96 protein-coding genes and 8 pseudogenes (2 of these 104 cut by a window edge) are annotated in these 115,343 nt (G+C 33.0%); 72 read left to right on the plus strand and 32 right to left on the minus strand.

Features of this window, described 5'->3' with window-relative positions:
- Positions 1 to 632, minus strand: partial view of a hypothetical protein gene (locus MKY00_RS28760; protein ID WP_000474017.1) — the 5' portion only. Its footprint begins 208 nt before the window's first position; only the first 632 of its 840 coding nucleotides appear in the window; its start codon is at positions 630 to 632; its stop codon lies off the left edge, out of view.
- A gap of 277 nt (positions 633 to 909) precedes the next feature.
- Here MKY00_RS28760 and MKY00_RS28765 point away from each other — a divergent pair, with 277 nt between their 5' ends.
- The 8 genes and pseudogenes from MKY00_RS28765 (at position 910) to MKY00_RS28800 (ending at position 7,978) form a co-directional block, all read left to right on the plus strand.
- Positions 910 to 1,134: a helix-turn-helix transcriptional regulator gene (locus tag MKY00_RS28765; RefSeq protein ID WP_000904074.1), complete on the plus strand. Its 225-nt coding sequence runs from the start codon at positions 910 to 912 to the stop codon at positions 1,132 to 1,134.
- Positions 1,127 to 2,686: a hypothetical protein gene (locus tag MKY00_RS28770; RefSeq protein WP_229178383.1), complete on the plus strand. Its 1,560-nt coding sequence runs from the start codon at positions 1,127 to 1,129 to the stop codon at positions 2,684 to 2,686. The genes MKY00_RS28765 and MKY00_RS28770 overlap by 8 nt, the downstream gene beginning before the upstream one ends.
- Positions 2,687 to 3,745: 1,059 nt before the next feature.
- A pseudogene (locus tag MKY00_RS28775) lies at positions 3,746 to 4,603 on the plus strand (reverse transcriptase domain-containing protein); the annotation flags it as partial.
- Positions 4,604 to 4,666: 63 nt separating this feature from the next.
- Positions 4,667 to 5,353: an IS6 family transposase gene (locus tag MKY00_RS28780; RefSeq protein ID WP_016117852.1), complete on the plus strand. Its 687-nt coding sequence runs from the start codon at positions 4,667 to 4,669 to the stop codon at positions 5,351 to 5,353.
- 52 nt (positions 5,354 to 5,405) lie between these two features.
- Positions 5,406 to 5,810, plus strand: a pseudogene (locus tag MKY00_RS28785) (DsbA family protein); the annotation flags it as partial.
- The gene (locus MKY00_RS28790; RefSeq protein ID WP_016117854.1) at positions 5,807 to 6,244 is read left to right on the plus strand and encodes a disulfide oxidoreductase; all 438 of its coding nucleotides are present in this window, start codon (positions 5,807 to 5,809) and stop codon (positions 6,242 to 6,244) included. The pseudogene MKY00_RS28785 and the gene MKY00_RS28790, both read left to right, overlap by 4 nt.
- Positions 6,245 to 6,306: 62 nt before the next feature.
- A complete protein-coding gene (locus tag MKY00_RS28795) occupies positions 6,307 to 6,825 on the plus strand; it encodes a PCYCGC motif-containing (lipo)protein (protein WP_016117855.1) in 519 nt (172 codons plus the stop codon).
- 163 nt (positions 6,826 to 6,988) lie between these two features.
- On the plus strand, positions 6,989 to 7,978 hold the full coding sequence (locus MKY00_RS28800; protein ID WP_016117856.1) for an arsenic resistance protein: 990 nt from the start codon (positions 6,989 to 6,991) through the stop codon (positions 7,976 to 7,978).
- A gap of 257 nt (positions 7,979 to 8,235) precedes the next feature.
- Here the strand turns inward: MKY00_RS28800 and MKY00_RS28805 are convergent, their stop codons facing one another.
- Positions 8,236 to 8,694: a putative iron-sulfur cluster-binding metallochaperone gene (locus MKY00_RS28805; protein ID WP_016117857.1), complete on the minus strand. Its 459-nt coding sequence runs from the start codon at positions 8,692 to 8,694 to the stop codon at positions 8,236 to 8,238.
- A 56-nt stretch (positions 8,695 to 8,750) separates the two neighbouring features.
- Positions 8,751 to 9,146 carry a mercury resistance transcriptional regulator MerR1 gene (merR1, locus tag MKY00_RS28810; protein ID WP_016117858.1) on the minus strand — a complete coding sequence of 132 codons (396 nt, stop codon included), beginning with the start codon at positions 9,144 to 9,146 and terminating at the stop codon, positions 8,751 to 8,753.
- A gap of 772 nt (positions 9,147 to 9,918) precedes the next feature.
- Between merR1 and MKY00_RS28815 the strand changes: the two genes are divergently transcribed.
- The 19 genes and pseudogenes from MKY00_RS28815 to MKY00_RS28905 all read left to right on the plus strand — a co-directional run bounded on the left by MKY00_RS28815 (position 9,919) and on the right by MKY00_RS28905 (position 31,597).
- On the plus strand, positions 9,919 to 10,266 hold the full coding sequence (locus MKY00_RS28815) for an ArsR/SmtB family transcription factor (RefSeq protein ID WP_016117859.1): 348 nt from the start codon (positions 9,919 to 9,921) through the stop codon (positions 10,264 to 10,266).
- A gap of 28 nt (positions 10,267 to 10,294) precedes the next feature.
- Complete coding sequence (arsB, locus tag MKY00_RS28820; RefSeq protein WP_016117860.1) at positions 10,295 to 11,344, plus strand: ACR3 family arsenite efflux transporter; 1,050 nt, start codon at positions 10,295 to 10,297, stop codon at positions 11,342 to 11,344.
- Positions 11,345 to 11,376: 32 nt separating this feature from the next.
- A complete protein-coding gene (arsC, locus tag MKY00_RS28825; protein WP_000428327.1) occupies positions 11,377 to 11,781 on the plus strand; it encodes an arsenate reductase (thioredoxin) in 405 nt (134 codons plus the stop codon).
- A 64-nt stretch (positions 11,782 to 11,845) separates the two neighbouring features.
- Positions 11,846 to 12,205 (plus strand): arsenite efflux transporter metallochaperone ArsD, encoded by a 360-nt coding sequence (arsD, locus tag MKY00_RS28830; protein ID WP_016117861.1) that lies wholly within the window; start codon positions 11,846 to 11,848, stop codon positions 12,203 to 12,205.
- An 18-nt stretch (positions 12,206 to 12,223) separates the two neighbouring features.
- Positions 12,224 to 13,984: an arsenical pump-driving ATPase gene (arsA, locus tag MKY00_RS28835; RefSeq protein WP_016117862.1), complete on the plus strand. Its 1,761-nt coding sequence runs from the start codon at positions 12,224 to 12,226 to the stop codon at positions 13,982 to 13,984.
- Between the two features lie 39 nt (positions 13,985 to 14,023).
- Complete coding sequence (locus MKY00_RS28840) at positions 14,024 to 14,305, plus strand: HesB/IscA family protein (protein ID WP_001027744.1); 282 nt, start codon at positions 14,024 to 14,026, stop codon at positions 14,303 to 14,305.
- A gap of 26 nt (positions 14,306 to 14,331) precedes the next feature.
- Positions 14,332 to 14,772 (plus strand): protein-tyrosine phosphatase family protein, encoded by a 441-nt coding sequence (locus tag MKY00_RS28845; RefSeq protein WP_016117863.1) that lies wholly within the window; start codon positions 14,332 to 14,334, stop codon positions 14,770 to 14,772.
- 98 nt (positions 14,773 to 14,870) lie between these two features.
- A complete protein-coding gene (locus MKY00_RS28850; RefSeq protein ID WP_001129271.1) occupies positions 14,871 to 15,710 on the plus strand; it encodes a heteromeric transposase endonuclease subunit TnsA in 840 nt (279 codons plus the stop codon).
- Positions 15,691 to 17,829: a Mu transposase C-terminal domain-containing protein gene (locus MKY00_RS28855; RefSeq protein ID WP_000631829.1), complete on the plus strand. Its 2,139-nt coding sequence runs from the start codon at positions 15,691 to 15,693 to the stop codon at positions 17,827 to 17,829. The genes MKY00_RS28850 and MKY00_RS28855 overlap by 20 nt, the downstream gene beginning before the upstream one ends.
- A pseudogene (locus tag MKY00_RS28860) lies at positions 17,826 to 19,465 on the plus strand (ATP-binding protein). Before MKY00_RS28855 ends, MKY00_RS28860 begins: the two are co-directional and overlap by 4 nt.
- A gap of 53 nt (positions 19,466 to 19,518) precedes the next feature.
- The gene (locus tag MKY00_RS28865) at positions 19,519 to 21,453 is read left to right on the plus strand and encodes a TnsD family Tn7-like transposition protein (RefSeq protein WP_016117865.1); all 1,935 of its coding nucleotides are present in this window, start codon (positions 19,519 to 19,521) and stop codon (positions 21,451 to 21,453) included.
- 637 nt (positions 21,454 to 22,090) lie between these two features.
- The gene (locus MKY00_RS28870) at positions 22,091 to 22,321 is read left to right on the plus strand and encodes a hypothetical protein (protein ID WP_000533694.1); all 231 of its coding nucleotides are present in this window, start codon (positions 22,091 to 22,093) and stop codon (positions 22,319 to 22,321) included.
- A 22-nt stretch (positions 22,322 to 22,343) separates the two neighbouring features.
- Positions 22,344 to 23,315, plus strand: a complete 972-nt coding sequence (locus MKY00_RS28875) for a sigma-70 family RNA polymerase sigma factor (RefSeq protein ID WP_001076757.1) — start codon at positions 22,344 to 22,346, stop codon at positions 23,313 to 23,315.
- A 180-nt stretch (positions 23,316 to 23,495) separates the two neighbouring features.
- Positions 23,496 to 25,232 (plus strand): hypothetical protein, encoded by a 1,737-nt coding sequence (locus MKY00_RS28880; RefSeq protein WP_341035537.1) that lies wholly within the window; start codon positions 23,496 to 23,498, stop codon positions 25,230 to 25,232.
- 25 nt (positions 25,233 to 25,257) lie between these two features.
- Positions 25,258 to 26,253, plus strand: coding sequence for a DNA polymerase III subunit delta (gene holA, locus MKY00_RS28885; RefSeq protein WP_001143701.1), 996 nt, complete (start codon positions 25,258 to 25,260; stop codon positions 26,251 to 26,253).
- Between the two features lie 82 nt (positions 26,254 to 26,335).
- Positions 26,336 to 26,506 carry a hypothetical protein gene (locus MKY00_RS28890; RefSeq protein WP_002037666.1) on the plus strand — a complete coding sequence of 57 codons (171 nt, stop codon included), beginning with the start codon at positions 26,336 to 26,338 and terminating at the stop codon, positions 26,504 to 26,506.
- A 232-nt stretch (positions 26,507 to 26,738) separates the two neighbouring features.
- Entirely contained in the window at positions 26,739 to 28,289 is a 1,551-nt protein-coding gene (locus MKY00_RS28895) for a hypothetical protein (RefSeq protein ID WP_341035517.1), read from the plus strand.
- A 20-nt stretch (positions 28,290 to 28,309) separates the two neighbouring features.
- A pseudogene (locus tag MKY00_RS28900) lies at positions 28,310 to 30,867 on the plus strand (adhesin).
- A gap of 280 nt (positions 30,868 to 31,147) precedes the next feature.
- Complete coding sequence (locus MKY00_RS28905; protein ID WP_001028510.1) at positions 31,148 to 31,597, plus strand: hypothetical protein; 450 nt, start codon at positions 31,148 to 31,150, stop codon at positions 31,595 to 31,597.
- Positions 31,598 to 31,832: 235 nt separating this feature from the next.
- Here the strand turns inward: MKY00_RS28905 and lepB are convergent, their stop codons facing one another.
- The gene (lepB, locus tag MKY00_RS28910; protein WP_002037573.1) at positions 31,833 to 32,369 is read right to left on the minus strand and encodes a signal peptidase I; all 537 of its coding nucleotides are present in this window, start codon (positions 32,367 to 32,369) and stop codon (positions 31,833 to 31,835) included.
- Positions 32,370 to 32,656: 287 nt separating this feature from the next.
- Here lepB and MKY00_RS28915 point away from each other — a divergent pair, with 287 nt between their 5' ends.
- The 11 genes from MKY00_RS28915 to MKY00_RS28965 all read left to right on the plus strand — a co-directional run bounded on the left by MKY00_RS28915 (position 32,657) and on the right by MKY00_RS28965 (position 40,415).
- Positions 32,657 to 33,178, plus strand: a complete 522-nt coding sequence (locus MKY00_RS28915) for a hypothetical protein (protein WP_000695112.1) — start codon at positions 32,657 to 32,659, stop codon at positions 33,176 to 33,178.
- Positions 33,179 to 33,200: 22 nt separating this feature from the next.
- Positions 33,201 to 33,386 carry a hypothetical protein gene (locus MKY00_RS28920; RefSeq protein ID WP_000926534.1) on the plus strand — a complete coding sequence of 62 codons (186 nt, stop codon included), beginning with the start codon at positions 33,201 to 33,203 and terminating at the stop codon, positions 33,384 to 33,386.
- A 57-nt stretch (positions 33,387 to 33,443) separates the two neighbouring features.
- Positions 33,444 to 33,770, plus strand: a complete 327-nt coding sequence (locus MKY00_RS28925; RefSeq protein WP_229143446.1) for a hypothetical protein — start codon at positions 33,444 to 33,446, stop codon at positions 33,768 to 33,770.
- Positions 33,771 to 33,792: 22 nt separating this feature from the next.
- Positions 33,793 to 34,317, plus strand: coding sequence for a hypothetical protein (locus MKY00_RS28930; protein WP_000266985.1), 525 nt, complete (start codon positions 33,793 to 33,795; stop codon positions 34,315 to 34,317).
- Positions 34,318 to 34,329: 12 nt separating this feature from the next.
- On the plus strand, positions 34,330 to 34,929 hold the full coding sequence (locus MKY00_RS28935; RefSeq protein ID WP_000565596.1) for a hypothetical protein: 600 nt from the start codon (positions 34,330 to 34,332) through the stop codon (positions 34,927 to 34,929).
- The gene (locus MKY00_RS28940) at positions 34,907 to 35,644 is read left to right on the plus strand and encodes a hypothetical protein (RefSeq protein WP_000158350.1); all 738 of its coding nucleotides are present in this window, start codon (positions 34,907 to 34,909) and stop codon (positions 35,642 to 35,644) included. The genes MKY00_RS28935 and MKY00_RS28940 overlap by 23 nt, the downstream gene beginning before the upstream one ends.
- Positions 35,645 to 35,660: 16 nt before the next feature.
- A complete protein-coding gene (locus MKY00_RS28945) occupies positions 35,661 to 36,656 on the plus strand; it encodes a hypothetical protein (RefSeq protein ID WP_000037304.1) in 996 nt (331 codons plus the stop codon).
- Positions 36,653 to 37,054: a ThiF family adenylyltransferase gene (locus tag MKY00_RS28950; RefSeq protein ID WP_000615510.1), complete on the plus strand. Its 402-nt coding sequence runs from the start codon at positions 36,653 to 36,655 to the stop codon at positions 37,052 to 37,054. Before MKY00_RS28945 ends, MKY00_RS28950 begins: the two co-directional genes overlap by 4 nt.
- Before the next feature lie 699 nt (positions 37,055 to 37,753).
- Positions 37,754 to 39,634 carry a group II intron reverse transcriptase/maturase gene (ltrA, locus tag MKY00_RS28955; RefSeq protein ID WP_000071175.1) on the plus strand — a complete coding sequence of 627 codons (1,881 nt, stop codon included), beginning with the start codon at positions 37,754 to 37,756 and terminating at the stop codon, positions 39,632 to 39,634.
- 87 nt (positions 39,635 to 39,721) lie between these two features.
- Positions 39,722 to 40,225: a hypothetical protein gene (locus tag MKY00_RS28960; protein ID WP_000406882.1), complete on the plus strand. Its 504-nt coding sequence runs from the start codon at positions 39,722 to 39,724 to the stop codon at positions 40,223 to 40,225.
- Between the two features lie 61 nt (positions 40,226 to 40,286).
- Complete coding sequence (locus MKY00_RS28965) at positions 40,287 to 40,415, plus strand: hypothetical protein (protein ID WP_001032609.1); 129 nt, start codon at positions 40,287 to 40,289, stop codon at positions 40,413 to 40,415.
- A gap of 192 nt (positions 40,416 to 40,607) precedes the next feature.
- On the opposite strand, the gene MKY00_RS28970 is transcribed toward MKY00_RS28965, so the two are convergent.
- Positions 40,608 to 41,585: a hypothetical protein gene (locus tag MKY00_RS28970; protein WP_000945235.1), complete on the minus strand. Its 978-nt coding sequence runs from the start codon at positions 41,583 to 41,585 to the stop codon at positions 40,608 to 40,610.
- A gap of 471 nt (positions 41,586 to 42,056) precedes the next feature.
- On the opposite strand from MKY00_RS28970, the gene MKY00_RS28975 reads away from it, so the two are divergent.
- The 6 genes from MKY00_RS28975 (at position 42,057) to MKY00_RS29000 (ending at position 45,234) form a co-directional block, all read left to right on the plus strand.
- The gene (locus tag MKY00_RS28975) at positions 42,057 to 42,359 is read left to right on the plus strand and encodes a hypothetical protein (RefSeq protein ID WP_001016163.1); all 303 of its coding nucleotides are present in this window, start codon (positions 42,057 to 42,059) and stop codon (positions 42,357 to 42,359) included.
- Between the two features lie 30 nt (positions 42,360 to 42,389).
- A complete protein-coding gene (locus tag MKY00_RS28980; RefSeq protein WP_001103073.1) occupies positions 42,390 to 42,878 on the plus strand; it encodes a hypothetical protein in 489 nt (162 codons plus the stop codon).
- Between the two features lie 307 nt (positions 42,879 to 43,185).
- On the plus strand, positions 43,186 to 43,527 hold the full coding sequence (locus tag MKY00_RS28985; protein WP_000961794.1) for a DUF4257 domain-containing protein: 342 nt from the start codon (positions 43,186 to 43,188) through the stop codon (positions 43,525 to 43,527).
- Positions 43,528 to 43,620: 93 nt separating this feature from the next.
- Positions 43,621 to 43,815, plus strand: coding sequence for a hypothetical protein (locus MKY00_RS28990; protein WP_000087401.1), 195 nt, complete (start codon positions 43,621 to 43,623; stop codon positions 43,813 to 43,815).
- A 95-nt stretch (positions 43,816 to 43,910) separates the two neighbouring features.
- The gene (locus MKY00_RS28995; protein ID WP_000102281.1) at positions 43,911 to 44,078 is read left to right on the plus strand and encodes a hypothetical protein; all 168 of its coding nucleotides are present in this window, start codon (positions 43,911 to 43,913) and stop codon (positions 44,076 to 44,078) included.
- A 190-nt stretch (positions 44,079 to 44,268) separates the two neighbouring features.
- Positions 44,269 to 45,234: a hypothetical protein gene (locus MKY00_RS29000; RefSeq protein ID WP_000910103.1), complete on the plus strand. Its 966-nt coding sequence runs from the start codon at positions 44,269 to 44,271 to the stop codon at positions 45,232 to 45,234.
- Between the two features lie 586 nt (positions 45,235 to 45,820).
- Here the strand turns inward: MKY00_RS29000 and MKY00_RS29005 are convergent.
- The gene (locus tag MKY00_RS29005) at positions 45,821 to 47,083 is read right to left on the minus strand and encodes a hypothetical protein (protein ID WP_001204140.1); all 1,263 of its coding nucleotides are present in this window, start codon (positions 47,081 to 47,083) and stop codon (positions 45,821 to 45,823) included.
- Between the two features lie 564 nt (positions 47,084 to 47,647).
- On the opposite strand from MKY00_RS29005, the gene MKY00_RS29010 reads away from it, so the two are divergent.
- The 3 genes from MKY00_RS29010 to MKY00_RS29020 all read left to right on the plus strand — a co-directional run bounded on the left by MKY00_RS29010 (position 47,648) and on the right by MKY00_RS29020 (position 49,307).
- Entirely contained in the window at positions 47,648 to 48,130 is a 483-nt protein-coding gene (locus MKY00_RS29010) for a hypothetical protein (RefSeq protein WP_000865353.1), read from the plus strand.
- Between the two features lie 78 nt (positions 48,131 to 48,208).
- The gene (locus MKY00_RS29015; protein ID WP_000822987.1) at positions 48,209 to 48,730 is read left to right on the plus strand and encodes a hypothetical protein; all 522 of its coding nucleotides are present in this window, start codon (positions 48,209 to 48,211) and stop codon (positions 48,728 to 48,730) included.
- A 91-nt stretch (positions 48,731 to 48,821) separates the two neighbouring features.
- On the plus strand, positions 48,822 to 49,307 hold the full coding sequence (locus tag MKY00_RS29020) for a hypothetical protein (RefSeq protein WP_002170407.1): 486 nt from the start codon (positions 48,822 to 48,824) through the stop codon (positions 49,305 to 49,307).
- Between the two features lie 262 nt (positions 49,308 to 49,569).
- Here MKY00_RS29020 and cesH read toward each other — a convergent pair whose 3' ends face one another.
- The 8 genes from cesH to MKY00_RS29060 form a co-directional block, all read right to left on the minus strand.
- Positions 49,570 to 50,352: a cereulide biosynthesis alpha/beta hydrolase CesH gene (cesH, locus tag MKY00_RS29025; protein ID WP_000291475.1), complete on the minus strand. Its 783-nt coding sequence runs from the start codon at positions 50,350 to 50,352 to the stop codon at positions 49,570 to 49,572.
- Between the two features lie 319 nt (positions 50,353 to 50,671).
- Positions 50,672 to 50,992 carry a DUF960 family protein gene (locus MKY00_RS29030; protein ID WP_000776829.1) on the minus strand — a complete coding sequence of 107 codons (321 nt, stop codon included), beginning with the start codon at positions 50,990 to 50,992 and terminating at the stop codon, positions 50,672 to 50,674.
- Positions 50,989 to 51,399 (minus strand): hypothetical protein, encoded by a 411-nt coding sequence (locus MKY00_RS29035; protein ID WP_000024608.1) that lies wholly within the window; start codon positions 51,397 to 51,399, stop codon positions 50,989 to 50,991. Before MKY00_RS29035 ends, MKY00_RS29030 begins: the two co-directional genes overlap by 4 nt.
- 526 nt (positions 51,400 to 51,925) lie before the next feature.
- Complete coding sequence (locus MKY00_RS29040; RefSeq protein ID WP_000146610.1) at positions 51,926 to 52,456, minus strand: hypothetical protein; 531 nt, start codon at positions 52,454 to 52,456, stop codon at positions 51,926 to 51,928.
- Between the two features lie 43 nt (positions 52,457 to 52,499).
- Positions 52,500 to 52,856 (minus strand): class Ib ribonucleoside-diphosphate reductase assembly flavoprotein NrdI, encoded by a 357-nt coding sequence (gene nrdI / locus MKY00_RS29045; protein ID WP_000959156.1) that lies wholly within the window; start codon positions 52,854 to 52,856, stop codon positions 52,500 to 52,502.
- Between the two features lie 100 nt (positions 52,857 to 52,956).
- The gene (locus tag MKY00_RS29050; RefSeq protein ID WP_000462739.1) at positions 52,957 to 53,430 is read right to left on the minus strand and encodes a hypothetical protein; all 474 of its coding nucleotides are present in this window, start codon (positions 53,428 to 53,430) and stop codon (positions 52,957 to 52,959) included.
- A 1-nt stretch (position 53,431) separates the two neighbouring features.
- The gene (locus tag MKY00_RS29055; RefSeq protein WP_002170406.1) at positions 53,432 to 53,947 is read right to left on the minus strand and encodes a hypothetical protein; all 516 of its coding nucleotides are present in this window, start codon (positions 53,945 to 53,947) and stop codon (positions 53,432 to 53,434) included.
- 76 nt (positions 53,948 to 54,023) lie between these two features.
- Positions 54,024 to 54,197, minus strand: coding sequence for a hypothetical protein (locus tag MKY00_RS29060; RefSeq protein ID WP_000009395.1), 174 nt, complete (start codon positions 54,195 to 54,197; stop codon positions 54,024 to 54,026).
- A 365-nt stretch (positions 54,198 to 54,562) separates the two neighbouring features.
- On the opposite strand from MKY00_RS29060, the gene MKY00_RS29065 reads away from it, so the two are divergent.
- The 5 genes from MKY00_RS29065 to MKY00_RS29085 all read left to right on the plus strand — a co-directional run bounded on the left by MKY00_RS29065 (position 54,563) and on the right by MKY00_RS29085 (position 58,764).
- Positions 54,563 to 55,162 carry a hypothetical protein gene (locus MKY00_RS29065; protein WP_000613334.1) on the plus strand — a complete coding sequence of 200 codons (600 nt, stop codon included), beginning with the start codon at positions 54,563 to 54,565 and terminating at the stop codon, positions 55,160 to 55,162.
- Between the two features lie 63 nt (positions 55,163 to 55,225).
- Positions 55,226 to 55,681 (plus strand): hypothetical protein, encoded by a 456-nt coding sequence (locus tag MKY00_RS29070; RefSeq protein WP_002198544.1) that lies wholly within the window; start codon positions 55,226 to 55,228, stop codon positions 55,679 to 55,681.
- Between the two features lie 192 nt (positions 55,682 to 55,873).
- Positions 55,874 to 56,089 carry an aspartyl-phosphate phosphatase Spo0E family protein gene (locus tag MKY00_RS29075; protein ID WP_001096430.1) on the plus strand — a complete coding sequence of 72 codons (216 nt, stop codon included), beginning with the start codon at positions 55,874 to 55,876 and terminating at the stop codon, positions 56,087 to 56,089.
- Between the two features lie 19 nt (positions 56,090 to 56,108).
- The gene (locus MKY00_RS29080; protein ID WP_002198545.1) at positions 56,109 to 57,542 is read left to right on the plus strand and encodes a hypothetical protein; all 1,434 of its coding nucleotides are present in this window, start codon (positions 56,109 to 56,111) and stop codon (positions 57,540 to 57,542) included.
- Positions 57,543 to 58,005: 463 nt separating this feature from the next.
- Entirely contained in the window at positions 58,006 to 58,764 is a 759-nt protein-coding gene (locus MKY00_RS29085) for a DUF975 family protein (RefSeq protein ID WP_000197711.1), read from the plus strand.
- Between the two features lie 556 nt (positions 58,765 to 59,320).
- Here MKY00_RS29085 and MKY00_RS29090 read toward each other — a convergent pair.
- A complete protein-coding gene (locus MKY00_RS29090; protein WP_001219768.1) occupies positions 59,321 to 60,043 on the minus strand; it encodes a type 1 glutamine amidotransferase in 723 nt (240 codons plus the stop codon).
- A gap of 119 nt (positions 60,044 to 60,162) precedes the next feature.
- Between MKY00_RS29090 and pdxR the strand changes: the two genes are divergently transcribed.
- Positions 60,163 to 61,542, plus strand: coding sequence for a MocR-like pyridoxine biosynthesis transcription factor PdxR (pdxR, locus tag MKY00_RS29095; RefSeq protein WP_000800848.1), 1,380 nt, complete (start codon positions 60,163 to 60,165; stop codon positions 61,540 to 61,542).
- A gap of 1,011 nt (positions 61,543 to 62,553) precedes the next feature.
- Here pdxR and MKY00_RS29100 read toward each other — a convergent pair.
- Both MKY00_RS29100 and MKY00_RS29105 read right to left on the minus strand, forming a co-directional pair.
- Entirely contained in the window at positions 62,554 to 63,375 is an 822-nt protein-coding gene (locus MKY00_RS29100) for a hypothetical protein (protein ID WP_000876233.1), read from the minus strand.
- Positions 63,376 to 63,660: 285 nt separating this feature from the next.
- Positions 63,661 to 63,840 (minus strand): hypothetical protein, encoded by a 180-nt coding sequence (locus tag MKY00_RS29105; RefSeq protein WP_033674542.1) that lies wholly within the window; start codon positions 63,838 to 63,840, stop codon positions 63,661 to 63,663.
- A gap of 296 nt (positions 63,841 to 64,136) precedes the next feature.
- On the opposite strand from MKY00_RS29105, the gene MKY00_RS29110 reads away from it, so the two are divergent.
- From MKY00_RS29110 to MKY00_RS29125, 4 genes are all read left to right on the plus strand, one after another.
- Entirely contained in the window at positions 64,137 to 66,953 is a 2,817-nt protein-coding gene (locus MKY00_RS29110; protein ID WP_341035527.1) for an AAA domain-containing protein, read from the plus strand.
- A 432-nt stretch (positions 66,954 to 67,385) separates the two neighbouring features.
- The gene (locus MKY00_RS29115; RefSeq protein WP_063245548.1) at positions 67,386 to 68,336 is read left to right on the plus strand and encodes a nucleoside hydrolase; all 951 of its coding nucleotides are present in this window, start codon (positions 67,386 to 67,388) and stop codon (positions 68,334 to 68,336) included.
- 719 nt (positions 68,337 to 69,055) lie between these two features.
- Complete coding sequence (gene ltrA / locus MKY00_RS29120) at positions 69,056 to 70,702, plus strand: group II intron reverse transcriptase/maturase (RefSeq protein WP_001097733.1); 1,647 nt, start codon at positions 69,056 to 69,058, stop codon at positions 70,700 to 70,702.
- 200 nt (positions 70,703 to 70,902) lie between these two features.
- On the plus strand, positions 70,903 to 71,145 hold the full coding sequence (locus MKY00_RS29125; protein WP_000289849.1) for a hypothetical protein: 243 nt from the start codon (positions 70,903 to 70,905) through the stop codon (positions 71,143 to 71,145).
- A gap of 165 nt (positions 71,146 to 71,310) precedes the next feature.
- Here MKY00_RS29125 and MKY00_RS29130 read toward each other — a convergent pair whose 3' ends face one another.
- The 3 genes and pseudogenes from MKY00_RS29130 to MKY00_RS29140 form a co-directional block, all read right to left on the minus strand.
- Positions 71,311 to 71,538, minus strand: coding sequence for a hypothetical protein (locus MKY00_RS29130; protein WP_000730337.1), 228 nt, complete (start codon positions 71,536 to 71,538; stop codon positions 71,311 to 71,313).
- A 221-nt stretch (positions 71,539 to 71,759) separates the two neighbouring features.
- Positions 71,760 to 72,071, minus strand: a pseudogene (locus MKY00_RS29135) (hypothetical protein); the annotation flags it as partial.
- Positions 72,072 to 72,264: 193 nt separating this feature from the next.
- The gene (locus MKY00_RS29140) at positions 72,265 to 73,266 is read right to left on the minus strand and encodes a helix-turn-helix domain-containing protein (protein WP_000189820.1); all 1,002 of its coding nucleotides are present in this window, start codon (positions 73,264 to 73,266) and stop codon (positions 72,265 to 72,267) included.
- A gap of 403 nt (positions 73,267 to 73,669) precedes the next feature.
- Here MKY00_RS29140 and MKY00_RS29145 point away from each other — a divergent pair, with 403 nt between their 5' ends.
- The 3 genes from MKY00_RS29145 (at position 73,670) to MKY00_RS29155 (ending at position 75,400) form a co-directional block, all read left to right on the plus strand.
- On the plus strand, positions 73,670 to 74,842 hold the full coding sequence (locus tag MKY00_RS29145) for a tyrosine-type recombinase/integrase (protein ID WP_000527887.1): 1,173 nt from the start codon (positions 73,670 to 73,672) through the stop codon (positions 74,840 to 74,842).
- Between the two features lie 80 nt (positions 74,843 to 74,922).
- Entirely contained in the window at positions 74,923 to 75,117 is a 195-nt protein-coding gene (locus tag MKY00_RS29150; RefSeq protein WP_071739565.1) for a hypothetical protein, read from the plus strand.
- A gap of 64 nt (positions 75,118 to 75,181) precedes the next feature.
- Positions 75,182 to 75,400: an alpha/beta-type small acid-soluble spore protein gene (locus MKY00_RS29155; RefSeq protein WP_001025787.1), complete on the plus strand. Its 219-nt coding sequence runs from the start codon at positions 75,182 to 75,184 to the stop codon at positions 75,398 to 75,400.
- A gap of 238 nt (positions 75,401 to 75,638) precedes the next feature.
- Here MKY00_RS29155 and MKY00_RS29160 read toward each other — a convergent pair whose 3' ends face one another.
- Positions 75,639 to 75,944, minus strand: a complete 306-nt coding sequence (locus MKY00_RS29160) for a hypothetical protein (protein ID WP_000817947.1) — start codon at positions 75,942 to 75,944, stop codon at positions 75,639 to 75,641.
- A 156-nt stretch (positions 75,945 to 76,100) separates the two neighbouring features.
- On the opposite strand from MKY00_RS29160, the gene MKY00_RS29165 reads away from it, so the two are divergent.
- The 3 genes and pseudogenes from MKY00_RS29165 to MKY00_RS29175 all read left to right on the plus strand — a co-directional run bounded on the left by MKY00_RS29165 (position 76,101) and on the right by MKY00_RS29175 (position 78,789).
- Positions 76,101 to 76,721, plus strand: a complete 621-nt coding sequence (locus MKY00_RS29165) for an HAD family hydrolase (RefSeq protein WP_000241162.1) — start codon at positions 76,101 to 76,103, stop codon at positions 76,719 to 76,721.
- 69 nt (positions 76,722 to 76,790) lie between these two features.
- Positions 76,791 to 77,861 (plus strand): annotated as a pseudogene (locus MKY00_RS29170) (Tn3 family transposase); the annotation flags it as partial.
- A 166-nt stretch (positions 77,862 to 78,027) separates the two neighbouring features.
- The gene (locus MKY00_RS29175; RefSeq protein WP_341035540.1) at positions 78,028 to 78,789 is read left to right on the plus strand and encodes a hypothetical protein; all 762 of its coding nucleotides are present in this window, start codon (positions 78,028 to 78,030) and stop codon (positions 78,787 to 78,789) included.
- 182 nt (positions 78,790 to 78,971) lie between these two features.
- Here MKY00_RS29175 and MKY00_RS29180 read toward each other — a convergent pair.
- Positions 78,972 to 79,094 (minus strand): annotated as a pseudogene (locus MKY00_RS29180) (DUF5065 family protein); the annotation flags it as partial.
- A 141-nt stretch (positions 79,095 to 79,235) separates the two neighbouring features.
- Between MKY00_RS29180 and MKY00_RS29185 the strand changes: the two are divergent.
- Both MKY00_RS29185 and MKY00_RS29190 read left to right on the plus strand, forming a co-directional pair.
- Positions 79,236 to 80,666 carry an IS4-like element ISBce2 family transposase gene (locus tag MKY00_RS29185; RefSeq protein ID WP_001055915.1) on the plus strand — a complete coding sequence of 477 codons (1,431 nt, stop codon included), beginning with the start codon at positions 79,236 to 79,238 and terminating at the stop codon, positions 80,664 to 80,666.
- Between the two features lie 989 nt (positions 80,667 to 81,655).
- Entirely contained in the window at positions 81,656 to 82,816 is a 1,161-nt protein-coding gene (locus MKY00_RS29190; protein ID WP_000649885.1) for a Ger(x)C family spore germination protein, read from the plus strand.
- A gap of 327 nt (positions 82,817 to 83,143) precedes the next feature.
- Here the strand turns inward: MKY00_RS29190 and MKY00_RS29195 are convergent, their stop codons facing one another.
- From MKY00_RS29195 to MKY00_RS29230, 8 genes are all read right to left on the minus strand, one after another.
- Positions 83,144 to 98,179 (minus strand): DUF11 domain-containing protein, encoded by a 15,036-nt coding sequence (locus MKY00_RS29195; protein WP_061114621.1) that lies wholly within the window; start codon positions 98,177 to 98,179, stop codon positions 83,144 to 83,146.
- A gap of 477 nt (positions 98,180 to 98,656) precedes the next feature.
- Positions 98,657 to 99,187, minus strand: coding sequence for a cysteine hydrolase family protein (locus MKY00_RS29200; RefSeq protein ID WP_000589748.1), 531 nt, complete (start codon positions 99,185 to 99,187; stop codon positions 98,657 to 98,659).
- 1,631 nt (positions 99,188 to 100,818) lie between these two features.
- On the minus strand, positions 100,819 to 101,973 hold the full coding sequence (locus MKY00_RS29205) for a Ger(x)C family spore germination protein (RefSeq protein WP_000766211.1): 1,155 nt from the start codon (positions 101,971 to 101,973) through the stop codon (positions 100,819 to 100,821).
- Positions 101,970 to 103,505, minus strand: coding sequence for a spore germination protein (locus MKY00_RS29210; RefSeq protein WP_341035528.1), 1,536 nt, complete (start codon positions 103,503 to 103,505; stop codon positions 101,970 to 101,972). Before MKY00_RS29210 ends, MKY00_RS29205 begins: the two co-directional genes overlap by 4 nt.
- Before the next feature lie 3 nt (positions 103,506 to 103,508).
- A complete protein-coding gene (locus MKY00_RS29215; RefSeq protein ID WP_001190586.1) occupies positions 103,509 to 104,588 on the minus strand; it encodes a GerAB/ArcD/ProY family transporter in 1,080 nt (359 codons plus the stop codon).
- A gap of 325 nt (positions 104,589 to 104,913) precedes the next feature.
- The gene (locus tag MKY00_RS29220) at positions 104,914 to 105,759 is read right to left on the minus strand and encodes an AraC family transcriptional regulator (protein ID WP_000383881.1); all 846 of its coding nucleotides are present in this window, start codon (positions 105,757 to 105,759) and stop codon (positions 104,914 to 104,916) included.
- Between the two features lie 112 nt (positions 105,760 to 105,871).
- On the minus strand, positions 105,872 to 106,447 hold the full coding sequence (locus tag MKY00_RS29225; RefSeq protein ID WP_001226074.1) for a recombinase family protein: 576 nt from the start codon (positions 106,445 to 106,447) through the stop codon (positions 105,872 to 105,874).
- 216 nt (positions 106,448 to 106,663) lie between these two features.
- Positions 106,664 to 107,251 carry a GNAT family N-acetyltransferase gene (locus tag MKY00_RS29230; RefSeq protein ID WP_000681199.1) on the minus strand — a complete coding sequence of 196 codons (588 nt, stop codon included), beginning with the start codon at positions 107,249 to 107,251 and terminating at the stop codon, positions 106,664 to 106,666.
- 381 nt (positions 107,252 to 107,632) lie between these two features.
- On the opposite strand from MKY00_RS29230, the gene MKY00_RS29235 reads away from it, so the two are divergent.
- The 6 genes and pseudogenes from MKY00_RS29235 (at position 107,633) to MKY00_RS29260 (ending at position 112,684) form a co-directional block, all read left to right on the plus strand.
- Entirely contained in the window at positions 107,633 to 108,187 is a 555-nt protein-coding gene (locus MKY00_RS29235; RefSeq protein WP_000904909.1) for a recombinase family protein, read from the plus strand.
- 19 nt (positions 108,188 to 108,206) lie between these two features.
- Positions 108,207 to 109,658: a Mu transposase C-terminal domain-containing protein gene (locus tag MKY00_RS29240; protein WP_001178744.1), complete on the plus strand. Its 1,452-nt coding sequence runs from the start codon at positions 108,207 to 108,209 to the stop codon at positions 109,656 to 109,658.
- Positions 109,651 to 110,463: an AAA family ATPase gene (locus MKY00_RS29245; protein ID WP_001032575.1), complete on the plus strand. Its 813-nt coding sequence runs from the start codon at positions 109,651 to 109,653 to the stop codon at positions 110,461 to 110,463. The genes MKY00_RS29240 and MKY00_RS29245 overlap by 8 nt, the downstream gene beginning before the upstream one ends.
- A 92-nt stretch (positions 110,464 to 110,555) precedes the next feature.
- A pseudogene (locus MKY00_RS29250) lies at positions 110,556 to 111,023 on the plus strand (recombinase family protein); the annotation flags it as partial.
- Between the two features lie 112 nt (positions 111,024 to 111,135).
- Complete coding sequence (locus tag MKY00_RS29255; protein ID WP_000383881.1) at positions 111,136 to 111,981, plus strand: AraC family transcriptional regulator; 846 nt, start codon at positions 111,136 to 111,138, stop codon at positions 111,979 to 111,981.
- Positions 111,982 to 112,108: 127 nt separating this feature from the next.
- Positions 112,109 to 112,684, plus strand: coding sequence for a recombinase family protein (locus MKY00_RS29260; protein WP_033656251.1), 576 nt, complete (start codon positions 112,109 to 112,111; stop codon positions 112,682 to 112,684).
- Between the two features lie 254 nt (positions 112,685 to 112,938).
- Here the strand turns inward: MKY00_RS29260 and MKY00_RS29265 are convergent, their stop codons facing one another.
- Entirely contained in the window at positions 112,939 to 113,391 is a 453-nt protein-coding gene (locus MKY00_RS29265) for a hypothetical protein (RefSeq protein WP_000701227.1), read from the minus strand.
- 363 nt (positions 113,392 to 113,754) lie between these two features.
- Between MKY00_RS29265 and MKY00_RS29270 the strand changes: the two genes are divergently transcribed.
- Positions 113,755 to 114,453, plus strand: coding sequence for an N-acetylmuramoyl-L-alanine amidase family protein (locus MKY00_RS29270; protein ID WP_000475617.1), 699 nt, complete (start codon positions 113,755 to 113,757; stop codon positions 114,451 to 114,453).
- Positions 114,454 to 114,866: 413 nt separating this feature from the next.
- On the opposite strand, the gene MKY00_RS29275 is transcribed toward MKY00_RS29270, so the two are convergent.
- Positions 114,867 to 115,343, minus strand: the 3' portion of a protein-coding gene (locus MKY00_RS29275; RefSeq protein ID WP_000957214.1) for a histidine phosphatase family protein. Its footprint extends 51 nt past the window's final position; the window shows 477 of its 528 coding nt (coding positions 52-528); its start codon lies off the right edge, out of view; its stop codon occupies positions 114,867 to 114,869.

The following is a 115,343-nucleotide window of genomic DNA, read 5'->3' on the forward strand; positions in this document are numbered from 1 at the left end:
TGTTTTTCATTTAATTTTTTAAAATCGCGTTGCTTAGGGTATGGAGATATTAATATTTCTTTTCGATTATCAATATTGATTTTTAGCGCTTTTTCATAATTGTTTACGATGTTCCACAATTCATTGTAATTGCTATTAGATGATGGAGTTGTATTACTTGTTTGTTGGTGGTTCGGATTTAAGCATAGATATAAGCCAATCTCAATAGATTCGCATGCCTTTACGAATGCTCTAGCCATTGCTGATTTTTCATCATCGCCTAAATCACAAATTTGTCCCACAACTCCATTTTCTATATTTTTTTCTTTATTAGAAAATCTGTTCAATTTCTTTGCATCTGTCCCATAAACAATTCTTTTTTCGCCACCCCATTCCGAAAAGTCTAATGTTAACTTACATGTTGTTCTTGCCCACATAATAGGGGGGACGCTACTTGGTTCTGCATAAAGTTCTTGAATCGGATATTCAATTGAAAATCCGTAAACACCTAAAATCTCTATTAATCTCTTTCTAGCTTGATAATGAGGAATGTATGGTTTACCATCTTTGTATTTCAATTCATTCTTTTCAAAGGGAGCTAATAAAGCGTCGTGTACATCTTCTAAACTTTGGTATTTTCTCTTTTTGAACATCTTTTTTCCTCCTTTTAAACACAAAAATGCCCTTCGAAGGAATCTATTTTTTTACACGAAGTAAGTGTAATAAAATCGATTACCCGAAGGGCATGAGTGTTTTTTGAAATAAAATAAAAAATAATGGTACATTTTAAGTATATGTTTTGTAGTCAGTATTTTCAATTTATTTTTTCGGAAGAAACACTTAGTAATTTGGTAGAAAAAGAATATTCTTATTATGACAAGGAATTTAAATAGTTCGTTAACAATTTGAATAATGGAAGGAGGGGAAAGGTTGCTTATTGATAAATTGAAGCCAGAAAATGATTCTGAAATATTGGTGCTTTGTAGAAAAAGATTAGGAATTAAACAAAACGAATTAGCTAAAGAATTAGGAGTGACTCCTAGCCATTTATCCAATATAGAAAATGGTAAGTATGAGCTTTCATACAAAATGAGGAAACAGTTATGTCGTTTATTAGAGGAATTTAATTTGAGTAGAGAGCAAGGTGGTGCTTGAATTGAAAGTTCTAGTTTTAAAATCAATTGCTACCGAATTAAAAAAGGTTATTGAAGAATTTTTTCCTGGTGATGAGATCATTGAAGTTACGTATACCAACATAGACGATTATAATGAAGTTTTTGCAGTTTTCGTGGATTCAGAAGAAATAATAGGCGAAAATGGAAGCAGTTATATTGCAATGCTGCGGCAGAACTTAAGAGCGAATTACAAGATATGCTTAGCTGATGAATTAGATAGTTTAGAACTAGATCTTATAACACATCCTTTTAAAGTAGTTGATAATACACCCGACAGTTTGCATTCTTATTTACAAAAAATAATTATGGTTAACTCAAGAAGCGATATAGGTGAGGGAGACCAGGGGAATTCCGGTAGTAAAGAATCGCGTGATAAAAATAATGAAGATATAGAAATAGAATCTCATATTGTAGAGGAAGTCAAAATACGAAAATTAAATACTGATAAAAATGAACAGGATAATATTGTTCAAAATGAAACCAAAGCAATCGAGAAATATAATGATGGAAATGTAGCTGCTAGTAAAGAGAATTATTTAGAAAAACCTCTTGAAAAGCCAAATGATAACAATTCTAAGGATGATATATGTAGTAGAGAGGGTACTCCGGTAAGTGAAGAAATTAAAAAAGAAACTATTAAAAGGGAAAGTGTACTTGCAATAAGTGAAGAAACATATGAAAAAGCAATATTAAACCTTAGAAATTATATAAATATCCCTGTTCATAGAAGAAAACTAATAGGTGAAAAAGTAATTGGTGTATGGTCACCTATTAATCGTGTAGGCGTTACAAGCTTTTTGACTAACCTCGCCGTGTTTATGGCTAATTACTCAATTTCAATTTCTGTGTTAGAAGGTGTATCAAATACACCAAAATTATATTCTTATGTTCAAAAATTTTTGAAGATAGACGAACGTTGGATATCATTAAGTGATTATTTAATTAACCCTAATTTAACAACACAACACATTCCACTTCATTATAAAGGAGTAACCTTTTTCCCTTTTAATCGCAATAATTATAAATGCTTTACAGATAACATAATGAACCGCTATTACATTGAAGGGCTGCGTTTTTTTGATTTAGTCTTTTTAGATATTCCTTCTGGTCCTATGGTAAAGCATACACTTGAAAGTTTAAAACACATTGATGAATTATGGATCCTATGCAATAACGATGTATATAATTATAATCTTGCTTCGAAATTTATTACTCAAAAAATAAATCCTAAAGTTGAAACTAAACTTATCTTTATAGATCAGTTTGAGTTTAGTAAACCAAAAATAATTCAGAAAATGTTTGAATCTGATATTTTGTTTGAATTTCCTTCTATTTTTGAGGAAGTGGCTAAAATACAATACTCTAATAGACTTTTTATTGAGGATGATGCTACATTTGCAAAGTTAAAGCCTGGATTCGAACATATTATGAATTATTTAATACCAGAATCGAATTTTAAAGGCATTTATAACGATGAGTCTAATGTAAAAAGGATTTGGAATGTAATGAAAAAAATTATTATTAATCCCTAGATTAAATTAGGAAAATTTAGTATATTCGTAATATACTCTTTCAATTTTTTGTTTTATTTTCTAGTGATTACATAAAGCCCTTCGGGTTACGGATTAAATTACACTATTGTGTGGTATTTAACCTCCGTATTCCAAAGGGCTTTTTTTATTAATTTAATGGAAAAGGAGAGATATTATGTCGATAGAAAAATTAGCGGTAAGTAGAGTTTTAAGGCCTGCAAGAAGTATGAGTAAAGGTAGCAATGAAAGATGGTTTGAATATTATAGAACAACTTGCCCAATATGCGGTCATCAAGGATGGTGTAGTGCGATCCGTTAATCTATAAGTTCCATATCAACATGGTAATGTCATGTTGATGGAATGAAATGATTGGGGTTCTTTGATAAGAGCTCACAACTAATTATTCGAAAAGTGGAATGAAAGCCGTCATGTTGAGCTGAAACACTTTCCCTAATACTCCTACGTGCGTCAAACTGTGATAGCGGTGAGAGGTACGAAGCTAGGTGAAGTCGCCTGAATTTAATCTGGAGCCACTTAATGAGAAGGTATGATTAAAGATATGGCGGGGGGCTATAAGATTCCTATGGTTAGAATGTGTAAAGGTAACACTGACAAAGTGGCGAATGTACAGGTCTAGAAGCCTACGGAATACGAAAGTTTCCGCAATCCAAAGAGATTGGTAAATTACCGATGAGTAAGCTTTGCACCCATGAAAATCGGGATAGCAAACAATGATGCTATAAGATTTACAGGCCTAAAGTCACGACCTAAGGGAATATATGTACAGCTAGGATAATTGGAACGGAGAAAGCAACGAACGTCTATTTCAACGACTATCATCGGGACGGTTACTATAAGGATAAATTAATTTTCCGAAATGTATTTATCGTTGTGAGAGTAGGGCCACAGTACCAAAGAAACGTCTAATAAACGTGGAGGGATGGGCCCAAGTCTAACTAGTTTATAACCTAAAGTAATACCTTAAGATGAAGTTCAGCGGTCGAGTAGGAAAGTGGGAGACATCTTCATTACATGAGAAATTGAAAGGAGATGCCACACTGAACACGTCATTACGACATTGGGAATATTACGGTATGGATACTGTATTTGATAATTTATACAAGTCAAGCTCAGAAAATCAATCATTTCGCAAACTATACAGAATTATCATTTCCGAAGAGAATATTTTACTTGCATATCGTTCAATCAAATCAAATAAAGGGTCAAAAACGGAAGGTACTGATAAATTTACCATCGATAACTATAAAGGAATGACAAAAGGTGAGTTTATTCAATTTATAAGAGATGATTTAACGAATTATAAACCTAAAGCAGTTCGGAGAAAAATGATCCCTAAACCTAATGGAGAAAAAAGACCATTAGGTATACCTTGCATGAAGGATAGGCTAATACAGCAAATGTTTAAGCAGGTTTTAGAACCAATAGCTGAAGCGAAATTTCATAAACACAGTTATGGTTTTAGACCAATTAGAAGTGCTAACCATGCTATTGCTAGGTGTGCATCTCTCGTAAACAGATATCAGCTTAATTATGTCGTTGATATTGATATTAGAGGTTTTTTCGATAACGTAAATCACACCCTACTAATGAAACAACTGTGGAATATGGGAATTAAGGACAGGATAGTTCTTAAAATTATCATGAAGATGTTAAAAGCTCCAATAAAAGGTGAAAGGTTGCCTAGTAAAGGAACCCCACAAGGTGGAATACTTTCTCCGTTACTATCCAATATTGTCCTTAATGATTTAGATCAATGGGTATATAGCCAATGGGAAGGTTTTAAAACGAAGCGGGAATATTCTGGTGATAATAAGAAGAATAGAGCTTTAAAAACCACAAACTTAAAAGAAGGCTATATTGTGAGATATGTGGACGATTTTAAAATATTTGCGAGGGTTCTGTTGCAAAGTTTTTTAAATGAGGCTACACTCTAGAAAAAGAAACAGGGAGATTTTTAAATGAAATATTTTAAAGGAAAACAGTTCAAGAAAGATATTATTTTAGTAGCCGTTGGCTATTATTGTCGTTTTTCTTTAAGTTATCGTGATGTATCTGAAATCTTAAAAGAACGTGGTGTTTCCGTGCACCCAACAACAATCATGCGTTGGGTCCATGAATACGGCAATCTGATTTATCAAATTTGGAAGAAGAAAAACAAATCCGCGCACCATAGTTGGCATTTAGATGAAACTTACATCAAAGTTAAAGGAGAGTGGTGTTATCTTTATCGTGCAATTGATGGAGATGGGCATACTTTGGATATTCAACTTCGTAGAACACGCGATCATCAAGTGGCTTATCTGTTTATGAAGCGACTCGTCAAAGTTTTTGGAGAACCAACGGTTCTTACTACCGATAAGGCTCGAGCCTTGCTTTGTGCGTTCAAAAAACTGAAAAAGCACGGTTTTTATGTACGTACAAAACATTGTACTGTCAAGTATCTCAATAATCTCATTGAACAAGATCATCGACATGTAAAACGACGTTTTGTCAAATCTTCTGGATTCCAAAATATTCGTCATGCTTCACGTACTATAAAAGGGATTGAAACGATTCAGGCCTTATATAAACAGAGACGAAGTCTTGAATCGGACTCCGTCTTTTCAGTGTATGATGAATTACAACAATTACTGGTAGCTGCATAATATCTCCCCATCCATACATGTCTTTATTTATCTTCTTAAGAAACTTTGCAACAGAACCAAATTTTCATATGTGAATGTTTTGTTCCACGGAACAGAATCTAAATTGTCTGCTTTAGCTGCTGAATCTGTTTATAAACAAGACCCACAGGCATATTGGAGCTTCCATAAAGAGTTATTTAACGCACAGCCAGAAGATCACGATGATCCATGGATTACTCCTGAAAAATTATTAGAAATTGCAAAAACATATACACCAAGTATTAATACTACTCAGCTCGAAGAAGATTTGAAAAAACAAACAGAACAAGAAGAAGTAAACAGAGATGAAAAACTAACGCAAGACTATGGTGTAGAACAAACACCGAGCATTGTTGTAAATGGAACGATGTTATCTGATCCTTATGATTATGAACAAATCAAAAGTTTAATCGAAAAAGCATTAAAGGAAAAGAAATGATGAATACCGTACAAAAGAATTTTACATGGCGTAATTACACCTTATATATGGCATGGATTGTTTCAATGATCGCGACACTAGGCAGTCTATTTTTCAGTGAAATACTTGGATTCATACCGTGTGAATTATGTTGGTTCCAACGAATTATGATGTATCCACTCTGTATTATTTTAGGAATTGCTACGTTCTATAATGAAAAGAACATAAAAAAATATGTATTACCGATTTCTATTATTGGTGGAAGTATTTCGCTTTACCACTATGCAATACAAAAAATCCCTGGTTTTTCAGAGATTAATCCATGCGTCCAAGGTGTTCCTTGTAATGTTGATTATATTAATTGGCTAGGCTTTATCACAATCCCATTTTTAGCTTTAATTGCTTTTTGTATGATTACTTTGTTTATGTTGTTAACGAGATCAAAAACGAAGTAATAAAAAATATGTAAATCGAAGCAGTACCTATAAAGGAGTTTTTACAGAAAGGAGACAGTATGATGTCAAAGATCATACCTGTAGTTTTATTAGTAAGCCTATTAATCGGCTGTAGTTCCATTAATGATTCATCACCGGCTAAGAACAAAGAAACACAAACTCAGTTACAAGAGACAAAAAATAAAGGTGAACATTTTAAAGGCGATACTCTAGAAAAAACAGCTAATATAGAAACTCTTCCTTCTTTTTTATCATCAACCACAAATGGACAAGTCTCTCAAATTTATGGAATGGTAGGAAAAGACACCGAACTCTTAAAATGGATTCCTTGTTACTGTGGGTGTGACGAAAACTCCGACCATAAAAGTAATAAAGATTGCTTTATCCGTGAAATTAAAGAGAACGGTGAAGTTACATGGGAATCACATGCAATGAATCACGCTGCTTGTGTAGATATTGCTTTCCAATCCATTTTAATGAAGCAAAATGGAGCATCCACTTTAGAAATTCGTGAATACATCGACAAACAATATAAGAAAGAAGGTATAAACGCAACCCCAACACCGATGCCTAGCGCTTAATAGGTATAAAAATATATATTAATAAAAGCTCCTAACATATTCGTCATATAGAATATGTCAGGAGCTTAATATTTATCTGATAACCTACAAAATCCGCTTTTTGTCCATCTCTAACTGTATATATGTTATGGTAAATCCAAATGATTTGATAAAGGAGTTTCTAATGATTACAAGAGAAAAACTCGAAGAAAACCAAGTGTCACTATACTTCATTGTACTAGTAGTTGCCACTTTATTTGGTTTCATTTGGCCAAGTTATGGAGAGCGATTAGAGGTAATCATCTCATTAATTATCGCATTTTTAATGTATAGTATGTTTTCGCAAATTCCATTTATGTCATTAAAAGATTCATTTGGAAATTCTAGATTTATTGGTGCATTATTAACTACTAACTTTATTGTAGTTCCCATTGTAGTATGGATGCTATCTAGATTTTTACCAGATAATCCGCCCTTATTAATAGGTGTATATTTGGTATTATTAACACCATGTATTGATTATGTAATTATTTTTACTTCTTTAGGTAAGGGAAATGAAAAGCTCATTTTGATATCTACACCAATCCTCTTTATCACACAAATGTTGCTGTTACCATTATATTTATGGCTATTTATGGGGAGCGAAACGGCAAAGATTGTTGAACCAGGACCTTTTATAGAAGCTTTTCTCGGGTTGATTGTTTTGCCTCTTGGAATTGCTATTTTAATGCAAATTATATCTCGAAAATCTTCAATAGGAGAAAGAGTTTTAAATGTTTCAGCTTGGCTTCCAGTTCCATTTATGGCAATTACTCTTTTTGTAGTAGTCGCCTCACAAATTGGAAAGCTTCCTAATTTTATAGATCAAGTTATTAAAGTTGTTCCTATATATATCGCTTTTATGGTAATTATGCCAATTTTCGCTAAGTATATCGGTAAGTTATTTAAATTAGATATTCGTTCAGGAAGAACACTTATTTTCAGTAGTGCTACTCGGAATTCTTTAGTAGTACTTCCTCTGGGACTAGCTTTACCAGATATAAGTACTCTAGTTGCGGCTGTAATTGTTACTCAAACTATTGTCGAACTTATAAGTGAACTTGTTTATATTCGTATAGTACCAAATGTTCTATTACGTGATAAACCAATTAATTATAAAAAAACAAGCGTCTAACATACGCTTGTTTTTTTATAACTTTTATTCAATTAATGGTATATCTTATTGGCTCTTGGTTCCTATTATTTCATCTTATGTAACCTTGGAATAAAATTTGATTAAATTGACTTAATACACCTTGATAAAACACGCTTTTTCTATATTCAATTGAATCATCCTTTTATAAAAAGGTTGATAATTTTTGTTATCCTTGCTCAATTAAAGCGCCCAATTGCTGAAGATATTTTGGTGAATAAAAGCAATATGTAGGTCCCTTATGACATATTCCTAATATAAATTGTAACATTGCCTAAACAACAACTACCTTGTGGGTTGTTTACTTCACAACCACATCGATTTTCTTTTATGTTTTCGCGTATATGTTCTAATGGATTAGGAGAAAGTTCATTTTCTACATAGTGTCTAATTTTTTCTTTTGTCCAATCAAAACAATAACAAATTGGTGTAGTTGCTGAATCATCTTTTTGATGTACAGCTACCTTTATGTCAGATATAAGATGCTTTTTATTATTCTTATCGAAATAGACTACATCACAGGCTTTATTTGAACAAAAATAGTGACTTTCTTTTGCATCTAATGTTTCTAATGCATATGGCTTAAGCAATGATTTTGGTGTAATCAACTTTACATTTTTAGCTTTATTTTTACACGATGGACAATTAACATTACTTTCAATTTTTATTTCTTTAACGTTACTACAACATTCCGCCATCATTCTTCCACCTTTACAAGTTATTATTTCTATAAATATTCTTCTGTTTTTTTTTCTTAATCCATTAAAGTTTTGATAATAGGACATTCGTAAATATTTTTGTTTTCAGGACATCTTTCTTTAAGGTCTACCAACATTTGTTCAATTTTTTTAAGATCTTCAATTTTACACTGGATATCCTCTAATTTAAGAACAGTGAAATCATATATGTCACGGCACTTTGCTTCATTGTGATCGACAACCCCTAGCAATTTATCAATTTCATTTAAGGTAAATCCCAATTGCTGCATCCGTTTTATGAAATTTAATCGATCAACCGTTTGTAAGGAATACATTCGATATCCTTTTTCAGTACGATTAGGCTCTAGAATTAAGCCTAAACGCTCATAATACCGAATGGTCTCCTTGTTAACACCGCACCTTTCAGCCAGTTCCCCAATACGATATTGCATCTATCTCACCTCATTTATAGTATAAACCCAGTACCATAGTACAGGGTCAAGAGAAGTATTATTTACTATAGTATCGATCTACTTTTTGAAACTTAGCTGCTATTTTTCAATAATTTGGACCGATTGTTGAACAGAGAAATACTCTACAAAACGGATCTTTTTATCAAACTTCATTCTAAACCTACATCTTAAGCAATAAAGTAACACTAGTTTAAACGCACTTGTACTTACAGTAAGAACAATGAAAAGCTTATTATTAGAATTATTTCGATTAAAGCTTATCAATCGCATATATTGTAAGCTATGAAATTCATATAAGTATATAATTATAAACTTATATGATATGATTAAATAATAAATGTTCCAAAATTAATTTTTATAAATAGTGGGGGGGATAGGTTTGTTAGATCAATTGCTCATTGTAGGTATATATCTTTTGATTATTCTTATGTGTACATATGTTACGCTCGAATATCAGAAAAATAAAATTAGTAAGCAGCATTTTCTGATATGGTTAATATTTATCTTTTTAACAGGACCTATAGGATTTATCATTTATATCTTTTGGGATAAGAAAAAGAGTACAAATTTTAAATAAGGAAATCCAATGTAAAGGTTCTGTAAAGGTGAGAGTTTTCAGTTGAACATATAAGCGAATAGTTATATACTTATTTTGAAAGAGAGAATAAAGTAACTTAAAAGAATAATTCACTTTATTTTTACACAACATATAAGCATATGCTTATGTAATTATAACAAGGTAGGTGTAGATATGGAAAAAACAGTTGTAGAGGTATCAAGAGCATCCCAATTACTGAAACTATTGGGAGACAAAACAAGATTAACAATTGTATCAATTCTTAAACAACGTGAATGCTGTGTCTGTGAGCTTCTCGAAGTATTTGATATGAGCCAACCTTCTATCAGTCAGCATCTTCGAAAGTTAAAGGATTTAGGCTTAGTGCAAGAAGAGCGTAGAGGTCAGTGGATTTATTATTCTTTAAATCAAGCGAGTGATTTATACACGCTTTTAGAAGATATTTTAGCACATATACCAGACCAAACAGAGAAAATTAAACAAATTGAGAAGAGCAATCCTACACTCCGGTGTGGTTGTTAATAAATAGTTAGAAAGGGAAGTGAGAAGGATGAGCAACACGGGGAAAAAGCGTCTATCTTTCCTAGATCGATATCTAACCCTTTGGATTTTTCTTGCAATGGCAGTAGGAATTGGAGTTGGCTATATATCGCCTGGATTTGTTGAGGGAATGAATAGCTTACAAGTAGGAACAACCTCTATACCACTTGCGATTGGGTTAATTTTAATGATGTATCCTCCATTAGCAAAAGTTCGTTATGAAGAGATGGGGCGCGTTTTTAAAGATGTAAAAGTATTGGTATTATCACTTGTACAAAACTGGATTATTGGTCCTATTCTTATGTTTGCCTTGGCAATTATATTTTTACAGGATAAGCCAGAATACATGGTGGGCTTAATCATGATTGGTTTAGCTCGTTGTATTGCGATGGTTATCGTATGGAATGACTTAGCGAAAGGTGATACGGAGTATGCGGCAGGATTAGTTGCTTTTAACTCTGTATTCCAAATGTTATTTTTCTCAGTATACGCTTATGTGTTTGTAACAGTCATTCCAGAATGGTTAGGAATTGAAGGAGCTGTTGTAGATATTACAATGGCAGAGGTTGCAAAATCAGTCTTTATTTATTTAGGAATTCCGTTCATCGCAGGAATGTTAACACGTTTTATTTTTGTAAAAACAAAAGGGCGAGAGTGGTACGAAAAAGTATTCATTCCCAAAATCAGCCCAATTACATTAATCGCATTATTATTTACAATTATTGTGATGTTCTCATTACAAGGTGAAGCTATTATTAGCGTACCATTTGATGTTGTACGTATTGCAATTCCATTACTCATTTATTTTGTAATCATGTTCTTTGTCTCTTTCTTTATGGGCAAAAAAATTGGTGCAAGTTACGGGGTATCAACAACATTAGCGTTTACAGCTGGAAGTAATAACTTTGAATTAGCGATTGCAGTAGCTGTAGGGGTATTTGGAATTCAGTCAGGTGCAGCGTTTGCAGCAGTAATCGGACCTTTAGTTGAGGTGCCAGTTATGATAGCACTTGTAAATGTAGCACTTTGGTTCCAACGTAAATACTTTCAAACACAATAAAAATAAACATTCATAATAAAGGTGGAATTATCATGGAAAACAAGAAAACAATTTACTTTTTATGCACAGGTAACTCATGTCGTAGCCAAATGGCAGAAGCTTGGGGTAAAAAATATTTAGGTGACAAATGGAATGTACTTTCTGCTGGTATTGAGGCACACGGAGTGAATCCGAATGCAATTAAAGCAATGAAAGAAGTAGACATCGATATTACGGACCAAACATCTGATATCATTGACCGTGATATTTTAGACAAAGCAGATTTAGTTGTAACACTTTGTGGTCACGCAAATGATGTTTGTCCGACAACACCACCACATGTAAAACGAGTTCACTGGGGATTTGATGATCCAGCGGGTCAGGAATGGTCTGTATTCCAAAGAGTTCGTGATGAAATTGGCGCACGCATTAAAAAGTATGCTGAAACAGGAGAATAATTGAAAATAAAATAGGCCGAGAATTCTTTCTCGGCTTTTTTATAAAGAAGGGGAGAAATCAGAGATGAAAAAGATTGAAATTTTTGATCCTGCAATGTGTTGTTCTACTGGAGTTTGCGGTCCAAGTGTTGATCCAGAGTTAATTCGTATTTCAGTTGCTGTTAACAACTTGAAGAATAAAGGAATTGATGTGACTCGTTATAATTTGGCAAGTGAACCAGATGCATTTGCCAATAATGTTGTTATTAGTCAACTATTAACAGATAAAGGGCCAGACGTATTGCCTGTAACCTTGGTAGATGGAAAAGTAGCAAAAGAAAAAAATCACCTGACAAATGAAGAACTTACACAATTAACAGATATAACAGTAGAAGAGTTGAGTCAAAAGCCAGTCGTACGTTTAAAGTTAAACGTGAAAAAATAAAGAAAGAAGTGAAAGGCAATGACAAACTTATATAACCCAAACACAATAGCATTCACACCATTTTTGTTCTTTACTGGTAAAGGCGGAGTAGGAAAAACATCTACTGCATGTGCAACAGCTATTACGTTAGCTGATATGGGGAAACAAGTTTTATTAATAAGTACTGACCCAGCTTCTAATTTACAAGATGTGTTTGAAATAGAACTTACGAATAAACCGAAAGAAATTCTAAGTGTTCCAAATCTACAAGTAGCAAACTTAGATCCTGAAACAGCAGCACATGAATATAAAGAACGTGTTGTTGGTCCATACCGTGGAAAGCTCCCTGATGCTGTTATTGCAACGATGGAAGAGCAATTATCTGGTGCTTGCACAGTAGAAATGGCTGCATTTGATGAATTCTCTACGTTACTTACAAATAAAGAATTAACATCAAAATTCGATCACATTATATTTGATACAGCACCAACAGGTCATACGTTACGTCTTCTTCAACTTCCTACGGCTTGGAGTGGTTTCCTGGAAGAAAGTACTCATGGGGCTTCTTGTTTAGGACCATTAGCAGGACTTGGTGATAAAAAAGAGTTATATAGTCAAACGGTTCAGGCACTATCTAATCCGAATCAAACGATGTTATTGCTTGTCACACGACCAGATAGTTCTCCATTACAAGAAGCAGAACGAGCAGCTCATGAATTAAAAGAAATTGGTGTTAGTAATCAATTTCTACTTGTAAATGGGATTTTGAAAGACTATATGCAAAATGATAATTTCTCAAAAGCACTGTTTAAGAGACAATCCCGCGCGTTAGAAAATATGGCAGAAGAATTAAAAAATCTTCCTACTTATGAAATTCCATTAGTACCGTTTAATGTTACTGGGATAGAGAATATGAGAAAACTGGTTCAACCAATGGGAAATCTCTCGATTTCGGATGAAGAAACAAATACCGTCTCTATTCCTTCACTTCAGACATTGATTACTAATCTTTCAGAAGCAGGAAAACGAGTTATTTTTACAATGGGAAAAGGTGGTGTCGGAAAGACTACGGTAGCTTCAGCAATTGCAGTAGGTCTGGCGGAAAAAGGACACCATGTACACCTCACTACAACTGATCCCGCAGCACATATTGATTATGTCATGCATGGAGAACAAGGAAACATTACGATAAGTCGAATTGACCCAAAAGTAGAAGTTGAAAACTATCGTAAGGAAGTCATTGAGCAAGCAAAAGATACGGTTGACGAAGAAGGTTTAGCGTATTTAGAAGAAGATTTACGTTCTCCTTGTACAGAAGAAATCGCAGTTTTCCGAGCTTTAGCGGATATCGTTGAAAGAGCAAATGATGAAATTGTAGTGATTGATACAGCGCCAACGGGTCATACGTTATTGTTGTTGGATGCGGCGCAAACGTATCATAAGGAGATTGCACGCTCTTCTGGTGAAGTACCACAGTCTGTGAAGAACTTATTACCGCGTCTTCGTAATCCAGAGGAAACCAGTGTTGTCATCGTAACATTAGCGGAGGCTACGCCAGTACATGAAGCAAGCCGCCTACAAGAAGACTTAAAACGTGCAGATATTAATCCAAAATGGTGGGTTATCAATCAAAGTTTTTATGCAACACATACAAGTGATTCCGTGTTAAGAGGAAGAGCGCAGTCTGAAGTACAATGGATTCTAGCGGTTCAAAAGGAATCACAAAATAACTGTGTTATCATCCCTTGGCAATCGGATGATATTGTGGGATATGAGAAGCTTAAAGCTTTAGTGAAATAAAACATTTTTAATTAGTTACTATGAAGGGGAGAAATGAAAATGAATATTACAGATAAAGCAAAAGAGTTTATTGAAACTGCGATGAAAGAAAATGGTGTTACAACATTACGTTTTACATTTGATGGTGCTGGCTGCTGTGGTCCTAGCTACGGTATTAATTTAGGCGAAGCAGAAGAAAATGATGTCACAGAAACAGTAAATGGTATTCAAGTTGCTATGGATCCAAAGGTTGTTGAATTAGTAAATACATTGACACTAGACTATGTAGAAGATCAACAAGGTGCAGGCCTTGTTATCAGTGGCGGATCTAACTGCTGCTAAATAATAATTGAAGGAGACTAACAAACATGACTAACTATCACGAACTCATAAAAGGAAAAGTATATATTGGTGGAGTGGACGCAATACAAGAGGCCGTAAAAAAGCACGGGATTACAGAGGTGTTTGACTTACGTGCTGGAGGAGAAGAACCAGAAGGATTTCCGGCTGGAACTAAACGTCATGCTTATCCTATCGTAGAAGGTGTAGAAGGACAAGATGAATCAGTAAGAAATGCAATTGCAGCGGTCAAAGAAGCTGTTGAACAAGATAAAAAAGTATTTTTCCATTGTTCTGGTGGACGCAATCGTACAGGTACAGTTGCAACAGGGTTATTATTAGAATTAGGGCATGCTTCTAATGTGGAAGATGCAGAAGAACAAGCGAAAATGGTTCGTTCTATTATTTCTATAAAACCAGAATTAAAACAAGTATTGCATAATTTATATCAAAACAAAGAAGTGAAATAGATACCTTTTATAAGGTATCTTTTTTTATAAGTACATGTATCGTATGCATAATAATGTCCAATACTGGGAATGATAACGAATTTTAGAGGGGGATGATGATGGCAAAGCGTAATAATGAATGGACAGAGAGAAAAATAGAGAAGTATATAAAAGAAGGAAGAGGACAAGGAGAATTAAGTAATTATAAACCCTGGCTAACAATACAAAATGTATCTTCAAGAGGAAATAGTAATCGATTAAAGGGATGGAAAACAAATAGGGGGCATGAATTTTTATCTGATTTAGAAGAGAAATATTTTTTCACGCAAGAATGGAGAAAAGAAGTTATAGATATTCGTGAACAATTCCCTTTGAATAGAGAATTAACACATAAAATATCAGAAGAGAAAGGGATTAATCATCCCATCTGTACAAATACACAAACATTAGTTGTATTAACTACAGATTTTTTTCTTACGATTCGAAGTGGTGAAAAAATTAAATATATTGCTAGAACTGTAAAACCTAGCAATGAATTAGAAGATAGAAGAACGATTGAAAAATTTGAAGTTGAAAGAGAGTATTGGGCGAGAAAGGGAATTAGTTGGGGGATTGTGACAGAGAAAGATATTCCTATAGAGTTATCTGAAAATATTTCTTGGGTATATGAACATTATTACTTAGAAGACATTGAGAATGTAACATTGGTCAAAGTATTTTTAAAGTATTTAATGAATTTTCAACAAGCTGATAAGAATCTTATTAGCCTCTGTAATGAATTTGATGAAAAATACAATTTAGATGTAGGTTCATCAATCAATTATTTTAAACACCTAGTAGCAAGAAAGGTCATTTCCGTAGATATGAGAGTAAAGAAGTTAAATCCAAACAGTTTAGGTGTCCAAGAAATAACTTTCAATCAAGGAGAAGGTGATAACTGTGATTACGCTATCAGTTAATGAAACATTTAAAGCAATTGATGACGAAAAAATATACAGAGTATTATGGATTGATGAGGGCAATATCATAGCATATTTGATTGATATATTTGATGAGAAGGCTCTCCCTTTTGCCGATACAATCAAGAATATTTATATGAGTTTTGTAAGTGAAAAATATAAAAAAGTCGAGACTCATGAATTATTTCCAGTTATAAATCATGAAGAATTGAAAGAAACCGACATTACTATTAGAGATAAAGCATGGAGTATTATAAAAGATTTAGTAACTCTGGAACCTAGTATTTATAAAAGAAATGAGAGAGGAAGGCTAACTAATCAAGCAAAAGAAAAATTTGGTTGTTCTAAACAAACAGTATATAAATATTTAAGGAATTATTGGCAAAGAGGGAAAGTAAGAGATAGTTTAATTCCTGATTATAGAAATTGTGGTAACAAAGGTCAGGATAAAAATTGGGGAGAACAAAAAACTGGTCGACCAAGGACAAGAAAGAGTACAGGTATTAATGTTACCAAAGAGATAAAAGAAGTTTTTAAAAAGGCAGTTCAATATTATTATTTTACAAGCCCAGAGAATACACTGGTTTATACGTATAAGATGATGATTAGAGATGCCTTTCAGGCAGATATTTGTTATAAAGACGGTACTAAATATATTGTAATTGAGAATGAGGATAGTATCCCTACATATCGACAATTTTATTATTGGTTTAATAAGGAGTACGGAGTAGAAGAAGTTATTACTGCGAAGTATGGCCGGAAAGAGTTTGAAAGAAATCATAGAGCTATTTTAGGCTCTTCTTCTTTTGAGGTTCGAGGACCAGGATCTAGTTATCAAATTGATGCAACAGTTGCTAATGTATATATAACATCTCGGTACAATTCTGATTTGTTAGTAAAGAGACCAATTATTTATTTTGTAGTAGATGTTTATACACATATGATTACAGGTTTTTATGTAGGATTAGAGGGTCCTTCATGGGTTGGGATGATGATGGCGTTATTTAATGCAACTGTTAATAAAAAAGAGTTTTGTGAGAGCTATGGTATCCATATTACGAATGATTGTTGGCCAGCTGCTCATTTACCAAAGAAGATTATAGGGGATCGTGGAGAGCTAGAAGGATATAATGTAAATCACTTAAGGGATGCTTTAGGCATAAAGGTGAAAAATAACCCAGCATTTCGTCCAGATTGGAAAGGAATTGTAGAAAAATTATTTGATACATCACAAGAAAAGATACGTCCTTTTTTGCCAGGGTATGTGTCAAAGGATTGGGGGAAACGTGGCGCAAAAGATCCGCGTTTAGAGGCAAAGTTAGATATTGAGCAATACACAAAAATCATTATTCATTTTATTCTTCATTATAATAAAAACTTTTATATGAAAGATTATATACGTGATGAAGATATGATAGCAAATAACATAAAACCTACTCCAATTGAATTATGGAGTTGGGGAGTGAAAAACAATGGTGGGGTATTAAGGATAGAGGATCCAGATAAAATAAAATTCTATTTGATGCCAAGAGGGCATGCTACAGTAACCGCAAAGGGGATTAAATTTGAAAAGGTGCTGTACAGTTGTGAAACAGCAATACAAAAATCATGGTTTGCTACAGCAAGAACAGAAAAAAGCTGGAAGGTAGATATCTCTTATGATCCTCGAAATATGAATAATATCTATATTCATACAAAAGATGAGCAGATTTTTGAAACATGCTATTTATTAAAGCATCAAGAGAGGTATCAAAATAAAACTTTAGAGGAAATTAAACAATTGCATATGTTAGAAAGCAAAAGTTTTAAAAAAGAGGAACATACGTTGTTGCAAAGAGAGATAAACTTATTTGATAGCATTCAATCAATTGTTGATGAGGCAATTAAGGAAGTAAATCAAAAGCAAACAAAGAATCTATCAAAGGCCGAGAAGCTTAAAGATATTAATCAAAATACCAAATTGGAAAGAAAAGTACGAAGAGCAGAAGAAGTATTTAAGCTTGAAGATGATGATAAGAATGCTTCGATAGAAGATACACTTAAAGAACAGAAAGAAGAGAAATTGGAACGTAAGTCAGTGAAAGAATTATTTAATAAGAGAAGGAGGAAAGAATCGTGAATGATGATTCAAGAGAAGTTCAGTTAGATAATGGAACATATGCCTTATTAGCTGATTATCAGACTCAGGAATTAGATGAGTATCAAGGGAATCCTTTAATAGAAGCTTTACCTAGTATCTTGTCGTATGAGGAAGCTTTTGATCGATTGAGTTTTTTACCAAATTATCATGAAAAAGAGAGGAATCTATCAAATCATCATCGTTATCATGCCTTATTACGTTTAACTCGCTTTTTTCAACCAATTGGTCAAACACTCGATTTAGAAAGGAGATTCTCACGATTTTTACGCTATGGTTATGTAAATCGTAATCCTCTTCAAAAACAACATGTTCAAATCTTAAATGAATTACATCATAAACTAGTAAATAATGAAGAGTTAGGTTTGTCAGCAGACATAAGGGCGACTGCATCTAGTTTTACGTTGATGGGATTCTCCGGGATTGGAAAGTCAACAGCTATTGAGCGAATACTTTCGTTATATCCTCAACTAATTATCCATCGACATCCGCTTAATACAATTCAGGTTGTTTGGTTAAAGTTAAATTGCCCCCACGATGGATCTTTAAAATCCTTGTGTCAAAGTTTTTTTGAAAAAATAGATCAATTAATGGGAACAAATTATCTTGAAAGGTATGGAAAAACCTCTAATTCAATAAGTTCTATGGTAACTAGAATGGGACAAATCTCACGATTGCATTGTGTAGGAGCGCTAATAATTGATGAAATTCAGCATCTCTTAGCTACAAAGGGAGTTGCATCAGAGAAGATGATGAATTTTTTCGTTACCCTCATTAATGAAATAGGAATTCCGGTTATGCTGATTGGAACTATGAGAGCAAGAACACTTTTACAAAAGGATTTTAGGCAGGCTCGTAGAGGAAGTGGGCAAGGCGATATGGTTTGGCAACAAATAAACAATAAAGAGGATTGGGAAGTTTTAATTACAAGTATGTGGGACTATCAATGGACAAAGAAATATGTAGAACTTGACCGAGACTTAATAGATATAATCTACGAAGAAAGCCAAGGTATAGTAGATATAGCAGTAAAGCTGTTTGTATTAGCGCAGGGAAGAGCTATTGAAACGGGAATAGAGAAAATTTCAGTAGAACTAATTAAAAAAGTTAATAAGGAAGATTTAAAGCTTGTGCAACCTATGTTGAAAGCTCTTAAATCGGGTCTTGAAGTAGAGATAGCACAATATGAAGATATAATACCCCTAGATATACAAGATTATATGTTGAATAAGATGCCAGTAATTGATATGAAGGCAAAAATTCAAGCTAAGAAAGAAAAAATTGCAAAAGAGCGTCTGAAAAAAGAACCAACAAAGTTAGAAAAAATTATTCTTTCACTTATAAATTTAGATGTTAATGAAAGAGACGCGGAGCAGGCTGCAAAATATGTATTAGGCAAATTCCCTAGTTTCAATATTGCAGATTTAATGAAAGAAGCATTACGTTATATTGCAGAAAGAGAGAAAAAAAGAAAAAAATAAGAACTGAAGCAGTAGATGAAAATGTACTACAACTTATTATTAATAATGGTAGAAAGACAAAAATATCTGCGTATGAGGCCTTGAATACTAAGGGATACATCAAAAGTCCATTAGAAGATTATTGTTTTAATGGATAAGATTTCTGAAGAAACACGCAATTAAATGAGGGTTTTCATAAAGGAGAGAGAAGATGCTTAAGTATTTTCCTAAACCATATGAAGAGGAGCTATTTTACAGCATAGTAGCTAGGTATCATTTTCATGGTGCAGATATATTCAAAGAAAACACTATGAAGGATTTATTTAAAAGCACGGGAATGTTTTTACGGTTTGAATCAATCTCCCAACATATAAAACATTTGGTGGATAAGGTAAAGCTATTTTCGGATTCGTACACTATAGATTATTTTTTAGATAAACATACGATGTTGCCTTTTGTTAAAGCATTTAAAACGAAAAAATGGTATGAAAATGTATTATCAAAATTAAACGATGAGGAAGTAATAAAATTTAATTCTACATTGTATAGTTCCAAAAAAGGAGATGTGAAATCTAAAGAGCATCTTTACTATTGTACAGAGTGTTTAAAAGAGCAGCATCAACTTTACGGTGAAGGATATTGGAACAGATTAAATCAAATACCGGGGGTATTTGTATGTATTAAACATCAGGTCCCATTAATCAAGCACCCTGTTAATATTGTTAAAATAAAAAATCATAATTTCATTTATCCTAATCCAAAGAATAAGCATAGCCATGAGGTATATTTTGAAACTAAGCTTATGGGTGAACTAATAAGTATTGCTCAAGATATAGATTATTTACTACACAAAGATTTTTCGTCTTTTTCAAAAGAATATTATCTTGAGAAATATGAAACACTTTTGAAGGTTAATGGAATTGGGTATCCGATGCTGAAAAGGCATAGGCGATTAAGTGAATTAATTCAAGACCATTACTCACCAACACTATTGGAAATGTTGAATTCATCATTTCTAATAAATGATAGAACATCGTGGATTAAATATGTTTTAGGAGAAGGCGGAATATACAACTGTCACCCCATTAGGCATATTTTAGTTATGCGATGTTTATGCGGAACTGCAAAAAACTTTTTTGAAAAAGAATACGCGTATGAACCTTTTGGAAAAGGACCTTGGATTTGTATGAACCGTTTAGCTGATCATTATTTACAAAAATGTGTAGAGAAAGTAGAAGTTAGCGTTCACAGCCTAAATCGAGAAGTTCAAGGAGATTTTGTGTGTAGTTGTGGGTTTGTTTATCGGCTTAGGGAGTGGGAACAAAACCCCTTAGAGGTCCCGTATTTCAATAACAGGATTATGCAAAAAGGACATGTTTGGGAACGAGAATTTAATAAACTTTTATCTAATCAATTAACCCAGAAAGAAATAGCCCTGCGAACGAATTTTTCAACAAATACAATACGAAAAATATTGGATGATAGAGAAAAAATAACGATAAATATATCAAAGCAAGAAAAATTAGTGATAGGGCAGAGAAAGAAAACATTACAATATAAACAAGAATGGATAAAACTTCGTAATGAATATCCTAATTATACACGAGCAAGTTTGAATATCCTAAATAGAGCCGCGTATGCTTGGTTAAATAAATATGATAAAAGCTGGCTAGAAGAACATTCGCCTTCTTCGCTTTCAGGTAAGAATATGAGCAAGAAGAGCGTAGAAGAGTATCATAAGGAAGATTTGTCCTATGTAGAGGAAGCTAAAAAAGTTATTCATGAATGGGAAAAGTATGAAGAAATTAGAGGGAAACTAATTAGGAAAACGTATGCGGCAGTTAGTACAATATTAGCTTCATATAATAAGCTTGCAGTTAAACAAAACTATCCTTTATTAGTGGGGTATATTTCTACTCTTGAGGAATCCGTACAAGATTTTCAAAAGAGAAGGGTTAGACACCAATTAGATACAAGGTTTAAAGGGAAAGTCGTTACTTTATCTGAGATGATAGATAGTGCTGGGGTAAAAGTGGCTATCAAAAATGGTGTAGGAAATATAAAAGAATACGTAGAAAAATTAGTTAGAGATCACAATAATGAGAATTTTATACTACAGGAAGAAAAACATGGTATGAACAAGTAGTACAAAACTATCTTGTACTTTAAGTTAAATTTAAATATGAATTATTGTCTCGTTAGTCTAGAACTATCTTGTAATAATAAAAAAGAATGCCTATCTGTAATGGGCATTCTTTTTACTTTTAGTTTAGAACTTTGTTGTAATTAGACAACTGATAAAATGGGATTTTATAATAAATTTCATGTTTTGTTTAATTATATAAATAAAGTATTCAATAGTCAATAAATATAAATAATGGGTTTAATGGTAAATCATTTTTTGCTTTGTTTTAATGGATGTTTTGTAGTAAAAATACAAAGCATCCATCATTTTATACTTGTTCTTCATAATCATCAAGGTTTAGATTGTATATTTAAATTTTGATGATTATGAAGAGTAATATATATGTGAAATGATGTGTAATTATTTTGCTAAGTTTATATAGATATAATTAGTCAAACCACAAGAAAATGATGTATATTTTAATATCTTGGTAATTTTTTAAATTTTTTGAATAATTGATTTTACATTTTTTTATAATCCTATATCATATACATACAGGGGAAATTGGAAGAGTTTTGAAGAGGAAGTTTCGTATCTATGTCATATCGATGATAGTTTTTAATTACTAAATACTATTCATGTATACGAGGTGAAACAAATGGGGAGACGAGTAAGCGAGAAGAAAACAAAAGAACAATTTTTATATGAAAGAAGAAAGCAATTAGAAATAATGGAAGGCATTAGTAGCATCTGTAAAGGATGCGATATATATAAAGAGCTGAGAAAAACGAAAGCGCATAAGGAAGTTTCTAATACATGCGCAAAAGAATGTAAGTTAATTAGTAGTGTACAAAAGGAAACAAAGTTGTTTTTAGAAACAATCCGTTAAAAAAGAGAGAGGAGGAATGGGTATGAATCAATCATATAGCAGGATAAATCGTGATGAATCATTGAATAAAACTATAACACAAGGTACTGCTGCAGTAACTATTAAGCCAATGCCTAATACTGAAGAAAACAATAATAATATTAGGGGAATTGGAAATTACAAGGTACTGTCAAAAGAAGAAAGTTTACATTTGTTTAAGCGGTATAAGCATGGAGAAAAAGATCTTCGTGACTATTTGTTCCATGTAAATGAAGGTCTAGTATTATCAATTGCAAGAAATTATAAAAATAAGCATCCTGATATAGAATTTGATGATTTGGTTCAAGAGGGAAATGAGGGAATGTTACGGGCAATGGAAGATTTTAATCCGGATTTAGGATATTGTTTTTCCACATACGCTTTCTGGTGGATACAAAAAAGTATGTTAGGAATCATACGTAAAAAAAAGTCTGGGCCTTTTAAAATTCCTACTCATGTAAATCAATTTAATTTGAAATATGTAGAATTGGAAGATAAATATTTACAAAGGTACAATAGGACTCCATCGGTAGAAGAAGTAGTAAAAGAACTAAATGTAACTAGAGAAACGGTTATAAGGCACAAAGTATATTATAAACGAGCTACTACTATGACTTTGGATATAGATACTATAAATGAAGATGTAGGTATATCAACACCATTCTTTGATGATAAATCAGCAATACCTTCAACAAATGAGATGATAATAGAGGACTTAAATTACGAGATATGGTTAATATTTGATGAAGTATTAAATCCGAAGCAAAAGATGGTACTAAATTTATGTTTTGGTCTACTTGACGGTAAAGTGTATTTGCATAAAGAAATTGCAAAAGCACTTATGATTACAACTGAAAGAGTTTCACAAATAAAAGATGAAGCAATAAAAAAATTAAAGAAATGTCAACATAAGAGTGAAATTTTCAATTTACTTCACGAAAAAATGAAAGTGATGGATGAACTTAACATGGCGTGAAAATGAATATTCATATTTGTCAGAAGATACAGTATAATATACATATTGTATCTTTTTATTTTTAAATCTATTTCACAAAATTTTGCCCCTCGGGTAACGTGAATTACAAATTTGTTATTAAAGTTTGTAATAATACGCGACCTTGAGGGGCTTTTTGTGTCTAAAGGAGGAAACCATGTGATGCAGAAAAGAGAAAAAGTCTTTAGTTTAAGAAAAGAACTGGGGAAAAAACTAAAAAATAACGGTTTTTCTAAGGAGTTTATGGATATTCAATTAAAGTTTAGAAAGCCAATTAATCAGTATTCAACTGCTGAGTTGAAGGAAGAGACTTTAAAAGCATTAATAAAATATTACAGAAGAAAAATAGAACAAGTAACAAGTTATAAAGAACTAGAAGAAATAATAGAAGGAATCCCATTTTCAAGACAATCAATAGAAATATCAGAAATTGAAGAGGAAGGATACTCAAGTGCAATACACTTATTGACAGACATTAATCCGAAATTAAAAGAAAGACGTAATGATTATAGAGAGAGATTTACAGTTCAAAATTTTAAAGAATTATTACCGATAAATATAAAAGTGAAGAAGTTTTCAAATAATAAACAGCAATTCCTTGAAAAAACAGGAATTGCATTTGGAAAAATTCCTATTCGAAAGAGTGCTCGTTTGCGCTCATATAGAATTAAAACAGATTATAAGTCATATAGACTAATTGATTTAGGGACGTTATTAGCCGAGGCATTTCTAGAGAATTCGCTTGAGTTATTTATTATTTCTAACCCCGAGTTGTATGAATATCAGGGGATAAAATTTTGCTTTGAGAACAAGATGGAGAATGGAAATGTCGTCGATGTATATGTGGATATGAAAATTGATAATATGAATGCTGAAGGAAGAATGGTTTTTGAGAAGTTGAAAAAATTTAAATATATTAGTGCTAATGCAGAATTAAATATAATTCCTGTAGTTGATGAAACAAGAAGTTTCTATAAACTTTACTTAAATTCAGAGTATAATGTGATCCATAATTTTAACGATCTGCATTATAAAATCATGCTCAGAGAGTTTATAGATAGACAGGAGAATATAAAAAAGCATATTAGAATAAGGGGCGATAAAGCTACTGTTTATGCCCGTTTTTTTGAAACAAAAAAACATATAAACAAATCAACATTTAAGGTAATGAAGAACAATTGTTTTAAGGAGAACTTTGGGTATATTGAATTAGACAATGATGTTGACTTGATGAAATTCAAAAAAATAGAGAGGGAGTTCTTAGAATTCAAAAAAGTCGTTCCTTTACCTGAGTTGAATGATCATAGCTTTAGGGTAAAAAAATTAGGCAGAATAAAAGCAGATGGTGTATACGTTTCTTCACCGGTCAAAGCATTAATAGTAGATATTGCTGCTCCTAATTCTTTTGCACACGAATGTTTGCATCTAATCGATTATACAGTGATGAAAGATTCAACGCTATTAAGTGAAGGTATTCGGTTTAGACTGATAGTAGATAGATATATAGAACTTGTTTCAAAAAAAGTGGATTCATTAGAAAATGGGGACGCTTTTAAATCTCAGTGGTTTAGTAATAAGAAGTATAACAAAGATTATTACTTAGATTATTCGGAGATATTCGCACGTGCTGGGGAAATGTACTTGTTTTATATTGCAAAGATAGAAACATCATTCTTGTATGATAATTATAATTCAATTGTTTTTCCAAAAGATGATGAGTTGATGAATATGATAAGTGATTACTTTAAATGGTTGTTTGTAAAATTAAAGGCTCAGTTACCTAAAAAAGAACGATCTATTATGAAAATCTTAAATGATACGAAATCAAGTGTGGATACATTAAGTGCTGCTCCATTGGAATATGTCATTAACAGCGATGGACAGCTCACGTTGTTTTAATAAAATTATCTGGAGGTGGATAGGAATGCCAACATATGTGTTATATGGAAAAGAAACTTATTTATTAGAAGATAAGGTTAAAGGGATAATTCAGGAATTTACTAATAATACAAAAGAAGATTTAAATGTTGTTGAATTTGATATGGAAGAGGAAACAATTCAAACTGCGATAAATGAAGCAGAAGAGTATTCATTTTTCGGAGGTAAAAAAATCGTCATAACAAGAAACGCGAATTTTTTAACAAGTGATAATAATAAAGAAGTGAATCATGATGTTAATTATATACTCAGTTTTTTAGAGAAGAAAATGAAGGATTCAGTACTAATATTAATTGTTAATCAGGAAAAATTAGATCAAAGAAAAAAAGTAGTAAAAGAATTAAAAAAGAAAGCAATTATTTTTGAAGCAAAGACACTCAATCAGGCAGAAACAGCTACATGGATACTAAATTATGCAAATAACAAAAACATACAAATTTCTAATGAATCGGTTCAGGAATTGATAGTATCAGTAGGGTGTGATTTAAGATGTTTAAAAAATGAAGTTGATAAGTTGTATGCATATAGTAACGGTGGAAAAGAAATAACTATGGACGCAATAGCAGCGGTCACTGTTAAGAGTCTAGAGCAGTCAATCTTTAATTTGAGTGAGTATTCACTAAGTCAAGATACTAATAAAGCAATCGGATTATTTAATGAATTGATTTTGAAAAAGCATAATCCTATTCAAATATTAGCTACCCTTATATATAAATTTGATATGTTATTCAAAATTAAAGTTTTACAGAATTGTACAAAGGATAAAGAGCTAATTGGGATATTAGGTTGCCATCCATATGTATTACAAAAGTCTAAAGAACAAATTAAGGGATTTAATCTTTCAAAAGATGACTTAGGAAACATCTTATGTATACTTACAGAAGCTGATAATAATATGAAAATGGGAAAAGATTCATATCTTACTATGGAAATTTCAATAACTAAAATTAGTGATGTATTAAGAACATCTCTTATAATATAAATTAAAAACTATACTATATATTTTAGGAGGGGGATAATGAGTTATTGTGAATTATGTGGTTCCTTTGTTCGAGAAGGGGATTATGGACAATCAAAATATATATGTGAGAATATGTTTTGATTTTCCGCATTTTGAAGAACTAGAAATTAATTTGAATGAGAGTGCCATCAAAGAAATAAAAGAAAACATGTCAAATTTAATTAATTTACATGAAGAAATGAGAAAGGTTATTAAAAAAAGGATTAGAGAATAGTTTCTAACAACGTATAATAAAATATTCAACTGTATTACAGTTTCAAAAAAGAAGGATAAATGGGTGCGACCCGTTTATCCTTCTTTTTGGTTTATCATGCTAAAAAAAATAATATTATCTGTATTTTTCCTTAGTATTTTTGTGGAAATATCTCATGATTAATTATGAAGGATGAATAATTTAATTACTCTCATTAATGAGGTACTGATAGAAAGGAGGCCATTGTTGTTATATGCAAAATAATAGAAAAAGAAACGTAATTAAAGAAAGGATTAGACAAGAAAAAGAACGAAGAGAGCGATTACTAGCAGAGGAAGAAGAACAATATGAGGATGTCAATAAAGATCCAATAAGTGAGCAAATACAACAAGAGCATTTGGGACAACCGCGGAACCAACGTGAAGAAAGTGTAAATGTGAATTTACCTAAAAATGAATCTTCAAATAGTAACCCAGCTCTTGATTGGATCACTACAATTCAAAATCAGGCAGGCACTTCTAAGAATGATTTAAAAATAAAAGAAGCAGAAGAAGCGATTGAACGTGAAGAAGTAGAAGTGAGTAGAAAGGCAGAAGAAGAAGAAAGAAAACAGGCAGAAGCGGAAGCACGTAGAAAAGCAGAGGAAGAAGCAAAAGAACGAGCAGAAGCGGAGGCGCGTAGAAAAGCAGAGGAAGAAGCAAGAAAACAGGCAGAAGCGGAAGCGCGTAGAAAAGCAGAGGAAGAAGCAAGAGAACGTGAAGAAGTAGAAGCGCGTAGAAAAGCAGAGGAAGAAGCAAGAGAACGTGAAGAAGTAGAAGCGCGTAGAAAAGCAGGGGAAGAAGCAAGAAAACGAGCAGAAGCGGAAGCGCGTAGAAAAGCAGAGGAAGAAGCAAGAAAACGGGCAGAAGCGGAAGCGCGTAGAAAAGCAGAGGAAGAAGCAAGAAAACGAGTAGAAGCACAACGGAAGGAAGAAGAGAAAAAACTTGAGGAAGTAAGAAAAAGAAGACTAGAGGAAGAAAAGAAAATAAAGGATGCACAAAAGAGACAAAAAATAGTTGTAGCTAAAAGTGAACCCGAAAGTGATGAAATTAATTTAAATAATGAAAGAAATCAACCAAATGAAACTAAATTTGAACAAGAAGAGAAAGTCGCAATCGATAAAAAAGGAATCTTAAATAATATGAAAAAATATAAGTACGCTATTATAGGAGTCGCATCAATTGTTTTATTAGTAGTAGCAGGTTTTGCCTTTAGCAATATGAAAAATTCACAGGCAGCATCTGCAAATAATGTAAATAGTTTAGAAGTTAATGCGAATCTAATAAATGGATTAAGGTTATCTGCAGTTCAAAAATATCAAGATGCTGCTTTGGAATTTGATAAAGTCGATTATAAAAAATTAGGAAAAGAAGATAAAAAGGCGGTTTTATTTACGTATCTATTAAGTGGTAAAGCACAGAAGGCAATTGACTTAGAACAAGATTTTGCAGAATCAGTAGTTTCATATTATATAGCTGTAGATAATTTGAAAAAAGTAAAAGAATTAAAAACAAAAAATCCACTAATTAATTTTGAAATTGCTGCATTAGATAACAAACATGAAGAAGTTATCAAATTAAGAGATCAAGTGCCACTAGATGGCAGAAGAGAAGGAATTATTGTTAATAGTTATTTGAAATTAAATAAATCTGAGGAAGCTAAAAAGTTTGCTCAAAAAGTTGGAAATAAAGATTTACTCGAAAAAATTGATAATTCTACACCTAATAGTTCTGCTACTTCTGTAGCAACTATAAGTGCAGGTTAGGTAATAGGGAGGAATTGATTGTGCCTTTAGATTATTCGAAAATTTTAAAGAAAGTGTTACTTACGACTACTGTAACTACCTTAAGTGTTGGGGTAGTTACAGGCTGTTCACTGTTTTCTTCTGAAAAGAAGAGCACTAAAACAGCATCAGTATCTAAAAAGAAAAAGGATAGTGAAAAAGAAAAGAAAAAAGATGAGAAAAAAGAAGAAAGTAAGAATGAGCCGACTGAAAATCTAAATACTAATGATTTTGATGAAATCATTGATAATGCAAAACGTAGCTCTGACCAAAATTTAGCCGGTATCATTGAAAATAACAAAACCAAAAAGAAATTTGATGACTTAACAGATTCAATTGCAACCGCAGCTATAAACTCAGATCGTAACTTAGCATCAGTTATTGACGGTGATAAATCAAATAATCGTTTTTCAGATTTAAATACTTCAATTGCATCAGCAACAAACAATCCTTCTGTCTCGGATAATAAGGATAGTAAGAACTTTGTATTTGGTGGCGATCTAAATATTAATGATGGTGTGGCTATTGCAGATAACTCAATACCTCCAATTAATAATGATAAAAAGCCACCTACTTCTGGTGACACTAGTGGCGGGGAAGTGAAACCGCCAACAGGTGGTGAAGGTAATAATGGAGGTGGCACAAAACCACCAACAGGCGGAGATGGTAACGATGGTGGAGGTGGTACAAAACCACCAACAGGCGGAGATGGTAATGATGGTGGGGGCGGTACAAAACCACCAACAGGCGGAGATGGTAACGATGGTGGAGGCGGTACAAAACCACCAACAGGCGGAGATGGTAACGATGGTGGAGGCGATACAAAACCACCAACGGGCGGAGATGGTAACGATGGTGGTACAACAAAACCAGAAAAGGATACAGTGGCACCAGTAATTACAGCGAAACAAGGTGTAACTGTTTATGTAGGAGATAGTCTAAATGCGGGAGATTTAGTAGAAGTAAAAGATAATAAAGATCCAAACCCAGTAGTAACAGTGGGAGCGTACGATACAAGTAAAGCAGGGGAAATTCAAGTAACAGTAACGGCAACAGATGCATCAGGAAATAGCTCAAGTACAACAGTAACCGTCAGCGTAGTAGAAAAAGAAGAAGAGAAAGATACAGAAGCACCAGTAATTACAGCGAAACAAGGTGTAACTGTTTATGTAGGAGATAGCTTAAATGCAGGTGATTTGGTAGACGTAAGAGATAATAAAGATCCAAACCCGGTAGTAACAGTAGGAGCGTACGACACAAGTAAGGCAGGAGAAATTCAGGTAACAGTAATAGCAACAGATGCATCAGGAAATAGCTCAAGTACAACAGTAACTGTTAACGTAGTAGAAAAGGAAGAAGAGAAGGATACAGAAGCACCAGTAATTACAGCAAAACAAGATGTAACTGTACATGTGTAGGAGATAGCTTAAATGCAGGAGATTTAGTAGAAGTAAAAGATAATAAAGATCCAAACCCAGTAGTAACAGTGGGAGCGTACGATACAAGTAAGGCAGGAGAAATTCAAGTAACAGTAACGGCAACAGATGTATCAGGAAATAGCTCAAGTACAACAGTAACCGTTAAAGTAGTAGAAAAAGAAGAAGAAAAGGATACAGAAGCACCAGTAATAACAGTGAAACAAGATGTAACTGTACATGTAGGAGATAGCTTAAATGCAAGTGATTTAGTAGAAGTAAAAGATAATAAAGATCCAAATCCAGTAGTAACAGTGGGAGCGTATGATACAAGTAAGCCGGGTACAATATCAGTTCAAGTAACAGCAACTGATAATGTGGGTAACAGCTCAACTGCAACGGTAACTGTCAACGTAGTCGAGAAAGAAGAGGAGAAAGATACAGAAGCACCAGTAATAACAGTAAAACAAGGTGTATCCGTACATGTAGGGGATAAATTAAGTCCTGAAAGTTTAGTGAGTGTAAAAGATAATAAAGATTCAAATCCAGTAGTAACAGTGGGAACGTATGATACAAGTAAGCCGGGTACAATATCAGTTCAAGTAACAGCAACTGATAATGCGGGTAACAGCTCAACTGCAACGGTAACAGTAAAAGTAGTAGAAAAGGAAGAAGAGAAGGATACGGAAGCACCAGTAATAACAGCAAAACAAGGTGTAACCGTACATGTGGGAGATAAATTGAGTCCAGGAAGTTTAGTGAGTGTAAAAGATAATAAAGATTCAAATCCAGTAGTAACAGTGGGAGCGTATGATACAAGTAAGCCAGGTACAATATCAGTTCAAGTAACGGCAACTGATAAGGAAGGAAACAGCTCAACTGAAACAGTGAATGTGGTAGTTCTTGAGAAAGAAAAGCCGGAACAGAAGCCAGAGCAGAAACCAGAACAGAAACCAGAGCAGAAACCAGAACAGAAGCAAGAGCAGAAACCAGAGCAAAAGCCAGAACAGAAGCCAGAACAGAAACCAGAACAGAAGCCAGAGCAAAAGCCAGAACAGAAGCCAGAACAAAAGCCAGCAGAAACAACATCTAAAGAGCAGGGAAATGGATTGCTTGCATCAAATTCTAATGATGTAGCGAAATAAGATATTAGCAAAATGATAATTTAGTAAAAGTATAGAATCTCAACTACTAGTTGGGATTCTTTTTTTAATCGATTAATATATGGAAAATTCTATCATTTCGTCTTATAATGAATTTATACTATTTTCTTTTTTATTTTTAAATTCTAACTATAACTTTTAGCCCTTCGGGTTTTGTTAAATTATGAGATTACTCTATGTAGTCCACTAATATGACATATCCCAAAGGGCTTTTTGTTTTGAAAAAAGAAATTAGTAAATACAGAAGCGAAGGGGAATAAAAATGAACATTGTACAATTACCAAATCGTGTATTTAAAGCAAAAGAGGAAAGGGAAAAAAATGAGTATGTAAACTATATTCGAGATGTGGTTTTTGCAAATTGCACAAAGGGAGAAATAGAAAAGTTTAATGAAGTACTAATGAGTAAGAAAGAGAACTTAATTAAGAGGCAGTTAAGTTTATTGTTTTTCAACTCAATAGTTCGGTCTTCGTTAAAGGAAGCTTTATATGTTGCTTTAGATGCAGAAGTGGAATTTTCAATAAATCAAGAGCAAGGTGAAAAATTACTAGATTTTAAAATTAGGAAGGAAAGAGAAGAAGTTAAGGATTATTTTACCGTTTTAGAAGATAAAATAATAAATGAAGTAGATGACGAAACAAAAATTCAGCTAGCTGAAAATTATAATAGCGAGAATTTTAGAAGGTTCATTTATAAATTTTTGTATCAGTAATGAATAGCTAATTAAAAGTTATTTTAAAAAGAACTGACAGCCCTACTATTAGTATAAAATAAAGAAACTTCATAAATTCTTATTTTAATACCAGCTAAATACTTCAAAAGTTTCATTTAAATGTAACTCATAAAAAATAAAATGTACCCTATCGAATACATACTTAAAAAGTATATTCGATAGGGTATTTCACTTTTTACAGGACATTTTTTTTAGTTGCTACAATAATGTTTTCTTAAAACTTCACAAATCTGTCCAAAGGTTTATAGCGTAGAACCACCTTGCCTTCTATATTATTCAAAGGTACAAATCCTATTTCTTTAAAGCGGCTGTCTAAACTTTCCTCGCGATTATCTCCTAATATAAAAATTGTATCATTCGGAACCTTATCGAAACCGTAAATACCTTTTAATGAAAAATCAGCTGTTTTACCTTTTGCGTATAGATCTTTTACCACAAGTCCATTTATATAAAGCTGCTGAGATTTATATTCTATTGTATCTCCAGGTAAACCAATTACTCTTTTTATAATGGTTTTATTATTAGAAGTGTTTTCTAGTGGGGAATTAACAACAACTATATCAAATCTTTGCAGATCTTCTATTGAATGGGAGAGGTGATTAATTAAAACCTTGTCATTATTAAATAAGGTATTTTCCATAGAGACTCCAGAAACCTTATATGGAAAAAAAACGAACTGTCTTAATAAAAGTAAGGTAACGCCAATTATAAATATTAATATTGGAAAAATAGAAATTAGACGTTTTTTCAATTGTAAATCAAACTCCGTTCTGAAGGTTTATAATATTTATCATAACATAAATTTAATGGATTAAATATTCTGAAGATTGTTGTTTTTGTAGGTGTAATTTGTTAAAATTAAGTATACCTTTTTTTAATTTCAATTTTTTATATCCATAACTACTATAGCCCTTTCGGGGTTTCGATTTTCAAAGATAGTTTAAGTTTTTTACTTTTACTTTCTTTTTAAATATAACTCCGAAAAGGGCTTTTTTGCGTTTTTTGGAGAACATCACATTGTGAAAGGATGAAGATTTTATGAAGATCAAAAGATTATTTTTAGTGTTAGGCGTTTTAGCTATGATGTTTGTTTTTTATAACACCTTTATAAAGGATGAACCTCAAACTGATGCTTTAACTCCAATCAAAGTAGAAGATTTGAAACAAAAGATTCAATACGATTATTTGTTTGAAGATGAATTATCACAAAATGTGATTAATGACTTAGGTGGGCAATTCAAATTAATATTTGATGATATTGATAAGAACGGTCACTTAACTATTTATCAAAACAAAAAAGAACTAGAAATGTTTTTAGGAAATCATGTAACAACTGCAGAATTAGCTGATGAATTTACATCAGACTATTTTAGTACAAATAAGAATTACAAAGTTACTTATAAAAGTAAACCAAGTCTATTTAATTATGAAGAACCAAGAACTGTTACAAAAGTAAAAAAAGGATTGTTTTTGGTAAAACAAAACGACTTAATTTTGGAATTTAAATATGTACCAGAAATAGATGGATTTCGAATTTCTGAAATTACATATTTAAAATAAAAAATATTAGGAGGAATTTATTATGTTATTACAAATTAGAACTGTTATTGCTGATGCGTTAAGAATTGATGATGAAGTGAATGGTTTTTTAAAGTATTGTGATAATCATGGAAAAATAGTTAAAAAAATAACACCGAGCGGGTTCATGGAACGTGAACAAGGCCAACCGCTTTTGGTTATGGTAATCGAATATGAAGAGAAAAATTAACTGCAGTTATGAAAAAGACGAGGATTAATTCCTTGTCTTTTTTATTTTCTAAGAAGGGTGGATAAATTGACTATGAAAATAATAAAAAAAGTGGCCGTCTTTAATTACAAAGAATTTGAGAATTCTTTGTTAGAGATGAATAATCGTGAATTAGAGGTGGATGATTTAATGGTACCTATTGATTTAGCGAAAGTTCTAAAGTTTATACGTAAAGATTCATTCTCGGTTAAAGAGTTATTGGATCAGGACTTTCAACTTGAATTAATAGTAGCAGCTGCAGATTACATGAGACCTGAATTATTCGAAAATCAAACTATTTTAGATGAAATCACAGGAAATGTTGAATATGCAGATACAACAGATGAAGACTTCCCATTTTTTTAATGGTAGAAAAAGAGGGGATTGTATGTGGAATGATATTGAAGAGTTTTTTGTTGGAAATGATACTACTGGTATATACGACATGTACAATTCTTTTTTTCAATTAATCTATTTTATTTGTAGTTCTAAAGACTTGCTAGCAAAAGCTAATATGGATGATTACGAAATTGCTATTCAAGATCATGATATTGAGTCTAATAGTGAATGCGCCCATATTAATTTTGTTAATGCGTTACTGCAATCGATAAATGATGAATGTAAGTTTCAAGCAGCATTTTTAATGGATGAGGAAGAAGTATATTTATTTCAATTAGAAGACTCAGTATTTCGAGAATACAATAAAAAGCTATTTTTAAATGATACGTGTTTATTACAAATTAAAAGTAACATGGATTTAAAAAATGTAAAGGATATATTTCCGGATTTAGTTTTAATAAGTGACTATGCTAATGAAGATGTATTTTATGTAATCCATGAAGACATTCATGATGTGTTAGATACAAAGAAATTGAATCGATATATAGATTTATTGATATTAATTAAAGAGTAAGGAGTCCTGATCATGATAGATATATGGGAAGGTTTAGAGATGGATGAACATGAAGAAAATTCTAATCTAACAATAATAAATCTTATTTCTTTATTTATCTCAATGAAGAATGAAGGGGTACCAGCGGAATTATTTGAAGAGGTTGTAATTCAGAAATTAGATTGGAATGCAGAATTCTATTCCTATAATGGCTTCAATCCATATACAGAGCTTGTAGAAGGAATACTTAACTGTATTGGATATTTAGAAGAAGCTACTGTTAGAGAGTATCTAGAATGTGAAGCGAATGAACTATTTGAAGGAGATTTTGATGAACCTATTATATTAGTTTTCATTCCCCTACCTTCAGGATATGAAATGAATGATATTAAGAATGTATTTAAGGATAAGGTAATCCATTTCAAAGAAGATGTGGATAACGAATTCGATAATGAATTTGCTTTTGTTATGTGTAGTCAATTTGAATATTTTGACGTATTTACTTGGATTGAACTATTTGAAGTGGTGTATTTCATAAAAAAAGTTCAAGAAGAAAAAGAAAATTTTAATTTTAGCCTATATAAAGAAGAAATTGTTGGGAGGACTTACTTTGACAATTTATTTAAAAATTGAGGAACATTCTCCAATAGTAGAAGCAAAGATTGTGGATGATTTAGGAGTAATAAAAAAGGATTTTAAATTTCCTGCGGTGGAGCTTGGAAAATCTATTGCTAGGTCTATTTCACTAGCAAAGGAAGAATTAGATTTTGAATTTAATTATGATTCAGGTTTTATTCCTAAGAATTTAAAGCAGCATCTTTCTGTTGGTACAAAAGATGGAATTAAGCACTTTTATTTTTTGGAATTAGAGAAAGCAAATAGAAAAGTTGAGTTATGGAGAGGTAATCATAAAGAAAAATTAACTTTTAATATTGTGGGTTTTCCAAAGGTCCTATTAGTACTCGCAGTATTACAAAATCCAAAAGGGGTTAAATCTTTTCAAAGTGCATTTGCATATGCGATGAAAGATGAACCTATTAAATTAGATTCTTCACTATATGTATATCCATTTCCGAATGTCTACTATAGTGGGAATGTATGCATGGGTGGGAATAAACCTCCAACAATAGAAAATTTAACAGCTTTTGAACGATGGTTTCACCAATTACCATTCGGTGCAGATATGTATACGCCGGATAGAATTTCGAAGGATCTAGAATTAAAAAATAAATCTGATGTTTTCCAACTTTTTAGTTTTTTAGATGGAAAAGAATTTAATGATAATTGGTTAGTTTCATATAAGAAAACATATAAGCAATTGGTTAATGAATTTAAGAATTCAAAATAATAAGGAGGAAGTTATTATGAGTAAAAAAGAACTTGATATTTTTGATTATTTATTAGAGGAAAATGAACAAAGTGAAAAAAATGGAGCCGAAACAATAAATAGCTTAGATGAAGGAACGATTTTGGCAATACAAAAGATGGAGGAACAAAAAAGGGCCAGCGAAGAAAATAGAGCATCAAGATTAAAAGAACCTAATAGAAATAAACAGCAGCAGGCATCTAAGAAAGAGCAAAAAGATAATAAACAGAAACCCAATAACGATGCAATAATTAGAGATTATAAATTGTGGAAGCTTAATAATGAAACTGTAGTGAAGTATTGGGGTAACACACATGATTTAATAGAGTATTTTAGTGAAGAAGAGATTCTTAATAACGGAAAACCAGACTTCATGGAAATTAGTGGAGAAAAATTGAGAGAAAGAATGGAGAACTCAGGATACGATGAATTGGTAAAAGGTCATGTAATAATGGGTTATATCAAAGATAAAAACATTATCACAGTATCCATTGACATGAAGAAAAAGGGGAATAGTACTAAAATAACACCTTTCTTTCCAATACCACAGTATATACTTCAAACTTTTATAGAGCATGCAAAATTCTACGCTACTAAAGAGTTAGAATTACATGCAGAAGTATATCTTGATCAAAATGGGTGTTATGAAATAGTCTTTCCTAAGCAAAAAGTAAATAAATATTGGGTTAAACCTGAGACTGATATTTTAATGCAAATGGAGAAGAGATTAGTGCTTCAAATACATTCACATCATAATATGAGTGAAATACCAAGCGTATTGGATAATCAAAATGAGGTTGTTCCAAATATTATTTATGTAATTGTAGGTAGATTACATCGATATTTTCCTTCAATACATGCAAGGATTTATAAAGATGGGTTACATCAACAAGTAGACCTTACAAAGGTATTTGCATCACCTTTTAATGTTAATGGACCACTGGAACAAGTGGAGGTTGTAGAGTCTGCAATTCATGAGGTGGACGAAATATGATTCAATTATATCCATTTAATGTAGATATTCCTATTCATATTGTTCAAGTTGGTACTGGTGGTACGGGATCATTAGTGGCTCAGTATGTAGCGCAGCAAATGGTTACTTCTAGAACTACGGAAATCAAGGGGATTTTAGCAGATGCAGATAGCATTGAAGAGAAAAACTTAAGAAATCAGTATTTCATTAAAAATGAGATAGGTAAGAAAAAAGCAGATGTATTAGCAAAAAGATATTCTAATCCGTTTGGGATTGATTTGCGTTCTTATTCTGAGGAGTATATAGAAACTACTGATCTTTTAATGAAATTATTTGATTCATTGAAAGTAAATAATAAAAAGGAATCAATAAAAATTCTTATAAGCTGCGTCGATAATAATTGTGCGATTCGTTCCTAACTGAAAAGGTTAGGTACTAATCCTTAATTGGATTAGGAAAACTAATATTCTGAAAGGTAGAATGAGGAGGTAACGCTCTAAAATGCCTTCCCTGATACTCCGATATGCAATCTTGTTGATAAAGACAAGATTGTATAAAGCTCGGTAAAGTCGGTTGAATGTTACCCCAGTATGCTCTAAAAGGCATATGGAAAACTGCTCAGAGGTGAGTGGCGTAGCAGATAGACCGGGGGTCTATAAAATACCTATGGTTAGAATGTTACTAAATGTAACTGACGAAATTCTGAATGTAAGTGTCTAAATATCGATATGGTAGAAATGCCATACCCACCGAAGTTGTGGGGGTTGTGAGGTGGAGTAAGAATAATTGTTATGAAACACCTTATATTGTTAAAGGCAATATCCAGCAACCAGGCGCAAAGGAATGACCTAAGGGTATATGAAAAGATAAGAATATTGGAACGGAGAAAGCTAGGAACACGGAGGTTTTATCGCCTGTGAAGTGTTGAAATGGAAAGGGTTTAAATAAATTTATAACATTTCTTTGTCCTAGTGAGAGCAATGGCATGACCTATGAACTATTTGTAATAAATAGGGAGGAATAGCCATTAGTCAAAAACAACTATCAAATTATTGAGTGATGTAAGTGGACGTGAAATCGCAAGGTTCGTGTAAGACTAAGAGAGGTGAAAGTAATTTATGAGTAACCGACTTGAGATGGAACGAAAGCCAAAGAAACATAAGAAACTTAGATTTAATGAGTATTATGATACACAGCAATTGTTTGATGACCTTTACAATAGAAGTAGTAAAGGGGAGATATTCAAAAATCTAATCTCCCTTATAATGAGTGAAGAAAATATAAAACTTGCCTATCGGAATATAAAGAGGAATAAAGGAAGTTACACTAAAGGTTCTAATGATACTACTATTTTAGAAATAGCTGAACAAAATTTAACTACATTTGTAGCAAAAGTACAAAAAGCCTTAGAAAATTATAATCCGAAACCTATTAGGAGGGTGTACATTCCAAAGAGGAATGGTGACAAAAGACCACTAGGTATTCCAACAATGGAAGATAGGATTGTTCAGCAATGTATTAAACAAATTCTGGAACCTATTTGTGAAGCGAAATTTTATAACCATAGTTATGGGTTTAGACCAAATAGAAATGCAAAACATGCTATTGTTAGAGCTATGTCACTTATGAATATTTCTAAGTTCCATTATGTAGTTGATATTGATATTAAGGGATTCTTCGATAATGTAAATCATGGAAAGCTACTAAAACAGATTTGGTCGTTGGGAATTAGAGATAAAAGTCTATTATCTATTATTTCTAAAATTCTCAAGACGGAAATTGAGAACGTAGGAAAAATGGAAAAAGGAACCCCTCAAGGTGGAATCATTTCTCCATTGCTTTCTAATATTGTTCTTAATGAGCTTGATTGGTGGATAAGTTCACAGTGGGAAACTATGATTACAAGACACAACTATGAAAGTATTGATAAAAGAAATAATACAATCATTCGCTCCCACAAATATACTGCATTAAGAAGAACGAGTAACCTTAAAGAAATGTTTTTAGTGAGATATGCAGATGATTTTAAAATCTTTTGTAAAGATTTTAATTCTGCACAAAAGACTCTAATAGCAGTTAAGAAATGGCTTAAAAATAGATTAGGACTTGAAGTGAACAATGAGAAATCTAAAGTCACTAATCTTAGAAGAAATTACACCGAGTTTCTTGGGTTTAAGCTTAAGGTTGTTAAAAAGAAAGCTAAGAAAACAGACTATGTTGTAAAATCGCATATTACCGAACAGGCCAAGAATAATATCACTGAAAAATACAAAAAGGCTATTAAGCGTATCAAAGCTAGACCACATGCTGATGAGGTTCGTTTGCTTAATTCAAAAATTTTAGGGTTTCACAATTACTATAATATCGCTACGATGGTAAACAAAGATTTTGCAGACATATACTATAAAACGAAAAACTTTGTTTACAATCGGTTACATCGTATATCGTCTTTAAAATTTAAAGGTGGAGAGACTCCTCCAACTTTTCTGAAATACTACGGTAAGTATAATTTTAAGACATACTATATTATGGAAAAGCCAATATATCCAATAGCAGGTATTACACATAAATCTGCTAAAGCGCTGAATAAAGAGATAAATTCATACACTGAACGAGGGAGAAGGCTAATTCATGATAGGTTAAAAGCGATTAACATAACCATATTAAGGTATTTGATGGAAAACCCTATTATGGATCAATCAATTGAGCTTAATGATAACCGTATTTCGCTTTATGTCGGACAAAATGGTAAATGTGCTATTACGAAAGAACCTCTAGAGATAGGGGATATGGAGGTCCATCACATCATTCCAAAGTCAAAAGGTGGAACCGATGAATACGTAAATTTAATTTTTGTTCGTAGTGATATCCATAAACTCTTTCATGCAAAGAAAAAGGAAACAATAAATTACTATTTAGATAAAGTCGGAATACTCAGCAGGTCTATGATACGTAAGATAAATAAAATGCGCACTTCTATTGGTAATGAGGAGATTTAATGAATTAACACTCAAAATGATAGTTTGAATTTGATGGAACGCCGTATGCGGTGAAAGTCGCACGTGCGGTGTGAAGCGGGGGAAAAGATGGAGATAACTTCAAAGTTTTACCTATCGCTATTTTCAAGACAACAATTTCATCAATTTTTCAATGAACAAGAAAATATTGTTTATATAGACACAGGTAATGATGCAGTGGATTTAATAAAAGGAAATCCAAGTGAAAAAACTATTAAACAACAAGAAGAGAGCGGTTATACAGGGCAAACAGTAACAGGGTTAAGAGTGAAAGGTGAAACAATTTTAGCACCTGTTGCTGAACTGTATCCAGATGTTTTAACAGATGAGGATACAATAGCACCCAGTGATATTTCGTGTGATCAAGTAATAGTATCGCAGCCACAAAGGCGTATTACAAATCAATACTCGGCTTTGGCGGTTAATAATATGTTGAATTTTATTGTTAATCAATATTTGATTGTAAATCATCATATGGTATTTCATGCGAAAAAGGGATATAGCAGGGCATTTCCTGTAACTGAGGAACAAAGACTGCTGTTTAATCGAACAAATAAGGGTATTAAAGAATAATTATTTAAAATATGTAATTTGATTTTGAGTATCAAACGGGATATTGAAAGGAGAATGAATAATGAATAAGGGTACATTTTGTGGAAGAGAATCAGATTTTCATGATACTAAAATCGTAGGTGGTTATCAAATATTAACATGTTGCACAGATTGTGAAGAAGAAATACTTCAAGATCAAGAGGGTTTTTAGTAGAAATTAAATTTAGAGAGAGATAACTCAAATGTAGAAGTGAATGGACCAATTGGTTCATTCACTTCTTTTATTTCTCTACCCATAGTACTACATAGAATTACTATTTCTAATTGAGCTTATAGATGTTGTTAACTAAACACATGCTAACTATGTCAATAATATGAAAGGTCTTCTATGATACTAATTTTATCATTTCAATCTTTCCTCAATTTTAAGTACTGGGAAGTAATCACCAATCTCATTTGTTTCCTTTTCGTTACGAGTCATACTAATACTTCCTATGTTAGCATATGTAACAGTTAGTGTTTGCCAACCTTCATGTTTTAGTAATTCATCTGATAATTGACTGTATCTATTAACAGCCATATCCTTAGCTGGAAATAGATTGTTAGATGCTAATACAATAGTTGCTTTTATTTCACCATTTTCAACAGCTACGTCATTTAATTTGTCATTTTCTCCAATAGAATAATACTCAATAATTTCTTTTACATTATCAACTGTAAGTTGCTGTAGCGATTGTTCTACTACTGATTCCTTGTCCGCGGCTGGTACCTTCTCTTCTACATTTTGTTCTATCGGTTGCGTTTGGGTATCTTTAGTCGCTAAGTCTACCTCTTGCTCAGATGGCTGTGTTTGGGCAGTTTCAGTTTCTGCTTCTACTTCTACTGGGGCATCTTCTTCAGATATTTTTCCAATACTTTTTTCTGTTGTACCTACTTTATTTCCGTATTGTATATCTACAATATTCCCAGCTGCAATAACATACATATTTGTCGCTTTATTGAACTGATTAATACCATCTTTCCACTCGGTACCTTCTGTATCAGACATTCCTGTTAATAGTTTTGATGTAGATAATTCATATTCTTCCATTGCTTTTATTAGGTTCTTGTGTTGAGTTTCATACTTTTTGTCAGGAACTAAGTCTTTAAATTCTTTAGTTACCTTTCTAAATTCCATAACCGCTTCTTTATACTCTTTTTGTGACGAAGATAGCGAATGGTCTTTCTCTTGTATTTCAGTCATTTTATTGGATGCCTTCCTCATAGCTCCAGTTCCTTTTAAAAATCCTTTTTCATACTTTGTTTCATCTTCTATGTTTCCGCAACCCCCGACAAATAGCATAAGTGGAAGTAATAAATATACAAGCCTAAGCCTTAACATGTTGTAAACCCCTTACTTTCTAATTTTTTGTTTTATTCGTTATAGATTAAACTACTACACTCTTTTTAGGGATTCTAAAAAAATGTAGTAAACCCAGATTTTAAAATGTATGTATTTGATATTCATCTCAATATCTTAGTTTACGAATAATATGTTTGAATAATATTGTAATTGTAACATTTAAATCGAATACTGCACTATAAAAGTTAAAGAAATTATTTCTTGTTTTGATATACAATAAAATAAAAAACAGACCATAAACCAGCAATATAATTTAAAGTTTTTGTATTATTTTCAGTTTATAAATTGGCTGTTTTTGGTTATTGATATGGTATAATAAGTATATAATCTTTTTTCTTTTTCCTTTCTGTAATTAAAGCAACCTATCGGGTTGAAGAGTACGCATTTTTATGTGTTATGTCTTCTCCTTTTAGGTTGCTTTTTTATTTTGCTTAAAAAAGGAGTGATAATTTGAATCATTTATTGAGAGTTTCAAAAACAATACATCCTGTTATTTTAAATGCTTATCGATGGAAAATTACTAAAGGGAAACTTATTAGCAAACGATTAAATAGAATTGAAAATATCGATTTAAGAATCGATACAGAACTCGAAGGTGTTAGCGTAGGTGATACGGTTTATATTCATGTAGGAGATGTTATCTCGTATATCACAGCTGCTGAATGGGATCAGTATCAAAAAGAACAACATGTAATTGAAGATAGTTACAATAAAATGGTAACTAGTAGCATTGGTAATAGAACCTTATTTTAATAAAAACGATAAAAAAAGGAGTGTATATTGATGAATGTATCTATTTATAATCGCGAAAATAAAGAATGGAAAGAGAGAAAAGAAACAAAAAACAACAGTTTTAACGAAGTACTGAAGACATTGCAAATTCTAGAAAAAAATTTAGGAGGGAATACCTGTATTGCACCGTCAGAATTAGATTTGGGAATTTATCCAGAGCTGATAAAGATGGAAAATATAATACGAAATAAGTTAATAGGATATCAAGAAGATTTTTATTTCTTTGATATATATTATTATTTCTTATTTGAGCGAAAGGTATTGTGGTTAGTACGAGAGACAGGAACGAGAATAATAAATTTATGCAATTATGAAAACGTTGAAGAAAAACAGGTAGCATTTGAAATACTGGAATTCTATATTTATCAAAATTGTAGTGTAATCTATAGCATAATCGATGGGAGATTGAAAAAATTAAATAACCATCAGGCTTTAGAATTATTAGAAAGAGTAAAGATATCAAAGAATTTGATTTGTTAACTTGAGAAAGTTAAATAACAAAATAAATTTTCTGAATTTAAAGATAAAACAAACTTCAATGTGATATAATTTAGTTGCATTTTTTTCTTTTTCTTTTTTATATCACTAATTACTTATAACCTTTCGGGTTAATGAAATTACACAAAAAGGAACTTTATGTTACTTTATTTCATTGTGTAAACAATTCATTTTCCTGGAAGGTTATTTGTTTTTGCCTGAAAGGGGGTGATGCTATGTTATAGCAACTAATTATTAAATAGAAACTGCTGCTGCAATGTCAAAAGTTTTTCGAAAAGGGGTGCATATTATGTTGGTTACAGTAATTGTGTCAGTGGTGGCTGGTATGGTCTCAGGATTGGCTAGTCATTACATCACAAACAAAAAGTTTTTGTTGCCTCGTAAGAGCAAGCTTGCATTTCACCCGGGTTTCTTGGGAGAGATGTTTGTAGGAAGTATTGCTTCACTCGTTGGTGTTGCAATGTTTAACCCTGAAACAATGATGGATATTCTTAAGGTGAGTATTCTTGCTGGGATTTCAGGGCAAGCTTTCCTGCTGCACAATCGCTTGGCAACGGAACAAGTAAAAACCGACGAGATTCAGTCGATTTCAAAGAAATTGAACGAACTCGAAAAAAAGAATAAGGAATAAAAGAGGAGTAATCTGGTATAAATAGAAATAGAGAGATGAGGAGATTTGGTTATGTAACGGCCAAATAAAGAGAGTTGAGTTGAGGTGAGCCCGATGTCTCGAAAGGAAGTTTTTGATTATCTAGATGATCAAGAAAAGGAAGATTTAGCAGAATGGACAGAAGAGCTTAAGAATGCTCAATCTACGAAAGCAGTAAAACTTTACTCAAGTAAGATAAAGGAACTGCTAGGAAAGATTGAACAACGAATGATTAGTTCAGGAGAGGAAGCGGCGACGGTTAGCTTCTAATTGAATAGCACGAAATAGAAAAGCTGGTGGAGGATTTATCCATCAGCTTTTCTTTATTATTAAAATTATTAAAAAAATTATGAGGAGTGTTTACAATGAGTACAGATTTATTACAACAATTATTAGAGGTTGATCAAAAAGCAAGAGAACAAGAAAGAATACATTTAATACAAAACTTTTTTAATTTAGGTGTTTCAGTTGGAATCATAGCGGAAGCAACTTCAGTAAGTGTAGAAGATGTAAAAAGGATAGTTAATAGTTAAATAATGAATATATAAAGTTAAAAACGTTTTTAATTTTCTGTTTGAAAATATAATAACCATCTATCGTATATCAGATAGATGGTTATTAAAATTGTTTTAAAAGTCCCATCAATAATTACCGAAATAAGGTAAAATAGGTAGAGAAGGAGAGACTGACGATAAGGTCAGTGAAGGGGGAACTGTATTCGATATGTTAAAAGATGATATTATTTTGGATAAGTTACAGCAATTTGTTTCTGGGGAATCTATACAACGCCAAAGTATGAAGAGTAGCCTTGCTAATTATATACTGTCATCTGGTGAAACGTCTAAAGCTGCAAATTGGATAGTTAGCTATATTGAGAGCTTATGTCATGACAAGCATGATAAGGGTGTTTACACTCAAATGAACAATCCTGAATTAATTGCTGATTTGTTAGAAGTGGCTTATGAAAGTCTGAGTAGGGACGCTGATCTACAACCATACGTTACAAAAATCGTACGATTATTGTATATTGATAAAAAGGAACGAGATAAGTTAGATTCTGAACGATATGTTCAGTACTGGGCAGCTGTAATGTTGGATGAATTAATTTCGTTAAACGTTTCGTTGCCACAGGAAGTAGTAGAGCTGATTCTATCGGATTATTATAGACAAGATATACCGACAACTGAGTTCATTTGTAGTATATGGAGGAGATTGGCTGAAAGAGGCATTAATATATCCAATCATATAAATTCACTTGTCATCAATGTTAATAACCACGAATCTTCTACTCTCACTAATAATAGTATACTAGCTTTATGGGCATGCATTCACAGGGGATTCTTTGATACACCTATCCCTGATAGTAATCAAACTTACCATGTATGGCTTTGGCATATGGCTACAAGCTGTGTAGGTAAACTAAAGAAAACATACGAGGAACCTACCCGCTCAGTGGCAGTTGGCTGTCTTCTTGAAACTGCAAGGATATACCCGGAGACTCAATCTTTGATTCTAGAGTGCATGAATAAATGGGGAATTGCAGAACCAAAGCGTCCACGTAGTGATTTTCAACGAGATTTAAAAGAGCTTTTTTCACGTTGCGAAAATCATCCAGGCATAAATTGCTTACCAGAGAATTATGTTATTACTAAAAGAGGAATCATGTTGAGATCTAAATCTAACTCGTAATTCAAATAACGTAAGGATCGTACGAATCAAAATACTATTCATTTTTCCCCCTGCATTTCTAAAATTGTATTAATATTATAACATTTTCCATTAAACTATACTGCTACGTTGACTTAAATACATTTCTTCACAATATTAAAGAAACAATTAATAAAATCACTCTGCAATCTGGACCAATTGCTGAATAACATCAACGGTATTTTTATAGCAACTCTACTATTTCTGTACAAAAGGGGATGTTATGTGAGGGATATCTTAAAGTTTTTAGAAAACGAGTATGCAAATTTTTATGCGGATTTTTGGCTAATTCAGTAACAAACGAGAACCCTAAAACCCATGTTAAGATAGAAATGTATAAAAAAATCATAGGTCGATAGAACAAAGACAGGAGGTTCCCTTATAAAGGAAAGATTCCTCCCTGTCCTTGCTACCGATAATCAAACGTTATGTTAACTTTACATGTATACGCTATTCATTACCCCTTGTTCAACTAAAGGGGTGGGGTAGGTTAGCATCATAAACAAGCAAAAGACGACTCTTCTTTAGGTAAGAGAATTGTCTATTCGCTTTCAGAATATACCTTAGCTTAATTTTTGGTAATATCCCTACCTTTCGTCCCGAGAACCTCCTGAATGCTAGGTCCCAATCGTTCGATATAATCACCAGCTGGACCATGATGAACATCTGTGATTGTGGTTATGTTTTCGTCTTCCGCAATCTCTTTGTCATTGACCCCCAGACCAGTTAATCCCAGTGCAGTTGTACAGGAACCTAATGGATAAAGCAGCATTAGGACAATATCAGCGAGAGAATACCAAACTGTCGTTCCACTCCAAATACGTTCATGGTCAGCCCCTTTTCCTGCGATTAATGGTGCCTTATCGAAATCACCGGTATTAGAAAAGGCATCTGATGGTAAAGCAGCCGACATACACCACCATGACCCAAATGCTCGATGGTAACTTGATTCAGATGCATTCTTATTTATTTTTTGAGCCGCTTCCGCTAATACATAACAACCTAAAGAGTGAGTTATAGCTCTCCCTTTGTTATTAGCTAATTTATCTAAAAAAGGAATTATATGATTAGCTGTTTTTTTTGCTCGACGCACCATTTCTCTCCAATAGACAGCAGCAGTCAGTAAGTAAAAGTTACCGCCACCCAATACCTGCGATTGTAGTAATACTTTGATCTCTTCTTCATCATCATCTCTCATTTCTGAATCGTAGCTTACTAAGTAAATTTCAATCTTTGAATTGTCCTGATTAGGCCTGGAATTAGGATCTGGGTTAAAAATCTTAGCTTTTCTTTCAAAATTATAAAAATAATCAAATACATCTACCTTTGTTTCACTTCGTTTAAAGTCTGATCCATCTTTTTTTAAAGCACTGTAAAGCATTCCATGGATAAAAACCCATGCCTCTTTGTCTTGGTTGAATACAAAACTATTGGGGTCTATTTCGTTGTAAAGTGGTTCTGCCCCCTCCCATACATATAGTTTAGGATTTGTTAAATGGAATATCTTGTGTTCTGGATCACGTTCAAGTTTTCTAGATAATTTTTCGTATATTCTCTTAATAATGTCACTAGGGATTAAACCAGTGGAACACAGTACACCCGTAACTAATGAAATATATTGTATACCTCTATGTGTTAACCGAAGTCTGACATTATCAATGCCTCTTCCACAACCTTGTATACAGCCTTTAATATTACCCAAAATATAATCCACATCAGCAATTGTATTTCCTATTATTGTTCTACCTGTTTGAACTATATCACTTAGTGTATTTGCCACTTGTTTCACACTGATTTTCGGCTTCCATTTCCATCCTCTCTCATCTCTCATCTGTAACATCATCCTCGAACATTACTTCCACTCCTCTTGTAATAATCAATATATAGCTATTATGACTTTAACCAACTTATTTAATTCTTTTTATAGAACAAAAAGTTATGATTATTAATTCACAAGATTTTTGTCCTTTAAGTGTTTTAATAAAAAGGTTACCTCACTTAAAATACAAACTTTAGATATTTTACTGAGCTAACGGGTGCTTAGTTGAGTAAGGAACTAAAAATTTTTAACTTTCGCTTTCGATAATTATGTAAATCAGCTGTCCACATGAGCAGCTGATTTTATTTTTCGGCATAGCATAGATTATTTTGAAAAACGCTGACGGTATCCTAGAGAGAATAAAAAACAACAAAATACTAAACTTTAGAAGTTGAATAAAGAATTATTAAAAAAGTATATGGAACCAGATACTATATAATTGTGATACAAATTTTAAAGTTGTTAGAACACTCGAAATTTATCGTAAGAATCGCTATTTTTTTATAGTCTATTTATGTAAATTATGTTATGGTTTCATATGTTAATTACTTACAATTTCTTAGGGGGGGTAGCGGTTTGAAGGTAAAGAATCTAATTTTATTAGCATTTTCACTTATGTTTGTAGCATGGGGAGCAGCAGGGTGTACTACAAAAGAAAAACAAGTAGACAGTAAAATTTCTATTGAGCAAAATAAGAAAGAAGACTATGAAGAAAACTTAGCCTATCTGATGAAAGATGTTTCTGAACAGTCCAAGGTCGTAAGTGACATATTAACAGGCCAAAAGTCAGTAGAAGAGAAGAAGAAAGAATTTGATTTAGCTTCTAAAGACTTACTTGAAACATCTGAAAAGGTTAAAAAATTAAAGCATGACGAAAAGTATAAAGATGTGCAATTTACAATGGATACTGCTATGGGTTTACTAGATATGTCACTTAAATCAATTGGAGACGGTCTAGAATTAAAAGATAGGAAATTAATAGAACTAGGTAATGATGCAGTAGTCAAGGCTTCTAAGAAGATAAACGAAGCAAACGAGATGATGAAAGACATTAAGTAGTCAGTTAATTTCATACAGTGGTAATTTAGTTAGCTTCTAAACTACTAGAAAATGAGTTTGAAGAAAGTAGGAAAAGATATGAAACGAAAGGCACTAAAACTTGCTTTACCCGTCATGTTATTAATAGGAGGAGTTGGTTGTGGAAGTAATGCGATAGATGAAGAGCACGCTATTGTTTCGAAAGAAGATGCAAAAAAGGAAGACATTTATGCAGGAAATCTACTCCAGTTAAATAAAGAGTTTAACACTATTATTGAAGATCTAGCTATAGCCGAGGAAAAGGGGTATAGTTCTGAATCATCCAAAGCTGAGTTTGAAGAGAAATTTAAACAAGCAAAGTCAGTTACAGCACAAATGAGGAGATTAGCACCAAGCTCAAAATATAAAGATGCCCATAAAAAGGTATCTCAAGCAACTGCAGCGATAGATAAATCATTTAATAAGCAATTAGACGCTATTAAACAAGAAAATTCAACTAAACTTAAAGAAGCTACAGACAGTATGAGTGAACCATTTGACCAGTATTTAGAAGGGATAAGTGATGTGAACGATATATATCTAATAGAGATTGAAGATATTGCTGAAACATTAGGAAAATAGGTAAAATAAACGATATTCGTAGTGGCGAATAAAATGGAAACAAATATAAAAGTGGAAAGAATAGAAAAAGCATTTTTAAACAAAGGGGTATATGTCAATGAAACGTAAAATTTTATCTTTTTTAGTAGTTCCAATGTTAATGTTAACTGGGGTTGGATGTGAGACAAAGGTTAAGAAAGATGAAGCAATGGAAGCTTCTGTTAAACAGAATAAAAAAGAAGACTTCAGTAAAAACCTAGAATATTTAATGAAAGATTTCTCCGAACAATCTAAGGAAATAGACGATATTGTAAAAAGTAGCAAGTCAATGAAGAAAAAGTCAGAAAAGTTAAAAGAAGTATCTAAACCATATTTAGAGTTAGTGGACAAAATAAGTAAGTTAGAGTATGAAGAAAAAGATCACCCAGTACAACATAATGTAGGTGTAGCGATGATTCATGTAAAAGATGGAGTGGCAATCATACAAGAAGGTTTAGATAAGGGTAAAGAATATGAAGTTGATGCTGGGGTTGAAAGATTAGAGACTGCTTCTAAGTTAATTGATAAAGCAAACAAAGAATTAAAAAAATCCAAGTAACCTAACTATTGTAAATGAATAATAAAATTGTTTAATTTTGATCTAAAAAATAAGAGCCTTACTACATTTGAAATGTAATAGGGCTCTTTGAAGTTGTTTAATATCAAATTGATCTATACAATTTCATTCATAAAAAAGATAATAAAGTTGTTTAATTCTTACCGAGCAAACGCCCCCGTTAGTTAATCAGTAGGAAACTCTACTACGGATATAAGTAAATCAAAATCATAAAATGGTGAAGGCACATTAAAGACCTAAATTTTCAACTATTAGATGCCAATTTCACTTCATCTATAATTAAATTACTATCTAACCATTCTTCTAACATCTTATTGAATAGTTTTGGATTTGCTAAAGGTACCCCATGACCAATCTTAGGAATGATAACTCCTTGACAATTGGGGTTGTTAGCCATAATTTCCTTCATTGAATCCTTCATTATTTTTTTCTCTTTTTCACCAACAGTAACTAATATATTGTGTGGGTATTCCCTGAATGTTTTAGGTATTTTAAATGAAGAATTTTCATTCATAACCCTTAAAAAAGCGTCTTTGTTTACTTGTAGACTTTCTTGATAATAAAGATTAAAATACTCCTCGCCTATATATAGGGTTTTTGCTTGAATTTTAGAAAACGTTTTATTCTTTACCAGTGGTAATGCCATTGTCATTATCTTATTTAATATATTTGCAAAAGGAATTGGTTTAACCAAAGCACTATTAATCATTGCAAAATCAATTAAATCTTTTTTCTTACTAAGCATTGAAAGGAGTACTTGGGAACCTAAAGAGAAACCTATTGCCACAACAGACTTGCCTTCTCTTTTTTCTTCTATTAATTTAATTATTTGCTCTGCTGCATAATCAATTGAAAAAATTTGTTCATCTTTTCTGCTATATCCATGTTCAGGTAGGTCAAGAACTAAACAATGAAAATTTTGAGAGAAGAAATCAACTTGTTTATCCCACATCCAACCACTTACTCCACCACCATGTATATAAACCATCATTCTTTCATGTTCTACTCCAAATTCTTTATAATACAAGGTAATTCCCCCCAGCTATGAATTTCCCCCCTTACCAAGATTATACAGTACTTTTTTACTTGAACTATATTTATTCGTACATTGCAGGTACTTTTCTTACACTAACCTGCCGCTTTAGTTCAATAAGAATTAAACAACTTTATTGTCACTAAACAACTATAGGGGAGTGTGTTATATCTAGAGGCTATCCTATAATTAATGAATCCTAAAGCTTAATACATAATAAAAATACCGGTTCTTATTAGAACCGGTATTTTTAATGGTATTATTTCGAAGCACTTATTTTACTTAGTAAAATAAGTGTGTAGTCTAATTCCTATCAATAATCCGTAGGTAACATCATAATAAAACTTCTACCGTTATCAATAATCCATATATGGTGTGCTAATGGAAGTTTATCCACTTTTACATTTGTTTTGGAACGTATCTCAAAATCTTGACTTTCTTGTTGATAATTTAATACTAAATAATTATCTTCCAATTTTAAATCAAAGATGTGTTTATAACTTAATAATGAATTGTTTTTTAAAAGTATTTGTGTTTTGAAGAAATCCCAGATACTTTTAGTTATTATAGAAGGAAGCATTTTATCTATACTTGCAGTTCCATAACATTCACGGTAAATATTACGTAGTTTCATATTGTATCCTCTCTTTCAAAACCAAAGGAGATTGAAACATTTAAGGATAAATCTAATGATGGTACACGTAAGTTACCCCATGTATCTAATGGATCATGCCCATCTATAACATACCTTTCTTCAATTCTCGCTAAATAATAGTTTTCAGCACCAATGCAATTTAGCCAATAAAATAATAGTAAAATAGGCTCGCTATTTTTAATATCGCTTATATTGTTACCTAGTTCTTCTGGCATATCCCAATTAAACTCCGACCAATGCCATAACAGACCGTGTGGCAGTGTATTTTTTGTTTTTGCCTTATTTAGTAAAGCATGCACTTTTTCTACTGATTCAGAATTAGTTAATATTACATTCATAGATTTTAATAAATCTGAATTTCTTATAATTAACACAACATTTGCCATGTGCTTAATACCTCCTAAAGTATTCTTTATAAAATTTCACGTACCATATATTTAATATATTTTTAAACACCAAGTAATCAAGGGAATGCTGTCCTTGAAGGGACGGAAATATCATTTTAAATTTGACACGTAATTACGTAAAACATAATCACAATCGCTACATATATCCTCATATGATTTTCCGTGTATGGTTTTCTTTTCAATTAGTTCAATTGTCTCGACATAATAGGAACAATTTGTACATTTTTTAAAGTGTAAATCCAATTGATCGGTAGGTAATTTATTTTTATATAGCCAAATATCTACATCAAACTGTATTAGTTTTTTGATTCTTGGAAATTTCATAGTAGGAGTTTGGGATTTAAAATTAACTAAATTAAGCATTAAGGACCTCCTTAAAATATTTCTGATTCACCTCAATTATTTTGGTGAATCAGAAATTTTATCCAAGTATTTAAAATTCAAATCTCATCAAAGTTAAACTTAAAAAGAATATATTGACTATTAATAAGTGAAAAAAATTTTCTTAAATACGAATAAATTCATGAGTGTTTATATGAAAATCTTTTTGTTTTTGAAACATAATCACTTCAGAACAATCTTCACTCTTTTTTATTTTGTTTATAAAGGTATTTAATTTTTTTTGATCATAATTTTCTAATTGCCAATATACTAACTCATTCTTCATCGACCAGCCTTTTAAATAATTTTCGCGGAGACCAACTACTAATAAGATTAAATCCTTATTCTTTTTACTAATTTTTTTATATACCTTTTCTAAATTTACATATCCGAGTAGTAGTGCAAATAGCATTTCTATATCACGAGACATACTGGAAATGAAATTTTCATGTTTGGCATATGCAAATAATCTTTGCTTAATAACGGTTAAATCATAATTATTAAACTCCAATACCATTGGGCCACCCCAATCACCATCAGATATATAGCCAGCTTTTTTTCCATCTATATATACCACTGCTTGTTGAAGTGGTTCACCCTCATGACCGCGTTTAATTGTGTAAGTCTTGATTTCAATTCCGTTAATACTTGCCATTTGTATTCCCCCTGGTCTGCATAATTTAATCCTTAAATATCCTTCATACAATCTGTGAATAAATAGATTCAAATTTCTTGCGATCATTTATCGTTCCAGATAACTCAAATTTCATTAATACTGGTACGTTGTATTTATCAGAAATAACATCTGCACTCTTTGCAAACATATCTCCCCAATTGCGATTACCACTCGCTGCAACGCCCCGTAAATACTTGTTATTCTTAGTTAAGAAGTCTTCTACAAGTTGTGGCACTTGACCAAAACCTGTTGTGTAAGTAACGAGTATAAAATCTTCTTCAAGGAGTAAATTATCAGTAATTTTTACTGACTTTATATCAGGAAATGATTTTATAAACCGTTCAACATTACTTGTCTTAGATGCAAATGCCACTAACATAAAAGTACCCCCTTGACTATTTTTTAAAGCAGAAAAGGGGCATATTCTAATTGAATATAACCCCATTTTGAAACTATAAAATTAGGTTCTCACCCAGGTTCTAATTACTGATAGTTAGTTGTTCATTTAGGTCTTCTATTATTGATTCTTTAGTTGATTCCATACCGACAGGAATAACAACTCCATATATAACTCCTTGAATTAACCCATCTGGATAATTCGGAGTATCTTTAACCCGTTCTAATAGAAATTCAGCAAATTCTTCAATAGTTTCATCATCTTGAGCGTAAAATTGAATGTTCCCAAGAAGGACTAGTTCCGGAGTCTCTGAACTCTGTTGCATTGGCACTAGTTCCTGCATTAACGGTTGACGTATTTCTGGTAAGCAATAATCTAAAAATATGCCTATTGTCGAAATAACCATAGTATCCATGAAAGAAGTAATAATCAGATCTCCTTTCATTCCATAAACACGAATTGCTGCAGCTATTTGACGATAATCTTCGCTATTTAAATACCCTTGAAACTCACCATTTAAATATAAACTAAATAACTCATTATTATTTTCAAACATATTATAATTCCTCCTTATTATCTTTAATAATATTTCTATCATCTTCATAATGACTTGCTGCTGCATCTGAAAATTGGTCCAACAGAAAGTGAATTTGTCTGTCTAGCAAAATAATATCGTCAAATACATGACTTCCAAAGTACATGCTAATTGATGTAATACTTTCAAAGTTAATGCTTAATTCATATTGCCCGATCTTACTGTTGAAATAGAAAGTTGATTTTTGCTGTGTGTTTTGGAATTTATGTCGTACTTCTGTTTTTTCGAGAAGTTTTCTTTCTTCAAGTTTCGGGGCGATAAAACGATATATCGCTTTAATTAGACTAGAAGAGAGTACTTCCATCATAAAAGTAAATATTTCTGGATTCTTTTTGTAGATACGATTATAGGAATCTAAAAAAAGCATAGTTTTTGTAAATTCAATTTTTGCTTTAGAAAACTTTTGGATTTCAGTATGTTCGTGAATTAAACAACTATCCCAGTAAGTTTCATTTAGCAGCTCAATAAAATTAGTCATCATAACTCCCTCCATAATAAAAACTCCTCAAAATTGAGAAGTCTGTGTATTACGCATAAATGCGTTTAATATTTTCTTACTGTGCTTCTAGTAGAAATTCTTCGTAGTCTTTTCTCAAAAGTAGATATTGTTTTGAGATGATTTCTTGAATGTCTTCATGTGTTAGATACTGATTTTCAATCAGAGTTTCATTTTTTAATTCTGGCCATGTTTTTCCGCATTGATCTAATACGAATTCGTTAAAACTCATTCACTCTCTCCTTTCTAGACAATACAAAAAGCCCTTCAAGGATACAGGATAGTAAGAACTAATGCAGTTTGCATTATATTCTTCTTTCAAGTAACCCGAAGGGCTTATGTGTATTGAGATTGATTTAAAAAATTAAAAAGGTGTATATAACAAATAATATCTCAAATTTCTGAAAATGTAAATTGATTATAAAGATTTCATTTTAGAGTTTGATAAATATAATTTATAAGAAGTAAATATGAAAAAGTTAGAGAATTATCTTAGTTATTAAATAGATTCTGCCTATACTTTAAGTAGAGCCCAATTTATTAAATTTAAATAGTTTATATGTTCATATATAGAATTTTGAAGGGGGTAAATTGTAAATGATTCCAACGTCAACATATGTGGCTAAATGGGTATTAGATGACTTAACACTTGCATCAAGACCGAATCAGGGGATCAAACTAAGTACATTTAAAAAATTAGAGAAACTTTATGTAGAATACAGAGAAATGATTGAGGGAGATACTAGCTTTGAAATCACACATTATTTACTAGAATTTATCAATCCACATAATCTATTTGTAGTAAGAGAAGGTTATTATATATTCGATAATAAAACGATGAAATTCATTAAAGTATCGGACGATATTCATTTTTCTAATCAAAGCTTAGCATATTGTAATAATGGAGTTGCAGTGGATTTAATAAACGGAAAAATGCATTTTTTAGAAGGACATTATTATAAAGTTAAGACCTCATATGTTGATTTGTTAAAAGGAGAAACTATCCCTGTAATGGTACTAAGTCATTTAGATAATAATGTTGGAGTATCAGTTCCTTTGACAATGTTTAATGAGGAAAGAACTTTTAAAATTGCAGAGAGTTATATAGTGGATCTCACTTCAAAAAATTGTAACAATGAGAGTGAATTTAGTGAAAAGGGAAACGTAGTACGATTTCTAAAACCATCTATTGTGTAGTTAAGTATATATGTTAATTAAATTCATAATGAATTTAAGAAGGTGATAAATTTGTCTTTTGAAATGTATACTGCCTTTCGAGGTAAAGTAATTATAAAGGATGAATATAAAGAATTGGTGGAATTAATAAATACAGGAAGCTGGGAAGAAGCCGCGTTAAAGTTTCCATTTGTTAAAGAATATATAAAAGTTAATCGTAGTACAGACATCCCATTTACAAAGAAACAGATAAATGAAGCATTAGCAGAAGATGATTTTCTATACATGAGGTGGCACGTAGGAAACTGGGAAGAAGAGAATGACTATTATACGAATTTAAAAGGTAATGAGTGGTCATTTATAGCCAATTTAAAGAATTACAGAGATACAGAATATAATGTGACACCTATTTCATTATTTATGAATTTGATATTAAAAGAAGTAGCAGAACATATTATAAAGCTGGAAGTTTGGTATGGTGAAGCTGATAAACCAGAAGAATATGTTTATGTTAATAACGAATTTATAAAGAAGTTTTAGCAGTAATGAATTATTGTTGCTTTTTTATTTTTAAATACACTAAAATTATTGTTGTTGGCTTTATGTATATTCATTTATAATAGAATATGGAAAATTTTACACTGCAATAATAAAGATTTTTATTATACAAGAGCTGGAAGCAGCTCTTTTTATTTTGCTCAGGGGGAGTGTGAAAGAAAAAAATTTATGTTAATGGCGAAGTTAAATGATCTAATAGAGAATAAAAAATTAAAATTAGTAGAACTGGTAAAAAAACATGGTTTTAGTCATACGAAAGTCCTACATTTAAGTCAGGAAATCGATAAATTAATTAATAAATATATGATTATAAAAAAGGAACCCTATAATAGTAGGGTTCAAAGTGAACAGATACATAAAATAAATAAAGAGAATAATTTAATTATATAAGAAATTTCATACTGTAATATTGAGAAAGTGTAAAACCTTAATTAATTATTTTCGTTTGAAAAGTGATGTGATTACTATTTTAAAGTTAAGAACAGATTTAATAGAGAAAGCTGTTAAACTAACTCATATAAAAGAAGACACCAATGTTAGTAAACAGGAAGTTAATATTGCGTTTAATTTATATGAGGAATTACAAAAAATAAACGAACCTAAGAAATTTAAATTTTATCCTTTTAATGAAAAAGAAGCCAGTGAATTCTCACTAGCTGATTTCTCGGAAGACGCTAAAAAAATTACTCGTTTAAGAAACTGGGTTTTAGAAGTGCTGCCTATTATAGATTTGTATAAAGAGGTTGGAAAATTACCCCTAACTAGGGAGAATAACGACTTTGTAGAGTATCTTGAAGATTGCTTCAGTACTTATATCTCAGGGTTAGAGAGTATCTGCAGTGCAACATTAGAAGCAGTTATTAATAAACAGGATTTGAGACACGTAAAGAATTTGTGTGAAGGAATTATTTGTTCCTTACAAGAATATTATAAAGGTTTTCCGTCAAAGGCTTTTAAAGAATTTCATAGAGTTTTAATAAATAACGTGTCTATACCAAATCATTTTAATCATATAAAAACACTTCAAAACTTTGACAATGAATTCCTCTATAAAATGCGAGTCGGTACGGATCATGTATTTACAAGTGAAGAAATGTTTCATATACCGTTAGAACTTCGGGGAATAGTCAGCACAAATAGATACAGTATTCCTGGGGTACCATGTATCTATTTAGGAAGCTCGCCTTTAACCTGCTGGGAAGAACTTAATAAACCGGATTTAAATACGGTTCAGACTTCAGTATTTAAATCGGATGATATAAGTTATATAGATTTATCTACCCCACCTGTTGTTTTTATAGAGAAGATAACTAAGAAATTCTATGATTTCGGTACAATTAAGAGAAAACCCTTATTTGCGGATAGGTTGAAGGAACCAAATGAAGTAATTTCTTATCTAATTATTTGGCCTTTAATGGCAGCATGCTCTATACGTGTAAAAAATACGACTGACACATTCAAACCCGAATATATTATCCCACAACTATTATTGCAGTTTATAAGATATGAAGGATTTTTTGATGGCGTCAGTTACTTCTCAACTAAAGTGGATAACTACTCTGCTGAAACAGCCGTACTTTATAAAAATTTTGCTTTTCCTGTTCAAGGTGGAGCAACTAAAGGTCTTTGTTCAAAATTACAAAGTAAATTTGATGTTTCCGATGCAGTACCGTGGAATATGTTTCAGTTATATAAGGATTCACATCATTGTCTCCCCAATGAGGGAGAGAAACGAGTTGAACATGAATTCATTAATGGAATGAGTTTATTATATTCTTCTACAGATTTTAGTAAGCTTGAAACTTTTTTACAAAACAAATTTTTATTAGAAAGATCTAATTGACATTAGTTTAGAATGTGGGAAGGTATTCAATCTATAGATTCAAATGTTTAGAAGACTAGACGAATTTGTGATATATTTTTAAAGAAGTGCACAAGTGCAAAATCACAAAAAAGATCACCTATGAAATTTTGTAGGTGGTCTTTTCATATTCATTAAATAAACTTTGGATTCAATTAGTACAGTTGATCTTTACGTATCTTTAATAGATAAAACTATATGAAAAAAACAGGTAAAAAAGTAGAGAATAATCTGTCTAAATATATAGAATTTTTAACAAAAATTCATAAATATGTTATATAATGATGTTAACAAACCATATTTTAGGCATTACCCCCGATTGTGTAGAATAAATAATTTTTCGATGAGCTAAAGTATTTGGTTAAAAGAACTTGTAGCGGGGCCTGCTACAAGTTCTTTTATGTTTTTAGTAAAGCAAAATAAGAAAAAAGGAGGGAATACAAGAATGACAAGAAATTTTAAGAAAGCAGCACTGAATTCGTTAGATGGGAAATGGGGATTAGGTATAGGAGTATCAGCTTTATTCTATTTTGTACCGACCTTAAGTGCATCAGCAATCGCCTTTTTTATGTATTTAATATTTGTACTGTTTATCGGGATAATTGGCCCTGATGCATTATTTATTTATTCAATTGGTGGAGAACCACAAGTAGATCCAGTAGCACTTGCTGTACTTATTCTAAGTTATATTGGTTTATGGGTGGTATGTTTCCTAATTTACAGTGTTATACAAGGTATCTTTAATTATGGATATTCTGTTTTTACTTTACACTTAGGGAAACAAGAAGAAGTTAAGGTAGACGATATATTTTCAGGATTTAAAAAGAAGAATTTGTTTAAATCAATAAAATTAGGTTTGATGCAAGCTATTTTTCTTTTTTTATGGAGTCTCTTATTAATTGTTCCAGGTATTATTAAATATTTTTCTTATTCCATGTCGTATTACATATTAGTAGAGAACCCTGATTATACAGCAAGTGAAGCATTGAGAGAAAGTAAAAGAATAATGAAAGGACAAAAGCTAAAGTTATTTGTTCTTTGGTTATCATTTATAGGATGGTTTTTATTAGCCGCATTTATCGGAATGTTTACATTTAATCTATCATTTATTTTTATTTCTCCTTATTACAACACAACTGTCTCACATTTTTACTTAGATTTAATTAAAAAGCAGGATATTGGAGAAGCGAAGGTAAGTATATAAATAGGAAAAAAGTATGTTTAAGGTGAAAAATATACGTAGTTGAAAGTGGATATGTGTTTAAGCATATCCGCTTTTTAATATTATATTAAAAGTCTTAAGCTACTGGTTATTGTGATTTGGGTAAGGATACCACAAATGTGTTGCAAGTTAGATGGAAAAGGGCAAGGATACCGCAAACGTGTTGCAAGTTGGAGTAAATAGGGTAAGGATACCGCAAACGTGTTGCAAGTTAGATGGGTGTTACTTTGAAATAAAGTCTGATCAGAAATACCTTTCAAAATAGCATTTTACATTAAATAAAAAGAATCCATTTTGAAAAAAGATTAATCAAAATGGATTCCCCTGTTAAAAGTTTGAATGTAGATTTTATAAAAAAGATTGAACAAAACTTATGAACATATCAATTACAAAAATTTACTTACTTGTACTAGAATTAATCTAATGTTCAAGCAAAACAGAGCCTCGATAGGCACTTCTAAAACCTTTGCAATATCATAGTATTATATTTTCCATAGAGGACGTAATTAATATGACTATTTTTTAGTTAGTAAAACAATTAATATTTTATCTGATAACGGCTAGTAAGTTTATCTAAAAAGGTATATAACTGATGGTTCATTGTTGTATAATCATTATTTCTTAATTGCTCTGGAGACTGAACGAAACGATTTTCCTTATACTTTTCTAGTTCTTGTTCAGAATTTTGAATCAATAACTCTATTAATTCAGAAGTAAACTCCATATGGCATTGGAAACCATAAACGAGTTCACTATATTCCACAATTTGCCTTGGACACCCCTCACTAAACGCTAATATTTTACTGTTTTTAGTTAAACCAGGCATATCATTATGCCAGTGTCCAACCCTACTGGTAGTAGCGAAATGAGAGAAAAGCTCATTCGTTTTTCCTTCTTCAGTTAAAGTAATAGGGAAGCTTCCTATCTCTTTTTCTGGACTATGTTCATAAGGTGCACCTAAGGCTTCACCAATTAACTGGGCACCCAAACAAACTCCTATAATAGCTTTGTTAGCCTCTATACATTTTTTGATGATAGATATTTCTGCGGCTGCATCAAAATGTGGGCACATTTCTTTCGTTGTACTAGGGCCTTGTGGTCCACCTAATACAATGAGTAAATCTATGTCTTCGATATTATGAGGAAGTTGTTCTTGTTCGTAAACTCTTGAATAACTGATCACATGTCCATTCATCTCTGCCCATGTCAGAAAAGCCCCTGGTCCTTCAAATACTTCATGAATAATAAAATGAATACGCATTTGTTTCTCCTTTTTAAAATAATATAATAGCTTGTGAATTAACTAGTATTATTATAAGATGTTAACTGACATGTATAAAGGTACAATTTCAAAAAAAAGACATGTCAGATGAGGGCGATATGAAAAACTACTTGTTTACTTTTGAGAAAAGCATTCCTAAATATAAACAAATATATACAAATATTAAATTGCTTATTGAAAAGGGAGTATTAAAAAAAGATGAAGCGTTACCTTCAATACGTCAGCTTGCAGATTCACTTCATGTTAGTAGAAATACAACATTATTAGCATATGAACAACTTGCAGCTGAAGGATATATTCACGGTGAAAATCGAAGAGGTTTTTTTGTTAATGAATTAGAACCAAATTTATATCAAAGAAGAAAAAAAGTTAGACAAAAAGCAGAGAAACAAATCAGTAAAGAAATTTCCATTAACTTCAAAGTAGATACAGTGGAAAAAGAAATGTTTCCAAAAAACACATGGAAAAGATTTGTAAATAATTCCATGGAAGAAAACCTTTTATATACATATGGTGACCCATTTGGGGAATCAATTCTTAGAGAACAAGTCGCAAAATATTTATTAGAGTCTAGGGGATTGAATACAGATAAAGAATCTATCATTATAGGCAGTAGTACACAACAAATGTTAACTTATATTGGTCATGTATTAAAAAGTGATTTCTCAAGCGTTATTGTAGAAGATCCAGGTTTTTGGGGCGCTAGAGAAGTTTTTAAATTACATCATTTTGCTTTTGAATTTCTCCCGGTATATGAAAACGGTATTGATTTATCCGAGTTAAGAAATTTAAAAGCTAAACTAATGTATGTAACCCCATCTCATCACAGCCCTTATGGAGTAAGTATGTCTATTCAACAACGACAACACCTTATTCAATGGGCTAAAAAAAAGAAGGGATATATAATAGAAGATGATTATGATAGTGAATTTCGATATACACAACGTCCATTTCCTTCATTAGCATCTATTGATCAAAAGAGGGTAATTTATATCGGTAATTTTTCAAAATCATTTTTGCCAGGTCTAAGGTTAAGCTATATGGCCTTGCCAAAAGAACTAGAAATAAGATATAAAGAACACTTTAAAGGTTTTGAAAATACAGCATCAACGATACATCAAATCGCTATGGCAAAATTTATGAAGGAGAATGAATGGTATAGACATATAAAACGAATGCGTAATATTTATAAAAAAAAAATGGAACATTTAACTTCTACCTTAAACGAACATTTCGGTAACTATATAACTATTATTGGTCACAATTCAGGATTGTATCTACTCATAAAGGTGCATCTGCAAAAATCAGAGGATTGGTTAATAAAACAGGCATATAAAAAGGGTGTAGAGGTTGGTCCGACATCCAGATATTTCGCTAATAATTATATTGATAGACCAATTATTAAATTAGCTTTTGGAGGTTTATCGCACAAAGATATTACTTTAGGAGTAAAATTACTTAAAAAGGCATGGCTTTAAATAAGATAAGGAGTAGGATTTAGCATTATAACTAGATCCTCTTTTTTTATGTAATTTAAAACGCCATTTCAATTCCAGTAAAAGGTAATGTATCTTTAAATTAAAGTTTGATTAAAAAGTGCGTCCGAACCCTTACTTTACAGTAAAAAATAGAAGCTATTTTGAAAAAAGATTGATTAAAATAGTTTCTATTTTTGTGCATATTTATTGTGTTTTTATAATAAATTTGATTATTTTAGCAAGCCAGTAGTGAAGATTCATTCCTGTTTCAGTATTATCTAAATTTACTACATAAAATTTCGTTTGCTCTCTTAGCTAATACTTTATCTAATTGTCCAACAGGCATCTATTTTTCTTCAGGTAATACTAAAGAAACTACAAGTTGTTCACCATGTTCGATTGTTTTACCACATTGTCAACATACTAAATTTACATCTTTAAAATGATTTTTTAATTTATCTAACATATCATTTATCCTCCTATTTGATTGTTTAATATAAAATATATAAATATCATTATATTTATTATACAAGATTAAAAAGAATAGATGGAGTGGAATTCCAATTCACACCATCTTTAGCGACAACTATTTTATAGATCTGCAATAAAACTTTTTTCAAAACTTCGCGACTTTATTATAAACATCGCATCTTTTTTTTTAAACATCGTGACTTTATTACAAACCAACAATGGGATAGGGTAAGGATACCGCAAACGTGATTCCCCATGTCTTGATTTCCTGTATACCCTACACGCCGATTACCGTCCACCCATTACTAAGTAACATATTATTCTACCATTTTCAATTCCTTATAACCCTGATATTTTCTATTTCCTTTTTTATTGTAACGAAAAAGGACTGCATACAACCCGCAGTCCTTATCAAATCCCATTTGCTCTTATACAAATAGCAATGAGTTGCAGTGAAGAGGAATATTCCTTGAGAATATAAAAAAAGAAAATCAATCTAGAAAGGATATCTAGTTCGATCTTCTTTTATTGTATTTTTAATTAATGCATTTTTACTCTTAAAATAAAATTCTCAACGAGTGGATTATTCTTTACATCCTCAAAATCGGGTCTAATCTTAAAGTCAAATTCATTTGTCATATTGTCCAATGTATAAAGGTTTGTTCCATCTACACTTGTATGAGGGGCAATATATCCTTTTTGATCCCAATTCCCTTTGAAATCTGATGGTATTGTACTTTTACCGTTTTGTTCTATTTTAGCTCCAGGTGCACCGGAAAAAATAGTTTGGTTTGTAGTGTTATTAATTGTGTATTTTACACGAACGATATTATCAGCTTGTTCAACTTTATGAACTGTAACAATAATTCCATGTTGTTCTAAAGTAACACTTGTAGACGATTGCTCTTGATTTTGATTTGGTTTTTGTTGATTACTGTTAGAATTATTATTACTACTATTAGTGTCCCACTCATTACCTGTATTAGTGTTGTTATTCACGTTACTATTACCATTAGAATTGTTTGAATTGCTATTGCCATTATTATTGCCATTAGAGTTGTTTGAATTGCTGTTACTGTTATTTTTACCATTAGAGTTGTTTGAATTGCTATTGCCGTTATTATTGCCATTAGAGTTGTTTGAATTGCTATTGCCGTTATTATTACCATTAGAATTATTAGAATTGCTGTTACTGTTATTATTGCCATTAGAGTTGTTTGATTCACTATTGTTATTGTTTTGTTGTTTACTAGATTCCGCATTTGTTTTTTCTTTGTTATCAGTTATACCACAAGCTGCCATAGAAAATGCTAATCCAGTTGCCAATAAAATTTTCCCCGATTTTTTCTTCAAATATTTCATGATATTTTTGTCTCTCCCTCTCCAAACCCTATTGTCATGTTAAAAAGGAATGTATATTACTTCTATAGACCCCTAGAAAATTCCCTTTATATGTATAATATTTTACAGGAAGTTACAAATTGAGTCAAAGGAATTTACGCAATTCCGAAAATTCAATTGATTATATTGATATATAATTAATTCGGGTTTTATCCAATAATGAGTTGTTTGGAAGGTAAAGATAATTATAATTTATATCAATTGGGTTGCATTTATTTTACAAAGAAAAAAGCCCTGGGGATAGGGCTATATGATTTTCTTCATACCACATTGACGGCATTCTCTTAAGAAGATGAAATCTTTAACGGAACTTTTAAATGCGGTGTTGCCGCAATTATCACAGCGGCCGCTGATCTTATCAGGATGCTCTGTGTAAGTGTATATCTTGCTAAGGTCGTACTTTTGTTCAAGTTGTTCGTTTTCCATTAGTTTCACCTACATATCAATCTAAATTAATATAGCTTACCTATAATAACATGAAGTGTTCATATAGTGGACACCTTTTATTTTGTAAGAGAAAAAGCATTACAACTTTTTTATAACAGTTAACCTTTATTTTAAATCCACAAAAAAGAGGTATTACCTCAACACTATCAACCCAAGAAATCACAATATATAAAGATGGCTCATTACTGGAAATTATTTGATTTAATCAGACTATATTTCAATAGGATATTTGGTATAATTTAGATAATATCTTGTTTTATCAAAGGAGATTAATAATGAGTGGTTTAAAGAAAATTTTTTCTTTAATTTTTAATAGTAAAAAGAAAGAAATTAAAAATAGTGATTATAAGGAAGTATCCTCAAAAGTAATGAATTATTTCATTGAACTAGAACATTTTAATTTTATGAATTGTGATAAAGAATCATTAAGCCTTTTTAACTTTAAAAATTATTTTCATAAAGAACCTAAGCTTGATTACTTTGATTTTATAAGACCCAATGGTTCACCTCAAAATTATATGCAAATGTTTCTACAAAAAAAGGGGGAAAGTGCAAAAGGTAAGTATTTAATGGATGCAAAAGCATCTTTATTCTATTTACCTGTTGCAAAAGAAGAAGTGCTAAGATACTTTTCCAACGAATTTAATAAGAAAATTAGTTTTACTGATTTTCAAGGATTTCCTAATAGTTTTCTTATTCATATTCAGTTAGATCATATGCTAAAACCAATAAAGGATAAAACGTTAGAATCTAGTGTGGTAGTTAGTCCTATAATTAAATATTTTCTTCGCCCTGGAAAAAGTTTAAAAGATTTAGAGTTGGATTTAATAAGTACAATAACGTCGGTAATTGAAAGTGAAAATTACAGTAAAATTAGTAATGACTTAGAGTTTAATGAGTCAGAAGAACACGTGGAACTGGCTAAGAGTATAAAGTTTATACATGTTAGATATAAAAATTGGTTAGAACTTTCTCGGAACATTCAAAGTATATTAAAATCATACATAAAACATAGCCACTTCGATAAAGAAGGAGTATTTCGATTTTCTAGTGATAAGGATTATGAGAAAAATATTCGACTTACATACAAAGAATATGTAGGAGTAAACAGTTTTTATATTGAAGATTTGGAGAAAGTAAAATATAACATTAAATATGAAAAGATAGGTAAAGCATTAAAAACATATCTTGCCTTAGATAACTGGGAAACATTAAAAAACTCAGGTGAAAGAGTAGACTTTTTTAATAATGAGAGTATTAACGAAATAAAAAGGATTTTACGAGATATTCCAATTACGAGATGGCCTTCAGGTTTTCCGCTAGGTTTAATGCAGCAGGTAGCTTTAAATCTTATTATTGCAAATTCAAAGGAAAAGGAGGGGTTTATTTTTTCGGTAAACGGTCCTCCAGGTACAGGTAAAACTACATTATTAAAAGATGTATTTGCAAATATTATTTTTGAAAAGGTAAAGTTTTTAAAGGAAACACAAAATTTATTTACAAAAATACAATTTTCTGAGGGACAAGAGGATTATTATTATTCTTTTCATTCAAAACTTAAAGAATATCGTATTTTAGTTACATCAAATAATAATGCTGCTGTTGAAAACATAAGTATGGATTTGCCTAAAGATGAGGAATTAATAAAAAATAATTACACTTATTTAGGATATAACAAGAATGAAAGTTGCTGGGGGAAAATATCAGCTGCAATGGGGAAATCAGCAAATATAAAAGAATATTTTCAAAATATTTCAGATGAGCTTAATAATCTGTGTAATATACATGCTAGTGCTGAGTATTCCTTTGATAGTTTAGAAAAACAGATATCAAGTATGATTAAAACCGCGCAAGTAAACGATGACTTTGATGATATAGATGACGAAAAATGGCAATCATCACAAAAACAATTTGTTAATATTGATGGTGATAATAAAGAAGATCGAATTAATTGTGTTCGGAGTAAGCTATTCAAAACAATGATGGATGAATATTGTACTTTCTTAATTGAAAACCAGGACAAAATAGAAAAAAATTTAACTTTAGCAAGGGCTTATTTTTTAGGTGGGAAAGAAAAAACGAATCTTGATTCTCAAATTAATGAAAAGCAAAGGGAAGACTTCATCCAAGCGATGTTTGATACTATATTCCTACTTACACCTATAATTTCTTCAACATTTGCTTCTGTTTCAAGATTTTTAAGGGATTTGAAAACGGAAGATATTGGTTGGCTGTTTATTGATGAGGCAGGTCAAGCTACACCACAATCTGCAATTGGAGCCATTTGGCGTTCCAGAAATGTTGTAGTGGTAGGTGATCCATTACAAATACCTCCGGTTGTAACGTTGAGTGATGATCAGCTCAAATTAATAGCAAATGAAAGTGCTGGAATTACGAGTGAAAGCTCATTTTTCTATCATTTAACTAGAAGTGAAGTAAGTGTACAAGAATTTGCTGATCTTAATAACAAATATGGCGGAACAATGAGTGACTCCAAAAATAACACAAAGTGGTTGGGCTCACCGCTTCGTGTACATAGACGTTGTGACAGCCCTATGTTTGAGATATGTAATAAAACAACATATCAAGACAAGATGTTACATGCGACTAAGAACAAAGATATGGTAGAGGGTCCAATGTACATGAGTCAATGGTTTAATATTGGAGGAAGAACTACTGGTTCAGGAAACCACTATATTCCTGAGCAAGGACAAAAAGCGATTGAGATTGCTAATAAGTTTACGCAAAATAATCCAGGGAAAGATTGCTACATTATTTCACCTTTTGTAAGTGTAGTTCAAAAATTAAAACAGATAAACAAAAATGCAGTAGAAAACAAAAAAATAGAAATCGGAACGGTTCATACTTTCCAAGGAAAGGAAGCTCCATTAGTTATTTTAGTTTTGGGAGTAGATGATCAGCGAACAGGACCGTTAGATTGGGCGTCCAGTACTCCAAATCTATTAAACGTTGCAGCAAGCAGAGCAAAGAAATACTTTGTAGTAATTGGGAATTCAGATACTTGGGGGAAAAAGGAATATTTTGATACAGCTTTTAAATACTTATCGAAAGAAACTGTAAAGATAAAATAAGAGTAGTATCTATTTTTATTTTTACATAGTAGGGTTACAGTCAGCATTTTTGGGAAAAGGCTAAGAGAATGCAAGATTTTATACAGTTATTCGTTTCATTCAGTAACAAATGCGAAACCTAAAACCGCGCCATAATAGGAATGCATAAAAAGATGAATAGCTTTATGGAAAATAAAAAAGGGGATCACTTTTGTGAGTAAGGAATCCCCTTTTTTATTGCTACTGATAATGAGACGTTATGTCAACTTCACATGAATATGATATACAAAACAAAAATACTATTTTAGATGCAAACACATATAAGATATCTAAAGTTATAGATGAACAGAATGTACTATTGAAGAATATATAAAATATATATCAAATATAGTACAAGCCTATTCTTTACATCCTTAGTAAAAATAAAATTTTATGGCTTTTGGAGGAAAATATATGCCCAAAAAAGTTCTCTTGTTTACAGATTTGGGAATTGATGATGCGTTTGCTATTCTGTACACCTTTTTTCGTAATGATATCCAACTTGTGGGGATTGTAGCTGATTATGGAAATGTATCGAGAGAGAATGCTATAAAAAATATTAACTATTTGAAGTATATTTCGGGAAGAAAAGAGATACCCGTATTTCTCGGTGCTTCTGTACCTTTAACAGGTATATTGGTTCAATATTTTCCTGAAGTACATGGAAAAGTAGGACTAGGACCTATCATTCCACCTGAAATCCCTTATCCAATTTATCCCATGAATGATATTTACAAAATTATAAACTCAAATTTAGACGATCTTACAATTATCAATTTGGGAAGACTTTCCTCATTGGCTACGTCATTTATTTTGAATTTAGAAGCAATGCGGAATGTGAAAGAATACATTTGCATGGGTGGAGCCTTTTTTTACCCCGGAAACGTGACTGCTGTGGCTGAAGCTAACTTTTACGCAGACCCTTATGCAGCAAACTTAATTCTGCAGCATGCGAAGAATTTGACAATTATTCCATTAAACGTCACCCAACACGCGATTGTTACACCTGAAATGGTTCAACAAATTGATGCATTTCACCGGAATACACAAGACCTTGCAGGACTCATCATCAAACCTATGTTAGACTACTACTATAATTTCTACTCTAAATCGAATCCTGGCATAGGAGGAAGCCCTATGCATGATTTTGTAACAATATGGTATTTGTTGAATCCAGATGCAGTTCGTCTGTCAAAAGTGCCCATCAAAGTAATTCCCGATCTAGGAGAAGGATTTGGTCAAAGTATCGCAGACTTTCGTTTTGTGACAAATCCAGGTTATAAAACACATAATATCGCTTTTCAGTTCAATTATGAAAGATTTAAGAGAGATATTATGGAAACATTTTTAAGGAAAAGACTATAGCATATCCTAAGTAAAGATAAAAATACATATTTAAAAAAGAATTATTTATAGTTGGATGTATTGTAGTTGCTATGAGTTTACTAAAATAGAACTTCCTATATCGATAATTATGGTGCGACAAGAAGTCGCATTCCCACAGGGTAGCTTCTGCTACTAGATTAGATGCAAAGTCTATCTCCATCCGAAACTGCGGACTTGGTAACGGGCTCGTGGGTTGCATGAGGAAATGTGGAAACAGAGAGTCTGTACATGACTCGGAATACCGCTAGGAGAAGACAGGTACGGTGAACGAGAGTGAAGGCTCGTAAGCTTCGTAATCGTTAGCTTGGGATAATGTACAGCTCTACCCAGGTCTTGATAAGAGGAAAGGCATTCTCATAATACTGCCGCGTTGCATCCCGCAACTTATCCGGAGTAAAGAGTCCACCTAACCCTGTCGTATCTGTGGAATGTGAAACTTGGTAAGCCCTATGTCATCTGCGCAAGCAGTAGGATGACTGTAAAGTCAAACGATGTGGCAGAGGGTAAAGGATATAAGAGAAAGCAAAAGCCGCTAGCCGAAAGGAAACAGGAAAGCATAGAAATATGTATAACTGAGCGGATATTGTCGTCCTTACGGACAAACCCATGACAAGCCTGAAAGGGAGCCCACTTCTTATAGGTCTTCAACATGGAAATACATTTGTAAGTTATCTTCTGACGAATAGGAGCGTGCAGTTATGAACACCTCAGAACGAGCGTCGGCGCACGTCTCGTATACAAACTGGAAAGCAGTTCAGATGTATGTGACGAAGTTACGACAAAGAATTTACCGTGCCGAACAGTTACAGCAACAAAGAAAGGTAAGAAAACTTCAACGCTTACTCATGAGAAGCGAAGCAAACTTACTGTTATCAATTAGACGAGTAACACAGCAGAATAAAGGAAAGCGAACAGCAGGTGTTGATGAACATACAGCCTTGAGTCGCAGAGAAAGAAATCTTCTCTATGAGCAACTCAAAAAGTTAAATACGCTACAACACCGACCAAAACCAGCAAAACGTATATACATTGTGAAGAAAAACGGAAAATTGCGACCGTTGGGCATCCCAACTATAAAGGATAGGGTATATCAAAATATAGTGCGAAATGCCCTTGAACCACAGTGGGAAGCCAGATTTGAAGCTATTTCTTACGGGTTTCGTCCTAAGCGAAGTACCCATGATGCCATACGAAGCATTTTCAATAGAATCAACGGGGGCACAAAGAAGAAATGGATAGTTGAAGGAGATTTTCAGGGCTGTTTTGATCATCTCAACCATGAGTGGATACTCAAACAAACTTCTTACTTCCCAGGAAGAAAACTATTGAAGCGATGGCTCAAGATGGGATACATGGAGCAAAGCTTTTTCGCGGAAACGCAAGAAGGTACTCCGCAAGGAGGAATTATCTCGCCACTTCTCGCTAACATTGCCCTTCATGGAATGGAAGAAACCTTGGGAATTACTTACAAGAAAAACTATAAAGCTAATGATAGTTATATTATGAATCCTGCTTGCAAATTTACCCTTATCCGTTACGCAGATGATTTTGTGGTCTTAACGGAGACAAAAGAACAAGCACTCTCTGTATATATGAGACTTCGTCCCTACTTAAAGGACAGGGGATTGGAATTAAGCCCTGAAAAGACGAAGGTTACACATATTGAGGAAGGATTTGAGTTCCTAGGATTCTTGATTCGGCAGTACCAAACTGAACAGGGGAATAAACTGTTCATCAAACCAAGTAAGGGCAGTAGACAGAAAGCGAAGAAGAAAATTGGAGATACTTTACGTGTCATGAGGGGTCAACCCATCGGAGAAATCATCCGAGTGCTTAATCCTATTATCAGAGGATACGGGCAATACTGGAAACATGTCGTTTCTAAGAAAATCTTTGGTACAATGGATAGCTATATCTATTGGAGAATCGGCAAACATCTTCGACAGCTCCATCCAAAGAAGTCGTGGAAATGGATATATGCAAGATATTACAGGCATCCACATCATGGTGGAAATGCTTGGACACCAACCTGCCCGAAAACAAATATCCAACTCTTACATATGTCATGGATTAAGATTGAGAGACACAACATGGTGAAATTCAAAAATAGTCCTGATGACCCAACATTGAAAGAATACTGGGAAAAAAGAGACCGTAAGGTATTTGATACGGAAAACACGATGGATAGAATGAAGCTGGCTAGAAAACAAGGTTACCGCTGCGCTATCTGCAAAACTCCACTACAAAACGGGGAAAAGGTAGTCGTAAAAGACATGCCTGTTCCGCAACACCTCATATTGTCTAATTTAAACTTAAAATTAGTTCACTTACCTTGCCTATACTAAAGGGACTGAAATCGGATAAAAAGAAGGCTTGAGCCGTATGATGGGAAACTGTCACGTACGGTTCTGAGGGGAGTTGGGGGCAGCGATGCCCCCCGCTTACCCGACTAAATGAGCAGTTCAAATGGATAGTTTATTTTATTTTTTGTATTAGTTTAAATGCTGTTGGTGCCTTGGCTTAAAAAATGTTAGGAGTGAAGCTCATGTATTGGGAAAAAGGTAAAGATAAAGATCTTCCACCAATGAAGTTCCAATTAGGTGAAAAAGTTTCATTTAAATTCGGAAATAAGATGCTCGTCGGAATAATTGACATTAGAGATTTTGGCGGCTCGATTGAACACGACTATCATTCTTATGATATTCTTGTCAAAGAAGAAAACATGCTATATAAACACATTCCGGAACGTGATGTTTTCAAACTTACACATTCGGAAAATTCTCACTAGGAAAATGGATACTATAAATGGAGTTACAGAAATAAAAGGTGTTTTCACATATAGAAAACACCTTTTCAGTCTACAACTATTTTTTAATAGGTTAATACTTTTTTCTATAGTCTAAAACATTTTTTAAATCAAACATTAGAATTATAACTTAACTCTGTATTTTTATTAGGAACAGCAAAATGTTGCTTTTCTAAGAGAACTTTTTGGAATATAAACTTTATCGTTTTCAATTTTGTATTCAATATCATTCTCTTTTAATATTTCAGTGTTAACAGTATGTATACTATCGCCCCATCTAACGAATTCTTCATTTTGATTTTTTTGATAAAAATAATATGCTATTAACATGCTGAAAATTAACAAGCATAAAAGAACAATAGATTTCTTCTTCAAATTTATCCCCCCTAATTGATTTAAATTATAACATCGTTTATTAAATTAAACTGCCAGTTAGTGGAAGTAGGAAAACTGACATAATAACATTTTGATTCAACTTTTTTATAAACGGTACGGCTATATTTCAATTTTATATTAAGGGGTACCAACGTAAAAACGCGATTTTTATACGCTAAGATATTTTTATAAGTAAAAACCCTAACATAAAAAATAATTATTTTCGAGGCCTTCTCTTTGCTTTTTTTTTGCCGATTTGTTTGACTATATCTTTTTATAGGAGTGCTTTTATTTTTCTTATAATCGGGTAACTTGAGTATAAGAACAGAAATCGCAGTAAAAATGCAAAATATAAGCATTGCAATGATCCAAAGGTTAATGTCATATTCATATAACTTACTAAAGTACTTTTTGTGATGAGTAATATAGCTTACATTACTGTCAATTGCTTCAAGGGTGTAGGGAATAACCCAAACGTAACCAATTATCATAACAAATGTTCCAATTAGGAAACTAGCTATATGTCTTAGCATGTTCAGTTCTCCTTTAATTATGTTTTCTACATAAATTCATATAGAATATGATGTATTACGACAAAGATTGTCTTTATTTAAAATAATAATATAAATTTCTATTAAGTGATCTCATGGAAATGAATATCTAAATTGAATATTTTAAAAAGCGTAGAAAGATTAAATTCCTACGCTTTTTCTTCTTAATAAATATTTACTGTTGTTCTAAATTTTTTATATAAGATTTCACAGCTTGCAATAAGAATTCTTCCTGCCCTATACCTGCACTCGCTGCCATTTGAACTATTTTCTGCTTAAATTCATGATCTGCATGAAAAGTTAATGGCTCTACATTACTTTTAAAGTAAATTCCTTCAACATGTGGAAGTATCGTACCGGATTTCATATGAGAATGTAAGTATTTAATCTCTTCTTGAAATTGCAACGGATCAACTTTTAATACGAAAGGTTTAATTTCTAATTTAATAGTATCAGATGAAACACTCAATCGCATATTTGTGACTCCTAGCTCTTTATAAAATAAATTTATTAAATTATAAGTAATGGAATTAAATAGTTGAGGTTTTTTTAATGAAAAAGATAAATACCCTCGTTTTGTAATTACAGCTTGCTTACGGAAAGGTTCAAAGGAGTAATCATGTTCTTTATACGTGGATAGAGGGAAAATTTCTTCGTCTTCTGTAAGAATCTTACCGTCTGCTCCATTGATTTCTATTACTCTCGCTATTTTTCCGGTATGTTGATGTGTTAATAATTGATATAAATATATATCTTCGTCTTGAATCTTAGTAATGAATGTTTTTCGCTCTTTTGATGTAGTTTTTTCATAAGTAAGTTGAAAAGTTTCAAGGTCATCTTTATCGATGATATATACTTCTTTTCCACGTCTTTCAATCTTTGAAGCAGGTAGTTTTCCAGATTTGATATATGTAAAGACAGTAGATGGTGCTACATTAAGAATCTCAGCTGCTTCTTTTGTACTATAACCCTCAATCTCTTCGTTATTTTTTAAACGTTCAATATCCTCTAAATAAAAAATCTTACTACCGAATTGCTTCCAGTTATCTTTATATACACATTCTATTAATCCATCTTTTTCTTTCTTTAAAATTGTTTGTACCGTTACTCCTAATAAGTCGGCTGCCTCTTTTGTCGTTACAGTAGGTTTTGTAATGAACAATAAATCTTGTGTCATGAAAGGACACCTCCATAACTATTGTTTACTAGTGTTTTAGATATGTATATATAATATCAGAATATGGGATATATTTAAAATGAGAAATGAAATTTATTAAAGTTCTTATAAATTATTATATTTTTAAGGAATTTTAGGTTTGATTTATATCTTAATTTAATTTTAAATTTATCTTCCTTGTAAAATGGATTTGAAATCTAATGTATAAACTATTAAATGATATCTATTTACTAATAATTTATAAAAAAATATATGCATGTTTAGATAGAGAAGAATGTAGCGTTCTTACAGAAAGAAAATGAATTATCATTTGTATAATAGATAGAAGTGAAATAAAATAATACGTATAGATAATATAAAGAATTATATTCATAATCTTCAATAGGAGAGGTGAATTCTAATTATGGGTAATAACAATTCAAAAGAAAATGTACCTATTATAAACAATCAAAGTGAGTATATGGATACATATGTAGAGAATATAAGTTGCATCATTCCATTTTTGCATAACAATCGTTATGTAGATAAAGTGGAAGAGAAGATGGAGGTTGCAGAAAAAGAGGGAAAGAGTAAATATACGTATTTAAGTGATATAGAAGTCATTTATCATTTTGTGCATTTACAAAAAGATATGGATGAAAAGAAGAATAGAAAAGAGGATACGAAAAAGAGTTATGTGTCCGAAATCTTGTCATTTTGTCAGTGCATGGTGCAGCACGCAGAGGAATTCGAATTGAATGGGGAAGAGGTACAGCAAAACGACTCTTTATTAAAAACATTGCAACCTTGGCATATTCGTAAATATAATGCTTGGTTGAAGCAGGTAGAGAACGGTAGAAACGGAGATACGTACGCGGTCGCAACGCTTGCGAAGAAAACAGTGCTCATTCGTTCTTTTCTAAAACATCTTCACGTTTTTTCTTACATTGAAAAGCCTCTTCATGAAGAACTGAAGCGAGCGAATGTAAATGAACAGGATCGGCCAAATCGAGACCTATCCTATGATGAAGTGATGAAAATTTTAGAGTTTTATAAAGAACAAGGGCATTTAGTAAACTATACAATTTTACTAGCTCTAGCAAGTACCGGTGCAAGAATTCAAGAATTGTGCACTGCGAGAGTGAAAGACTTACATTATGACGGAAAGTATTGGTTAAAAGTCACAGGAAAAGGGGATAAAGTACGTGAACTTTTCATTCCTGAGCATTTATTCCAATGTATTAGCGAAATGAGACGAAGACGAGGATTCCAAACTGTATTGAATCGTGGAGATGAAAGTCCTGTATTTATTAATCAAAGAGGAAACTTTTATAATCCTAAAACGTTATCCAACCAGGTAACAGATATGATAAAAAAGACAAATTTAGATTTTCTAAAGTATCGTGAAAATCCTGTAACGGCACATACATTCCGTCATGCTTTTGCAATCATGGCAGTTGAACAAGGAAATGCGGATTTATATCATTTAATGCAAACACTTGGGCATGAAAATATTCAAACAACAAAGATCTATTTAGAGAAGCATATGAAACGAAAGAATAATGTGGGGACTACATTTGCGGATATGTTGGTGTGAAATTTTAATATGAAAAATTATTTAATTATGTCTTTTTTACACAATTAAATACACATTATTTAACGTGTAAGGAGGGTTTAATTATAGAATACTCAAGAATCTACACATTAAGAAATGGCCTAGAAAAATCAATAAAGGTAGAGTCCTGGCGTTCATTTAGAGAAGAAATGAATGTGTTAGGAATTCAGGATTCAGATGTGTTTCAAATTCAGTTAGTGGAATATGGTAAAGAGAGAACGAAAAAGAGTTCTCCTAAAAATAATAGAAGAAAATAGTTTACTTACGTATAAATATCATAATTAAGCACATGTTATATACAAATATAGTGGAGGTGCAATTATGAATATTCAAAGACGCGAAAGTAATACAAATGAAATTCTTATTTCTGCTGCAGCAAGTGCTATTGAACAAATGAAGTATGAAATTGCCCGTGAATTAGGAGTCACACTAGGACCTGATACATCATCACGTGCAAATGGGTCTGTCGGTGGAGAAATTACAAAGCGCTTAGTTCGAATGGCTGAGGAACAATTATCAGGACAACACAGATTACATTAAGTTAAAATAATAAAAGGAAAAAGGGTCCATAAAACGGATTCTTTTTCCTTTTATTTACATAAATATTAAAAATCATTTTTAAAAACCTAAAAATGACCACTCAGATTCATTTTTAAGGGTTTTTATTTGATGTGACAATACATTAAGTATAGAAACCCATTAAACCCTTTAAAAGTAACCTTAAGTCTGTTAAACGCTATTAAACCTAAATTCGCTATTTTTTGTTTTAAGGTGTAGTCTACAAGAATTCATCTACAAATTCTAAAATTATAGCATAAGTTAAAAGACCGATTGGTAATAAATTTCCCAATAAAACAAAAATTCTTTTGGTTAAATTCTCTTTACTGAACATTGAAATGACGCTTAAAGGAATAGCAAATAAGGAAGAAAAAAATGTAACTGATATAGAAACCTTTAAAATAGATACTATATTTTCATTTGAAGTCATTGCTAACATATATAAGGATATTGGTAGAATTGTAATTGAAGTTAATGCTGTTAAGAATGAAATTTTAGTAAACACCCTCAAATTTTCTCTTTTCAAAAAATCCCCTCCATTTACTAAAAATAATGATAGTTCATTTGGAACTTTGTTACAATGGACATTAAGAGAAAATTTAAACCTGAGAACATATAGGAAAAAAGCTTTAAAGGGTGTGAAAAAATCGCTTGGAATAGAACTGAAAATGGAGGGACTAATTTGGTTAAAACTCTTATCTTCGATATTGATGGTACAATTTTAGATACAGAAAAAGCAATATTAAAATCGTTACAAAGAATTTTGAAAGAAGAATTAAATGAAGATTATACATTAGATGCATTGGACTTTGCATTGGGTATCCCCGGGAAGGAAGCTTTAAAAAAATTGAATGTGCCTAATATAGACGTTATTCATCTAAAATGGAGTAAAGCTGTATTAGCTTATAATCATGAAGTCTCCGTGTTCAAGTCAATTGAAGATATCATTGGTATGTTGTCTCTAAGTACTATAAAACTAGGCATTGTGACATCGAAAACTAAACAGGAATTAATAGACGAATTTGAGCCATTTGGCTTAAGTAGTTATTTTGAACATACAATTTGCGCATGTGATACGGATAAACATAAACCACATCCTGAACCTTTATTAGCCTGCTTAAAACGATTAGATGTTCCTTGTCACGAGGCAATCTACATTGGAGATTCTATATATGATATGCAATGTGCAAAAAGTGCTGGTGTGAAATTTGCTCTTGCCTCGTGGGGATCAAAAACAAAAGATGCTTTTAAAGATGCGGAATATATTTTACAAGAACCTAAGGACATTTTAAAATTAATATAAACATACAGGCAGGCTTTTTAACTTTTTGAGAGACAGAAATAAAACTATTATAATAGGAGGTTTTGATGATGGAAAGGGATTATTATTGAAAAAGATAACAAAGGGATTGAAAGAGTGAATCGAATCAATTATGAAATTGCTGTTCTTCAATCACTTCGAACTCGACTTCGTTGTAAAGAAGTTTGGATTGAGGGGGCTGATCGTTATCGAAATCCTGATGAAGACTTACCTCAAGATTTTGAAGAACGTAAAGAAGAACATTTTCAAGCATTGAAAGTACCTTTGGAAGCTGATCTGTTTATTTCAGAAATCATACGGTTAATGAAGGAAAAGTTAACTCTATTGAATCAAGGATTCGAAAAGAACAGTAATCGACAAGTTGTCATTACGACGAAAAATAATAAAGGTTGGATTCGAGTTTCTCCTTTAGAGAAACAGCCTGATCCTCCCCATTTGGCTCAAATTAAAGGTGAAATCAAGAATCGATGGTCAGATATTAACTTATTAGATTTGCTAAAAGAAACCGATTTTCACACAGAATTTACGAAGCATTTTAAGACTACGGCAGATCGAGAGATTTTAGATCGAAAAATAATTCAACGTCGACTTCTTCTCAGTTTATTTGGCCTTGGAACCAATACAGGTCTGAAAGCTGTCTCTGCTGGAAGCAACACTGATAGTTATCGGGAACTTCGATACATCCGTCAAAAATTTATACATAAAGATCATCTACGTAAAGCGAATGCAGAGGTTACGAACCATATCATTTGCAACCGTATGAAAGAAGTATGGGGAGAAGCTACTACGGCATGTGCTTCCGATTCAAAACATTTTGGATCGTGGGATCAGAACTTGCTGTACGAATGGCATCCTCGTTATAAAAGACAGGGCGTTATGATCTATTGGCATACAGATCGAAAGTCAGCTTGTATCTATTCACAGCTTAAATCCTGCCTTTCTTCGGAAGTTGCAGCTATGATGGAAGGGGTTCTTCGTCACTGTACGGACATGGAAGTAGATCGAAATTATGTCGATACACATGGGCAAAGTGTCGTTGCTTTTGCTTTTTGTCATCTACTTGGTTTTAAACTGATGCCACGCTTCAAAAATATTGGTTCTCAAAAATTATATCGTCCGGAATATAGAAATCCCCTTGTTGACTATATTTTAAATATAATTAATAAATATGGTACGTGAAATTTTATAATGTGCGTAGAGATGAGATTATATTTAACACAATTAGGGAAGAATGGCATATAAGATGATGGATTAAATACATATACTTTTATTAAAATGGCGGAGTGTTATTAACGCAGTTTCTAAAGAGTTTAAGCAGACCATAAACGCATTAAGTTCTGCCAACACATATTTAGATTGCTTAGTACAAACTAAAACGTATCTGCACTTTCTAATACTTATCATACTTTGTATTATTACTGTTTACATACCTTTTCCATCATTCATGCTTAATTATATAAATGAATTAGATATACGGATGCAATACTTAATTAAATCTTTTTATTTTTCTTTTCCCATTTCATTAGTTTTCCTATTTATAATGAGGGATCAACGGTTTTTGTTTTCTAAAAAAATCACTTTCCAGCAACTAAAAATTTCTTTTTTCTGTGCTTTTATTATTTATGCTATTATGTTGTTATTGTTAGCCGTACTAATATCTTTTACAACATTCAGAGGAGCATCTCATCCCATTGGGAATGAAGGGATTACTAATATGCTTCACAAAACACCTGGTATTGCAATTCAATTAATCGGAGAGAACATTATGTTTGTCTCTATATTGTTTTTTTTGCATAAGATCATACGCTCATTCATAATAAGCCCCATAGCTTCAATTGCAGCCTCTTTAATATTATCTGGAAGCTCATTTGGATTACTCCATCTCTCTACGTATAACTATAATTGGATACAATGTTTAACTATCATTGGGATTCCAGCTATCGCCCAAATGATTTTCTTTCTAATATTTAAAAATATTCATATGGGATACATACTACACTTCAATTACAATATAATCATTATACTTTTTAGCTATATAGCTACAATTTAAAATAATTTACCACTGAAAATAAAAGAAAAGGTACCCCTGCTGCAAGGTACCTTTTCTAAGGGGTATAACTCATTAGCTAAGCGGCCGTTGGTCAAGTATACCGCCTAGACTATTACATGAGTTATGTTTTTATTATACATTGATCATATCAAAAATATTATCATTAGTGAAATTAACTTTCATTATTTTTTAATTTTAAAGCTGCCACCATAATAATAATTTTCTCCAAGTTTCATAACAGCTACATATGATCCTGGATCTTGAACAGATGTAATAGGTGTTACAAATCTACAATTCTTTTTCGTTTTAGGGGGTATTTTGTTTTGTTAGCTTGATAGCGATGTGCCTGTACCCCACATCCATCAACTTAAGGATTTAGACTATTCTTAAACTTAAAAGCACGTTACTTTTCTCTTATGTTAATGAGAAAGGGTGACGTGCTTTTTATGAATATGCATCAAAAACAAGAGCTGTCTTTATTTGCCGAAGAGTTATATCGATATATGTCTCCCGCTACACTTAATCAATTAGCTATAGAAGCAGGTGGAATGAAACGAAAACGTAAGTGCCATGGGCACCATTTTTTATCTTTGTGTGTATGGTTAAATCAACAAATCGCTACAACCTCTCTTACTCAACTTTGTAGTCAATTAGAAACTTCAACAGGAATTTTATTAAGTCCTGAGGGACTGAATCGACGATTTAACTCGGCTTCTGTAGCCTTCTTTCGAAATGTATTTACTACACTTCTACAAGCTAAAATTGGAGGATCATCTACAATTTCTCATTCTCTTTCTGCTTACTTTAAGCGGATTCGCATCCTTGATTCTACAACCTTTCAAGTTCCAGATCGATTCGCAGCTACTTATCCTGGTGCCGGAGGCTGTAGTCATACAGCTGGTGTGAAAATTCAATTAGAGTATGACTTGTTGAGCGGAGAGTTTTCTGATGTGAAAATTGAACCAGGAAAACGAAGTGATCAGGCATATGGGGCGACTCGAATGGACATGACACAAAAGAATGAACTATATATTCGTGACTTAGGGTATTTTCGTTTACAAGACTTTAAATCGATCCAAGATAAGGAAGGGTATTATTTATCGCGTCTTAAATTACCAACTAAAATATATAGAAAAGAATTCGAAACAGTGGTATTTAAAACAAAACCTGCTCAATTGAGACCGGTATATATACAAATTCATTTGGAAGACATCATGAACCAATTACAACCTGGCCAAGTGTATGAATTACATGATGTATATGTAGGGAGCAAAGACAAACTACCCACTCGCATTGTGGTTTATAGATGTACAGAGGAGCAAAAACAGAAACGTCTACATGATCGAGCTATTCGTGAAAAGAAAAAAGGGATTACATATACAGAGCGTACGAAACTTTTACAAGGAATTACGGTATATATGACAAACATTCCTACGGAATGGGTACCGAAAGAGAAAATCTATGATTTATATTCACTGCGTTGGCAAATTGAGCTGTTATTTAAAATATGGAAATCTTGGTTTCGAATTCATCGTTGTAAATCTATTAAACAAGAGCGATTAGAATGCCACCTTTATGGACAACTCATTAGTATCCTATTATGTTCTTCTACTATGTTTAAAATGAGAGAACTCCTGTTACGTAAGAAACAGAAAGAACTAAGTGAATATAAAGCGATGTACATAATTAAAGATTATTTCTTACTTTTTCATCAAGCACTACATAAAAACACCCAAGAATTATCAAAGATTCTCCTTCGTCTGTTTAACCTCCTACAGCGAAACGGACGAAAATCTCACAGATATGAGAAAAAAACAGTCTTTGATATTTTAGGTGTTGTGTATGAGTATACCACTTCTGCCCATCAGGTAGCATAGCGAAAAATTTGAAACCCGTCAGGGTTTATTTGATGTGCCTACTTTTATAACATCTATAAAAGATAATAAAAAACTACGTGGAAAGACCGCATTTTGTATAAAAATATACGTTAAGTTGATGGATGTGTGGTAGGACCCCATTAAGGTATTTGTTTTGCTTACAATCATAGAAGGAAGTACTGCTTGCATTCCATTTAACAAACCTAACATATTCACATCATACTTTTTTGATGTGACCACAGGAAATCCTTCTTTTGTTGACCAACATCCTATATTAGGTTGCGCATGCATTGCTAAAATAGGATTAAGCCGGGTAAGATATAATTATTTTTCTAAATAGTCTACTTTATAATTATTTAATCCGTATATTTTGTTTTTAGGGATAATGATTTTGTTTAGTGTTATACATATTTCTTTTCTACTGTATAAACCTTGTCTCCTCCATGAATAATAAACAAGGGATCTAATTTAGCTGCTCTTTGTAATAAAAGTTCGAATTCACCACCCATCTTAAAACAGCTACCTTCAGGTCCGTTGCATCTGCTGTCTTCAAAAAACACAAAATTAAATTTATTCTTACAGTGTAATTTTTTCATTCATTCTTTCAGTAAATATTCTGAACGTCCATGTAGTGTCATAAACATCTTTTCCTTTCATAAAAATCAATAATCTATCTTTTTAATTACATGAAGATTAATTGTTAAGTTAATCAAAAAAATAAAGGTTCTATAATGAATCTTGAGAAGCAAAAATAATTGAAATCATTTGAGTATAGAGATGAAAAACTTAGATGTTGGGAACTTGTTTTTTGTGGCATCTTCAACCAGTGATGTATAGGTGCATCTTCTATGCCTCGAGATATCGCTATCCAAACTTTCTTTTCACACAGTGGGCTTATTTGGATTTTAAGTGATTTGATATGAGATTTATTGTGTTAGCGCCTTTACTAATTTTTATTGTATATAAGATAAAATGAAGGAATGGTGGAAATGAAATGTCTTTTTAAAGTTATAACAATTGCGCTTATAGCTGGGGCTATCAGCGGTTGCTCTGAGTTAGCGGAGATAGAAGAAAGAGGCTTTGTAGTAGGTGCCGCTTACGATATTGTTAAGGAAAAGAAATCTAATCCAATTATGAAAGGGACGTATCAAATGGTACTTCCCAGTAAGTTAACGCAAGAAGGTGGAAAAGGCGCAGGGAATAATTATATTGATGTGAGTGCAAAAGGAGATAGTGTGTTTGAACAAATACGAATAATCGCTAAAAAGATTAGTCGTACTTTATTTTTTCCACATATACAAGTAATCATTTTTTCTGAAGAATTACTATCGAATCCAAATGTTTTACAAAATACGTTAGATGTATACATTCGAGATCATGAAATGAGAAGAAATATTCGTCTATTTGTTTCTGAGAAAAATGCAGAAGCAATCTTGAAACAAAATGCAAAACCAGAAAATTTACCGGCACAGTATATTGATATGCTAGCTGAACACCCTCCTAAAAATGCTCAGATGGTTGAGGCAGCAAGAATTGGTGACGTGCAGGAAAAGATAATTTCAAACCGAAGTTTTGTACTACCTGTCTTAAAACCTACAAAACAGGGGATAGAAATGGATGGGGCTGCGTTGTTTCGTGGGAAGGATAACAAGTGTGTTGGAATGTTAAACGGCGAACAGACAGTGGGAATAAACTTTATAATCGGTGAAAAATTAGGAGGTTATTTTACCATACGTAAAAAGGACCAGCTTATTACATATGAAATTCATAAGCTACACCGAAAAATACAGGTATTTACTGAAAATACTACAAAACCGAAGTTTGATATTCATCTATTTCTCGAAGGTGCTTTAGCGGAGTTGCATTTTAGTGATCATAAAAAATTCATGAATGAAAAACGCTTAACGAAGGATATTTCAAAAGAGGTGGAACAAAGGATTCAAAAATCAATAAAGCTTGTTCAAAAAAAATATAAGGTAGATGTATTAGCGTTAGGAGAAGTATATAAGCGGCATAATTATAAAAAATGGAAGAAAATACGTAAGAATTGGGATCAAGGCGAAAATTATTTTAGTGATGCCCAAATTAATGTTCATGTTCATTCAATAATTGAACATTCAGGTTCAGCTTTACCCAAGAAAGTAAAATGAGTTAATTTGATTGGTTACCGAATTAGATATTAGCTGCCAAATATCAATACTAGCTATACCCCGTATTATATATTTTATTTTCATAACTTCGATTGCTTCATATACATTACCTGTATTTCTTACATAAATTATATAAGTGAACAAGCTTTTACACTTTTCTTCCAATTTCACCTTTTACTTTTCTTAATATTTTCTTTTCAACTAAAAAATTGACTGAATAATTTTTTATCAGAGGTTTGAAATAGATTAAGTAACTAGAGGTACCATGTCAAAAAAGCTTGTAATTTGGATAACATCCAAATTACAAGCTTTTTATTTTTTATTTAATTACTGCCACCAAATCCAAGCCCAAAGGTAATTTCTTATATTTCGAGGAGTAATGCGAATGAAGCGTTCACCGTCAAAGAAGCAATTTAAATTTGGAAGTGTTTCATCTGGATTTTCTGGAACAAAGGTGACGATGTTCTCGTTACTTGTAACGGTTACTGTAATTGGTGGATCGGTAGGCGAGACTTGAAGTTGTAACGAAATATTGGCCGTATTTTTAAACTCATTAGTAACAGGTGGACTTATTACTTGTACTGTGAATAACACGATAATTGTTTCGTTTGGCTCTAAATTAGTGGCAACTAGGAAACCGATATTCGGATTCGCTAGTGGAGAGCGTTCACCGTTAATAAAGACAGTGCCGTTTATAAATTGTAAACCTGCTGGAATAGTATCTTGTAACGAAATATTTGAGAGTGAAATTTTGGAAGTATTTGTAATGCGTACCGTGTAATCAAAATATTGATTTAAATAAGCTGAGCTGACGGAAGCATTTTTCGTGACTGTTGTAGTTATAAATTGAACTGGTATACGAACAATATTTGAATTAACAATGAAAGTAATAATTGGATCCTGTGGTGTCAATTGAAAAGCAGCGGTAACTGTTGCAGAATTTATAATTGTACTGTTTGAAGGAATAGAAGTTACGAGGACTTGAAATGTTATAGTTGCTACTGTACCTGCAGATAAAGAACCAATATTAATACCAGTGTCTGGACGAACATTTGGAACCGAAGTACCGTTAATAGTTACGCTGTTTTCTATAAATGTTGTACCAGCTGGAATTGTGTCTATAACAGAAGTACTAATTGTCGGAATTGTGGAATCATTAAATACCTCTAATGTGAATGTAATAACATCTCCTATAACGACGATAGATTTGTCTGCTGTTTTCTCAATGTTAATTATTGGCTCGATTAATGTTGTTGTAACGGTATTTGTTTGCTTTGTAATTGTAATAGGTGGTTCATCTGGATCAATGATAACGGTATAGGAAACAGTAGCATCGTTATTAATTGTAGGTTGAAGAGTAGAAGAAGATATTGTCACTTGGAACGTAATAATGACAGAGTCATTAGGAGCAAGATTTCCTAACGTAATACCATTTTCCGGATTCTCATTAGGCTGATTGATTCCGTTAATCGTAACACTACCAGCAACAAAAGTCGTATCTATTGGTATGGTGTCTATAACAAGAAGGTCTTCAATCGTTACATTACCGCTATTCATAATCGTAATTGTATACGTTAAAGTTTGAGCAGGTAAGGCATTCGTTACATCAACAGATTTTATGGCAATGACATTATCATTTTGGACAGTAGTTGTGACGGTATTTGTTGTAGTCGTATTTGTAACGGGTACGTTATTTGGGTTGACTATATAGTTAAAAGTAGTAATTGCGTTGTTGTTTAGTTCATTTGGTGTTGGAATAGTAGTCACAGTTACTTGGAATGAAACGATAGCATCTCCATCTACAATTATAGTACCAATTGGTATGCCGCTTACTGGATTCACTCCTGGAAGAGTTTCTCCGTTTACAATGACGCTATTTTCTATAAACGTAGTACCTTGAGGAATCATATCTTGAATGATTACATCATTTACTGCAACATTACCGGTTTGATTTAGTGTAATCGTATACGTTAACGCATCACCAACCGTTGCAAATGCAAGGTCAACAGTTTTATTACTATTCAAAGTCGCATGATTAATTGTTGTTACGGCAGCTGATGAAATAATAGTTTCGGTAATAGGCGGCTGGTTTGGTAACGTGTATTGGTATTCAATTGTACTCGTATTAGAGATTGGATTTGTTTGCGGAATTGAAGTAACCCGTACTTGGAATAGAATAGTTGCTGTCGTATTAGGCGGAATGTTATCAAGTTGTATCCCGCTAAGTGGATTATCATTTGGACGAGCGCTTCCATTCACAATAACACTATTCTCTATAAAGCTCGTATTTGCTGGGATGATATCTGTAACGATAATATTTTCCACTTGTATATTCCCATTGTTTGTGATGGAAATAGTGTAAGGGATAATCGTTTGTAGGTCAGCGTATTGGATAGGCGTTGTTTTTGTTGCAATTATATTAGCAGAAATAACTTCAGTGAAGGTAATATTACTAGTTGATATTTGTTCTTCGCTATTAATTGTATAACGAGAAGTGGATTGATTTTGAATACGACCACTAGCAGCTGGAAGAGATACCACAGTAACGGAAAATGTGACTGGGATAGAAGTGTTAGGAGCAATCGTTCCTACAAGTATACCAGTACTTGGATTCGCGTTAAGCTGAGGAATATTATTTACTAAAACGCTACCGTCTATAAAGGTTGTTCCAATAGGAATATTGTCTGTAAATACAACAGCAGTAGCATCTGCATTTCCTATATTTGTTAAAGTTGTTGTATAAGTTAAAATGTCACCAATTGTTACAGAGGTTAAATCAACAGTTTTAAGTGAAACGATATCAGCATCATTAATTTGAACGAAAGTAGTATTGGAAGTAGTAGATTTTTGAATTGGTGCAAAGTCAGGATTGAAAATAAAGTCGTAGACGATGTTTGCAGTATTAGGTGTTGGATTTACAACAGGTAAATTTGTAACGGAAACTTGGAATGTTATTGTTGTCAATTGACCTGATGCGATATTAGGAATAGAAAAGCCGATATTTGGATCTGCTGCAGGAAGTACAGTGTTGTTAACTGTTACACTTCCCGGAATAAATACAGTTCCATCCTCTATAATATCTGTAAAAAAGATGGAGTTAGTTGTAGTAGATCCATTATTTTGAATGAGTACTGTATATTCAATGGTTTCATCAATAGTAGCTAATACTGTATTAGCGGATTTTGTAGCGATAAGAATGGCATCAATAAATTGTATATTTGTAGTATTGGAAGATGTCGTTTCTGAAATTGGTGGCAAGCTTGGGTCTGGCTGATACTCATAGTGGATGACGGCGATATTATTAATGTTATTTTGAGAAGGTGCAGAGACTACATTTACTTGGAATGTAACGATAATTGTATTGTTTGGAAGGATAATATCAAGGGTGATTCCGGTAATTGGATTTTCGTTAGGTCTTGGTATGCCATCTACAAGGATGCTATTTGGAACGAATGTGGTGCCAGCAGCAATGGCGTCAATTAGGAGAGTATTTGTAATAGGTACTGTACCAGCGTTTGTAACTGCGACTGTATAGGTGATGATTTGACCGATACGTGTAATAGATCTGTTAGCAGATTTAATTGCACTAACATTTGCTGTCCGCACTTCAGTATTTACTGCATTTGATAACGATCTACGCTGAATAATCGGAGAACTAGGGTCAATTTGGTATTCATATGAAGTGTCTGAAATGTTAATGACTGTGTTGCCCTCTGGTATATTTGTAAGTTGTACTTGGAATGAAATAGTAACTGTTTCATTTGGTTGTATCGTGCCGAGGGTTACTCCATTTTCAGGGTTCACACCAGGCTGAATCACATTATTTATTGATAAGCTATCTTCAATGAATATAGTACCTTCTGGAATGTTGTCAATGAACACCGTGTTGTTAGCTGGAACAGTTCCTATATTTTGTAGTGTGTTTGTGTAGGTAATATTTTGCCCGATGGATACGAAAGTAACATCCGCCTGTTTAACAGAAATAATATTTGCATTTTGAAGTGATGTTGTAACGATATTAGAATTTGCAGAGCGATTCACTGGTGGAGCTGTAGGAATACTTACATATTGGTAATTTACAGATGATTGATTTACAATTTCGGTTTCAGTAGGTGGATTATTTGTTTGTACTTGAAATAGTATTGTTTTGGAACTATTTGGTGGAATTGTTCCAATTGGTATTCCGTTTTCAGGATTTGCATCAGGCTGAAGGACACCGTTAATTGTGACACTGTCTGGAACGAATGTAGTCCCAGCTGGAATAGAATCTGTAAAAGTAATATTTATTGCGTCAACATTTCCGGTATTTTTCACTTCAGAAATATAAAGTATCGTTCCACCAATATCTACAGTTATTGGATTGGACGTTTTTGTAACTGTCAATTGTGCTTGCACGAAATTTGTAATGACAATATTACTTGTAGATGTTTCAGTAATAGGCGGTTGCCCTGGGTCTGGTTGAATTGTATATGTTGTATTAGATTGATTTGTAATCAATTGTTGTGAGAACGGATCGTTAATAAGAATTTGGAACGAAATAAGGTGAGTAGCGTTTGCTGCTAGGTTAGGCAAAGTAACACCTACATTTGGATTGGCACCAAGTATAGTTGTTCCGTTAAGTGTAAAACTATTGTCTACGAATGTAGTCCCTTCTGGAAGCGTATCTGAAAATATGAGATTCGTAGCTGGAATATTTCCGGTATTTTCTAGCGTTATCGTATAGGTCAAAATATCACCTGTTGTTGCTTGTTGTGCATTGACTGCTTTTAAAGAAAGAACATTCGCATCCGAAATTTGTGTGAAAGCTGGATTAGACGTAATTGTTCGAGAGATGATAGGAGCAGTTGGATCAGCGATAAAAGTATAGTCAATACGAGCTATATTAGAAATTGGATTCACGCTTGGAATGGATTGAACGATAACTTGGAATGTGACGGTGACGATTTCCGAAGGTGCAATGGAGTTTAATGAGATCCCTACGTTTGGATCAGTACCTGGAGCTGAAACACCATTAATGGTCACACTATCCGGAATAAATGCAGTTCCCTCTGGGACCAAATCTGTTAAAGTAACTGTATTTGCAGTTGTATTCCCGTTATTTTGAACGACTACAGTGTAAGTGATTGTACCGTCAGTAGACTGTACGAGGGAATCTGTATTTTTAATTACAGATAGTGATGCATCAACGACAGCTGTATTAACCGTATTAGATGAAGATGTTGCTGTAACTGGAGGTTGACTTGGGTCGACAATATACGTGTAACTTGTAAGTGCTTGATTTATAATCGCTCCTTGCGGTGGAATAGAACTTGCAAGAAATTGGAACGTAATCGTAGCGGAATCACCTGGTGCGATAATACCAACTGGAATACCGAGAGTTGGACTTGCATCTGGAAGTGAAATCCCGTTAAGCGTGACACTATTTGGAACAAATAATGCTCCTTCAGGAACTCCGTTAATGAGTAATACAGAATTTGCAGGGAAGTTTCCAGTATTCGTTAATGTTGCAGTGTACGTAATTATATCTCCAATAGATACGATTGTTCGATCTGCTTCTAAAAGCGTTGTAACAGTAGCGTTATTAATTTGTGTTGAAGCGCTATTAGAAGTTATTGTGCCTGTAACAGGAGGAGCGGCCGGATTAACGATGAATGCGAATTGAATAGATGCAACGTTTGTAATTGGGTTGGAAGGAGGAGTAGATGTAACTATGACTTGGAAAGTAACGGTTAAGGAACTACCCGCGCTAACGGTCCCGATAGTAACGCCGCTATTTGGATTTGCACCTGGAATGGTATTTCCATTTACAGTAAAACTATTTTCAACAAAGGTCGTTCCTGCTGGAATGAGGTCTGAGAAATTTACATTCGTAGCATTTGTATTGCCGCTATTTTGAATTAAAACGGTATAAGTGATCGTGTCGCCAATATTTGCAAAGGCTGTACTAGCAGTTTTTACAGCTGAAAGTATTGCTGAATGAATAGAAGTAACGAAGACGTTCGTTTCCACGTTGCCAGGCTGAGCCTGTAATGCATTGCCTACGTTATATTGGAAGTTCACAAATGCTAAGTTTTGGAGTTCAGGAGTGAATGTTGTCGGATTGCTTACAATTTGAACTTGGAATATGATTGTTACAGTTTGATTTGGGCTAATTGTATTTATACCAACACCGTCAATGATAGAAGCGGATGGTAACGGAGTACCATCAACAACAACTGATCCTGTAACAAATTGTGTCCATGATGGTAAAGGGTCTGAGAAAATAACGTTGTTAGCTGGAATATTTCCAGTATTCGTAATCGTAGTTGTATACGTAATCGTATCACCAATCGTTGCAAAAGTTTTATCTCCTATTTTAATCGTATTTAAAATCGCACTTTCAATTTTTGTTGTAACGTTGTTAGAAGTAATATTTTTTGAAACTGGAGGATTAGCTGGATTAACAATATGTTGAAATCTAACGCTAGCTTGATTAGTAATTGGATTTATAGCTGGAATTTCATTGGCAATAATATGAAATGCCACAATGACAGATTCGTTTGGCGCAATATCACCAATTGGAACACCTGTAATAATATTTGCATTTGGAATGGTAGTTCCGTTCAATGTAAAGCTATTCGGTTCAAAGGAAGTTCCGTCTGGAATAAGATCGGTAAAAATAACATTCGTTGCACTAACATTGCTGCTATTTGTAATTGTAACGGTGTAGGTAATATCCTGCCCGATATCTACCGTAGATACATTTGAATTTTTTTGTGCAGTAAGAATAGCACTATTAATTTGTGTGGTCGTTGTATTAGATTGATTGGACGTTGTAATAGATGGTTGGCTAGGATCAACGACATAATGATATGTGATAGAAGCAGAATTAGAAATAGGATTAAGTGTAGGAAGTGTGGTAACAGTTGCTTGGAATGTGACGATTGCTGCATTACCGCCGTTAATGGCATCAATATTTACACCAGTAGATAAATCAGCGTTTGGAATGGTTTGCCCATTAACTGTGAAACTATTTGGAACGAAACTTAAATTGCTATCAAGAATATCGATAATAGTTACATCAGTTGCAGCCGTATTCCCGGTATTAGGGAGGTTAAGTGTAAATGTTATTGTATTACCAATATCCGCGAAAGTAAGATCTGCTGTTTTTGTGCTAATAATAGTTGCGTTGTTTATTTGAAGAAGCGTTGAGTTGGAAGTAGCTGCACTTGATACTGGAGGGTTAACAGGATCAACAATAAACTCATATGTCGTTGCTGCTGTATTTGGTGCAGGATTAATAGGTGGGATGCTGTTCACCGTAACTTGAAAGACGATACTATATATTTCATTTGGTGGAAGCGTTGCAAGTAATACACCTGTATTTGGATTCGCGTTAGGTTGTAAAACACCATCGACAGTTAATGTGTTAGGAACAAATGTGAGTCCACTTGGTAATGCATCTGTGAATACAATATTAGTTGCATCGGTATTGCCTATATTGGTAATGGAAGTAGTATAAAAAGCAGTTTGCCCGATATCTGCAAAGGATACACTTTCATTTTTCGTCATAGACAATATTGCTTCGTTAATTTGGGTTGAAACAGGATTACTAATTGAAGTTTCTGCATCAGGTGGTGAGACTAATTGATACGATGTTGATGAGAAATTTACAATTGGGTTTTGGTTTGGTAATGATGTTACAGTAACTTGGAACGAAACTGTTACTGTAGTCCCGGCTGTTATTGTCCCAATATTCACACCGTTCGATGGATCCGCCCCACTTTGAGGAACTCCGTTAATAGAAAATGTGTTTGCAATAAATGTAGTGACGCTTGGCACGGTATCTGTAAATATAACATTTTGTGCGGATGAGTTTCCATTGTTTGTTAAAACGACAGTATAAGTGAGTGTGTCTCCAATATGACTAAAGGATTTATCGACTTGTTTTAATGAAAGAATGTTAGCTGTATTAATCGTAGTAAACACTGTGTTTGAAGTAACGTTTCTTGAAACAATAGGTGCATTGGGATCAGCGATAAATGTGTAAGAAGCAGTAGCGGAATTGACAATAGGATTTTGAACAGGGGTAGAAGTAGCGGTCACTTGAAATGCTATAGATATTGAGCTGTTAGGAGCAATTAATCCAATTGTAATACCTGTATTAGGGTTGAGCCCGATTTGTGTGATGCCATCTATTGTAACGCTATCAGTTATAAACGTCGTACCATCTGGTATGAGGTCAGTGAAAGTAATATTCGTAGCGTTTGTATTACCGCTATTCGTTAAAATTGTCGTATAGGTAATGGTATCACCTAGTGTTACAAGTGTTTGATCTACAGATTTCACCATCGTTATCATAGCATCTAGTACCGGGTTTGTAACGATATTTGTTGAAATAGAAGTTGTAATAGGAGTTCCGTTTGGATCGACAGTATAAGAATATAAAATTGTGTCATTACCCATAATCGAATTTGAAGGGGGAACAGAAATAACATTTACTTGGAAAGTAACAGTTACTGTTTCACCCGGTGCGATATTTGGTATAGTTACTCCCAGTGCTGGTTGTGCACCAGACTGCTGAACGCCATTTATCGTGAATGAATTTGGTATAAAGGTAATGCTAGCTGGAATAGCGCTTGTGAAAGTAATATTCGTAGCGGCTGTATTTCCTGTATTTGTAATAGTAGTTGTATACGTAATCGTATCTCCAACTGAAACGATAGATTTATCAGCACTTTTTTGGGTTGTTAAAATTGCACTATTAATAGTTGTCGAAACAGCATTAGATACATTCATTTGTGATACGGAAGGTTGGCTAGGGTCGACCACATGTGAAAATTGTACAGAACTAGAATTAGAAATTGGATTTATACTTGGAATATTTGTAACAAGTACGTTGAGAGTAATCACAGCCGTTCCGTTTGGATTTATATTTCCAATATGAATCCCGTTAGCTGGATTTCCGATCTGCTGTGTACCAGAATCGTTTGTAAGAGTGCCAGATATGAATGTCGTTCCGTCAGGTAAAATATCTGTGAAAATTATATTTTGTGAAGTAACATTTCCAGGGTTACTTAATGTAATCGTATAAGAAATTGTATCGCCAATTGTTGCGAAAGTTTTATCTACAGATTTAACAAGTGTAATTTCTCCGGAATTTATTTGTGTCGAAACCGGATTGGATGTCGTACTTCTTGAAACGAGTGGTAAATTAGGTCCTGTCATAAATTGATAATCAATAGAAGCGCCATTTACAACTGGTGAGTTTGGCTCCCCAGGTCCAATTGTGAAAATTGGATTTGGAATGCTAACTACTTGCACGCGGAAGGTAATGTTTGTAAAATCTCCTGCAATAATATCCCCAATTGGTACCCCATTCGCTGGATTTACCCCAGGTAATAAAACCCCGCCTACTCGAACGCTATCCGCTATAAACACTGTATTATTTGGAATCGGATCTGTAAAAATGATATTCGTAGCAGTTGTGTTTCCTATATTCTCCAATAAAACAGTATACGTTAAAAATGAATTTCCAGGTGCTACGTCAGAAAATAGTCGATCCACACTTTTCGTTGCTTGAATAATCGCTTCGTTAATTTGAACTAAAGTTGGATTACTTGTAGCTGTTTCTGTCACCGGCGGCTGGGTAGGATCAACAATGATCGAGTATGTCGTGCTAGACTGGTTCAAAGTTGGATTTGTAACTGGTATTGAGCCAACGATAGCTTGAAAGCTAATTGTTGTCGTTCCTCCAACTGGAATTGAGTCTAAAGAAATCCCGCTATCTGGTCTAAATCCAAGTTGTGGGATGGTATTAATTTGTACGCTATCAGGAACGAATGAAAGTTCAGGTGGTAATATATCGATAAAAACAGGTGTGTTTGCGGTAGTATTTCCGCTATTGGTGAGGGTAGTTGTATACGTAATTGTATCTCCAACAGCAGCAAATGCACTGCTTGCAGTTTTTGTTGCGATAACGGAAGCAGTATTTACTTGTGTAAAAGTTTTATTAGATTGAACTGTTCGTGAAACTGGCGGTTCATTTATACCTACAATAAAGCTATATTGAAGCGATGATTGGTTTGGGATTGGATTCGGATTTGGGAGTGATGTAATGTTTACTTGAAAACTGAGTGTAGCAGATGCATTTGAATTCAAGTTGCCAATATTGATACCATTTTGTGGATTTGCATTAGGAATAGTTGTTCCATTTACCGTAAAACTGTTTGGAATAAATGATGTACCATTTGGAATTACATCTGTAAAAATAACATTGTTTGCGGTAGTATTACCGGAATTAGTAATGATAGCAGTGAAAGTCAGTGTATCTCCAATAGTAGCAAATGTTGAATTGACAGTTTTATTTATAGAAAGAGTTGCATCAATAATTGGCGTAACCGTCGTATTCGTAACTGTACTACCAACAGCGGGTGATTGGTTTGGATTCACGGTATATTCATAATTTACAAGAGCATTATTTGTTAATGTCCCACTAGGTGGTATCGCTAAAATTTGTGCTTGAAAAGTAATGAATACAGTATCTCCTGGCGAAATATCTGCCAAGTGAACACCAAGTGAAGGATCTAATCCTGGTTGTGGAACATTATTGATAGTTACGGAGTTTTGGATAAATGAAGCTCCTGCGCCAAGCCCATCTGTTAAAACAGTTGCACTAGCAGGGATATTACCTGTATTTGTTACTGCAATCGTATAGGTAACGATATCACCAATTGCAGCTGTCGGTGTATTCACAGACTTAGTAGCGACAATAGTAGCGTTATTAATTTGAATTGTTATTACGTTACTTAACGCATTGGCGGACGCTGGAGGTAAGTTAGGATCTATGACATATTGGTACGCTGTATTGCTTTGGTTCGGGATTGGATTTGGACTAGGAATGGAATTTACTATTACTTGAAATGAGATTGTTGCACTTGTATTAGGGTTTATTGGATCAATTGCAATTCCACTTGCTGGGTTTGTATTAGGAAGTGTATTGCCATTTACTGTTACACTATTAGGAATAAATGATGTTCCGTTTGGAATTACATCTGTAAAAATTACATTTGATGCAAGTGTGTTCCCGTTATTCGTTAAAGTAGTTGTATACGTAATAATATCATTTACGTTAGCAAAGTGTTTATCTGCCGATTTTACAGCGGCAATCGTAGCGTTATTAATAGTTGTCTGTACGGTGTTAGAGGCCACCATCTGCGTTACAACTGATTTGGATGCGTCGTATGTGTATTGGAATGTAGTGCTCGATTGATTCGTAATCGGATTTGGACTAGGAATAGTTGGTACAGAAACTTGGAATGCAACAGTACGTGATGAATTCGCTCCTATCGTCCCAATTAAAATGCCATTAGCAGGGTTTGCATTAGCTATAGGGACACCGTTAATCATTACAGTGTTAGGAAGGAAGATGGTACCAGCTGGAATGATATCTGTAAACGTTACATTAGAGGCAGGGATATTGCCGTTATTCGTTAAAATCGTTGCATAAGTTATGACATCGCCAACATCAGCGAAATTTGTACTTGTTAGTTTCGTAGCAACAATATTAGCGGTGTTAATTTGTGTTGTTACTATATTACTAGTAGCATTTCTTACAACAGCAGGTAAATTTGAATCTGCGATAAAGCTATATTGAAGTGCAGCACTGTTTTGCACTGGATTTGGTGAAGGTATGCCATTCGTAGTAATTTGGAAGACAATAGTTGTAATTCCGCCTGCTGGAATTGTACCAACTTGAAGGCCGACACTTGGATCTGCACCTAGTTGTAAAGCATCGCCTATAAAAATACTATTTGGTACGAGAGTTGTGCCAGGAGGGAGTATATCAGTAACGACTACATTATTTGCTGGAGTATTTCCAGTGTTAGCTAAAGCAATGGTATATGTGATCGGTTGCCCAACATCTGCAATTGTTACATCTACCTGTTTGACAATCACTACATTTGCTAAGTTGATTTGTGTACTTACAGTATTACTCAAAGATGTTTCTATAGTTGGTGGATCGCCCGGATTTAGAATAAAGCTATACTGTGTACTAGATGAATTTAATGTTGGGTTTTGTGCTGGTAAAGAGGTGACGGTTACTTGATAAGAGACATTAAGTGAGCCATTAGCAGCAATGGAAGGTAGTGGAACACCTATATTTGGATCTGCGTTATTTTGAAGTACACCATTAATAAGAAAAGTATTTGGAATAAAGGTAGTACCGTCTGGATTCGTATCTACGAAAGTAGGGCTATCAGCAGAAACACTTCCTGCATTCGTCAAAGTAACAGTATAAGTTAATATATCCCCTACGGTAGCGAACGCTCGATCCACTGTTTTGGCTGAAATGACATTTGCATCGTTTACTTGAGTAAATGTAGTGGTTGAAGTAGTGTTCTTACTTACAGGTGAAGTGTTTGGATCAACGATAAAGTTATAGGAGATGGAAGCGCTATTTGAAATAGGGTTTGGATTTGGAATGCTAGTTATTACTACTTGGAATGAAGCTGTAATTGTAGTATTAGCATTGATGCTACCAATATTGATGCTAGCTGGTGTAACGCCTGGCTGAGTAACACTGTTAACTATAACGCTGTTTGGGACAAAAGCGGTTCCATTCGCAATTGAATCAGATAGTAATACATTGTTCGCTGCAACATTTCCATCGTTAGTAAGGGCAAAGGTGTAAGTTAATACATCACCAACTTCCGCAAACGTTTTATCTACAGATTTATTAGCATGGAGATTTGCTAGTCTAATTGTTGATGTAACAGAATTAGAATTTGCTGTTTTTGAAGTCGGTGGCAAACTTGCATTTACAGTATATAGATAAGAAGCGAAGGCGTTATTAATGATAGGATTTTGGGTCGTAATATTGATGACTGTTACTTGAAAGGATAAGGTGAAAGTAGCTCCTCCGGGTATTGTACCAATAGGTACGGAAACGAGAGAATCTACATTTTGTAAAACACCGTTGAGTGTTACCGAACCTGGTGTTAATATCGTTCCATTTGGAAGTGAATCTGTTAGCTGTACGTTAGTTGCAGCTGTATTTCCACTGTTTGTAATAAGGATTGTATAACTTATCGTTTCGCCAATTGTGGCAAATTGTTTGTTAGTTGATTTTGTTAATGTTACATTCGCATTATTAATTTGAGTGGAAACGAGATTAGAAGAAATGTTTTTTGTAACTGGTGATTGGCTAGGGTTGACGGTATATTGATAAGAAGCGCTTGATCCATTAGATACGACGTTTGACGCGGGTATTGTATTTACTACTACTTGAAATGAAACATTTTTTGTTGTACCAGTTGGGATGGATCCAATGTTCACACCGTTAGCGGGATTTGCGCCCACTTGTGTCGTGCCATCAATTGTTAAACTGTTTATAACAAAAGTTGTTCCAGTAGGAATGACATCTGTAAAAATAACATTGTTCGCATTCGTATTACCTGTACCTGTAAAGGAAACGGTGTACGTTAGTGTATCACCAATATCTGCAAAATTTTTATCTACTGCTTTCGTCATTGTTACAGTAGCATTATTCACTTGAGTGGAGACAATATTCGTCGTATCAGTCCCGCTTACTGCCGGTTGATTTGGCACAGGAATGTATTGATAAGTTGTTGTACCACTATTTAATATTGGATTTGTTTGCGGGATAGAAGGAACGAATACTTGAAATGAAACCGTAGTCGTAGAATTAGCAGCAATAGATCCAATTGATATACCAGTAGCGGGATTTGCGCCAGCTTGGATAACTCCGTTCACAGTTACGCTCCCTGGAATGAAAGTAGTCCCGCTAGGAATCAGGTCCGTATATATAACATTTGTTGCAGCGATATTTCCTATATTAGCTAAGGCAATACTGTAAGTTAGCGTTTCACCAATATCGGTAAAAAGTTTATTAACTGATTTTGTGCCATTAATATCTGCGAGGTTAACTTGTGTTCCAGCAGAGTTGCTTGTTGCAAGACCGTTAAAGGTCGTTCCACCGGCGATTGGTGTATATTGAAATGTAATATTAGCAGTGTTAGAAATCGGATTTGGATTTGGCAGAGAAACGACAGTCGCTTGGAAAGTTACTGTACGAGAAGCACCATTATTAATTGTTCCAAGAGATATACCAGCGGCAGGATTTGCATTTGTTTGTGGTATGTTATCTACCGTTACAGTGCCAGGTATAAAGGAAGTCCCATTAGGGAGAATGTCTGTCAAAATAACGTTATTGGCGGGAAGAAGTCCGGTATTAGGGATAGTAACTGTATAAGTGAGAATGTCTCCAATTGTAGCTACACTTTTATTCACGCTTTTCGTTGCTTGTATATTAGGTGAGTTTATATTAATTTGTAAGCCGACTGTATTTAACATGTATGCATCTCCGTTAGTTGTTAAACGGATTGCGGCAGATACTTGAGAATTTGTTAAATAGGGAGAAATATCAATGGAAGTAATGTCCCAGCCTTGTCTTCCTGCAGAGATGTTTGTACCTGAAGAAGCACTTTGATTTCGCGTTCCAAATGTCCCTGTTGTATCTAAGTTTCCTGCAGCATTATTAATTTGGGAACCGAAGAAATTATTTATGGCATTATTTGGTCCGGATAAAGCGTTTAATGAACTGAAATTTGGTCCGAATAGAGCCTGATCCCCAATTAAATCAGCATCCCCTTCGGTAGAACTCAAAAATAATCGTCCGCTTACAGGTCCCCCTGAAGGTGTTAAAAATCCTGAAACAGCTACATCTGCACTACCGGTATCAGCAGAAACACGGTTACCCGCTACATAAATGGTTAAGTTTCTTGCTGGCAATGTCCCATTTTGATAAGCGACAATGAGCGTCCATCCAGAAGAATTGATAGCCCCATTAGAAGCATCTAAAGGATCAACAAGTCCAGGGACAGAGCCAGTTGTATAAGAGCCAGATCCAGCAGCTTGAACGAGAGATGTTACATCTGCAGATCGTGTATAGAATCCAAATGTGACAGATCCAGAAACGAAAGTTTGATTTGAAGCTGTAACAGCCGAAGGGTTAATTGAGTATGTTGAAACAGGTGTTGTAAAAGAAACAGGGTTTCCTAATACACTCGTAATGTTTTGATCACGAGATAAATAGTTTCCACCCCAAACGAGTTCTGCGTAAAGAATCGTACTACCAGCAGGGATATTTAATACAGCGGTAGAACTATTTTGTGTATAGTTTAACGTTGTACCAGCAGGAAAAGTAGGTACTTGTAAAGCGGTATTCGTAGTTACGAATGCACCAATTGCCCCGATTGTACCAGCACGGTTTTGGTTACTAATTTTACTTAAACCTAGTGTGTTCCCTGTAATCGCAAGTGCCCCGTTAGTAGTGGTAGAAAATCGATTCGTAATGGGCATTTTTTCACCTCATTTGCATATAGTTTTGGTCAAAATACGATATGCATATAAACAATCAAAAGGAACATGTATAATTGAACTATAAATTCCTTCCTTAATCATTGGAAGGAATTTAATAGTAACAAGGGCTATTTTTAAATCAGTTAATATTAACATTAAAGGAAACTCCAGGGACACAAACATTGATTTATAAAACTGCATTTGTTCCTCTATTTTGTTTATTTTGACTTTTGGATAGCACCACATGCCCATCAACTTAAGAATTTAGAATTACCCCAAAATAAAAAAAATAAGCTTTTTGTTACTTAATAACGGTGTGTCTGTAGCCCTAAAAGGGGCATTTAATTATTAGAATATAATTATTACATTATCGCATACAGTAAAACATATATTTAATAATAGGAAACAGGATTAATACCTTAGCTAAATTTAAATGATTCGTACTATATCTATCAAGAAAAACCTATTCAAGATTAATTAAAATTCAATTATCTGAGCTTTTTTCAAATCAGCAAACCATTCACCTATTATATCGTTATGATGCTTAATAATTTGGGATGCCGATAATAATGTAGTGTCATATGTACTATGCCCATCTTCAACAAGAGTAACATCATACCCTAAGCTATATGCACGTCGACACGTCGCATCTATACATATTTCAGACTGAACGCCTGTAATCACAATGTGTTCGATGTCCCTTTTATTCAATTCTTGTTGAAGACTTGTTTCATGAAATGAATCAGGGTGGTTTTTTTCAAGAACGATATCTTCAGATAGTGGAGCTACAGATTCATGAATTGCCCATTCCGGATTTCCATGCTCTAATAAAGATCCTGTTTTCCCATTAAACTTCATGTAAAAAATAGGCGCTTGGACAGTACGAGCTTTATGGATTAACAATTGAATGTTTTTTAATAATTCAATTCCTTTATATAGCATTCTTTCTTCTTTAAATGAACCCACTTGTACATCTATAATAAGCAATGCTGCATAGCCTTTTATCATAAACGACCACCTCACATTTTGATTAAAATCATACAAGTAAAATATGTATAAAATAAGTATCCATTTTTAAAGTATCCAAAATGGATAGAGAATATAAATATGTGGAATCATGAATTTTTTTATCTTCAAGCTAGAAATGAATACATTAATAAAGTTTGTATTGCTTAATGTAGCCTAGAGGTGTTTGAATGTAGTGAATTTCGCACGTACAGTGTTAAGTGGCGCAAAAGATGGAGATAACTTCAAAGTCTTACCTATCGCAACGATGGGGATGAAGAATGACCATAAATAGAACCTGTTGTTTATAACAGGTTCTAATCAGAGTTATAGGCTCAATTACAGGAACTACAGATCTACTGGGGGGTAGTGTAATTCCTGATTAAAATTAAGATATGTTAAAAAATTTTAAATATGATTAATCAAATGATAACTAAACAAAATCGTTATTTTAAAGTGACTCAAAAAAGAGCACAGATATAAATGTGCTCTTAGAGAGGTAGGTTAAGTATCCTATTGGCCATTGTTCAAAGTTAATATATGTACGTTTAACTAAAAAGTGAAAAATAAAAACAGGATAGTTAGAAAAAAGCTAACTGTTTCATTGCAACTTGTAAAAAAGAATGTGGGAGGTTCAAAAAAGAAACTATATATAATTATACAAGTAAAACAGAATTGTACAGCATGAAAAGGAGCACTACATAAGTGAGTGCTCATCGATAAGGAGGTAACTTTTTTAGCTAAACACCCTTCTTAAAGAATATGCTGGAAAAGTGGGAAATAAAACTAAAATATAGTAACTAATGATGTTATGAATAACAATTTATAGGGAGAGGTTTAATGTTGTTATTATTTAAATAATAAAGCAGCTAGCTCAATGAACTAACTGCTTTATTGTCCAACAATAACGATACCCACAATACGTTGTAACTTAAAGTTACAACTATAGTATAAACGGAATTAAAAATATTATGTAAAATTAAAAGTGAGCTAAATAAGGAAACTAAAAAGAGCACTAGGTACAAGTGCTCTTTAAAAGAAGACCCTATGAGTTAATAGCTACATATCCGTAATATATGATGACAAACAAGTTAATATAAAAGAGCATTCAGCAGAAAACTAACTGCTCATTCCTAGAAGAAAAGGAAAAACAAAATTAAAGAAGTCACTGTGAATTCAAGCTGCATCAGCCCATCTATAGCATTGGACATAATGAATAGAAACAATAAGGTCATTAAAACTCACTTATAAAAACGTAAAGGAGGCACTGCTTAAATTGTAGTATCTCCTTTTAAAAAAGTTAAGTTCAGCTTTACTTCTGAAATCAAAACAGATAATAAAGTTGTTTATTTCCTTGTGAAACTAAAGCTACCATATAGTTGAATAATATAAATTGTTTTATTCGAATATATAGTTTTGCCATTGACTTTCCGTCCTTATCCAATAACGGAGTAAATTCCCCTGCATATCCACTCAACTAAATAAATGATGAATTCCTATTTCTTTATCTAGGGGTAGCGTCAGGAAAATGCGGATTTACAACGTTAAGGAATTCAATATAAAAAAGCCTAATTTCTCGGTGTTGCAAGAGCTTAGGCCTTTTTAAAAAACTATAAATACCGTTTGAATTAATATTAGGATCCATCTTGGTACTTCAACTTTCCGGAGTTAACTAAATTAACTTTAACTTTTAAATTCTTTATACTGTGTTCATTTAAGTAAAACGAGTCTGTTTTTACTTCTTCTTTCCATTTTCTTGGATTCTGACGGTATAATGATTCACCTAATTTGTAGATATCTGCATTTATTTCTATTCCTTTTTCAAAGGATTTTAGAATTTCTAATTTGATAATATCTTCAGTTTTTGTAATCAACTCTTTATCACTAATTTCCTTGATCTTCTCATTTATTCCAGCTTGAACTTCAACTCGAATATTAAAAAGTATGGGCTTACTACTCATAATAGGGGAAATTGTAATCTTAGGTTTCTCTATCACTACGGAAACAACAGCGCTATCATTCTCAATAATCCACACAGGAGATCGAACGTTTTTTTCATCCATCCATCTTAGACCGTTTAAATCAGTCTCAGAAAGCCATCCTTCTAGGCGATTATTCCTTACAAAGAACGCTCCATCATTTCTTAATAATGGTGCTTTTTTGGATTCTTCTTTCCAATTTTCTGTTGAAATTTTAAGTGATGGGATATAAGCAGTTTGCCCCATCGGATCACTATCTCTAATAAATTGATAAAATTGTTTAGGTTGTATGTAAGACCGTTGTTTATACCTTTCCTTTGGTTCATGGAGAATGGTAGACAACCCCGATAATGTAAAAAAGGCTTTTGTTTTAAGTATATCATCAATGGGTTCCTTTGTAGCGTATAAGAGAATATTATAGCGTATTTCTCGGTACCGATTAATAAAATCAATAGAGTCTTTAATATCTTGTCTGAGCAGTCTTTCGCTTAATATTATTGTAGATACATGTCCCCAAAAAAGTCTTTGTTGAGCATCCTTATATAATTGATTTAATGCTTCCGTAATGGTAAAACCTTCACCTCTTCCTATCCACACTGGTGGTTGTTTATCAGGTCTAGCCCCCTCTAACTTAGCAACGTTAGAAAAGTCAAGTAACTGAGCATAAGCTATATATTTTCCTTCTTTAAAATCTATACCAAGAGCTGCAACATAATAAATATCTTGAACTTCTTTAATATTCCAACATCCAGATAACATTGCACTAGTGATAAGCATCATAATTATTAGTTTTATTTTGTGCAGCTTCACTGTTTTCCTTCTCCTTCGTCCGTTTTAGAACTATCATTGGTTCGGAGATAATCAACTCTATGTCTATAACTTCTCCACGGTAAACGAAACAATCCCTTGAAAAAATCTGAACTAGATTTTGGGAAAACTAAAGCTAAGTAAGGGATTCCAAAGGAACGTAATCTTGAGATATAAAGAACGATTACGAATCCGGCAAGCATAAATCCATATAACCCCATCAAAATTGAACATAATAGTACAAACCCTCTGAGTATGGATACTGCTCCTGCTAATATTTGGTTTACTAAGGTATATCCCGCAATAGCAGATAAAGCAGTAATAACAATGACAGAAGGGGAGATAAAACCCGAACGGATTGCAGCATCCCCACTGATTAGTCCGCCTACCACTGAAAGGGTTTGACCAAGGGGGGAGGGTAATCTTTGACCGGCTTCACGGAACATCTCAAAAAGGAACAAAACAATTATAAGCTCAAGTGGTGCTGGAAATGGTAGACCTGATCTTGCAACAGTCACAGTCGCAAGAAGAGGGAAAGGAATTTGATCTTGGTGATAAGCAAGTAATGCCATCCAAAATCCGGGTAGGAAGACAGCTAAAAGAAATCCTATCCACCGATAAAAGCGTGCAAATGATACAGTTAGAAAATTAAAGTGGGAATCTTCTGCAGCTTTTATTAAAAAAGTTATAGTAACAGGAGCGATAATAACAATTGGGGAGCCATCAATTATAATCACTACTCTACCTTGCAATAAGCATTCCACTGCAAAATCTGGTCTAGCTGTATCACCACAAAGAGGAAAAATAGATAAAGATTGTTTCGATACCATCTCTTGAATTTGAGTTGAACTAATTACGCCATCGATATCAATTAAAGTTAGACATTCTCGAATGTTATCTAAAATCTCTAAATTAACTACATCTTTTAAATATAATATCCCTATTTGAGTTTGGGTCCGTTTACCTAACGTCAACGTTTGATAAGACAAGGTGGGATGTCTTAATCTTTTACGAATAAGTGCCACGTTTGTTGAAATATCTTCAATAAAATTGTCTCTTGGCCCACGTACGGATATTTCGTAATTAGACTGTTCAGTAGAACGGTTTGGTTTATTTGAAGCATTGACAGAAAAAAAGGTAAGCGACTTAGGAAAATACAGAACTAAATTTCCGTTAAATATTTCCAAAGAGATAGACTCTAACCCTTCTCCCACTTTTAAAGGTGTCCACTCTAGCTCTTGTTGATACTTATGGATTTCTTCCTTTAAGAAAAGATATTGATGTTTTTGAGCTATTTTTTCTAATTGAGGAATAACAATCTGATTTATTTGTTTTTTGTCCACTAAACTTTCGCAATAAATGAAAAAGGTCTCAACAGCTTTTTCTTCACTCCCAATTTTATGGAGAACAACTTTGACATCCTCACTATTTTGATATGTTGAACGTATTTTTTCCTCATTTAATATTGGATTTGGTTTATAGATAGAAAATTTTCCATTACCCTCTTTTTTTGTATTCTGATTCCATCTTCGCAAGGATTATCTCTCCTTTCCTCTTTTTAGAAAAACTAAAAGTCCTAATACTATTGAAAAGGAAAGTAAAAATAAAAAAGTTAAATGAAAATAAACATTTTGTAAAAAACGAACAAATTCGATATCACTTATAGGAAGAAGAACAGCCACAAATGTAATTAGTGAACTGATTCCTATTAATACATTCCTTTTTTTCTCGTTTTTAAATGAAAATAATTGTCCAATAATATATAAACCAAAACTAATCCTAATAAATCCACCTGATAACCATTGGTAAATTGAAAAGAAATCTACATGTTCGATATACTTTCCTATCTTCAATAATCTCCATTCTTCGTAAGCAGGATACCTCTGATTAGAAGCCTCTTCAGGTCCAAAAATAGCAATAGAACCCAATAAAGGTCCAAGCGTTAAGCCTATCAATACTAAGCCGAGCATAATAAAACTCCGTGACTTGATATTCATTTTTAATTTATGTTGAATAAAAAATATTAAAATCACTTCTAGCAGAGAACCTAAACTATAGACGGTTCCTTTGATAACGGGTGTCAATCCATTCTCAAGGATAGGGAATAATTGAGAATAATCCTTATGAGGAAAATTAAGACTCATAACGAAAAAGCCTAATGCAACAACAAATACTAATAAAAAACCTGAGAGAATAGATAAGGTTGTAAAGGTAGAAGTTGCAGCAAAAAAGCAGATAACTAAAAATAGCATTGCTAATATAGGCGCAGGACTTTGTGGGAAATAGGATGTAACGGTCCATACAATCATATCCTTTAAGGTAACTCCAATAAATAAGAGGATAAATATATATATTAAAAAACATAATCCCCTTGCAATAATTTTGCCAAAATGGTTATTTAACCATGAATACAGATGTGTATGGTCTAATTTTTTCATAATAAATTGAATAAAAAGTAACCAACCGAGAATGAATCCTCCAGATAAGAGGACAGAAATCCACGAATCCCTCTTTGAGATCGCTAATAACATAGGAATTACCATTACGTGATTCATTAAGCCAATACTCATCATAAACAAAACAAATACTTGTGAAAAATTTGCTTTATGTGATTGCATTGTTAAACCTACTATCTGATTAGGATTTAATAATTAATGAGCAAATAAAATAAAATTTATTTCTAGGTTACTCAAAGGTATTCTTTCCATTTATTAATTAATTATCCATAAAACACCTCATATTATACTCATTAGCATCAAACCATCCCCACACGGTTTGGAATATTTTTGCGATAATCTCCTAAAGGAAGCGCTTCAGGTAAATGGTGATTACAACGATAAGGAATTTCCAATATAAAAAGCCTGATTTCCCATCACCTAAATTGAGAAATTAGGCTCTTTTTTCGTTACTCCATAAACAGCATTCTATTACTGAATATGTAATTTACTTCGGGATAACAGGGACCCAGAGTTCGTGTCTTGGTTTATGCTTCGGACCGTAATAACATTCTATACACGGTAAATTTGCAAGTTCATACTCGGAGGTAGGGACCCACTCGGAATATAAACGTTTCCATGCATCCACTATGTTCGGAAAAACTGCCCATGTACTTGCGGGAATAATAAGCGTCTCCATATTTTCTGGGGATTCCCCATCGTATCTTACGCCCATGAAATAGGAAAATTGTTCATCTGTGATGGCAGCTTCTTTTCCGCAAACCCCCAGAAGGCTTTCAAGCGTGCATTTTGGATTTTCCCATGACATATCTACTAGTTCTTGCATAAATCCATCTTTTTTCGCAGTGTTCCAAAGCGTAGGGATTGTTTTAAATGCTCTGCTTGTTTTTACTGGCTTGCTTTTTCCGACAATTCTTAATTCAAAATCAAGGTTTTCAATTCTGTAGTCCATCTCGGTATCTCCTTTAATAGAAATTTGAAAGGAAATTTTGGGAAAGGCTTTTAACTGTACCCCTCTATTACGAGCATTGGAAGGGGTTACCCCATGCATTTTTTGAAAAGCACGTGAGAAAGTATCAGAAGAAATATAACCATATTTAATTGCCACATCGATGATCCGAATATCACTTTTTTGAATTTCAAATGCTGCAAGTGTTAACCGTCTTCGTCTAATATATTCTGATAGCGATACACCTGAGATTGAAGAGAACATTCTTGAAAAATGAAACTCAGAACAGTTAGCTGCTTTTGCAATCTCTTTGTAGTCTATTTCTTCATCCAGGCTATTTTCAATGTAGTTTAACGCATTGTTCATTCTTTCTAGCCAATCCATAAGTTTACTCCCTTTCAATATTTACTTTAAAACAAAATAGATAATAATTACCGACATTTCATGCCTAAAAATGTTGGTGAAAAAATACACCTTTTGATAGAATCAGGACAAACTATTTGTTTCTTTCTGATAGATTTCTATATAATGAAGCCCTAGATACATTAGTAATTTCACAAATTTGATTTACAGTCATGCCGCCTTCTTTATATAGTTTTACTGCATAATTCATCCCTGCGTGATTTTTATGATACTTCTTTAAACGCCCCTTAAACTTTCCTTCTTTCTTTGCTAACTCAATCCCTTCACGTTGACGCATACGGATAAGGTCGCGCTCTAATTGGTTCACACCAGCCATTACTGTAATTAAGAATTGGCTGTATGGATTATCCTCTGATAAATTTAGCCATGTATCCTTGAGTGATTTTAAGCTTGCCTTTTTCCTTCGTATTAAATCAATCAATTCAAATAAATCCTGCGTACTCCGAGTGATCCGAGTTAAGTCTGTAACATAAATAATGTCGCCTTCCTGTAAATCCTGCAACATTTTTTGAAGTTGCTCGCGATTCTTTGTTGCACCAGAAACTTTTTCTTCAAAAATAATATCCATCCCGATTTCGTTTAATTGCTGAAATTGCCTTGAAGGATTTTGGTTAGTCGAACTGACACGTATATAACCAATTTTCCGCAAAATATCACCTCATTTTTGAGATAAGTCTTATGAGACACTCTTAACTATGATTTTATCAGTCTACTTGTCAATTTAGGAGTTATTTTGCACCTATTTTAAGCGCTATTTTGCACTATGAGTAAATATAAAAAGCCCAATTTCTCATTAAAATTGAGAAATTAGGCTTTTTTCGTTGCTCCATTAAAGCGCCCTTTTCTGGAACAACAACATTTTCATTTAATGCTTTTTCATCCACTCTGATTTATTCAATATATAGTGATTATATAATTCATTTTCTATCGTTTGTTGACTCAGATAAGTAAATCCGCATTTTTCAATAACTTTATTTGATGAAACGTTGTTAATTAAAGCTACTGCGTTAATGACATCTAAATTTGTATTTGTAAACAAATAGTTAATCAATCCTTTAGACGCTTTAGTAGCGTATCCTTTCTTTTGAAATTCACTTGAAATGGCATACATAATTTCTCTATTCGGTGAAGGTAGCTCATCTTTAATGCCTGTACAGCACCAACCAATAAATTCATCTGTTTCCTTAATAAATACCCCTAGTTTTAAAAAATGACCATCTATGTTTGATGTATTTACAGCGGCATCAAGAAAGGCTTTATTTGCTGGTATTTCATAATTGGTAACCCAATCTACCCTTTGTTCTTTTGTTGATTTCCAGTCTGGCAAGAACTTAAATATTTCGGGTTGATTTGAAATTCTGTATATACTATCTGCATCTTTAATGGAAAACTCTTGGATATATATATATCCGCAATCTATTCTAAATAATCTTTCTGATGTTTTATGCTTCATAACTCTACCCCTTATAAGTCATATTTTCATTACTTCTTTTAGTGAGCAATCTTATTCCATTTAAACTCCCTTTTCCTTAATGATAATTATCTCAAAATTTAATTATTTATACAATCACTTATTCCAGAATATGGACCGATTGCGGAACAAAATTAAAAAAGCGCTTTTTATCAAAAAAGCAGCCTGCCAATATTTCTTAAACCCAATATTTGTTCCAAAACTCGTCCTTTTCTGAACACGCTTCTTTTTGATTTAAAAGAAGCGTGTTTTATTGTCTTATATGTAATAAAACTCTGTTCATTATTCTATGTTCAATAACCAATGTGTTTCTATCTTATGTTACAATGGTAATAGAGTAAAAATTAGAAAGAGTGATAATTGGTGTTAATTGGATATGCACGTGTATCTACAGGATTACAAAATTTAGATTTACAAACAGATGCACTAACTCAATATGGTTGTAAGAAGATTTTTCACGATAAAATGAGTGGAACAAAAAAACAACGTCCTGGTTTAGAGGAAGCAATTCATTATGCACGTGAAGGCGATACAATTGTAGTTTGGCGATTGGATCGTCTAGGACGCAACATGCAAGATTTGATCCAAATTGTGAATAACTTAAATAAACGTGGTATTGGTTTTCATAGTCTTCAAGAAAACCTAACAATGGATAAAAGTAATGCAACAGGACAATTGATGTTTCACTTATTCGCAGCTTTTGCTGAATTTGAACGTAATTTAATAGAAGAAAGATCGGCTGCCGGTCGAGCGGCAGCTAGAGCAAGAGGAAGGCTCGGTGGCAGACCAGAAAAGTTTGGATTGAAAGACATAGAAATGATGAAATCCCTAATTGAAAGTGGTACACCTATCAAAGATGTCGCAGAAAAATGGGGTGTATCTCGTACTACAATTTATCGCTATTTAGAAAGACAATAAATCGGAAAGGTGGTTATTAATGCAAAATGAACATCCTCCATTAACGGCTTATTCAGAAGAACAACGTCGAGAAGCAATGGTAAAGTATAAAATCATTGCGCCTTATCTTACCGATGAGAAAACATTAACTGTTATTATAAAAGAAACCGGTATTGCCAAAAGAACGCTGCAATACTGGATTCAGGACTATAAACAAAATGGATTAAAAGGTTTAATTCGAAAAACAAGAAGTGATGCCGGCAAAACACATTTAGAGCCAGAAGTTGTCGTGTCGATCGAACAATTGATATTGAAGTACAAAAGGAATTCATTAACGTCTATTCATCGGATGATTTGTGAGCAATGTCAGAAAAAAGGCTGGGAAAAACCAAGTTATTATCAAGTGCATAAGGTATCACAGTCCCTTTTGCCAAGCCTGAAGAAGTTAGCGCATGATGGCCAAAAAGCATACAACAATCAATATGATTTAATTCATCGAAGAGAGGCAAGCTACCCCAATGAAATTTGGCAAGCAGACCATACCCCATTAGACATTATAGTTTTAAATGAAAAAGGAAAACCAGAAAGACCTTGGCTAACAATCATTTTAGATGATTATAGCCGAGCAGTCGCTGGATATTTCTTAACTTTTGAAAATCCCTCTGCTATACATACATCTTTGGTCTTACACCAAGCAATATGGAAAAAAAGCAATCCCGATTGGAAAATATGTGGGATTCCTGAAATATTTTATACAGACCATGGGAGTGACTTTACATCCAACCATTTAGAGCAAGTAGCAGTTGATTTAAAAATTAATCTAGTTTTTTCTACAGTTGGTGTTCCAAGAGGGCGTGGGAAAATAGAGAGATTCTTTTTAACCATTAATCAATTGTTTCTGCAAGATTTACCCGGTTATTTGGGAAATCAGACTAGCACTTCACTTCTTACCATTAAAGAATTAGATGAAAAATTATCAAATTTCATTATAAGTAACTATCACCATAGGGTTCACAGTACAACAAAAAAAGAACCGATACAGGCGTGGAATAATTCTGGATTTCTTCCCAATATGCCTGAGAGTTTGGAAAGTCTTGATTTATTATTGCTAAATGTAGCGAAACCAAGGAAGGTTCATTCTGACGGGATTCACTTCCAAGGACTTAGATATATAGACACAAATCTAGCTGCATACATTGGAGAAACTGTCATTATTCGTTATAATCCAAGAGACATTGCGGAGATTCGAGTGTTTTATCAAGATAAATACTTATGTACGGCTATTTCCCCTGAAATCTCCGATTATACAGTAGATTTAAAAGAGATTGTTTCAGCACGAAATAAAATACGGAGAAGTCTAAAAAAGCAACTCGATTCTGGAAAAACTGTTGTAGAAGAAATTGCCTTGTCAAAGAAAAAGGATCTAGAGAACAAAATAAATGAACCTACCAAAAAGTCAAAGTCAAAGTTAAAGAGGTATTTCAATGAATAAAGGTCAAAAATTTATTGAAACAAAAGAATATAAGCGATTTGCCGAGTTTTGTGATGCATGTATCAAATATAAATATATAGGCATTTGTTATGGATTACCGGGTGTAGGAAAAACATTGTCCTCAAGGTATTATGCAAATTGGGATTCCATTGAAAAACAAATAGCTTATAAAACAGCAAATGAAATTGGCCAAGATGCAGATGAAAAAATACTTGAGGCTAGGACAATTTTTTATACAGCTCCAGCTGTACGAGCCACTAAAATGACTGACGAGATTCATACTATTGGAATTAGAATGAACATGGTAAGAACTATGTATAAAGTACTTACTAAGGGAGAAGAAGAAAAGTACTCCACTGACGCTTATGAAGATATCGACCTGATTATTGTTGATGAAATAGATCGCCTAAAAGTACAAAATTTAGAACAACTTAGGGATATCTACGATCGAAATGATATAGCGATGATATTAATTGGAATGCCTGGCATTGAAAAGCGATTAGCTCGATACCCTCAACTCTACTCTAGAATTGGATTTGCCCATGAATTTGATAAACTTAGTAAAGATGAAACCCATCATATTTTGGAATATAAATGGAGAGAGTTAGGACTTTCTATAAAGCTTGAGGACTTTTCCGATTATGAGGCAATAACTAGCATAATAAAGATTACTGGAGGGAACTTTAGGCTCATACAGAGACTGTTCACTCAAATTGAAAGAATACTCGAAATTAATAAGCTTGAAACAATAACAACAGAAGTTGTTGAAGCCGCACGAGATAGTTTAGTAATCGGAATCAAGTAAATAAAAACGCTATCGTTTTATATGATGATAGCGTTTTTATATTTACTTATAATGCAAAATATTACTTAAAACAAGCGCAAAATAACTCCAAAAGTGACACAGCAAAGAATCGCGAGCAACTTCAAAAAATGTTGCAGGATTTACAGGAAGGCGACATTATTTATGTTACAGACTTAACTCGGATCACTCGGAGTACGCAGGATTTATTTGAATTGATTGATTTAATACGAAGGAAAAAGGCAAGCTTAAAATCACTCAAGGATACATGGCTAAATTTATCAGAGGATAATCCATACAGCCAATTCTTAATTACAGTAATGGCTGGTGTGAACCAATTAGAGCGCGACCTTATCCGTATGCGTCAACGTGAAGGGATTGAGTTAGCAAAGAAAGAAGGAAAGTTTAAGGGGCGTTTAAAGAAGTATCATAAAAATCACGCAGGGATGAATTATGCAGTAAAACTATATAAAGAAGGCGGCATGACTGTAAATCAAATTTGTGAAATTACTAATGTATCTAGGGCTTCATTATATAGAAATCTATCAGAAAGAAACAAATAGTTTGTCCTGATTCTATCAAAAGGTGTATTTTTTCACCAACATTTTTAGGCATGAAATGTCGGTAATTATTATCTATTTTGTTTTAAAGTAAATATTGAAAGGGAGTAAACTTATGGATTGGCTAGAAAGAATGAACAATGCGTTAAACTACATTGAAAATAGCCTGGATGAAGAAATAGACTACAAAGAGATTGCAAAAGCAGCTAACTGTTCTGAGTTTCATTTTTCAAGAATGTTCTCTTCAATCTCAGGTGTATCGCTATCAGAATATATTAGACGAAGACGGTTAACACTTGCAGCATTTGAAATTCAAAAAAGTGATATTCGGATCATCGATGTGGCAATTAAATATGGTTATATTTCTTCTGATACTTTCTCACGTGCTTTTCAAAAAATGCATGGGGTAACCCCTTCCAATGCTCGTAATAGAGGGGTACAGTTAAAAGCCTTTCCCAAAATTTCCTTTCAAATTTCTATTAAAGGAGATACCGAGATGGACTACAGAATTGAAAACCTTGATTTTGAATTAAGAATTGTCGGAAAAAGCAAGCCAGTAAAAACAAGCAGAGCATTTAAAACAATCCCTACGCTTTGGAACACTGCGAAAAAAGATGGATTTATGCAAGAACTAGTAGATATGTCATGGGAAAATCCAAAATGCACGCTTGAAAGCCTTCTGGGGGTTTGCGGAAAAGAAGCTGCCATCACAGATGAACAATTTTCCTATTTCATGGGCGTAAGATACGATGGGGAATCCCCAGAAAATATGGAGACGCTTATTATTCCCGCAAGTACATGGGCAGTTTTTCCGAACATAGTGGATGCATGGAAACGTTTATATTCCGAGTGGGTCCCTACCTCCGAGTATGAACTTGCAAATTTACCGTGTATAGAATGTTATTACGGTCCGAAGCATAAACCAAGACACGAACTCTGGGTCCCTGTTATCCCGAAGTAAATTACATATTCAGTAATAGAATGCTGTTTATGGAGTAACGAAAAAAGAGCCTAATTTCTCAATTTAGGTGATGGGAAATCAGGCTTTTTATATTGGAAATTCCTTATCGTTGTAAATCCGCATTTTCCTGACGCCACCCCGTTATGTACGCGTCAGTTCGACTAGCCAAAATCCTTCAAGACAATTTCGGCAATTGAACGAAATTGGAATGGATATTATTTATGAAGAAAAAACTTCAGGAGCCACAAAAGATCGTGAACAACTTCAAAAAATGTTAGAGGATTTACAGGAAGGTGACATTATTTATGTTACAGATTTAACTCGGATCACTCGAAGTACGCAAGATTTATTTGAATTGATTGATTTAATACGAAATAAAAAGGGAAGCTTAAAATCACTTAAGGATACATGGCTAGATTTATCAGAAGATAATCCATATAGCCAATTCTTAATTACGGTAATGGCTGGTGTTAACCAATTAGAGCGAGACCTTATTCGTATGCGTCAGCGTGAAGGAATTGAGCTCGCAAAGAAAGAAGGGAAGTTTAAAGGACGGTTAAAGAAATATCATAAAAATCACGCAGGAATGAATTATGCAGTAAAGCTATATAAAGAAGGAAATATGACTGTAAATCAAATTTGTGAAATTACAAATGTATCTAGAGCTTCTTTATATAGAAAGCTATCGGAAGGAAAAAAATAAGCATTCATTACTTATATTAAAAATTTCCGGGGATTGTGAAACAACGTACCTAACCAAGCAGGCTATTTCTATAAGGAAGTATCAATATTTGTTTATCTAACTAGGCACGATCATCAAAGGGTTCCGAGTACATTTTAACGGAGATATACGCTAAACTCAGATTTAAAGCAAGGCTGTATTTTCCGAGAACACTTTATAAAAAACAACCTTAGTCAATCACAAACGAAGGTTGTTTTTATAAAGTCATGGTCTAATTAAAACAATTGCTGTCCCAAGAGCATACTTGAGACTGAAAAGGCACCAGCAGGTGGTAAAACATTAGTATATATGGGAGGTCCCAAACGGGGTGTAAAGGTTGTAGCAATCCAATTTCCATATTCACCAGCCAGCAAAGAGGGAGGTTTCATTATAAACCGTCCACTTAAAACGAAATGCCGAATGCTTATAGCGGTCTCATCAAATATTGTCAAGTTGCCAAAAAAGGAGGCATATGGTGAATCGAAACTTATTTGTTTAGCGCTTTCGTCCCAATACCCATTAATCGGAATAGGTATACCACGAAAATTAACTGTACCTACTACTTTGTTGTCTACAATGGAATCAATGGTAAGTATACCTCTAATAATGGATCTCCCCGCAATAGAAGCATCAATCCCCCATACGGATGGAAAGGGGATACTAACTTTGGCTGTCTTTGGAATTTTCAAAATTAACCTCTCCTTGATTATTTTATGTATGGATTGAGTTGTATTTAATCATAATCCTGTAGTAATGATACAGTATATGCACAGAGAATCACTTAGGTGTTTTGTTAAGAAAGAAGCATCAATAATCAATCAGCCTACTGTCTAGATGAAAAGAGTTTGCCTGACCCACGAAAAATATGGAACATTAATTCCTGCTGCTCATACATATGGTCTCGCATTTGGAAAATTTCTTAGCTTTAAAATAAATCATCTGATTCAATGAAATGTAATGCCTATCATCACCTATTTTTATATGTACCTCAGACGAATTCCTATACCTCCGTTACTCTTCGATCATATTGTATTTGTACGAGGTGGTGTAAAATGTTTAAATTATATTTAGATCCTGGTCACGGGGGAGTGGACCCAGGAGCTATTGGCAATGGGATGCAGGAAAAAGAAATTACCTTAAATATTTCCCATAGCATCCGGAATCTCTTGGAAAACCATTATGAAGGCCTGCAAATTAAAATGAGTAGAACAGCAGATATTACGCGCAGCTTGAAAGAACGTACAGATGATGCGAATGCTTGGGGTGCAGATTATTTTCTATCCATCCACGTTAATGCATTTAACGGTTCAGCTCATGGGTATGAAGATTATATTCATAACAGTTTGTCTGATTCATCGAGAACAGCGTTAATTCGGGACATTATGCATGAAGAAATTGTCAAAGTAAATAACTTGCATAACCGTGGTAAAAAAAAGGCCGATTTCCATGTACTGCGAGAAACCAGAATGCCCGCTTTATTAACGGAGAACGGATTTATTGATCATGCAAGCGATGCCCAAAAATTAAGAGACCCGAATTGGCGGCAAGCGGTTGCCCAAGGGCATGTTAATGGGTTAGCACGCGCGTTTAATTTGAAGAGAAAATCGACTAATCTGAAAAGCAATATGGCTATTAAACGTGTAATTGTTGACGGTGTGCAAGTAGGTGCTTACGCAGAAGAAGAAAATGTGTTGAGAACTGTAAAACGCAACCTGAGAACAGCACAAAGGATTATTATTGAAAATGTGTAGTTTCGTTGGGAAAACGGTTGCTTGACTGCGAGCACCTTAAAGTTTTATCAAAATGGATAACTAGGCTGGATGAACAAAATATACGCTAAGCCTTTGATGTGACGGGCTTAGCATTTTTTTCTTGCTCTAAGTTAGTCCGGCCGATATAAGCCAGGACTAGCTTAATATCAGATGAATAGAACGAAGTTGTTGAGGGAATTATAGGGGTACAGCCAACATTTCGGAAGTTTTGTACGCTAAGCGAATTTTAACTAAAAAAAGTCGAATTCCTGTACGCTAAGGAACCGACTTTTTTTAACTGACTTGTTCAACTAAACAAGCTACCGTTTGAAATAGAACTTTATACTTCACTATTAATAAGGATTTCACAAGTTAAATTAAGTTAGAATCTTTCCATATTCTTATACAATTAACTAAGGTTTTTTTTGGAAAGAAAGTTTATATATATCTGGCATAGCAAGCTTCTTCCAGAATTCAAAATCGTATTGTTCATCAAAATAATTCATCATTAGTACCATAATATTTCCATGTGTTCCTACAACAACATTTTTGCCTTCATATTTATCTAAAGCCATTTCAATGCCTTTAATTCCTCTTTGTTGGGCACTCTTGTTTGACTCTCCACCTTCCCAAGAAAAATCAGGGTTGTCCCAAACCTTTCTAATTGCTTGCTCAAAATCATTAACATCTTCCTTCGTTAGCTTTCTTTCTTTAAATTCATCTACAATTTGAATCTCCCTGCCCAGTGTTAATGCTATTCCTTCAACCGTTTGTATAGCCCTTAAATATGGACTTGAGATAACATGATCAATGTTTTCTTCTCTTAGTAACTCTTTGACTTTGTAAGCATCTTTTAGTCCTTTTTCTGATAAGGGTCTTTTTAATTCCTC

It is taken from the genome of Bacillus sp. FSL R9-9834 (genome assembly GCF_038006905.1).
In the GTDB taxonomy this organism is placed as follows: Bacteria; Bacillota; Bacilli; order Bacillales; family Bacillaceae_G; genus Bacillus_A; species Bacillus_A pacificus.

What these genes read in the sequence shown, in the direction of transcription:
- MKY00_RS29015 (WP_000822987.1), top strand. Translation starts at nt 48,209, where the DNA reads ATGAAACGAAAGGCACTAAAACTTGCTTTACCCGTCATGTTATTAATA.
- MKY00_RS28895 (WP_341035517.1), top strand. Translation starts at nt 26,739, where the DNA reads ATGCAAAATAATAGAAAAAGAAACGTAATTAAAGAAAGGATTAGACAA.
- MKY00_RS29085 (WP_000197711.1), top strand. Translation starts at nt 58,006, where the DNA reads ATGACAAGAAATTTTAAGAAAGCAGCACTGAATTCGTTAGATGGGAAA.
- MKY00_RS28815 (WP_016117859.1), top strand. Translation starts at nt 9,919, where the DNA reads ATGGAAAAAACAGTTGTAGAGGTATCAAGAGCATCCCAATTACTGAAA.
- MKY00_RS29000 (WP_000910103.1), top strand. Translation starts at nt 44,269, where the DNA reads ATGTTAAAAGATGATATTATTTTGGATAAGTTACAGCAATTTGTTTCT.
- pdxR (WP_000800848.1), top strand. Translation starts at nt 60,163, where the DNA reads ATGAAAAACTACTTGTTTACTTTTGAGAAAAGCATTCCTAAATATAAA.
- MKY00_RS29110 (WP_341035527.1), top strand. Translation starts at nt 64,137, where the DNA reads ATGAGTGGTTTAAAGAAAATTTTTTCTTTAATTTTTAATAGTAAAAAG.
- merR1 (WP_016117858.1), bottom strand. Translation starts at nt 9,146, where the DNA reads ATGCAATATCGTATTGGGGAACTGGCTGAAAGGTGCGGTGTTAACAAG.
- MKY00_RS28840 (WP_001027744.1), top strand. Translation starts at nt 14,024, where the DNA reads ATGAATATTACAGATAAAGCAAAAGAGTTTATTGAAACTGCGATGAAA.
- arsB (WP_016117860.1), top strand. Translation starts at nt 10,295, where the DNA reads ATGAGCAACACGGGGAAAAAGCGTCTATCTTTCCTAGATCGATATCTA.
- MKY00_RS29030 (WP_000776829.1), bottom strand. Translation starts at nt 50,992, where the DNA reads ATGAAACTACGTAATATTTACCGTGAATGTTATGGAACTGCAAGTATA.
- MKY00_RS28870 (WP_000533694.1), top strand. Translation starts at nt 22,091, where the DNA reads ATGGGGAGACGAGTAAGCGAGAAGAAAACAAAAGAACAATTTTTATAT.
- MKY00_RS28945 (WP_000037304.1), top strand. Translation starts at nt 35,661, where the DNA reads ATGAGTAAAAAAGAACTTGATATTTTTGATTATTTATTAGAGGAAAAT.
- MKY00_RS28930 (WP_000266985.1), top strand. Translation starts at nt 33,793, where the DNA reads ATGTGGAATGATATTGAAGAGTTTTTTGTTGGAAATGATACTACTGGT.
- MKY00_RS29215 (WP_001190586.1), bottom strand. Translation starts at nt 104,588, where the DNA reads ATGCAATCACATAAAGCAAATTTTTCACAAGTATTTGTTTTGTTTATG.
- MKY00_RS29020 (WP_002170407.1), top strand. Translation starts at nt 48,822, where the DNA reads ATGTCAATGAAACGTAAAATTTTATCTTTTTTAGTAGTTCCAATGTTA.
- MKY00_RS28850 (WP_001129271.1), top strand. Translation starts at nt 14,871, where the DNA reads ATGGCAAAGCGTAATAATGAATGGACAGAGAGAAAAATAGAGAAGTAT.
- MKY00_RS29140 (WP_000189820.1), bottom strand. Translation starts at nt 73,266, where the DNA reads ATGACACAAGATTTATTGTTCATTACAAAACCTACTGTAACGACAAAA.
- MKY00_RS29005 (WP_001204140.1), bottom strand. Translation starts at nt 47,083, where the DNA reads ATGAGAGATGAGAGAGGATGGAAATGGAAGCCGAAAATCAGTGTGAAA.
- MKY00_RS28880 (WP_341035537.1), top strand. Translation starts at nt 23,496, where the DNA reads ATGCAGAAAAGAGAAAAAGTCTTTAGTTTAAGAAAAGAACTGGGGAAA.
- MKY00_RS29255 (WP_000383881.1), top strand. Translation starts at nt 111,136, where the DNA reads ATGGATTGGCTAGAAAGAATGAACAATGCGTTAAACTACATTGAAAAT.
- MKY00_RS29125 (WP_000289849.1), top strand. Translation starts at nt 70,903, where the DNA reads ATGTATTGGGAAAAAGGTAAAGATAAAGATCTTCCACCAATGAAGTTC.
- ltrA (WP_000071175.1), top strand. Translation starts at nt 37,754, where the DNA reads ATGAGTAACCGACTTGAGATGGAACGAAAGCCAAAGAAACATAAGAAA.
- holA (WP_001143701.1), top strand. Translation starts at nt 25,258, where the DNA reads ATGCCAACATATGTGTTATATGGAAAAGAAACTTATTTATTAGAAGAT.
- MKY00_RS29100 (WP_000876233.1), bottom strand. Translation starts at nt 63,375, where the DNA reads ATGAAATATTTGAAGAAAAAATCGGGGAAAATTTTATTGGCAACTGGA.
- MKY00_RS29145 (WP_000527887.1), top strand. Translation starts at nt 73,670, where the DNA reads ATGGGTAATAACAATTCAAAAGAAAATGTACCTATTATAAACAATCAA.
- MKY00_RS28935 (WP_000565596.1), top strand. Translation starts at nt 34,330, where the DNA reads ATGATAGATATATGGGAAGGTTTAGAGATGGATGAACATGAAGAAAAT.
- MKY00_RS29185 (WP_001055915.1), top strand. Translation starts at nt 79,236, where the DNA reads ATGAATATGCATCAAAAACAAGAGCTGTCTTTATTTGCCGAAGAGTTA.
- MKY00_RS29245 (WP_001032575.1), top strand. Translation starts at nt 109,651, where the DNA reads ATGAATAAAGGTCAAAAATTTATTGAAACAAAAGAATATAAGCGATTT.
- MKY00_RS29240 (WP_001178744.1), top strand. Translation starts at nt 108,207, where the DNA reads ATGCAAAATGAACATCCTCCATTAACGGCTTATTCAGAAGAACAACGT.
- MKY00_RS29115 (WP_063245548.1), top strand. Translation starts at nt 67,386, where the DNA reads ATGCCCAAAAAAGTTCTCTTGTTTACAGATTTGGGAATTGATGATGCG.
- MKY00_RS29270 (WP_000475617.1), top strand. Translation starts at nt 113,755, where the DNA reads ATGTTTAAATTATATTTAGATCCTGGTCACGGGGGAGTGGACCCAGGA.
- MKY00_RS28790 (WP_016117854.1), top strand. Translation starts at nt 5,807, where the DNA reads ATGATGAATACCGTACAAAAGAATTTTACATGGCGTAATTACACCTTA.
- MKY00_RS28970 (WP_000945235.1), bottom strand. Translation starts at nt 41,585, where the DNA reads ATGTTAAGGCTTAGGCTTGTATATTTATTACTTCCACTTATGCTATTT.
- MKY00_RS29155 (WP_001025787.1), top strand. Translation starts at nt 75,182, where the DNA reads ATGAATATTCAAAGACGCGAAAGTAATACAAATGAAATTCTTATTTCT.
- MKY00_RS29200 (WP_000589748.1), bottom strand. Translation starts at nt 99,187, where the DNA reads ATGATAAAAGGCTATGCAGCATTGCTTATTATAGATGTACAAGTGGGT.
- MKY00_RS29230 (WP_000681199.1), bottom strand. Translation starts at nt 107,251, where the DNA reads ATGAAGCATAAAACATCAGAAAGATTATTTAGAATAGATTGCGGATAT.
- MKY00_RS29060 (WP_000009395.1), bottom strand. Translation starts at nt 54,197, where the DNA reads ATGAGTTTTAACGAATTCGTATTAGATCAATGCGGAAAAACATGGCCA.
- MKY00_RS28905 (WP_001028510.1), top strand. Translation starts at nt 31,148, where the DNA reads ATGAACATTGTACAATTACCAAATCGTGTATTTAAAGCAAAAGAGGAA.
- MKY00_RS29105 (WP_033674542.1), bottom strand. Translation starts at nt 63,840, where the DNA reads ATGGAAAACGAACAACTTGAACAAAAGTACGACCTTAGCAAGATATAC.
- ltrA (WP_001097733.1), top strand. Translation starts at nt 69,056, where the DNA reads ATGAACACCTCAGAACGAGCGTCGGCGCACGTCTCGTATACAAACTGG.
- nrdI (WP_000959156.1), bottom strand. Translation starts at nt 52,856, where the DNA reads ATGTTAGTGGCATTTGCATCTAAGACAAGTAATGTTGAACGGTTTATA.
- MKY00_RS28875 (WP_001076757.1), top strand. Translation starts at nt 22,344, where the DNA reads ATGAATCAATCATATAGCAGGATAAATCGTGATGAATCATTGAATAAA.
- MKY00_RS29070 (WP_002198544.1), top strand. Translation starts at nt 55,226, where the DNA reads ATGTATACTGCCTTTCGAGGTAAAGTAATTATAAAGGATGAATATAAA.
- MKY00_RS28845 (WP_016117863.1), top strand. Translation starts at nt 14,332, where the DNA reads ATGACTAACTATCACGAACTCATAAAAGGAAAAGTATATATTGGTGGA.
- MKY00_RS29035 (WP_000024608.1), bottom strand. Translation starts at nt 51,399, where the DNA reads ATGGCAAATGTTGTGTTAATTATAAGAAATTCAGATTTATTAAAATCT.
- MKY00_RS28780 (WP_016117852.1), top strand. Translation starts at nt 4,667, where the DNA reads ATGAAATATTTTAAAGGAAAACAGTTCAAGAAAGATATTATTTTAGTA.
- MKY00_RS28915 (WP_000695112.1), top strand. Translation starts at nt 32,657, where the DNA reads ATGAAGATCAAAAGATTATTTTTAGTGTTAGGCGTTTTAGCTATGATG.
- MKY00_RS28980 (WP_001103073.1), top strand. Translation starts at nt 42,390, where the DNA reads ATGAATGTATCTATTTATAATCGCGAAAATAAAGAATGGAAAGAGAGA.
- MKY00_RS29190 (WP_000649885.1), top strand. Translation starts at nt 81,656, where the DNA reads ATGAAATGTCTTTTTAAAGTTATAACAATTGCGCTTATAGCTGGGGCT.
- MKY00_RS28950 (WP_000615510.1), top strand. Translation starts at nt 36,653, where the DNA reads ATGATTCAATTATATCCATTTAATGTAGATATTCCTATTCATATTGTT.
- MKY00_RS28865 (WP_016117865.1), top strand. Translation starts at nt 19,519, where the DNA reads ATGCTTAAGTATTTTCCTAAACCATATGAAGAGGAGCTATTTTACAGC.
- MKY00_RS28960 (WP_000406882.1), top strand. Translation starts at nt 39,722, where the DNA reads ATGGAGATAACTTCAAAGTTTTACCTATCGCTATTTTCAAGACAACAA.
- MKY00_RS29090 (WP_001219768.1), bottom strand. Translation starts at nt 60,043, where the DNA reads ATGCGTATTCATTTTATTATTCATGAAGTATTTGAAGGACCAGGGGCT.
- MKY00_RS29055 (WP_002170406.1), bottom strand. Translation starts at nt 53,947, where the DNA reads ATGACTAATTTTATTGAGCTGCTAAATGAAACTTACTGGGATAGTTGT.
- MKY00_RS28965 (WP_001032609.1), top strand. Translation starts at nt 40,287, where the DNA reads ATGAATAAGGGTACATTTTGTGGAAGAGAATCAGATTTTCATGATACT.
- MKY00_RS28805 (WP_016117857.1), bottom strand. Translation starts at nt 8,694, where the DNA reads ATGGCGGAATGTTGTAGTAACGTTAAAGAAATAAAAATTGAAAGTAAT.
- MKY00_RS29195 (WP_061114621.1), bottom strand. Translation starts at nt 98,179, where the DNA reads ATGCCCATTACGAATCGATTTTCTACCACTACTAACGGGGCACTTGCG.
- arsA (WP_016117862.1), top strand. Translation starts at nt 12,224, where the DNA reads ATGACAAACTTATATAACCCAAACACAATAGCATTCACACCATTTTTG.
- MKY00_RS28920 (WP_000926534.1), top strand. Translation starts at nt 33,201, where the DNA reads ATGTTATTACAAATTAGAACTGTTATTGCTGATGCGTTAAGAATTGAT.
- arsC (WP_000428327.1), top strand. Translation starts at nt 11,377, where the DNA reads ATGGAAAACAAGAAAACAATTTACTTTTTATGCACAGGTAACTCATGT.
- MKY00_RS28890 (WP_002037666.1), top strand. Translation starts at nt 26,336, where the DNA reads ATGGACAATCAAAATATATATGTGAGAATATGTTTTGATTTTCCGCAT.
- MKY00_RS28995 (WP_000102281.1), top strand. Translation starts at nt 43,911, where the DNA reads ATGAGTACAGATTTATTACAACAATTATTAGAGGTTGATCAAAAAGCA.
- arsD (WP_016117861.1), top strand. Translation starts at nt 11,846, where the DNA reads ATGAAAAAGATTGAAATTTTTGATCCTGCAATGTGTTGTTCTACTGGA.
- MKY00_RS28800 (WP_016117856.1), top strand. Translation starts at nt 6,989, where the DNA reads ATGATTACAAGAGAAAAACTCGAAGAAAACCAAGTGTCACTATACTTC.
- MKY00_RS28795 (WP_016117855.1), top strand. Translation starts at nt 6,307, where the DNA reads ATGTCAAAGATCATACCTGTAGTTTTATTAGTAAGCCTATTAATCGGC.
- MKY00_RS29040 (WP_000146610.1), bottom strand. Translation starts at nt 52,456, where the DNA reads ATGGCAAGTATTAACGGAATTGAAATCAAGACTTACACAATTAAACGC.
- MKY00_RS29065 (WP_000613334.1), top strand. Translation starts at nt 54,563, where the DNA reads ATGATTCCAACGTCAACATATGTGGCTAAATGGGTATTAGATGACTTA.
- MKY00_RS28985 (WP_000961794.1), top strand. Translation starts at nt 43,186, where the DNA reads ATGTTGGTTACAGTAATTGTGTCAGTGGTGGCTGGTATGGTCTCAGGA.
- MKY00_RS28990 (WP_000087401.1), top strand. Translation starts at nt 43,621, where the DNA reads ATGTCTCGAAAGGAAGTTTTTGATTATCTAGATGATCAAGAAAAGGAA.
- MKY00_RS29050 (WP_000462739.1), bottom strand. Translation starts at nt 53,430, where the DNA reads ATGTTTGAAAATAATAATGAGTTATTTAGTTTATATTTAAATGGTGAG.
- MKY00_RS29220 (WP_000383881.1), bottom strand. Translation starts at nt 105,759, where the DNA reads ATGGATTGGCTAGAAAGAATGAACAATGCGTTAAACTACATTGAAAAT.
- MKY00_RS29075 (WP_001096430.1), top strand. Translation starts at nt 55,874, where the DNA reads ATGGCGAAGTTAAATGATCTAATAGAGAATAAAAAATTAAAATTAGTA.